Origin of the sequence: Sphingosinicella soli (assembly GCF_014199685.1) — a bacterium.
Lineage (GTDB): Bacteria > Pseudomonadota > Alphaproteobacteria > Sphingomonadales > Sphingomonadaceae > Sphingosinicella > Sphingosinicella soli.
Genome location: NZ_JACHNZ010000005.1, coordinates 1 through 109,232 on the forward strand (window position 1 = coordinate 1; position 109,232 = coordinate 109,232).

A 109,232-nucleotide genomic window follows, 5' to 3' on the forward strand; every position below is an offset into this window, starting at 1 on the left:
CCGTCAAAACCCGTCTGCTCAAGGTTCGTCTCCTTCCACGACCTTGAATCAGAACTCCAACTCAAAGGGAATCCTGTGAATGCAGACAGCTCCTAGTTCGAACGAAGTTCTAATTGAATGGGAAGGGGCGGCCTTGCGGTCGCCCCTTTTTTTATACGACCTGAAACGCCAGCGCGCCGTCGCCTTCATCCACCTTCACGCCTGCACCGTCACCGATCTCGCCCGACAGGATCTTGTCGGCGAGGGGGTCTTGCAGATACTTCTGCACGGCGCGTTTCAGCGGCCTTGCACCGTAGACCGGGTCGTAACCAACCCGCCCCAGCCAGGCTCTTGCGGCATCGGTGAGGTCGATGGTGATCTTCCGGTCGGCGAGCAGCTTCTGCACGCGCAGCACCTGCAGATCGACGATCGGCCCCATGTGCGCCTGTGCCAGCCGGTGGAACAGGATGATCTCGTCGAGCCGGTTCAGGAACTCGGGCCGGAAATGCCCGCGCACCACCGCCATCACCTCGTCCTCCACATCCTTCACCGTCTGATCGTCACGCAGTGACGACAGGTACTGCGAACCGAGGTTCGAGGTGAGGATGATGATCGTGTTGGTGAAATCCACCGTACGGCCCTGGCTGTCGGTCAGCCGCCCGTCGTCGAGCACCTGCAGCAGCACGTTGAAGACGTCCGCGTGCGCCTTCTCCACCTCGTCGAACAGCACGACCTGATAGGGCCGCCGCCGCACCGCTTCGGTCAGCACGCCGCCCTCGTCATAACCGACATAGCCCGGAGGCGCGCCGATCAGGCGGGAGACGCTGTGTTTCTCCATGAACTCGCTCATGTCGATCCGAACCATCGCGCCCGCGTCGTCGAACAGGAATTCGGCGAGCGCCTTGGTGAGTTCGGTCTTGCCGACACCGGTCGGCCCGAGGAACAGGAAGCTACCCAGCGGCCGGTTGGGATCCTGAAGCCCCGCGCGCGCGCGGCGCACGGCTGCGGACACGGCCTTCACCGCGTCTTCCTGCCCGATCACGCGTTTTCCGATCAGCGCTTCCATCTGCAGCAGCTTCTCGCGCTCGCCTTCCAGCATCCGGTCCACCGGAATACCCGTCCAGCGCGAGACGACGCCCGCGATGTCGTCGGCGGTCACCTCTTCGCGCACCATCGCGCCCTTGCCGGCGCCTTCAGCCTCCGCGAGCTGCTTTTCGAGCCCCGGGATGACGCCGTAGGAGAGTTCGCCGGCGCGGGCGAGATCGCCCGAACGCTGCGCCTGTTCCAGTTCGCTGCGCGCGGCGTCGAGCTGTTCCCTCAGCTTCGTTTCAGACTGCATCTTCTCGCGCTCGGCCTGCCAGCGCGCGGTCAGTTCGCGCGACTGCTCCTCCAGATCGGCGAGGTCGCGCTCCAGATTGGCCAGCCTGTCCTTGGAAGCCTCGTCCTTCTCCTTCTTCAGCGCCTCGCGCTCGATCTTCAGCTGGATGATGCGCCGGTCGAGATTCTCGATCTCCTCGGGCTTGGATTCCACCTCCATGCGCAGGCGCGATGCGGCTTCGTCCATCAGGTCGATGGCCTTGTCGGGCAGGAAGCGGTCGGTGATGTAGCGGTTCGAAAGCGTCGCGGCGGAAACCAGCGCGCCGTCGGTGATGCGCACACCGTGGTGCAGTTCGTATTTCTCCTTCAGGCCGCGCAGGATCGAGATCGTGTCCTCTACGGTCGGCTCGCCGACGAACACGGGCTGGAAGCGGCGCTGCAGGGCAGGGTCTTTCTCCACATGCTTGCGATATTCGTCGAGCGTGGTGGCGCCGATGCAGTGCAGTTCGCCGCGCGCGAGCGCGGGCTTCAGCAGGTTGGAGGCGTCCATCGCGCCCTCGGATTTGCCCGCACCGATCAGCGTGTGCATCTCGTCGATGAACAGGATGATGTCGCCCTCGGCGGCCTTCACCTCGTCGAGCACGCCCTTCAGGCGCTCCTCGAACTCGCCGCGATACTTCGCGCCCGCGATCAGGCTGCCCATGTCGAGCGCCATCACGGCGCGGTCCTTGATGCCGTCGGGCACGTCGCCGTTGGCGATGCGCAACGCCAGCCCCTCGGCGATCGCGGTCTTGCCCACGCCCGGCTCGCCGATCAGCACGGGGTTGTTCTTGGTGCGCCTTGCCAGCACCTGGATGGTGCGGCGGATTTCCTCGTCGCGGCCGATCACCGGGTCGAGCTTGCCCTCGCGCGCGGCTTGCGTCAGGTCGCGCGCGAATTTCTTCAGCGCGTCATAGCGGTCCTCCGCGCTTGCCGTGTCGGCGGTGCGGCCCTGGCGCAGGTCTTCGATCGCGCTGTTGAGCCCTTGCGGCGTGAGGCCCGCGGCAGCGAGCGCCTTGCCCGCGGCGGTTTCCCTGGCCAGCGTCAGCGCCAGCAGCAGCCGCTCGACCGTGACGAAGCTGTCGCCCGCCTTCTTCGCGACCTCCTCGGCCTGCGTCAGCACGCGCACGGTGTCGTTATCCCACTGCACGCCCTGCGCGCCGCCGCCCGAAACCTGCGCATGCCTGGAAAGCGCCTGATCGACTTCACGCGTTGCCGCGCGGGCATCGCCGCCCGCTTTCGCGATGAGGCCGGAGGCCATGCCCTGATCGTCCTCCAGCAGTGCCTTCAGCAGATGCTCGGGCGCCACACGCTGGTGGTTCATGCGGATCGCGACGGTCTGCGCGGACTGCAGGAATCCTTTGGCGCGGTCGCTGAACTTCTCGATATTCATGGCGTTTTCATCCCCTGTTCGGGCAATCATGGACTGAGCGCGATATGGTGTTGCAGTTTTGCAACGCAAGCGCCCGGCGCAAGTTTTTTGCGCCGGGCTTCACGCCTGTTCCATGATTCCGATCAAACAGCGCGGGGGGTCAACGGCGGCTGCGGCCTTCGAGTTCCTCGAATGTCTTGCTGCCGATGGGATAGTCCCGCCAGTCGCCGTAATCGAAGTGCCACCACTCCTCCGCATACACGTCGAAGCCCTCGGCCTCGATCGCGCTGCGCAGCACCTCGCGGAGCCAGCGCTGGTGGTCGGTGCCGCCCACGAAGTTGGAGTAGGACCGCGTCGAAAACTCGTCGTAACGGCCCGTGGTTTCAACCGGCTGACCCGTTTTCAGGTCGAACAGGGTGAGATCGACCGCCGCACCCCGGTTGTGGCGCGAACCCTTCGAGGGGTCGGCCACGAACATGCGGCTGGAAACCGGGCTGGCATCCCAGAACATCTTGGTCACATACCAGGGCCGATAGGCGTCGTAGATGAGCAGACCGTAGCCGCGCTTGCGCACCGCCTGATGGACGCGCGCCAGCGCCTCGGCGGCGGGCCGCTGCAGATAGGCGCGGGCGCTTTCATAGATCGGAACGCCCATGAAATTGTTGGTGCCCGCGTAGCGCACATCGAGCCGGATGGTGGGATCGGCCGCGGTGATCGCATACAGGTCGCTCGGTTTTGCCGTGGGCGGCTCCTGCGGCGGCGTGGCGGCGAGTGCGGCGGCACGAAGTCCGGCGAAGTTCGCCTGAACGCCGGCGCGAATATTCGCCTCCACCTCGGCGCCGAAATCGCGGCGCGGGAAGCGGATGCCGCCGAGGTCGGCGGCGGTGACGTTGCCTGCCGTATCGCGTTCGAACGTCAGCGCCTCGAACGGGTAGAGGCTGCGATCCAGGGGGAACGCATAGCGGTCCGCCGCGGTCCGCGTCAGTTCCGTGTGCTCGGTCCATTCGATCCACACGAAGGGCCTGCCGTCGCGCTCATAGATGCGAAGCACATTGTGCGCCCAGCCGTAGTCGCCCACCAGCGAGGCAAGCTCGGCGTTCGGCAGCGGCGGCTCGGGCATCTCGCCGCGCGCGTAGCGAACACCGCCGACCTCGATCCACGAGGCGTCATCGGCGAGGGCGAGCGCTTCGAAACGTGTCTGCGCGTCTTCCACGATGTAGCCCGTTGCCGTCCGGCGGATATCGCCGACGAGTTCGGGCGCATCGATGACGAGGCGGCCGTTGTAGATGCGCGTGCTGACGCTTCGCTTGCCGTTCGAGAACCAGCCGGAAAGCCGCTTCGCCTCCGCGCCCGTCACAAGCGCGCCTTTCGCGAACGCGGGCGGCTCGGTTCCGGCCTTCAGCGCGAGAACGGTGCGCAGCGCATAGTCGGCCAGCTTGTTCGTGATCGCGTTCGAAGCATCCACGGTCGTGAACGCGATGACGCCGAGGCCCGCGTCCGGCATCACCAGAAGCTGCGTCGAATGACCATAGATGGCGCCGCCGTGGCCGACGACGCGCTTGCCGTCCATGTCCGCCACGACGAAGCCGAGACCGAAGATGCGCGTGCCCGGATCCGGGTACTGGCGCCTCCACATTTCGTCGAGCGAGGCGGCGTTCAGCATGCGGCCGTTCGGGATCGCACCCTTGTTCAGCAGAGCCTGCGCGAAGCGCCCGAGGTCGCCGGAGGTTGTGTACAGGCTTCCGGCGGCAGGCATGCCGAGTTCGATCGGCGGCGCGGCGACGCGCGGGCCGTCGAACGCGGCCATTTCGCTATAGGCGACGCGTCCGGCAAAAGGCGCAGCTGTAAGCCCGCTCGACGTCATGCCGAGCGGGTCCAGCACAAGGCTGTGCAGCGCCTTTTCGAAGGACATGCCGGTAACGCGGGCGACGACCTCGCCGACGACGGCAATTCCGGCGTTCGAATATTTGGTGATGCTGCCGGGCGCCGCGACGAGCGCCGTCTCGTTCAGGCTTTGCACGGTGTCGGCCTGGTCCTTGGGCGCGACGTCGAAATAGTTGCCACGCGGGGATTCGCGCACCAGCCCGCTGCGGTGCGTCATCAACTGGCGCAGTGTGATCTCGCCGCCGAACGGGTTCTTCGGCTGGAAGGTCGGCAGGTAGGTGCGGACCGGCGTGTCGAGATCGAGTTTGCCCTGCTCGACGAGCTTCATCACGGCGACATCGGTGAACAGCTTGCTCACCGAACCGGCGCGATAGACCGTATCGGCGGAGGCGGGCACCTTGCCTTCCGCATCGGCTTTGCCCCACGCGCCAGCCCAGCGAACGCCGTCCGGGCCGACGATCGCCACGGCGATCGAAGGGATCTGCTTTTCACGGATCTCCCACTGGGCCGCGTCAGCGATCAGCACGGCGGCGCGGTCAAGGACAGGGTCCGGCGCCTGTGCCAGCGCGGCGGCGGGCGCCGTCACCACGATTACCCATGCGAGCAGTCTTTTCATCATAACGCCTCCATCCCCACGAACCTTCGACGGCTCAGAAATATGTCCGCACCGATCCGGTCACGACCAGTGCATCGTCCACGATATACAGCAGCTTCCATTTGTCGAACGTGGTGCACGGATGCGAAATGCCCAGCGCGATCATGTCGCCCGGCTGCAACGGAGAGTCCGCCGGAACATCGATATAGGCGTGCTGATCGTCGAGCCGCATGACGCGGTGCGTGTCGTCAACCGGGAGCGGCGCTGCGCCGGGCCCTGGGCGCACCCACGCCAGGAGCATGGGCCGGGCGACATCTTCGCCGATATCGCGCTTGCCGAGGCCTGCGATCACGCGCGTCGGTTCGGGGCGCGAATGCACATAGGCCCACACTTCAAGCGCGGGGCGCAGACCATCGCCGAGGCTTGCCGCGATCGGGGATCGGGCTTCCATCTGGTCGATGAGCTGCCGGTAGAAATGGCTGTCGTGCACAAGGTAACAGCCGCTGCGCAGCAGCACGAGGAAGGGCCGCTCTTTCCGCGCTGCGCCGAATGTCTCCGCGACACGATCGAACAGCGCTGAACCGCCCGCAGAAAGTATCGGCTCGCCGGAAAACAGGCCCGCGTCGTGGCAGTGTTCGCCGAGCCGGACGATCCGCTGCAACAGCGCATCGACCTTCGCGTCGCGTTCGGCGACTTCCAGGCTCTGGATGATGCCCTCGAACGCCTCGATGCCGCGCAGGCAAACATGAGGCGAGGCGGCGATCCGCTCTGCCGCCGCCAGCGCCTCGGCATTGTCGCGGAAGCCCGTGCGGCCGCCGGGGATGCCAAGTTCGATCAGCACCTGAAGACGCCTGCCCGCAGGGGTCGCAGAGAGCCCAGCTTCAAGCAGGTCGATGGCGCGCATCGAATCCACAAGGCAGTAGAAATCCAAGCCGGGATTGTCGCGCAGTTCAGCCGCGACATAGGCGATGTTCTCGCGGCCCACGAGCTGGTTCGCCATGAAGATCGTGTCGATGCCGAACGCGCGGTAGGCGCGTACGTGACACGGGGTTGCCGCCGTAATCCCCCACGCACCGTCCGCCATCTGCATGGCGAAGAGTTCGGGGCTCATCGTCGTCTTGCCGTGGGGTGCGATCTGCGTGCCGGTGCGCTCCGTGAAACGCTTCATCCAGCCGCTGTTATGTTCCAGTGCGGAGCGGCGCAGCACGGCGGCGGGCAGCATCAGATCCTCGTTGAGCACGGAAAGCCCGGCGCCCGCCAGCGCCTCTGCATCTCCCCGCCATGTCGCTGGCAGGCCCTTGATCCGCCAATCGAATGATTCCGGCGGCAGGATAATCCCCATTTGTCTCTCTTTTCCTTGCTCGGGTCTTTATTTTTGCGTCCGGTCGTAGCGGATCACCTTGCCCGCCCGCGCGCCGGTCATCTTGCCGTCGTCGATCGCAAGCACGCCGTTCACGAACACGTAGTCCATGCCGGTTGAATACTGCGCCGGATTCTCGAACGTGGCGCGGTCCTGCACGGTGTCGGGGTCGAAGATCACGACGTCGGCCGCATAGCCGACGCTGAGCTTGCCGCGATCGAACAGGCCGAGCCGGTTTGCCGATGCGGACGTCATGCGCCGGATGGCTTCCTCGAGCGGGATCACCTTCTCGTCGCGCACGTATTTCGCGAGCACGCGCGGCATCGTGCCGTAGGCGCGCGGATGCGTGGCGATGCCGTCGACGTCGGGGCTCGCGGGCGAGGTGTCCGTATTGATCATCACGAACGGCGCCTTCAGCGCGATGCGCTTCTGTTCCTCGTTCATGCTCAGCGGCGCAACGCTGACGCCGCCCTCTGCGATGGTGTCGAACACGAACGTCCACGTGTCCTTGCCGCGCAGCTTCGCCGCTTCGGCAATGCTGAGGCCTGCGAGTTCCTTGCCGAGCCTGTCGTCGGTGATCTGGACGTTCGCCCAGTCCTGCCCGACATGGTCGTACCAGTTCTCCCACAACGTGTCGGTTTCCACGACCTTGCGCAGGTCGGCGCGCACCTTGGGGTCGGAGAGCGTCTTGTAGAAGGCTTCCGGTCCCTTTGCGTAGGACCACGGCGGCACGAAGGAGCCGAGGCCGATGCCGTTGCGCACATAGGGATAGATGTCGGTGGTGACGTCGAGGCCTGCCGTGCGCGCGTCGGCGATCTTGTCCACCGCCTTCTGCATCAGCGGCCAGTTCTTCACGCCCGCCGCTTTCAGGTGGTAGATCTGCACCGGGATTCCGGCGCCCTTGCCGATCGCGATCGACTCGTCGATGGCTTCGAGCAGCTGGTTGCTCTCGTTGCGCATGTGCGTGGAATAGAAGCCGCCGTAGGGCTTCACCATCTTCGCGAGTTCGACGAGTTCCGTCGTGGTCTGATAATTGCCAGGCGGGTAGATGAGCGCGGTGGAGAGGCCCGAGGCGCCGTCGCGCATCGCCTCGTCCACCAGCTTTTTCATCGTTTCCATTTCGCGCGGGCTGGGCTTCCGGTCCTCGACGCCCATCACGACGCGGCGTACCTGCGCCGCGCCGACGTTGTGGACGACGTTCACGGGCACGCCGAGCGTCTCCAGGATGTCGAAATAGTCCTTGTAGGTGCGCCAGCGATACGGCTTGCCCTGGATCATGACGGGATCAGGCTGGGTCGTCTCGCTTTGCGGCGCGGGCGATCCGCCTTCCCCGCTCAGATGCACCGTAATCCCCTGCGTCAGCCGCGATTGCGCCGAAGCCGGATTGGTCACGTAGACAAGCGTGCTCTGCCCCATGAAATCCATGAAGCCGGGGGAAACGACCCTATCCTTCGCATCGATGACCCGTGCCGCCCGCAGCGTATCGGTCGTCTCGTTGCCGACCCACACGATCTTGCCGTCGTCGATGGCGATCGCGCCGCGAAACCACGGGTTCCCGCTCCCGTCCACGATACGCGCGTTGGTGATCAGGAAATCCCATTTCTCGTCGGCCTGCGCCGCCGGGGCGAATGCCGTCAGCAACACGGCGCCGAGCGCAGCCTTGGTCCGCATCTTCATGTGATTGCTCCCGGTTTCAGTTGGCGGTGAGGAAGTGGTCGTAGGCGACACGCCCGATGTCGGCGATCACCTTGTCCTGCACCTCCTTGCCCTTGGTATCGCCCTTCACGAACACCGCGATCGCGAACTGTTTGCCGCCGGGGAGCGTGATGATGCCCACGTCGTTCGCCACCGAGTTCAGCGTGCCGGTCTTGTGCGCGATGACGGTGTCGGAGGGCAGCAGGCCCTTGAGGCGCGTCGCGCCGGTGCGGCAGCGCTCCATGATCTCGATCAGCGTCTTGGTGCTCTTCGCGCTCATCGCCTTGCCCGAATGGATCCGGAGCAGAAGCTGCACCATCGCCTCTGGCGTGGAGGCGTCGCGCGGATCGGCGTTGAACGGCACGTTCGGGCCGCGATCGCGCATTGCGGGGTCAGCCTTGATCGCCGCCTCCACATTTTCCTTGAACGTGGGCAGGCTCGGGTTTTCGATGCCCATCGCGCGGTAGATGAGGCGCGCGGTATCGCCATCGACGCGCTGCCCGGTGATGCCCTGGCCGCGCAGCCACGCAGTGACGCCCGCCGGGCCGCCCGCGAGCGCCACCAGCACGTCGGTGGAGGTGTTGTCGCTCTGGGTCATCATGAATTCAAGGAGGTTGTAGATGGACAGGGCGATGCCCGGATGCGGCGTCTGCACCGCCATCCCGTAGGAGCCGACGAGCAGCTTCGGATCGACCGTCACCATCTGTTCAAGCGTCAGTTCGCCCTTGTCGATCCGCTCGAAGATCTTGCCCGCGACGGCGATCTTGAACGTGCTGGCCATCGGGAACGTCGTGCCCGCGTTCAGCGTTGCCATCGTCTTGCCGTCCACGGCCTGCACGGCGACGCCGACCGTGCCGTCAGTCTGCTCGGCGAACAGCTTGAATGCGTCCGACAGGCGGCTCTGGGCGGTCGCAGCAGCAGGCGCCGCCAGAACCGGTGCCGCCATCGGGCCGGAGGCGAGCAGGGCGGCGGTGAAGAGGGCCAGGAGGGGAGCGCGTCGCATGGGCAATCCTTTCATCTGTTACCACTAATGCTGCGGTGGACGGCGAAGCGGCCGCCACGGGTGATTTTCACATTTGTCTATTTTTGAAAAATCTGATGTAGCTAATTTCGTTTCGCCGCAATGACAGTTGGGTGCTGCTCTGCTACTTTGCGGCTTCGGGAGAGGAAGAAAATGTCTACTGCCAACCGCAGCCCCACGCGTGGGGCATCGGCTTCGCCTACGGATACCGACCCGGGCGAGGTTTTGCGCGGTATCCGTACCGAACGCGGTATGACGCTCGCGGAGGTCAGCAAGCGGACCGGCATGCCGATTTCGACATTGTCCAAGGTTGAAACAGGCAAGATTTCGCTCAGCTACGAGAAACTCATGCGTCTCAGCCGGGGTCTCGACATCGATATCACGCGGCTGTTCGCGGCGTCGAAGCCGGCTTCCGCGGGAAAATCGCTCGCCACCGGACGCCGGACGATCACGCGCGCCGGCGATGGGCCGAGGATACGCACCGCAACTTACGATTACGTCTATCCTTCCGCCGACCTTCTCAACAAATCGCTCAATCCCATGATCATCGATGTCCAGGTACGATCGATCGCTGAATTCGGCGACATGATGCGGCATCCGGGCGAGGAGTATGCGCTGGTTCTGGAAGGCCAGTGCGAATTTCATTGCGACCTTTATGCTCCCTCTCTGATGTCCACGGGGGACTCTGTCTACTTCGACGGCAGTATGGGCCACGCCTATGTCGCGGTGGGGGATGGCCCGTGCCGCATTCTGTCCATCTGTTCGGCAACCGATGCCGATCTGAAGTCGGTTCTCAATCCTCTCAGGAAAGACCCGGAGTAAGGAATTGAGGGCGGCCCAGCCCATACTCCGGACCGCCCCTGGCGTTTAGAACTTGAAGCGGACACCGGCGTTGTAGACACGCCCGATCATGTCGTAGAGGCTGCGCGTCGTGCCGTAGCCGTTCCAGGCTGTGATCGGCGGATCATTGTCGGTGAGGTTCTGGATCGTTGCGAACAGTGCGACACGGCGGTCGCCGTTGTCGATAAGGGTCACTTCGCCCATGATATCGAAATACAAGCGGCCGTTGACGCTTTCCTTGTCGACTGACCCGTTCTGCGTGATGATGCCGCCACCGACATAACGGCCGGTCAGCGCCAGTTTATAAGCATCCGTGGCGAACGTAGCACTTGTGTTGAAACGCCAGTGCGGTGTGCCGCCGACACCCTGGATCGTGATCAGCTCGGTATTTCCCGCGAGGTGCGTCGTGTTGGCGCCGTCCACGAGATCGAGCTTGTCCGTGTAGTTGATGAGCGCGCGCAGATCGAGATTGCCATCAAACAGGGGGAGGCCATAGCCCAGCTCGACATCGACGCCGCGCAGCTTGATGCTCTGGAAGTTCGCCGGCGCCGAACGAACGACGGTGATCTGGCTCGTGGGTGTAGGCCGCGTGATAAGCGAGCAGAGCGCCGGAGTGTCAGTGTAGCAGCGATTCACGATCGCAGATATCGCGAGCGAGTTTATCGCGCCCTTCAACTCGAGATCGTAATAGTCGATCGACATACGGAAACGCGGGAGAAACGCGGGCGTGAAGACCACGCCGAACGTCAGCGTGTCCGCTTCCTCTGGCTTCAGGTCCGGATTGCCGCCCTGAATGTTCTGCACGTTATAGCTTGTACCCAGAACCGGATCGTTGATCCCGAAAATGAACGTGTTGCCCGAAGCGAACAATTCATCGAGGCCGGGTGCGCGAATGTCACGCGACCGCGTCGCCCGTAACCGGATCGAGTCGTTCACGTCGTAAGTCGCGCCGATCTTCCAGGTCTTCACGGTGCCTGACGTGCTGTAGTCGGTCACGCGGCCCGCGAGATTGAGATCGATGGCCTTCGCCCAGCTTTGGTCAGCGGCCAGCGGCACGAGGACTTCGAGAAAGCCCTCCTTGACGTTGACATCGCCCGACCACGGCTGCGCGTTGCCGACCCGGTAGGCGCCCAGTTGCGAAAGCGGGTCGGATGTGACGTCTACGGTCTGTTTGCGGTATTCACCACCGAATGCGAGCGAAACCGAACCGGCCCAGGTCGAGAACGGCTCGCCGCGCACGGCGAACGCAGCCACGCGCTGCTTGATCTTCCAGTCGCGGACGGCGGTGCCGAGAATGTAATTCTTGGCCTCCTGCGTTACATTCCCTTCACCGAGTACGTTCATTGGAACGCAGCCGTTGGTGGGATCGGTTATGCTCGAGCGGCACACGATCGCACCGGAATCTGGATGGAACACGGCGTCCATCGCAAGGCTCCAATTGGCCGTGATGCGGCTGCCGGTGAACAGAGCGAGGTTGTGGGTTTTGCCGAAACCGTAATAGGCGTCCCAGCTCCAGCCCTCACCGAACTGGCCCTTGGCACCGCCGGTGAATTGCCAGGTATCCGTTGTTACGTCGATTGCGCCGCGCCCATAATCCTTGAGACTGCGACCGAGCTGAAATTCTGCGATGTTGTTCGCTAGCATTACATCGCGAATGGACTCTGCCAGATAGGCATTGTCCGGCTTGATCCGGATCATGTCGTTGCCGAGGATGCTCGGATTGTTGGATTCCGTGCGACCGTAGGCAAACTCTGCGAAAACCTCAACGTCGTCGGCGACTTCGTACGTCAGGCGCCCGAAACCGGAGTAGCGCTTCACCGGCGTTTCGAGAACGAGATCAGACGTCGAGGGAACGCCGTCGCCGCCGTTCATCGTCGTAGCGGTGACAAGCGATCCGTAGGTAAACGGGATCGGAGTGCCGTCGGGCGCGAATTGAATGCCGCGCAACGGACCGGGGACGAGCGTGGTGAGGGCGCCGGGATAGTATACGCCGTTGATGACACCGCCGAATGATGCATTCGATGCGCGTGCATCGTTGACGACCAGGTATTGAGGAATACCGTTTGAGGGCAGGGGGGGCGGTGGAAAATCAGGATTGAAGATCGTGCTCGGGTTGTTGCCCCAGCCGCGATCGCCAATCTTGTCGACGCCGCTGTTGTGTGCCGCTTCGCCGCCGATCAGCAGGTGGCCGCGACCGCCGCCGAAGCTGGTGCCAAAGGCTGCCGATGCCAGGAAGTTGCGGTGGTCGTTGTGGTCGGTGATGCCGCCCTGAAGCGACCCTTTGATGCCTTCGAGTTTGTTGTCGAGACGCAGGTTGACGACGCCCGCGACAGCATCCGAACCATAAGCAGCGGATGCGCCGCCGGTGACGACGTCGGTGCCCGCGATCAGCGCTTGCGGGATCGTGTTGATGTTGAGGCCGCCGGTTGTCGTGGTCGGGACATAGCGGCGCCCGTCGATCAGGGTCAGTGTCCGCAGGAAGCCAAGGCCGCGCAGATCGAGGAAGTTGCCGCCGAGCGCGGTCGAGAGGTTCGTTGACGTTGCCGGGGTCAGTGTCGCGCGCAGCGCGGGAAGCTGATTGAGCGCGTCCGCGATATTGGGCGCGGCGATGCGTTCGAGATCTTCGGACGAAATGTTGGTCGTCGGCGTCGGTGCGGTGAAACCACTGCGCTGAATGCGCGAACCGGTGACGATGATTTCCTCGGCGGCCGCAGCCGGGCTCGCGGCATCGGGCGCGGTTTCCTGGGCGTGCAGCGGCGCGCTCCACAAGGCGACGAGGCCGGACGTGGCGCAAAGCAATGCCTTCGCCGGAAAGCGGCGGCGACCCTCGGATATACCGGATGTGACGAATGTGGATTGATCGGTCATCATGGACCCCCTTTTTTACGGTTGCAGCCACCCGCCCCCGGGCCGCGATGTGTGCAGCTCAGGCCTTGGTTGCGGGTTACAAGACGCTTCGACCGGCGATGGGCGGACAATTTTGAGCCGCGCCTCGTCAGCCACCATTTCCGGCAGAACGCTCCCCAGAACCTCCATCGGGAATGTTGTGTTTTCTCCCTGAAAAGGGTTCGTCAAACCACACGCGACGTTACCCTCCATCGGCAAGTTTGCACTTTTTGAAACGATTTGCAATTAGGGAAATTTCTGGAAATTCACTTAAGTTGGAATTGACAAATTTCATATTGGGATCATTTTGTCCTTATCAGGAGACGTGTGCTGCATCCTGAGGACGATGTACTGTGGAGCCGTTCATGAATGCGATTTTCGATGTGGCCCCGGATGCGTCTGCGCGCTTGCCGTATCCGTATCTCCTGTTTCTGGGGGATGCCGTCGAAGCGGGTTTCGCGAAAACCGCCTTCGGCGTGCGCGACTGGGCCGGAGACAAATGCGTCGGCGAGTTTTCGGTCGGCGCGACCGTGACGACCGGCCTGCCGGTCATGACACCGGCGGAAGCCTATGCCGAAGGCGCGCGCGCTGTCCTGATCGGCGTGGCGAACCGCGGCGGCGTCATCGCCCCGGCCTGGATCGCATCGCTCGTGGAAGCGCTCGAAGCGGGTCTCGACATCATCAGCGGGCTGCACAACCGCCTTGTCGATGTGCCCGAGCTTGCGCAAACCGCCGCGCGGCTGGGGCGGCGCCTCATTGATATTCGCGTGCCGCCTGCGGGACTGCCGATCGGTACGGGCCGCAAACGGACGGGCAAGCGTCTGCTGGCTGTGGGGACGGACTGCGCGCTCGGCAAGAAGTACACGGCGCTGTCGCTGGCAAATGCGTTTGCGGAGCGCGGTGTCGATGTCGATTTCCGTGCGACGGGCCAGACCGGCATCATGATCGCGGGCGGCGGCATTCCGATGGATGCGGTGGTTTCCGATTTCGAGGCGGGCGCGGCCGAGGTGCTGAGCCCGGACGCGGCACCCGATCACTGGGACGTGGTCGAGGGTCAGGGCTCGCTGTTTCACCCGGCCTATGCGGCAGTGTCGCTTGGGCTTCTGCACGGCAGCCAGCCCGATGTGATCGTGGTGTGCCACGAGCCGGGGCGCGAGACGATGCTGGGGCTGCCCGATTTCAAGGTGCCCTCGATCGAGGAGACGATCGAACTCAATCTGCTTATGGGGCGGCGAACCAATCCGGCGATCCGCTGCGGCGGCATTGCGTTCAACACGAGCGCAATGAATGCTGCCGAAGCCGAGGCATTGATGGAAGCGGAGAGCAAGCGTCTCGGCCTCCCCGTCGCGGACCCCATCCGCCGGGGCCCGGCATTCGACAGGCTCGTGGAAAACTGCCTGAAATAGACGCCGCCGGAACAAGACAGACGAGGGAGAAAAGATATGGGATTCACATCGCCTGGAAAACGCGCGGCTTTTCTTGCCGGCGTGGTGCTGATGTCTTCGGGGGCCGCTGCGGCCCAGACGACCGACTACGATATCGTGATCCGCGGCGGGCGCGTGCTCGACGGCGCGGGCAATCCCTGGGTGAATGCCGATGTCGGCATAAAGGACGGGAAAATCGCGACCGTCGGGACGATCAAGGCCAAGGGCAAGCGCGAGATCGATGCGCGGGGGCGCTATGTTTCGCCCGGCTTCATCGACATGATGGACCAGTCCGGTCGGGTGCTGCCGGTGAACGGCGCGGCGGAGAACAAGCTGCGTCAGGGCGTCACCACCGTGCTTTCGGGCGAGGGCGGCACGCCGGTCGAGGCATCCGAGATTCCCGCCTATTTTTCGAAACTGGAAACACAGGGCATCGGGGTCAACTTCGGCAGCTATTACGCCACGTCTCAAGCGCGCGTTAAGGTGATGGGCGATGTCGCCGGTGCGCCCACGAAGGCGCAGATGGAGGCGATGAAGGCGGAGGTGGCCGCCGCGATGAAGGCGGGCGTGTTCGGCATAACGAGCGCGCTCATCTATCCGCCGAGCAGCTTCCAGACCACCGCCGACCTCGTCGAACTTGCGAAGGTCGCGGGCCAGTGCAACGGCTTCTATGCGACGCACATGCGCGACGAGAGCGCGAAACTGGTGCCTGCCATCGAGGAAGCCATCGAAATCGGCGAAAAGGGCGGCGTGAAGGTGGAAATCTACCACCTGAAGAACGCCTACGCGCCGGCGTGGGGCACGGGCATGGCGAAGGCGGTCGCCACCATCGAGGCGGCGCGCAAGCGCGGCGTGGACGTCGCGGCGGACATGTATCCCTATCCGGCGGGCGGCACCGGGGTCGAGATCACCGTGCCGAACTGGGTGTGGGCGGACGGCGAGGAAAAAGGCCTCGAGCGCCTGAAAGACCCCGAAATCCGCAAGAAATTGAAAGAGCAGCTCGCGGCGGGCTCGATGGAGGGGTGGTCGAACCTAGTGGAAGCCTCGGGCGGCTGGGAGCGCGTCGTCCTCGCCAACGCGCACAGCGACAAATACGCCCAGTTTCACGGCAAGAACTTCGTCGAGATCGGCAAGGCGCTCGGCCTCGATCCCGCCGACGCGGCGTGGGACATCGTGCTCAATGCCTACCCCAAGCGCTCGATGGCGCTCTATTTCATGATCGACGAGAAGGACATCGAGATGGCGCTTCGCCAGCCGTGGACGAGCATCGGCAGCGATGCGGGCGCCGCGCTGAAGCCCGGCGAAATCGATGATCTGGGCCTGCCGCATCCGCGCTCCTACGGCACGTTTCCGCGGGTGATCGCCGAATATGTGAAGCGCCGCCCGGTGCTGACGCTGGAGGACGCCGTCCGCAAGATGACCGGCTGGCCCGCACAGCGCATGGGCCTCAGCGATCGCGGCCTCGTGCGGCAGGGGATGAAGGCGGACGTGGTCGTGTTCGACTATGAAACGCTCGACGACGTGGCGAGCTGGGACAACCCGGTCGATTATCCGAGGGGCATCGACACCGTTATCGTCAACGGCCGCGTCGCGCTCGACAAGGGCAAGCTCGAGGATACGCGCGCCGGCGCCGTGCTGCGACACAGCTGCAGCTAGTCCCGGCTTGCGGCGCGGGCGTCGGCGCGCGACAGTGGCTTTATGACCACGAGCACCATCGACCCCGCGCAGGCCCGACTTTTCGACAGCATCGCCCACGAATGGTGGGATGCGGACGGATCGTCGGGGCCGCTTCACAAGGTGAACCCGGTGCGCCTCGCGTTCATCCGCGAGCAGGCGCTGTCGCACTTCGGACGCGATTCGCGGGACCGGGCGTGGCTTTCCGGGCTGGACGTGCTCGACATCGGCTGCGGCGGCGGCATCCTTGCCGAACCGCTCGCCCGCCTCGGCGGACGGGTGACGGCGATCGACGCGGCGGCCGAAGCGATCGCCGTGGCGAAGGCGCACGCCGCCGATGCGGGGCTTGACATCGACTATCGCCAGTCCTCCGTGGAGGCGCTGGCGGAGGGCGCGGGGCGCTTCGATCTCATCACCTGCATGGAGGTGGTCGAGCATGTCGCGGACGTGCCGGTCTTCCTGCGGGGCATCGCCCGTCTGTTGAAGCCCGCCGGTCTGCTCGTCTTCTCGACCCCGAACCGCACGGCACTCTCCTACGGCACGCTGATCGTCGGCGCCGAATGGGTGCTGCGCTTCATTCCGCGCGGCACGCACGACTGGAACAGGTTCCTGACGCCCGAGGAACTGACCGCCGCGCTGGAGACCGCCGAACTCAAGGTTACGGAAACGCGCGGTATCGGCTTCCGCCCCTCGCGCGGCTTCGAACTGTCGGACGACCGCCGCATCAATTACATCGGCGCGGCGGTGCGTGCCTGACCGGCGGGCTTGCCCAATAGGGTTATATGTGCGGTAACACGCGCAATCCCGGCCCTCGCGCGCCCGGATTTCAGCCGAAGTTGATGAAGTTGAAACATGCTCGCACGCGATCGCGCGCGCGGGCACGCGACGACCGTGATGGACCGTTGTTTCGGAATTGCTCTTGGCTGTCGCATGGGCAGGCCTCCACGAGGCGACCATGTGTCGCGCTTCGCGGAGAGCCTTTCATGCCAAACCCTATTTGGGAAGGGCGTGTTACAAAAACCGCGCCACCACATCCCGGTAGCTGCGGCTGACTTTCACCTCGGCGCCGGAGCCGAGCTTCAGGAAGCACTCGCCGTTGGTGTGCGGCTTTACCTGCTTCACCTGATCAAGATTGACGATCGTGGAGCGGTGAACGCGCTTGAAGATGCGCGGATCGAGGCGCTTTTCGAGATCCTTCATCGTCTCGCGCAGGATCAGCGTGTTGTCGCCGGTGTAGATGCACATGTAGTCACCTGCCGCGTCGATCCGCTCGATGCTTTCCACATCGACCCGGAAGATCTGGCCACGATCCTTGATGTTGATCATCCGCTCGAAACGCGACGCGGCATGGGGTTCCGGCGCGGACTTGATATCGGCGGCCGCGGCGGGCGCAACTTCCTGCAGAAGCTCGCGCAGCCGGTCTTTTTCAGCACCGGCGTTCTTCTCGCCGAGCCGCTGCCGCACGCGCTCCATCGTGGCGGCGAGACGGGCCTCGTCCACCGGTTTCATCAGGTAATCGACCGCGTGGGCGTCGAAGGCCTTGAGTGCGAACTCGTTGTAGGCGGTTACGAACACCACCAGCGGCGGTTCGATGTCGGCAAGCCCGTTGACGACGGAAAACCCATCGAAACCAGGCATCTGGATGTCGAGAAACACGACATCGGGCTTGTGCGTCTTGATTGCGCGGATGGCTTCGCGCCCGTTGGCGCAGCGTTCGATGATCTCGATGTCATCGAAGGCTTCCAACCGCATCTCAAGGCCCTTGATGGCCAAAGGCTCATCATCGACCAATATGGTCCGGATCGTCATTAAACGCTCTCCTTGAGCCGAACACTTGCGGGCTCGAACGGGATTTCAATATTGGCGACGACCCCCTGAGGTACGTTTGATATCATTTCGAACCGATGGTCGTCGCCATAGGTCTGAAACAGTCTATCGCGAATATTGTTCAATCCGACCCCGGACGACGGGACGAGTGACGATCTTTCTGCGGTGAGCCCCGGTCCGTCGTCGCTGATCGAAATCAGCAGCCTGTCGCCCGAAACATGTGCCGCCACAACGATTTCAGCCCCTTCTTCCTGCGGCGTGACGGCATATTTGATGGCGTTTTCGACAAGCGGCTGCAGCAGCAGCGAGGGAAGCGAACCGTGCAGCGCGGCGTCCTCTATGTCGAAGCGGGTGCGCAGCCGGTCTTCGAATCGCATGCGTTCGATCTCGAAATAGAGCTTGAGCGCCTCGATCTCCTGCGCCAGCGAAACCGTTTCCGTGGGATCGCTGACCAGGCTGTAGCGCAGGAACGACGACAGGCGGGAAAGCATCGTGTTCGCGCGCTCGGTTTCCTTGAGCAGCACCAGCGTGGAAATGCTGTTCAGCGTGTTGAACAGGAAATGCGGATTGAGCTGATAGCGCAGCATGGCGAGCTGCGCCGCGCTCGCCTGCGCGGAAAGGATCAGCACCCGTTCCGATTGTTCGTCGAGCAGCAGATAATAGTTGATGCCGTAGTAAAGGCCCGTCCATGCCGCGAGCACGGAGAGATCGAGCAGGATGGCGCCGAAAAACTGGATGCCCTGGGGCTGGAAGCTGGAGTTGTAGAAGCGCGCGTGCGCCCAGACTTCTAGCGCGGAAAAGGCAACGGCGGCGAGCGCCACGATGATGAGCGTGAGGCTCCACACGAACACCGCGCGCATGCGGATGATGCGGCGAAACGCGGCGGACATGAGGAGCGTGAGCGAAAAGCCGGTCGCAGTGGCGACGAGCGTGGGCACGACGTAGCCGATGCCCATCGAATTGGCGAGCCCGCCGAGCGCGCGGAGCACCAGATAGGCCGCCCAGCCGCTGATCTGGAGCACCCAGAAGGCGTGGTTCTTGTCGGCAAAAAAGCCCTGTTTGGGAAGCGGACCGAGTTTCATCGCGCCAAGACTGCAACAATCGCCTTCAAAACGCGAGCGCCGAACTCAGGCCGCCAACCTCGATCCCGACCTTCAATCTTCCGGCGCGATGGTGACCTTGAGACCGTCGAGCTCGTCGCTCATCTCGATCTGACAGGAAAGGCGTGAACTGGCCTGCTTGTAGTCGGACGAATCGAGCAGGTCGTTCTCATCCTCGCCGGGGGTGCCGACAACGTCCGTCCACGCATCGTCCACGAACACATGGCACGTCGCGCACGAGCAGCAGCCGCCGCACAGCGCCAGAAGCTCGTCGAAGCCGTTGTCGCGAATGGCTTCCATCACGGACAGGCCGTTTTCGGCTTCCACCGTCTTTTCGGATCCGTCGCGTGACACGACAATCAGTTTCGCCATCTCTTACCCCGTTCCCTCGACCTTTTGATTCGGGAAGCCTAATAGCGGCAAGACAGGCGTTGTCAAAAGGCATGAGCGGCGAATGGGTTTGACTGCGGAAGCGTTGCGCGACGGCATCGATGCCATCGCCGCGCGCGACGCGCACGTGGCGGCAGCGCTCGCCCGGGCCGGTTATCCCGAGCCGCGTATCCGGGGACGCGGCTATGAGACGCTGCTGCGCACGATCGTGGGCCAGCAGGTGAGCGTCGGGGCCGCGAACAGCATCTGGAACAAGCTGGCAGGGGCGGTGGGGGCGATCGCGGACCCCCGCGCGCTGCTTGCGCGATCCGCCGAAGACCTGCGCGCGGCGGGGCTTTCGCGGCAGAAAATCGGCTACGCCCAGAGCCTTGCCGGACTTTCCGCCTCCGGCGAGATCGATTTCGCGAACCTTCCCGCCGACGACGAGGCGGCGATCGCGCTGCTGAGCGCCGTGAAAGGCATCGGGCGCTGGTCGGCGGAAATCTATCTGCTGTTCGCCGAAGGCCGCCCCGACATCTGGCCCGCCGGAGACCTTGCCGTGCAGATCGAGGTGGGGCGCATCAAGGGGCTGGCCGAACGGCCGAGCGAGCGTGCGACGCGCGAGATCGCCGAACTGTGGCGGCCGCATCGGGGCGCGGCGGCGGTGTTCATGTGGCACCATTACAAGACCGAAGTGCTCTGAAAGGGCGGGCGTTTCAGGCGGCGAGCGGAAACCTGAGCAGCCGGTCCTGTGTCGGCACAAGGGCGATGGCCGGGCGCCCGGCGGCGTTCAGGATCGCGGGGTGATTCGCGGCAAGTCCGCCGGTCAGCGCGCCGAACGCAGGCAGGATCAGTTTTCGCTCCGACATCACGAAGCAGCGGCGGCTGACCGCGCGCCCGCGTCCCTGAACGCGGATTTTCGGGTGGAAATGCCCGCTGATCTCCGGAAGCGCGGATGCGGGCTCGGCTTCGTGGCGCAGCACGATGCCGTCCACCTCGACCTCGGTTCGGGCAAGGCCGAGGCCGCCTGCCTTCAGGTCGTGGTTGCCGGTGATCCACACCCAGTCGATGCGGCTCTGCAGCGTGTGCAACAGTTCAAGCGCGCTGCCGCAAAGCCGGGCAGGGCCCTCCGCGTCGTGGAAGCTGTCGCCGAGGCACCAGAGCGTCTGCGCGCCTGTTGACGCGATGAGCGCTTCAAGCCCGCACAGCGTCTGCAAACTGTCGTAGGGCGGCAGCATCCGGCCGAAACGCGCAAACCAGCTGGCCTTCTCGAAGTGAAGATCGGCGACCAGAAGCGCGCGGCGCGCAGGCCACCAGAGCGCGCCCGCAGCGAGCGGAACCATCTCGTGGCCTGCGAACGAAAGGGGAACCATGCCTTCGGCTATGCCCCGGCGTGGCTGCGCGATCAAGGGGCGGCTGCCGCGATCCGCGTGTCCGTCTCCCGATTGCCGCCGCCCGGCACGACGAAACGCACCTTGCGCGTTGCGAAGTCCACCGCGACCTGCTCGAACGCGCGCAGCGTGTTCATGCCGAGCAGCATGGCGGGCCGCGTGTCGAGACCGAGCTGACGGAACACCGGGAGGTCGGCGAAGGCGATCGGCATGCCCATCAGCGTCACGCTGCCGAGCCGCATGTCGTCGACAAGCGCGATTTCGGCGGGAACCGAGCCGCCCGCCACGTCGTGCAGCGTGGTGGGGATCAGCAGCGACGCCTTGCCCCGCTTCACCGCCGCCTTGCGCATCGCGAAATTGCCGACGCTGTGTTCCGCGCCGGTATCGATCACCACCGCGATCCTGCGGTGGCCGATGGCGGCATCGGCAAGGATCAGGCGGCCGAGGCGGCTGCGCGCGCGGATGACGATGGTGCTGTCGTCGTCGGCTTCGAGGTCGGGCGTTTTCGATGCGGGGGTGATGACGATCGTCTGCCGCGCGAAATCGATGAGGATCGCCTTCGATTGCAGGCTGTCGACGCCGAGCAGACCTTCGGCGCCGAGATCGCCGCGCCGGAAAAGCGGCGCCCGCACGTTGCGCACGGGCGTGTTCGTCACTGACAGCGACGGCACGGTGACGGTTTCGAACCGCCCGACGCCGCTGATGCTGTGGACGTTCGCGCTGCCGGTGCGCCCGAGGCCGAGGGTGTTTGCAAGCTCTTCGGAAAGGACCGTGCGCTCGGCGCCGGTATCCACCACGAAATCGAAGGGCCCACGCCCGCCGATGCTGACCGGCACGGTCATGCGGAGCGACCGGTCGGCGCTGAAATCAACGGTTTCGGCGGCACCAGGCGGAGACGGCGCCGGTTCGGCGGCCCCGCCGGCGAGCAGAACGGCGATTGCCAAGGCGTGCATGACACGTTCCTTCCCTGCCGCGCAGCTTACGCGACATCGGGCCTCTCAACAACGATGTGCATGGCCTGCCGGGCGAGCGCTTCCGCCTCGATGAGCAGCGCGTCGTCGGCAAGGCCCTGCGCGACGCTTTCGCGCCCGATCATCACCAGCACAGGCACCGCGAGGGGGGACACGCGGTCGAGGCGCTTGTGGACGATGCTGCCCGCGGCGCGGTCGAGCAGGTTCGCGAGGCGGGCGACGTCGGTGAGGCGCAGGCGCGCATCCTCCCACGCGGCGCGCAGCAGCATGTGATCGGGCTCGTATTTGCGCAGCACGTTGTAGATGAGATCGGTGGAGAAGGTGACCTGACGGCCGGATTTGCGCTTGCCCGGATGCTGGCGTTCGATCAGCCCGCCGATCACCGCGACCTCGCGGAACGCGCGCTTCAGCAGGTGCGAGGTCTGGACCCATTCGGCAAGCTCGTCCTCCAGGATGTCGGGCGAGAAGAGCGGCGCGGGGTCGCGCACTTCCTTCAGGCCGTAGACACCCAGCGCATAGTCGTTCGCCACGAAGCCCGTGGGTTGCAGGCCGAGCGTCTCCATGCGGCGGGTGAGCAGCATGCCGAGCGACTGGTGCGCGTTCCAGCCTTCGAAGCTGTAGGCGATCATGTGGTGGAGGCCGTCGTGCGGGAAGGTCTCGATCAGAAGTTCGCCCGGTTTCGGCAGCACGGAACGGATCTGCTGCACCTCCAGCCATTCGGCCACATCCGGCGGGAAGCGCCGCCACTGCGCAGGGTCGGCGAGGAAACCGCGCACGCGCTCGGCAAGGTGCGTGGAAAGCGGCAGGCGCGCGCCCATGTAGCTCGGGATCATCGCCGCGCGCCGCGTGGCGCTGACGATGAGGTCGGTGTCGATGATGCGCTCCACCTCCAGCGCGAGGCCTCCGAAGCGGAACGTGTCGCCCGGCGAAAGCGTGGAGGCGAAATATTCCTCGACGCGGCCGAGGCTGCGCCCGTTGCCGAAGCGCACGTCGAGCATCGGGGCCTCGACGATGATGCCCGCGTTCAGCCGGTGCTGCTTCGCGAGATTGGGGTGGCTGACGCGCCAGCGCCCGTCCGGGTTCTGCGTGAGGCGCTTGTAGCGGTCGTAGGCGCGCAGGGCGTAGCCGCCGTCCGCCACGAAGTGCAGGACGCGGTGGAATTCCTCGCGGGTGAGCGCGGCATAAGGCGCGGCGCGGCGCACTTCAGCGAACATGGCGTCCGCGTCGAAGGGGTCGGCGCAGGCGCAGGCCATCAGGTGCTGGGCGAGAACATCGAGCGCGCCGGGGCGCCAGGGTTCGGTGTCCAGCTCGCCCGCGTCGATGGCGTCGAGCGCGGCGCGGGCTTCGAGATATTCGAAGCGGTTGCCAGGTACGACGATCGCCTCGCTCGCTTCATCGAGCCGGTGGTTGGCGCGGCCGATGCGCTGGATGAGACGCGACGAACCCTTGGGCGCGCCCATCTGGACGACGAGATCGACGTCGCCCCAATCGACGCCGAGATCGAGGCTGGCGGTGCAGACGAGCGCGCGCAGCCGCCCGTCCGCCATCGCGCCCTCCACCTTCTGCCGCGCCTCCTTCGACAGTGATCCGTGGTGGAGACCGATGGGGAGCGTCGCCTCGTTTACCGCCCACAGGTCGTTGAACACCAGCTCGGCGAGGCTGCGCGTGTTGCAGAACACGAGCGTGAGCCGGTGCCGCTCGATTTCGCGGTACACCTGCTCGGCCGCGTAGCGCCCCGAATGGCCGGACCACGGCACGCGGCCCTCGGGCGTCAGGATCTCGATCTTCGCCTTCGCGCCCGGTTCGCCGGCGACGAGCGCGACGTTTTCGCCCGGCGCCAGCCAGCGGCGGTAATCCTCCGGGTCGCCGATCGTGGCGGAAAGCGCGACGCGGCGCAGGCCGGGCACGAGGCCCTGCAGCCGCGCGATCGCGAGCGCCAGCAGGTCGCCGCGCTTGCCGCTTGCGAAGGCGTGGACCTCGTCGATCACGATGGTCCTGAGCCCGGCGAACGTGCGCGCGCTGTCCGGGTAGGACAGAAGCAGCGACAGCGATTCGGGGGTGGTCAGCAAGATATGCGGCGGCGCGGTGCGCTGGCGGGCTTTCTTGTCGGAGGACGTGTCACCGGTGCGCGTTTCGACGCGGATGGGCAGGCCCATTTCGGCGATCGGGGCGAGCAGGTTGCGCTCGACGTCCGCCGCGAGCGCCTTCAGCGGCGAGACGTAGAGCGTGTGCAGCCCTTCGGCGGGGTTCTGGATGAGGTCGGCGAGCGTCGGCAGGAAGCCCGCGAGCGTCTTGCCCGCGCCCGTCGCCGCCACCAGCAGCGCGTGCTGCCCGGCCTCGGCGGCGACGACCATCTCCGCCTGATGCCGCCGCACGCGCCAGCCGCGCGCATCGAACCAGCGGGTGATGATGGCGGGGAGCATCGGCGCGGATGATGCCGCACCGATGCTCCCCATGCAATCAGCGTGCCTGTTCGAGCAGCACTTCCGCGACCTGCACGGCGTTGAGCGCCGCGCCCTTGCGGAGATTGTCGCCGACGACGAACAGCGCGAGGCCGTGGTCGACGGTCGGGTCGCTGCGGACGCGGCCGACGAATACCGGATCCTTGCCGGTGGCTTCGAGCGGGTTGGGCACGTCCGTCACCACCACGCCCGGCGCGGCTTCGAGCAGTTTCAGCGCGTCGGCGACCGACAGCGGACGCTCGAACGCGACGTTCATTGAGAGCGCATGGCCGCTGAACACGGGCACGCGCACGCAGGTGCCCGAGACGGTGAGGGCGGGGAGGTTCAGGATCTTGCGGCTTTCGTCGCGGAGCTTGGCTTCTTCCTCGGTGTAGCCGTCCTCACCGAGCACGTAGTTCAGCGGCACGACGTTGAAGGCGATCGGCACGGCCCATTTGCGGGGCTCGCCGAGGTCCACGGCGGCGCCGTCGCGCGCGAGCGCATCGCTGCCCGCAGCGCCCGCGACGATCTGTTCGTGCAGTTCCTCGACGCCCGCCATGCCGCCGCCAGAGACGGCCTGATAGGTGCTGGCGACCAGGCTCTTCAGGCCCGCCGCCGCGTGGAGCGGCTTCAGCACGGGCATCGCGGCCATTGTCGTGCAGTTCGGGTTGGCGACGATGCCCTTGGGGATATCGCGCAGCGCCTCCGGGTTCACCTCGGCAACGACGAGCGGCACGTCGGGGTCGCTGCGCCATGCCGAGCTGTTGTCGATGACGACCGCGCCTGCTGCTGCGGCCTTCGGCGCCAGCGTGCGCGAGGTCGAGCCGCCCGCCGAGAAGAACACGATGTCGAGACCCGCGAAATCGGCGGTATCGGCGTCTTCCACCACAACGTCGTTGCCGCGGAAGGGGATCGCCTTGCCGCGCGACCGCGCGGACGCGAACAGGCGGAGCGAGGCGAGCGGGAAGTCACGCTCGGCGAGAATGTCGAGCATCATGCCGCCGACGAGGCCGGTCGCGCCGACGATGCCGACGCTGGGGCGGGCGGGAAGGGGTTTGGTCATGTGAACTGCGTCTCCTGTTGTATGGCAGAGGCGCGGGGTACGTGGCTTTGGGAAATCCAGGCCGCCCCGCGCTTCGGCGGGGCTCTGTCCTGCTGGCTTGCCGGTTAAACCGTCAGCACGAACAAGACCGCCCCGCGAGCGCGGACCGGCTTGGTGCTAATCGTTTTCATCGTCATGGACATCGCGGCGCGCGATAGCAGGGTCAATTCTCGCTGTAAATGCCGATGTGTGCGAATTCTGAAGCCCCTCCGCTGAAGAGGAGGGGCGGTGCCGCTCCGCGACGCCGGGCTTGTGGATACGCCCCACCCCCGACCCCTCCCCTGAAGAGGAGGGGAGAAAAAAAGGGTGTCTAGCTCTGTTCGAGGCCGATCCATTTCTCGACGAGCGGTGCTTGCCACGTTTCCAGCGCGTCGATCAGCGCGTCGGGTGTTTCCGCCACGGCGAGCATGCCCCGGTGCTGCGGGCGCACGAATTTCTCGGCGGCCATGTGATCGAGGAAACCGGCAAGCTGATCGTAGTAGCCCGCGACGTTCAGGAGCCCGCAGGGCTTTTCGAAGATGCCGAGCTGGCTCCAGGTCCAGACCTCGAACAGCTCCTCGAGCGTGCCGACGCCGCCGGGCAACGCCGCGAAGGCATCGGCGCGGCTTGCCATTTCCGCCTTTCGCTCGTGCATCGAGCCGGTGATGACAAGCTGGGTGAGGCCGTGGTGCGCGACCTCGTGATCGACGAGCGCCTGCGGGATGACGCCGACGGCTTCACCGCCGCCCGCAAGCACGGCATCGGCGAGCACGCCCATCAGGCCGATCGACGCGCCGCCATAAACGAGCCGGATGCCGCGCGCGGCCATCGCCGTGCCGAGCCCATGCGCGGCGTCCGCATAATCGGGGCGTGCCCCCCGGCTGGAGCCGAGGAACACGCAGAGACTGGAAATCCGCCTCAGGCGAAAATCTCCTCGAGGAACAGCAGCGTTGCCTGCCACGAGCGGCGATCGGCGATCTCGTTGTACTGCGCGCCGCCTTCGCGGTTGTTCATGCCCTTCGCGGTGAAGGCGTGGACGGTGTCGCCGTAGGCGTTCAGTTGCCACCTGGCGCCCGCGTCGGTCAGCTCCTTCGCAAGGCCGAGCACGTCCTGCGGCGGGGCGAGCGGGTCTTCCCAGCCGTGGTGGACCTGCACCTGCGCATGGATCGGCCCCTGCGGCCCGAGGTTCGGCGGCGGATAGACGCCGTGGAACGAGACGACGCCCGCCACATCCTTCGTGCCGCTGCGCGCCACGTCGAGCGCGCACAGGCCGCCGAAGCAGAAGCCGGTGAACGCGATGCGCGACGGATCGGCGAGGGGGTGCGATTTGGCGAACTCCACGGCGGCGAGCAGCCGGTCGCGCAGCAGCGCGCGGTCCGCCATCAGCGGGCTCATCAGCGCGCTGTTGTCCTGGCCCACCGTGCCGCGCACGCCCTTGCCGTAGGTATCGATCGCGATGCCGACGTAGCCGGCTTCGGCAAGCAGATCGGCCCGCTCGCATTCGTGCGGACACTGGCCCGCCCACTGGTGCGCGACGAGGACGACGGGGCGCCTGTGCGTACCGCCGGTGTGGGCGACATAGGCCTCGAACGTCGTGCCCGCGTGCGTATAATCTGCGTAACCCGTTTCAATCTTGCTCATCATTTCACCTCGATCGGGAGTCCAAGAGTTTTCAGCTGCGGCTCCACCTGTCGCCGGTCTCCGACGATCACCCAGAGCAGCCTGTTCACGTCGATATTGGCCTTCGCCGCCGCGATCATCTGTTCGCGGGTGAGCGCGTTCAGTTTTGCGGCGTAGGTCACCTGATAATCATCGGGGCGCTTCAGGCGGGCGTTCGTCTGCAGCGCATCGAGCACGGCGGACGAGGATTCGTAGGCGCCCGGCAGCCGCCCGGAAAGGAACGCGAGAGTCGATTTCATCTCCTCGGGCGTGATCGGCTTGTCGGTGACGTAGGCGGTGATGTCCGTGCGGAGTTCGGTGAGCGCCGCGCCGGTCTTGTCCGCCTGCACGGGGGCGAACACGTAGAAGGGCATCTGCTCCGACGTTTGCGAGATCGCGGTGGAAACGCCGTAGGACCAGCCCTTGTCCTCGCGCAGGTTCATGTTGAGCCGCGAGGTGAACACGCCGCCGAGCGGAGTGTTCGCGGTGGTGAGCGCGAGGTTGTCGTCCGTGCCCTTGTGCGCGAGCGGGTAGCCCGCGAGGATGAACGACTGCGGCGAGCCGGGGCGATCGATCAGGATGATCCTGCTGGCGGCAGGCGGGCTTGCGGTCGTGAAGGTTTTCGCGCCCTTCGGCGTGGACGGGGCGGACCATGTTCCGACGGTCTTTTCGAGGAGCGGCACGAGCTGGCCGATCGTCGTCGCGCCCGCCGCGAAGATCGTGGCATTGTCGGGGCGCAGCCAGGTCTGGTGGAAGCCGACGAGGTCTTCGCGCGTGACCGCCTTGACCCCCTCCACGGTGCCCGAGCCGGTGAGCGGCACGCCGTAGGGGTGCGCCGCGCCGTAGATGAGCGGCGGCAGCAGGCGCAGCGCGAGCGTCTGCGGCTGGCTTTCCTCCTGCGCGATCCCGGCGATCTGGATGCCGCGCACGCGTTCCAGCTCGGCGGGGTCGAACTTCGGGTTGCGGATGATATCCGCCCACAGATCGAGCGAGGGCGCGAGGTTGGTGGAAAGCGCCGAGAGCGAGATTTCGGTGGTGTCGTTGCCTGCGCTCGCGCCGATGTCGGCGCCCAGACGCTCCTCTTCCTCGGCGATCTGGATGGCGGTGCGCTTCGCCGTGCCTTCATCGAGCAGCGAGAGCATCAGCGACTGCGTGCCGAGCTTGTCGCGCGCGTCGGCGGCGTTGCCCGCATCGAACACCATCGAGAGGTTGACGACCGGCACGGTGTCGCGCTTCGCGAACACGACCTCGATGCCGTTCGAGAGCGTCGCGCGCTCTACGGCCGGGAATTCGAGCGCGGGCGCGCCGTCCACGGGAGGCAGCTTCGAACGGTCGATGCCCTTGCCCGCGACCTGCTGGAGCGCGCCGTAGGGATAGACGGTGAGCTGGTAGTCGCCCTTCGATATCCAGCGCTTCGCGGCGGCCTGCACGCTTGCGGGGGTGGCGTTCACATAGGCGGAAAGGTCTTTCTTGAACTTCTGCGGATCGCCCGAATAAAGCTCCCCTTCCGCGAGCGTCACGGCCTTGCCGCCGAAGCCGCCGACCGCTTCGAGGCCCCGGATCGTGCCGGAAACCGCGCGCATCGCGACGCGGCCGACCTCGTCCTTCGTCGGACCCTTGGCGAGAAACTCGCCGAGAAGCTGGTCGAGCCGGGCGTTCACGGTATCCGGGTTCACGCCCGGCTTCACGTCCACCTCGATCTGCAGCAGGCTGACGGCCTCGAACGACTGCAGATAGCCGGAGACGCCGATGGCGAGTTGCTTGTCGCGCACGAGATCCTTGTGAAGCCGCGAGCTGCCCCCGCCGCCGAGCGTTGCCGCGGCGATCGAGAGGTTCTGGGCGTCGGCATCGTTGAGGCCGGGCACCGCCCACACGCGGTAGATGCGCGTGTTGGAGACCTGATCCTCCATCGTTTCGCGCACGGTCTCGCTGCGTTCCGGCACCCAGGCGCGCAGGCGGCGCTCGACGGCGGGACCGGCAGGAAGATCGCCGAAATATTTCTCGACGAGCGGCTTCGCGGTCGCCGCGTCGATGTCGCCCGCGAGCACGAGCACGGCGTTGTTGGGGCCGTACCACGTGCGGAACCACGTCTTCACGTCTTCGAGCGAGGCGGCGGAGAGGTCTTCCATCGAGCCGATCGTTGAGTGGCGGTAAGGGTGGCCTTCGGGGAGCAGGCCTTCGAGGATGCGGTATTCGGTCTTGCCGTAGGGCTGGTTGTCGCCCTGTCGCTTTTCGTTCTGCACGACGCCGATCTGGTTCGTGAGCTTGGTCTGGTCGATCGCGCCCAGAAGATGCCCCATGCGGTCGGATTCGAGGAACAGGATGCGTTCAAGGCCGGGCGTCGGCACGTTCTGGAAATAGTTGGTGCGGTCGAACCACGTCGTGCCGTTGTAGCTCGTCGCGCCCATTTCCTGCAGCGCCACGAACCAGTCGTGGTTGTAGTTTTCCGTGCCGTTGAACATCAGGTGTTCGAAGAGGTGCGCGAAGCCGGTCTTGCCCGCAGGCTCGTCCTTCGAGCCGACATGATACCAGATGCTCGTCGCGATGATCGGCGCCTTGCGGTCGGTATGGACGATGACGCGCAGGCCGTTTGCAAGCGTGAAGCGCTCGTAGGGAATATCGACGGCGGAGACGAGCGCGGGGTCGGGGCCTGCGCCCCTGGAGGCGGCGAGGGTCGGTGCAGCGGCGCCCAGCGCGAGCGCGACGGCGGTTCCGAGGAAGAGTGATTTCATGGTGCAGCAATGCTCCGGATGCGGCCAGGCGGCGGTCATGGCGAACGCATAAGGGGTCGGCGGCGGTGCGGCAAGTCGAGGCGCTTGCACTCGGGCAAGGCGGCTTCTATCAAGGCGCCGCTTTTGTACCCCGCCGGTTCCGGCCGGGTTGTTTTCATGGACGTGACAAAGGAACAGGCGCCAGACCATGGCCCGGATCGTGATGAAATTCGGCGGTACGTCGATGGCGGGTATCGAACGTATCCGCAACGTCGCCGCGCGCGTGAAGCGCGAAGTGGAAGCGGGCAACGAGGTCGCGGTCGTCGTCTCGGCGATGGCGGGCGAGACGGACCGCCTGGTCGGCTTCTGCCGCGAGGCCGCCGCGCTGCACGATACGGCGGAATACGACGTCGTCGTCGCCTCGGGCGAGCAGGTGACGTCGGGGCTGCTGGCGATCACGCTGCAGGCGATCGGCGTGCCCGCGCGCAGCTGGCTCGGCTGGCAGCTTCCCATCCGCACGTCCGACGCGCATTCGACCGCGCGCATCGGCGACATCGACACCACCGCCGTCCTCGCCGACATGGCGACGGGCCGCGTGGCGGTCGTTCCGGGTTTTCAGGGCGTCACCGACGATGGCCGCGTCACCACGCTGGGTCGCGGCGGCTCGGATACCAGCGCGGTCGCGGTGGCGGCGGCGCTGAAGGCCGATCGCTGCGATATCTACACCGATGTGGATGGTGTTTACACCACCGATCCGCGTATCGTGCCGAAAGCGAAGAAACTCCATTCGGTGACGTTCGAGGAGATGCTCGAACTCGCAAGCGTCGGCGCGAAGGTGCTGCAGACCCGTTCGGTCGAGCTTGCGATGAAGGAAAAGGTCAAGGTGCAGGTGCTGTCGTCGTTCACCGACGCCCCCGGCACCTTCGTTGTGGACGAGGAAGAAGGCGTGGAACAGGAACTCATCACCGGCATCGCGTACAACCGCAACGAGGCGCAGGTCACGGTCACGCGCGTGCCCGACACGCCCGGCGTCGTCGCGCACATCTTCGAGCCGCTGTCCGCCGCGAACATCAACGTCGACATGATCGTGCAGAACGTGGCGCGCGAAAGCGGCCATACCGACGTGACCTTTACGGTGCCGCGCACCGAGCTGGCGCGGGCGATGGACGAGCTGACGAAGGCGAAGGACACGATCCGCTACAGCGCGCTGGAAGCCGTCGACAACGTCTGCAAGGTTTCCGTCGTCGGCGTCGGCATGAAGAGCCACGCGGGCGTCGCGCTCACCATGTTCAAGGCGCTCGGCGACCGGGGCATCAACATCAAGGCGATCACCACGTCCGAGATCAAGATTTCGGTGCTGATCGCCGAGGAATATACCGAGCTTGCCGTGCGCGTGCTGCACACCGCCTACGGCCTCGACGACACGTCCGAACCTGCCGGGGTCGCTGCGTGAGCGGCGGGCGTGATCGCCTCGACACGCTGATGGCGCGCGGCTGCGCGTTTCTGGGCACGCGCCATGCGATCATGGCCGGGGCCATGACCTGGGTTTCGGAACGCAGCCTCGTTTCCGCGATTTCGAACGCGGGCGGCTTCGGCATGATCGCCTGCGGGGCGATGGACCCGGCGCGGCTGCGCGAGGAAATCATTGCGACGCGCGCGCTGACCGTGAAGCCCTTCGGCGTCAACCTCATCACGATGCACCCCGCGCTGCTGGAGCTGATCCAGGTCTGCGCCGAGGAGAAGGTCGGCCATATCGCGCTCGCGGGGGGCATTCCCTCCGGTCCGGCGATCGAGGCGGTGAAGGCGGCGGGCGCCAAGCTCATCTGTTTTGCCCCGGCGCTGGCGTTCGCGAAGAAGCTGGTGCGCTCGGGCGTCGATGCGCTCGTCATCGAGGGCACCGAGGCGGGCGGCCATGTCGGCCCCGTGTCGACGACGGTGCTGGCGCAGGAAATCCTGCCCCATATCACCGATGTGCCGGTGTTCGTCGCGGGCGGCATCGGCCACGGCGAAGCGATTGCGGCGTTCCTTGAAATGGGCGCGGCGGGCGTGCAGCTCGGCACGCGCTTCGTCTGCGCGACCGAAAGCATCGCGCATCCGAAGTTCAAGCAGGCGTTCATCCGCGCCGCCGCGCGCGATGCGGTTGCAAGCGTGCAGATCGATCCGCGCCTGCCGGTGATCCCCGTCCGCGCGCTCAAGAACGCCGGCACCGAGGCGTTCAGCGCCAAGCAGCGCGAGGTTGCCGTGCTTCTCGATTCCGGTGCGGTCGACATGAATGCGGCCCAGCTCCAGATCGAGCATTACTGGGCAGGCGCGCTGCGCCGCGCTGTGGTAGACGGCGATATCGACAACGGTTCGCTGATGGCGGGCCAGTCGGTCGGCATGGTGAAACGCGAGGAACCGGTGCAGGCGATCATCGACGAACTGGTCAGCGAAGCGGCAGCAGCGCTTGCGCGCCGCGGCGCACAGGCTGCATGACCGCCGAGAGGAACGTCTCGGCTACCAGCGCCGCGCGCGAAATCCTGCGGCGCCTCCACGATGTCATGGCCACCAAGGCGGGCGCGCAGGCCAAGCTGAACCGCGTCGTCGATATCGTCGCGGACGCGCTTTCGTCCGAAGTGTGCTCGATCTATCTGCTTCGCGACGGTGTCCTTGAACTCTTCGCGACGCGCGGCCTCGCGCAGTCCGCCGTGCACGTCACGCGGCTTGCCGTGGGCGAGGGGCTCGTCGGTACGATCGCGACGACGCGCGAACCGCTCAACCTTGCCGAAGCGAAATCGCACCCGGACTTCGCCTACAAGCCGGAAACCGGCGAGGAGAGCTTCCACAGCTTTGCAGGCGTGCCGATCATCCGGCAGGAAACCGCCATCGGCGTGCTTGCGGTGCAGCATGTCGATCCGCGCGAATACGCCGATGTCGAGATCGAAGCGCTGCAGACCACCGCGATGGTGCTGTCGGAACTGATCGCGTCGGCGGGTCTGGTCGATGCCCAGACGGTGCAGCAGGCGCGGGAACGCGAAAGCCGCCCGGCGCGCATGACCGGGCTCAAGCTCGTGGAAGGCGTGGGGCGCGGGCAGGCGGTGTTCCACCAGCCGCGCGTGATCGTGGAGCACACGGTCGCAGAGGATACGGAGGCAGAGCGCACGCGCGTCTATGCCGCGTTCGAGAAGATGCGCGAGCAGATCGACAACATGATGGGGCAGGCCGATTTCGCCGCCCCGGGCGATCACGACGAGATTCTCGAGACCTACAAGATGTTCGCCTACGACGAGGGCTGGTCCCGGCGGATCAACGAGGCGATCGACAGCGGCCTTACCGCCGAAGCGGCGATCGAGCGCGTGCAGATGAAGACGCGCTCGCGCATGCGCGCCACGAAAGACCCGTTCTTTCAGGAGCGCCTGCACGACCTCGACGACCTTTCGAACCGCCTGCTGCGGATCGTTTCGGGCCAGATGGATACGGCGGCGAAGCGGGGCATGCAGCAGGACATGATCCTGATCGCCCGCAATCTCGGCCCCGCCGAGCTTTTGGAATACGACAAGAGCTTCCTGCGCGGGGTGGTGCTGGAAGAAGGCTCGCTTACCGCCCACGTCACGATCATCGCGCGCGCAATGGGCATTCCGGTGCTCGGGCGGGTGAAGGATCTGCGCACCACGATCTTCGAAGGCGATCCGCTGCTGCTTGATGCGCAGCGCGGCGCGCTGTTCGTGCGGCCGAGCGAGCCTGTTGTCCACCAGTTCGAGGAGCAGGTGGCGCTGAAGGCCCGGCGCCAGGCCGAATATGCGAAAATTCGCGATCTTCCGGCCGTCACCGTGGACGGCGCGCGCATCAGCCTGATGATGAACGCGGGCCTGAGTTCGGATCTTGAAGCGCTCGACATCACGAACGCCGACGGCATCGGGCTGTTTCGCACCGAATTCCAGTTCCTCGTTTCGGCGACGCTGCCGCGCCGCGAACGACAGACGCGGCTCTACAAGTCGGTGCTCGATGCGGCGGGCGACCGCCCGGTGACGTTCCGCACCGTCGATATCGGCGGCGACAAGGCCGTGCCCTACATGATGGGCGACACGGTTGAGGAAAACCCGGCGCTCGGCTGGCGCGCGCTCCGCCTTGCGCTGGAACGCGACGGGCTGATGAAGGTGCAGGCGCGCGCGCTCATTGATGCCGCCGCCGGACGAACGCTGCGCCTGATGTTCCCGATGGTTTCCGAACCGTGGGAGTTCGACGAGGCGCGCACGCTCGTGGAGGCGCAGCTTTCGCGCATGGTCGCGCGCGGCCGCGCGGTTCCCAAGAAGATCGAGTTCGGCTGCATGCTGGAGGTGCCTGCGCTCGCGGAATCGCTCGATCTGCTGCTGCCGCGCATCGATTTCCTGTCGATCGGAACCAACGATCTCACACAGTTCCTGTTCGCGGCGGACCGCGCCAACCCCAAACTTGCCGACCGCTACGACTGGCTGTCCGTATCGCTGCTGCGCTTCCTGAAGCGCGTATCGGACCAGGCGCGTGCGGCGCGCCGTCCCGTCACCGTGTGCGGCGAGATGGGCGGGCGTCCGCTCGATGCGCTGGCGCTGCTCGGCCTCGGCATCGAGCGTCTGTCGATCACGCCTGCTGGCATCGGCCCGATGAAGGCGATGATCCGTTCGCTCGCGCTGGCGCCGCTTCAGCACGAAATGGAAGGCTGGCTGCGGCGCGGCACCGATGTTCGCGCCGCGCTGACCGAGTATGCGTCGAGCCGCGGCATCGCTGTTGGTTGAGGCAACGCTGCGATGAAGCGCGTTGACACCGGCGGGGCCGCGCGCGAACGTGGCAATTGGGCAAGTAGGCGTATGTTCGGAGGGTTTTGGTGAGCGACGAGCTGGAAACGCAGGACGGTATCGAACTCGGCGGTGCGCGCCACATCGGTGAGGTGCTGCGCGCGCGGCGGCTGGAGCTTGGCCGGGAACTCGCCGATATCGCGCACCAGACGCGCGTGCCGATGCGTCATCTCACCGCCATCGAAGAGGGCAAGCACGATACGCTGCCGGCGCTGCCCTACACGATCGGGTTCGTGAAATCCTACGCACGGATCCTCGGCCTCGATTCGGATACCGCCGTCGAACAGTTTCGCCGCGAAACGACGAAGCCCGACCGCGTCGTCCCGACCATGGATCATGAACCCATTGAAGACGGCCGCGTGCCGACGCGCGCCGCTGCGCTGCTCGGTCTTGTGCTGCTCGGCCTCCTGGCGCTTGCCGTCGCCGCGTGGGGCCTCGGCTGGTTCGGCGGCGATGAAGAGCCTGCGGTCGTGGAAGCGCCTGCCGGATCGGACGGCGGCGCGACCGTCGCGATGGATACGCCGCCGGTGCCGCCGCCTGCTACGGCGGAAACGCCCGCAGCCGTCGCAGCGGCGGACGCGACGGCAACATCCGCACCCCCGGCGCCGACCAGCGGCGCAATTGTGGTGAATGCGCGCGAGGATGCGTGGGTCAGAATTTACGAGGCGGGATCGGGCCGTGCCGTATTCCAGGGCGTCATGGCGGCGGGCGACCGCTACGACGTGCCGGCTGATCGGCAGGATCTTCTGCTCTGGACCGGCCGCGCAGGCGCGCTCGACGTCACGGTCGGGGGCACCGCGATCCCGCCGCTCGGCGCCGCGACGCAGACGGTGCGGGACGTGCCGCTGACTGCGGCAGGGCTTGCGGCGCGCGGGCAGCCTCGGGCGAACTGATGCGCTTCAGATTCAGGCAAGGTGCGGGCCGCTAGGCTGGCACTGCGCGTTCAATCGTCGGGAAAGTCTTATGAAACTGAAACTTCTGCTTCTGCTCTCCATGCCGCTGCTGCTTCCCGCGCTGCCCGCTGCCGCGCAGACCGCCCAGCAGGTCGAAGGCCGCGTGAAAAAGCTCGAGAGCGAAATGCGCGCCGTGCAGCGCAAGGTGTTTCCGGCGGGCTCCAGGGAGTATTTCGAAGCGGAGATTCAGGCGCCCGCCGCGCCGGTCGTGACGCCCGGCGTGCCCGCATCCAATCCGCTGAGCGATCTTTCGCGCCGCGTCGATTCGATGGAAAACCAGCTTACCGCGCTGACCGGGCAAATGGAGGAAAACAGCTTCAAGGTCCGTCAGCTCGAAGCGGCGCTGGAGAAGTTCAAGACCGATGCCGAGTTCCGGCTGACAACGCTGGAAGGCGGCGCGCCGCCGGTTGCCGCGCCCGGTGCGCCCGGTGCGCCCGGTGCGCCCGGTGCGGCTGCTGCGGCGGGTACGGAGGGCGTGTTTCCGCCCCCCGGCGCGCTTGCCGCCGCTGCGCCGCCCGCAGCGGCGCTGACGCCGGAGCAGGAATATACCGCCGCGTACAGTCTCGTGACCGCCAAGGATTATCCCGGCGCCGAAAAGGCGCTCTCCGCCTTCATCGAGAAGAATCCCAGGCATGCGCGCGCCAGCAACGCGCAATACTGGCTGGGGCGCACCTATTTCGCGCAGAACCAGCCGGTGCAGGCGGCGCGTACGCTGCTTGAAAACTACCAGAAGCGCCCGGAAGGCGAACGCGCCTCCGAGAGCCTGCTCTGGCTCGGCAGGTCGCTGATGGCGTTTTCGCCGCCGAGTCCGCAGAAGGCATGCGAGGCGTATGACCAGCTCGAGGCGAGTTACGGCAAAACCCTCTCGCAAACGCTGCGCACGCAGCTCGTGGATGCCCGCTCGGCAGCGCGCTGCGGCTGAGGCCGGTCTGACGCCGGAACGCTTCCGCGCGTCGGTCGCGGCGCTCGCGCCCGATGTCGGCGGCAGGGTCGCGCTTGCCGTTTCGGGCGGGCCGGACAGTCTGGCGCTGCTGCTCCTCGCGCACCGCGCCGGTTTCGATGCCGCAGCGCTTACCGTCGATCATGGACTGAGGCCGGAAGCGGCGGACGAGGCGCGCCATGTCGCCGCGATCTGCGCGGGGTTCGGCGTGCCGCATGTGACGCTCGCGGTCGATGTGCCGCGCGCGGCCAGCGTGCAGGCCGCCGCGCGCGGCGCGCGCTACGCAGCGATGGCGGACTGGTGCGATTTCCATGGTGTCCCATGGTTGATGACGGCGCACCACGGCGACGATCAGGCCGAAACGCTGCTGATGCGCCTGTCGCGGGGCAGCGGGCTCGGCGGCATGGCGGGCATTCGCGCGCGGCGCGCGGTGGAGGGGCACGCGGTAACGCTGCTTCGTCCGCTGCTCGGCGCGCGCAAGGCCGATCTTGTCGCACTGGTGGAGGCGGCGGGGCTGGTTGCGATCGACGATCCCAGCAATCGCAGCGAGGCCTACGACCGAACCGGCGCGCGCGCGATGCTTGCGGGGGGAGGGATCGACGCAGGCGGCGCGGCTGCGACCGCCGCCCATCTCGCCGAGGCCGAAGCCGCGCTGGAGTGGACGGCGCAGGAAGCCTGGGCCGGGCGCGCACGCGCGACGGGCGACACGATTGCGGTCGATACGCGCGGGCTGCCCGCCGAACTGGTCCGGCGGCTCGTGCTGAGAGCCTTTCGCGAGATTCGCGGCGTCGAGCCCGATGGCCCGGCGCTGCAGCGCCTGCTTGCCGGGCAAGGCGGCACGCTGGGCGGGGTGCGCGCGGAGGGCGGGCCTTTGTGGCGCTTCCGGCCCGAACCGCCGCGAAAAATGCGCGCATCCACGCAAATAGGCACCGAATAGCTGTTGTCGTTAACGCCGCCGTGCCTATCTTAGCAGTAACATTTTTCGGAGACGACGAACCCGATGGACGAGAACAAGAAGCCGCCGACCGGACCCTGGGGCAAAAGCCTCGCCATGTGGGCGGTCATCATGCTTGCGGTCGTGGTGCTCGTTTCCATGTACAACGCCCCGCAATCGCAGGGCGCGGTTCAGCAGATCGCCTATTCCGAGTTCATCACCAAGGTGAACGAAGGGGCCGTGCGCGAGGTCGATATCCGCGGGCAGGACATCGCCGGTCGTCTGACGAGCGGCGAGATGTTCAGCACCTATTCGCCCGGCGATGCCGGCCTTGTCGAGCGGCTGGAAGCCGCCGGGGTCAAGTTCAAGGCGCAGCCGGAGGAAAGCCGCTCGCTGCTCGCCGCCATCCTCATCAACATCCTGCCGTTCCTGCTGATCCTCGGCATCTGGATCTTCGTGATGCAGCGGATGCAGAACGGCGCGGGCAAGGGCGCGATGGGCTTCGGCAAAAGCCGCGCCAAGCTGCTCACCGAAAAGCAGGGCCGCGTCACCTTCGACGATGTCGCGGGCATCGACGAAGCGCGCGAGGAGCTTGAGGAAATCGTCGACTTCCTGAAGGATCCGGGCCGCTTTTCGCGTCTCGGCGGCAAGATTCCTAAGGGCGCGCTGCTCGTCGGCTCGCCCGGCACCGGCAAGACGCTGCTCGCGCGCGCCATCGCGGGCGAAGCGAACGTACCGTTCTTCACCATTTCGGGCTCCGATTTCGTCGAGATGTTCGTCGGCGTCGGCGCCAGCCGTGTGCGCGACATGTTCGAGCAGGCGAAGAAGTCCGCGCCGTGCATCATCTTCATCGACGAGATCGACGCGGTCGGCCGTCATCGCGGCGCCGGTCTCGGCGGCGGCAACGACGAGCGCGAACAGACGCTGAACCAGCTCCTCGTCGAGATGGACGGCTTCGACGCCAACGAAGGCATCATCATCATCGCCGCGACGAACCGCCCGGACGTGCTCGACCCCGCGCTGCTGCGCCCCGGCCGCTTCGACCGCCAGGTCGTCGTGCCGCGCCCGGATATCGAAGGCCGCGAGAAGATCCTGAAGGTGCACATGCGCAAGGTGCCGCTCGCGCCCGACGTCGAAAGCCGCACGATCGCGCGCGGCACGCCCGGCTTTTCGGGCGCCGATCTTGCGAACCTCGTCAACGAGGCGGCGCTGACGGCGGCGCGCAAATCCAAGCGCCTTGTCGGCATGGCCGAGTTCGAGGAGGCCAAGGACAGGGTCATGATGGGCAGCGAGCGCCGCTCCATGATCATGACCGAAGACGAGAAGAAGATGACCGCCTATCACGAGGCCGGCCACGCCATCGTCTCCGTGCACGAAGAGGCGTCCGACCCGATCCACAAGGCGACGATCATCCCGCGCGGCCGCGCGCTCGGCATGGTCATGCGCCTGCCGGAGCGGGACCAGTACAGCTATCACCGCGACAAGATGCACGCGAACCTCGCCGTTTCCATGGGCGGGCGCGTCGCGGAGGAACTCATCTTCGGCTACGACAAGGTGTCGTCCGGCGCGTCGTCGGACATCCAGTACGCGACCGATCTTGCGCGCAGCATGGTCACGCAGTGGGGCCTTTCCGACAAGCTCGGCCCGATGAAGCTCGCCGAAAACCAGGAAGAGGTCTTCCTCGGCCACAGCGTGACGAAGACGCAGAACGTGTCGGAGCAGACCGCGCAGCTGATCGACCACGAGATCAAGGCGATCGTCATGCGGGGCTACGAGCGCGCGAAGAGCCTGCTCACCGAACACAGCGAGGAGCTGCACACGCTCGCGCAGGCGCTGCTTGAATACGAAACGCTCTCGGGCGACGAGATCAAGGCGCTTCTGGCGGGCGAGGGCGTGGACCGCGACCGCGGCGCGCGCGCCAGACCCTCGGGCGGTTCAACGGGTGTCAGCGCGATCCCCAAGACCGGCAAGCGCGGCTTCAGCGGCGAGCCGAGCCCGCAAGGGGCTTAGGACCAAGGTTGTCATCGCTCGACAATTGACCTTCGATCCCGTTCTCGCTTTGTGCGGCGAGCGGTGGTAGGGGGCAGCATGAGCGAGACACAAGAGACGGATGACGACATCGGGTCCGCCCGCGTCAAGAGCGTGGAGGTCACGGTCCAGATTCTGGAGGTGCTGACCGAGGCGACCGATACGGTGCGTGTTACCGATATGGCGCGGCAGCTGGGGATGACCAAGGCGCGGGTTTCGCGGCATCTGCAGACACTGACACGTCTGGGGCTGGTGGACCGCGCGCGCGAGGGCGAGGGGTATGTCTTCGGCCGCAAGCTGTTGAAATTCGGGCGCGCCGCTGTCTACCGCAGCAACATCGTTCAGCTCGCCCGGCCGTTTCTGCAGGATCTGTTCACGGTGACCGGACACACTGCGCTGCTCGCGACACCCACGCGGGGCGGGGCGATGGTCGTGTCTTCGGTCAACAACCAGTTCGAGCCGGGGATCATGATCCATTCCGGCATGGTGCTGACGCTGCCGACGTCGCCGGCGGCGCGGCTGATCTATTTCTTCGAGAACCAGAAGCCGACACCGCCGCGCGTCGCCGCGAACCTGAAGCGCTACGGCGTCGATTTCGAGGCCAACCCGCGCGGAACCGGCCTCGGGGGCGTCGCAGCGCCGATCTTCGAGCCGGACGGCCTGATCGCGGGCACCATCGGGCTGATCCTGTCGTCATCGCTGCTGATGCCGGAGCCGGACGAGGAACTGCTCGCGCAGGTCCGCTTCGCGGCGCAGCGGCTGCAGAAAGAGTATGCCGAAGGGGCGGTCTCGCCCCTGATGCCGAAGGTCGAAGACTGACGGCTATTCGAAGGGAATGGCGGCGAGCCGATCCAGGAAATCCTCGCAGCGGGCGAGCTGTTCGAGCGCGATGAACTCGTCGGGCGCGTGCGCCTGCGCGATCGAGCCGGGGCCGCAGAGCACCGAAGGGATGTTCTGCGCCTGAAACAGGCCCGCCTCCGACCCGAAGGCGACAAAGCCCGGCGGGGCGTTCGTTCCCGCGAGCCGCTGCACATAGCGGGTGAGCGGCGCGTCCGCCTCGATCGTGAAGCCGTGCACCAGCCCGTTGCGCTGGAATTCGATGGACGCGGCCGGATGGATCGCCTGCATCGCGGGCAGCAGCTCGCGATCGGCGTAATCGCGCAGTTCCGCGATGATGGCTTCGGGATCGGTCCACGGCAGGGTGCGGACATCGAGCCGGAAATGGCACATGCCCGGTACGATGTTGCTGGCCTGACCGCCCTCGATCACGCCGACGGAGAGGGTCGACCAGGGAACGGGATAGCCGTCGTGCCGCTGCTCCTGCGCTTCGAGCCGGGCGGCGATCGCCTCGATCCGGGTGATGAGCCGCGTTGCGTAGAAGATCGCGTTGACGCCGCGCGGCGCAAGCGAGCTGTGGATTTCCAGGCCCCGCACCGTGCAGCCGTAGGCGCTTCCGGTCTTGTGGCCGATGACCGCCTCCATCGAGGTCGGCTCGCCGACGATGCAGCCGCGCGGGCGCACGCCCGAAGCGACGATCTCGTCGATCATGTAGCCCGCGCCCTTGCACCCGACCTCTTCATCGAACGAGATGGCGAGGTGGACCGGTTCGCGCATGTTCGCGGCAAGGAACGCCGGAACCTTGGCAAGACACGCGGCGATGAAGCCCTTCATGTCGCTGGTGCCGCGCCCGAAAAGGAGCCCGTCGCGCTCCTCCATCGTGAAGGGATCGCTGCTCCAGTCCTGACCGTCCACCGACACGACATCGCTGTGGCCGGAAAGGACGATACCGCCGTCGCCGCTGCCGATGGTGGCGAACAGATTGGCCTTGCCCGGATGCGCGCCCTGCGTGAGCGTCGATTTGATGCCGTAGCCATCCAGATAGTCGCGGACCCAGTGGATCAGATCGAGGTTCGAATCGCGGCTGACCGTGGGGAAGGCGACGAGCGTGCGGAGAATGTCGGTCGTTTGCGCCGACGGGCGGCGATCAGCGGACTTTGCGGCCATGCACGTGCTTCCAGGGGGATGCGGTCTTTTCAAGATCCATCGGCACTTCGATGAGCACGGGGCCGTCTGCCTGCTTCGCCGCCTCCAGCGCCTTTGCGAGACCGGCCGCACCCTCGGCGCGGATACCGGTCGCGCCGAAGCATTCTGCCAGTTTCACGAAATCCGGATTGTGCAGATGCGATGCGATATGGCGCCCGCCGTATTTGCTGGACTGGATGCGGCGGACGTTGCCGAAATTGCCGTCGTTGAAGACAATGGCGATGAGCGGGATCTTGTGCAGAACCGCCGTCGCCAGCTCCGGCATCGTGTACATGAAGCCGCCGTCGCCGTTCACGGAAATGACGCGCCGCTTGCCCGCGCCGACCTGCGCGCCGAGCGCGGTTGCGAAGCCGTAGCCGAGTGTGCCCTGATAGCTGGAATTGACGTAGGTGCGGGGGGCATAGATCGGCAGCGCATAGCGCGAAGCGTAGCCCACCTGCGTCATCTCGTCGACGAAGACGTCGTCCTCGTCCATCGCTGCGCGGATGACATCGAGGATGCCGGTCTGGGGCTGGATCTCGGCTGCGACCTCTTCGCGGAACGCGGCGCGGATTGCGGCGAATTCGGCGGTGCGCGAGGCGGGCGAGGGGGCGAGCGCGGAAATCGCGTCCACCAGAAGTCCGGTGGCTTCCTCGGCATCCGCGACGATGGAAACGGCGGGCGGCGCGACCCGGTTGATCTCCGCCTGATCGAGATCGATGCGGATAACCTTCAGATCGCCGCCCATGCCCCATTCGCGGAGCTGCTGGAGCCGGGTGCCGATGCCGATGACGACATCGACATCGGGCCAGTGCGGCAGCGCCGCTGCGGCGGGCAGGGCGTAATCGTCATCCCAGCGCACGACGCCGCGCCCCATGTGACGGCTGACCACAGGTGCCTGAATGAGCGCGGCGAGTTGGCGCACGGGGGCGCCCGCATCGAGCGCGCCGCTGCCGACCACGATCATCGGATTGCGCGCGCCGGCGATCAGCTGCGCCGCCTGCCGGATCGCATCGGGATCGGGGATGGGATTGGCAAGGGCCGGTTTGGCATCGGGGTAGGGGAAGAAGCCGGTCTGGGCGAGAATATCGGGCGGCACCTCCAGCGCCACGGGGCGCGGACGCCCGGTGAGGAGCTGGCGGAAGGCTTCATCGAGCAGTGCGGGAATCTCGCTCGCATGGGTCGCGCGCGCGCTCCATTTGGTGAGGCTGCGCAGCAGGCCGTCCTGATTGTTGATTTCGTGCAGCGCGCCGTGCCGCCGATCGATCATCGCGCTGTTGACGGTGCTGGTGAGGCACAGGACGCGCGCATTGCAGGCATAAGCGGTGGAGAGCGCCGCGCCCGCATTCAAAAGGCCGGGTCCGGGAACGACGGCGCACACGCCGGGCCTGCCGGTCGTCATCGCGTAGCCGAGCGCCATATAGGCGGCGCCCTGTTCGTGGCGCGCGTGGAGCACGCGGATATCGCCGCCGCCGCGCTGCAATCCATCAAACAATTCATCGAGTTGCACGCCCGGCACGCCGAACACGGTATCGACGCCCCAACGGTGCAGACCGGCGACAAGCACGTCGCCCCCGGTGATTCGCTCCAGCTTGCCAACCGCTGCCATCTGCCGATCCAGTATCACTGCCGTTCGTCTCCATGTAACGTAATGTGAGACTCTGTTACGAATGTTGAGATAAATTTGCAACCGTTTTAAGACAGAATAACGCCTTTCCGCCAAACGGCGTACCGGCATCCTGCAAGTAAGGGGAAGGGCGGACGCCGGATCGCCAGCGGCCCGCCCGCGAGGTCAGTGCGCGTGCGGCGGCGCGACGCCGCCGAGGGCTTCGATCACGTCTTTGGGTGCGGTTCGCACCGAACCCGCGTCGAACGGCGGTTTGGGATCATATTCGATGGCGAGCTGCGCCATCATCGCCTGCTTGGGGCCGTAAAGATCGGCGATCAACGCCAGCGTCGCGTCCATTCCGGCCGATACCCCCGCCGATGTCCAGTATTTGCCATCGCGCACCCAGCGTTCCGGCACGAACGTCGCGCCGCCGCTTTCCAGCATGTTGGTAAATTTCCAGTAGCTTGTCGCGCGCCGTCCCTTCAGCAATCCGAGTTGGGACAGGAACAGCGACCCGGTGCAGATGCCGACGGTGTAGGTGGTCGTGCGGTCGATGCGGCGGACCCACTCCGCGATGACAGGATCGTTCGCCGCATCCATCACGCCCTTGGCGCCGCCGGGAATGATGAGCACGTCGGTGCGATCAATGTCTGCAAGCGCGACATTGGCCTTGTAGTCGATGATGCCGCTTTCGCTTTTCATCAGTTCGGTGGTTTTGCCCGCGAGGACGAACTCGATGCCCGGCACCCGCCACAGGGCTTCATAGGGGCCGACCCAATCGAGCACGGTCGTGCCGGGGTAGAGCAGCATCGTGATATGCGTTTTCTTCGGCGCCTGCGTGACCGGCGCGTCGGCAGGCGCGGTATGCTGCGCGCGCGCGCCGGTTGCGAGAAGGGCGCCGGCGAGGCCCAGGGCAGCGAAGGCGCGGCGGTCGATCGGTTGGCTCATCGGGGTTCTCCTGTCGGTCGTTAAGGCGTTTCAGGCGACGGGGCCGTCGCTGTTGAAGATGTCGCGGTGGCGCTTCCAGCGCCCGCCCTCGTGTTTCCACACGACGATATATTTGCCGCGATCGATGAGCTGGTCGCCGCCGGCGGTGATGAGGAAGACCTGCGCGCGGCCGGCCTCGATCACCATGCCGTCCGCGAAGAGCGAATCGACCATGTCGAACATGCTGCGGAGCCGGCGGGCGGGATCACTCGTTCCGGCGGTCCAGAAGGCGACCGCCGCGTCGCGGCCCTGCGCGAGCGGCTTGTTGGCGGGCAGGACGATCGTGTCGGCGGTGAAGAACGCGGGAAGCGCGGCATGATCGTGGTTTTGCAGCGTTTCGGCGAAGCGGCGGCGCTCTGCCGCGATGTCCGCAAGAACGGCGTTCGGGTCCATCATTTCAGCACGGGCTCCGGTTGCGAAGAGAACGCCGCCCGCAAGCCCCATGGCGGCGACGGTGCGACGGTCGAGACGATCGTTCATGCGGGGCTCCTTGCGTCGGCGCAGAGGTCGTCGCCCGTCGCGCGCCGGAAATCATCGGCGACATGGCGCGCACCGTAAGCGAACATCATCGCACCGAGCGCGGCGAACCCGGCCATGATCGCGAGCGCATAACGAAGCGGTTCGCCGTCCACGCTGCCGCGCAGCGCATCGCTGAGCACGCCGGTGAGCACCGGGCCGAGACCCTGACCGGTGAGCACCGTCGCCACCATCACGAGCGCGGTCGCGAAGCCGCGCATCGCGGGGAGGGCGAGATTCTGGGTGAGCCCGAACGCGGGCCCGAAATGCGTGGCGGAGATGAGCGTGCCGACCGCATAGATGCCGAGCGCCACGCGCGGGTCGTCCGCAAGGCAGAAGGCCGCGAAGAACGGCGCGGTGAGCAAGGTCGCCACCGCCGGGAAATAAAGGCGCACGCGCGGATTTCGGGCCGACAGCCAGTCCGACAGGGCGCCGCCGGAGAACGTGCCGACCGCGCCTGCAATGCCGAGCACGAGGCCGAGGCTGAGGCCGACCTGCGTGAGGGTGAACCCGTGCGTCTTTATGAGCATCGCGGGCGCCCAGGCGGCATAGGCGCCCTGTGTCACGGCCGTGATGGTGAGCCCGCCCGCCGCAGCGAGATAGGCGCGCTGGCCCCACAGGAAGCGCAGTGACGCACCGACCGGCTGCTGGCCGCGCAGGCTGGGCGGCTCGAACCGGCCGCGCACCGGCTCTTTGACCGTAAAGCGCAGGATGAGCGCGAGCACGATACCCGGCGGGCCGAGCATCAGGAAGGTGACGCGCCAGCCATAGCGTTCGGCAAGAAACGATCCGAGCAGGAAGCTCAGCATGATGCCGAGATAAATGCCGCTGGAGTAAATGCCCATCGCCAGCGCGCGTCGGCGCGGCTCGAAATAATCGGAGATGATCGAATAGGTCGGCGCGCCGCCGCCCGCTTCCGCCACGCCGACGACGGCGCGGCCGAGCAGCAACTGGCCGAAGCCGGTGACCATGCCGCACAGAGATGTCGCCGCGCTCCAGACCGTGACGGCGACGGCGACCAGATTGCGCCGGTTGTGACGATCCGAATAGCGGGCGATCACCACGGTGGAGACGGCATAGAGCACGGCGAAACCGAAGCCGCTGAGCACGCCCATCGCCGTATCCGACAGGCCGAGATCCTGCTGGATCGGCACCAGCAGGATCGACAGGATCATCCGGTCGATCCAGTTCAGGATGAAGATCAGGACCAGGATGAAGAGCACGTAATAGGAATAAAGCGTGCTGTGCTGCGCCGGCGTTTCGGTTTCCGGTTTGGTCATGCCGCGCGCCTGCTGATGCGGACGGTCTGGAGCTGCATGTATTCGTCGAGGCCGTGGAGGCCGAACGCGGTGCCGATGCCGGATTGCTTGGCGCCGCCGAACGGCGCGTCGGGCGAGATGGTCGCGTGATCGTTCACCCACACGGTGCCCGCCTGCATCCGCTCGGCGAGCTTGCGCGCCGCGGCGAGATCCGACGACCAGACCGAGCCGCCGAGGCCGTTCTCGTTCGCATTGGCGCGGGCGAGCGCGTCCTCCGGATCGGAATAGCGGATGATGGGAAGGATCGGGCCGAACTGTTCCTCGTCGACGATGCGCATGCCCTCGGCGGCATCGACCGCGACGGAGAGCGGGAAAAAATAGCCGTCGCTCGTCATCGGCGCGCCGCCGCACAGGAACCGGGCGCCCATCGCCTTCGCCTCTTCCGCCAGCGCGCAGAGATAATCGAACTGCGCCTTGTTCTGCACGGGGCCGAACTGCGTGGCGGGGTCGCTACCGGGGCCGACCTTGGCCTGAAGCGCGAGCGCGGCGAGCTTGGCGGCGAGCGCATCGTGGACTGAATCGTGGACATAGAGCCGCTTCAGCGCCGCACATGTCTGGCCGCAATTGCCGAAGGCCTTGGCGAAGATCTTGGGCGCGATCGCATCGATGTCCGCATCGGCGAGCACGATCGCGGCGTCGTTGCCGCCGAGTTCGAGCGTGAGGCGCTTCAGGTTGGCGGCGCCGCTCGCCATGATGCGGCGGCCTGTCCCGGTCGAACCGGTGAAGGTGATCTTGTCGATCCCGGGATGTTCGACCATTGACTGCCCCAGTCCGCTCTCGCCCGCGACCGAATTGAGCACGCCGGGCGGCAGATGCGCGCTCGCGATCTCGATGAAACGCAGCGCGGTGAAGGGTGTGTATGACGACGGCTTCATCACCACGGTGTTGCCCGCGAGGAGCGCGGGGATGATGTGCCACACCGCGATCATCACCGGGTAGTTCCACGGCGTGATCGAGCCGACCACACCGAGCGGGCGGCGGTGGACTTCGACCAGTTCGTCGGCGTCGTCGCGGATTACCTCGACCGGGGGGCGCAACCTTGCGGTTGCGCGCGCCCACTGCGCGGCCCCGGCGATCTCGCCGCCCGCGCTGGTATGCAGGGGCTTGCCCTGCTCGCGTGAGAGCAGCGCGGCGAGGGAGTCGCGCTCGGCCTCCAGCGCGTCGGCGATGCGTTCGATCGCTTCGGCGCGGGCTTCGATCGAGGTCGCGGACCAGGCAGGGAAGGCGCGCCTTGCGGCTGCGACGGCGAGATCGAGATCGTCGCGCGTCGCGAGCGGTGCCTGCGCGAAGGGGCGTGCGGTCGCGGGATCGACGACGTCGAATGCGTCGCGGGTCGACAAAGGCTTCCCGTCGACGATCAGCGCGGGGAGGCGTGGGCTCGGGGCTTGCATCATTCGGACGCGTGCTTTGCCCACTCGGCGCGCGGGAGCAGCGCCTCAGTGAAGCCGAACTTGGTGATGTCGGTGATCCGCTGTGGATAGAGGATCCCGTCCAGATGATCGTATTCGTGCTGGAACAGCCGCGCGTGGAAGCCGCTTGCCTCGCGCTGCAGCGTGCCGCCGTCTTCCAGCGTGCCGCCGTAGCGGATGCGGGTGAAACGCGGCACGAGCCCGCGCATGCCGGGAACGGACAGACAGGATTCCGGGCCGTGATCCTTCTCTTCGGTGAGGATTTCGAGCCAGGGGTTGATGAGCGCGGTGAGCGGCACAGGCTCCTGCTCCGGGTGGTATTTCGTGGCGGCGATGCCGAAGATGAGGATGCGCAGATCGATGCCGATCTGGGGCGCTGCGAGCCCGAACGCCTTGGCATCATGCAGCGTATCGTACATGTCGGCGATGACGGCCTTCACCGCCGGATCATCCACGTGCGCGACCGGCTTTGCGACCTCCAGCAGGCGGGGGTCGCCCATTTTGAGGATGTCCCGGATCATTGCCGATCTCCTTCATGTGCCAGATATGCCGCTGCCAGTCGGCAGGCGCGATCGATGTGCATTGCGGCCTTTTCCCTTGCCGTCGATGTTTCCGCGCGGGTCTGCAGCCAGCCGAGATAGGTGGTCGCGCGCAGGAACATGAACAGCGGCAGATGCGCGACATCGGTGTCGCCGAGCGGGCGCACCGAACCGTAACCGTCGAGGAGCTGCCGCCGGGTCTCGGAGTAATCCGCCCTGTCGAGGTTCGCGCAGAGGATCGTCGCGAGTTCGAACATGTACCAGCCGAAGCCGCTATCGTCGAAATCGATCGCTTGAAGCGCGCCCTCGTTTTCCAGCACATTGTCGCGGATCAGATCGGCGTGGATCATGCCGAAGCGATCCGGCGTCTTGCCGTACATCGCGAGACCCGCCTTCGCCGCGTCGGCCGCCTCGCGCAGCAGCGCGTGCTGGTCTGCGGACAGCGCGGGGAGATCGAGAAAGCGGCCCCACACAGGGCGTTCGCCGAGCAGACCCTCTTCATCCCAGCTATGGCGCGTGAAATCCGCCGGGAGCGAAATTTGCGAGCCGCGCAGATGCAGGCGCGCGGCGAGCGCGCCGAGGCGGTGATGGTAGGCGGGACCGGAACCGGCCTCTCCGACAGGGGCACCGGCTAGCCAGCCGATCATATCCACCTGCCGCGCCGTGTCGGCGAGATCGATGCGCACGAACAGGCTGCCGTCCTTTGCCGGAACCACCGAAGGCACGGCGATGCCTGCACGGTCCAGCTCGCGCATCCAGTAAAGCTCGGATCGCAGCGCCGCATCGGAATGATAACCCGCGCGGTGTACGCGGAGCGCAAACCGGGCGCCGTCTTCACGCCTTACCGAAAAGACCGCATTCTCGCGATTTTTGAACAATTCGGGCGCACCGAAATTCCCGTCCCAGCGGCCGAGCGCTGCGCGGGCGAGATCGGTGAGATCGGTGTCTGAGGCCAAGGTGCCGGTCCTCACAGGCCGCCGAGAACGGTGTCGAGCGCGGACAGGAGATGATCGGCATCCGCGCTTGAAAACACGAGCGGCGGGCGCATTTTCAGCATGTTGCCGCGCCGCCCGATCCGGCTGAGGAGGACGCCGTTTTCGCGCATGCGATTGACCACGCGGGTCGTTTCTTCCGCCGCCGGTGTACCGTCCGCGCGAATGAATTCGACACCGAAGAACAGGCCGCGTCCGCGCACGTTGGCGATGAGCGGATGTTTCTGCGCCAGCCGTTCGAGGCCCGCGCGCACATGCGCGCCGGTCTCGCGGCTGTTTCTCAGCAGATCGAGCCGGTCGATTTCATCCAGCACCGCCATGCCCGCCGCAGCCGCGACGGGGTTGCCCGCGAACGTGTTGAAATAGCGCGACGTCTGACCGAAGCGTTCGATCCATTCGCGGCGCGTGACCAGGCCCGCGAGCGGGAAGCCGTTGCCCATCGGCTTGCCGAGCGTGACGATGTCGGGGGTGACGCCGGTAAGCTGATGGCCCCACATCGCGTCGCCGGTCCGCGCGAAGCCGGACTGGACCTCGTCGCAGATATAGAGGCCGCCCGCACGGCGGACGATCTCCACCGCCTGCTCGACATAACCCGGCACGCGATCGGGAAGGCCCTCGTTGGCGAAGAAGGAGTCGATGAGCAGCGCCGCGACCCGGATGCCGTCGGCGGCAAGCGAGTCGACGGCATCCTGTACTTGAGCGGCGAACGCCGCCGCGAGTTCCGCGTCGCTGCGGCCCTGCCGGTCGTGCGCAGGATCGGGCACGCGCACCGCGCGGGCGAACGCGGGGAAGGCTTCGCCGCCGGGGAACGAACTCGCCAGCCCCGCCAGGATGGTCGAGTTGCCGTGATAGCTGTTGTCGCTGACGATGATGCCATACCCGCCCGAAATGGCGCGCGCGACGCGCAGCGCCAGCTCGTTCGCCTCGGTTCCCGAGCAGGTGAGCGTGACGGCGTCGAGCGGCGCGTCGAAGCGCGCGGTCAGCTGTTCGGCATAGCGGACGAGGTTTTCGTCGAGATAGCGCGTGTGGAGGTTGAGCGTTGCCGCCTGGCGGGAAATCGCCTCCACGACGCGGGGGTTGCAATGGCCGACGCAGGGCACGTTGTTGTAGACGTCGAGATAGGCGCGGCCATCGGCATCGTAGACCCATGCACCCTCGCCGCGCACAAGATGGAGCGGCGTTTCATAGAAAAGCGGACTGTTCCTGCCGAGCACACGCTGTCGGCGCAGGAGCAGTTCGTCAGAGTTCGCCACGATCATTCCTTACCAAGATCTCTGCGGCGCAGGAGTGCGCGCGCGCCGCGCCGCCTGAGACCGATCCGGCGCGCCATTGGAAAAACGATAGGGACAGCGCGGGGTAAAATACCGCCACTTAACGGCGAAATCCGGCCACGACACAGGCCGCTCTCCGGTATTCGCCGGGCCGCGCACGGTGTGGCCGAGATTGTGCGCAATTTGGCCCATCGCTCCGCCGGGCTTGGGATAAGTTTCGTTTCACAACAGCCGATGCCGTAATGCCGACGGAGCGATCGGACATCGTGCATTGCTGTTTCAGGGGAAATCACGGGTCATCCGTTTTTTGAGGGGGAGTATTCTCGCATGAAATACAGCAATCGTCGCATAATCCTGATCGCCGCGACAGCCCTGACGCCGCTGTGCGCGTCCGCAGCCATGGCGCAGCCGGCGGCGGGCGAGGACGCCGCGCAGGCAGCCGGCATGGTCGGCGAAATTGTCGTCACGGCCAGCCGCCGATCGGAAAGCATCAACAAGGTGTCTTCCAGTATCGCCGCCTATGACCGGCAGGCGCTCGACAATCAGGGCATCCGCAGCTTCAGCGATGTCGTTTCGCAGACTCCGGGCCTTTCGCTGCAGCAGCAAAGCACGTTCCAGCCGGCGAATATTGCGATCCGCGGCGTTCGCTCGACGGTGGGCGCCGCCACGACCGGCATCTACATCGACGATACGCCCATCCAGTCCCGCAGTGCGGGCGCCCAGAGCCCCGGCGACGCGCTGCCGACCATCTTCGATCTGGACCGTGTCGAGGTGCTGCGCGGCCCGCAGGGAACGCTGTTCGGCTCCGGCTCGGAAGGCGGCGCGGTGCGTTTCATTTCGCCCGCGCCCGACCTCGACGAGGTGCAGGCCTATGGCCGCGCCGAGCTTTCATCGACGGACAGCGGCGGCATCAATTACGAAGGCGGCGCTGCGGCCAGCACACCGATCGTGGAAGGCAAGCTCGCGATCCGGCTGAGCGGATCCTACCCCCATGAATCCGGCTTCGTGGACCGTATCAACGAGCGCACCGGCGCGATGGTGGACAAGGACGCGAACACGTCGGCCGTCCACACGATGAAGGCCGCCGTGCTTTGGGCGCCGACCGATACTATCCGGATCACGCCATCGCTGAACTTCCAGGAATCGCGCGCCGACGATTACGGGCAATTCTATGTTCGTCTTTCCGACCGTTCCAAGCAGCGTCTGATCAGCGGGCGCACCAACGCGCAGCCGTCCAAGGACCGCTTCTATCTGCCCGCGCTGAAAGTCGAAGCCGATTTCGGCGGGGTGACGGCGACGTCGGTGACGTCGTTCTTTACCCGCCGCCAGTCGATGGTTCTGGATTTCACGCTTCTGGACGAGTCGGTTGCCCGCCTGTTCAACGGGATGCGGCCTCCCGAGACGCAGCTGCCGGGTGTCGGCACCCTGCCGGTGCCCATACTGATCCCGGAAGCCTTCGTGGCAGCGGGCGGGGCGACCAACACGACGGACAACAGTCAGGACAATTTCATGCAGGAGGTCCGGCTTCAATCGAACAACAGCGAGTCCGCGTTCCGCTGGCTGATCGGCGGCTTTTATCAGCGCGCCAAGCAGCAGAACGTCGTCAACGTCCGCGATGCCTATTACGCCGCCGCGTTCGAAACACTTCGCGGTCTCCAGAATCGTGAGGAGATCACGCGTTATTATCGCGACTTCAACCTGGTCGACGAACAGCTTGCCGCATTCGGCAACATAGATTTGCGCTTCGGCGATCTTACGTTTTCAGCGGGCGGCCGGATCGCCTCCGCGAAGTTCTCATACGACGAGCTTCTGGAAGGCTCGTTCGTGCCGCCGACGGGGCGCAGCTTCACGACCGGGAAACAAAAGGAGTCGCCGTTCACGCCGAAGGTGAGCGTGACGTGGGAGCCTTCAAACGCTGCACTGGTCTATGCTTCCGCATCCAAGGGCTTCCGTGTGGGCGGCGCGAACGTCCCGATCACGCCCTCGCCGCCGTGCCTCGATTCGCTGTCGCAGCTCGGTCTGGACACAGCGCCGGGAACCTTCGATTCGGACTCGGTGTGGAACTACGAAGTCGGCGGCAAGGTCGGGCTTTTCGATCGGAAGGTGCAGGTCAACGCCAGCATTTATCATGTCGACTGGAGCAACATTCAGAGCTTCGTGAGCCTCAGCGGCTGTCCGGGTGGGTTCATCACCAATCTGGGCGCCGCCAATAGCGACGGCTTCGACCTGTCGATCAGCGCACGCCCCACCGACTCACTCTTCCTCGCGCTTGCGGGCGGCTACAACAAGTCCCGCTTTGCCAAAACGCTTACGTCGAACGGCATCATCCTTGCCGAGCGGGGCGCGGAGGTCAGCGATGCACCGCCGTGGCAGATCACCGCGACGCTGGAATATTCGATGCCGCTGGGCAGCGGCGACGGCTATATTCGCGGCATCAACCAATATGCGTCGCGCAACAACGGCACGATTTCCAAATACGACACGCCCACGTCTTCGGGCTATGATCCCAATGGACAGCGGAACGACGGCTATCACCTGACCAGCCTGCGCGTCGGCTGGCGCGACGATAATTTCGATCTCGCGCTGTTCGCCGACAATCTGTTCAATTCGCACCCGCAGCTGAACTACATCTCGAACGCGTTTCCGACCGACACGACCTATTATGCCAATACGCTGCGGCCGCGCACGATCGGGCTGACGCTGACCGCCCGGCGTTGACGGCCCGGCGCTGACAGGTGCCTGAATGGACAGGTCGCGGCTCTCCGGAGTGCGCGGCCTGTCCATTCAGTGTTTCAGGATTCGGGCCCGCGCCGCAGCGCGCGCCTCAGGTTGCGCTCGTCGCCGAAGCCGTAGTCGCGCGCGATGCGCTTGAGCGAGGAGTTGCCGCGCTCGATCGCGCTTTGCGCCGCTTCGAGCCGCAGCGCCGCGATGGCGCGCGCGGGGGTTCGGCCGGTGCTGTCGCGGTAGCGGCGGGAAAAGGTTCGCACGCTCATGCCCGCGATCTCGGCCATCTGTTCCACGGTCAGCGGATGCGCCAGATTTTCGCGGATCCAGGCGTGGAGCGCGGCGAAGCTGTCGTCGGCGATCTGGAGCGAGAAGGGCTGGCTGAGCTGCGGCTGCGAACCCGAACGCCGCAGATAGACGACCAGATAGCGCGCCACCTCCATCGCCGCCTCGTAGCCGTAATCATCCTCGATCAGCGCTAGCGACATGTCGATGCCCGTCGTGACGCCCGCACACGTCCAGACGCCGCCATCCTGCACATAGATGCTGTCCGCCTCGATCTGCGCCTCGGGCGCCCGCTTGCGCAGTTGATCGACCGCCGCCCAGTGCGTTGTCGCCCGGCGCCCGTCCAGCTGCCTCGCCGCGGCAAGCAGAAAAGCGCCCGTGCAGACGGAGCAAAGCCGCCGAACATCGGGCGCGACGTCGGCGATCCACTGCACCATCGCTTCGGGCACTTCGGGTCTGCGCGGGCTCCCGCCGCCCGGCACGATCACGGTATCGACATCGCCGAGGTCGCCGCAGGGCGTTGTCTGGATCAACATGCCGCTCGACGTGCGCACGAGGCCGCCTGCCAGCGACACTGTGGAAATCCGGTAGCGCGGGGTCTTCTCACCGGAAGCGTCAGCCGCGAGCCAGAAGGCTTCGAGCGGGCCCGACACGTCGAGGATGTTCACGTCGTCATACAGCGTGAACGCGATATGCAGCGGTTTGGGTTGCGACATGATGGAAAAGGCTATCAGCGGGTCGCGATCAGCGCAACGTGGGGCGGGCCCGCTCATCGAACCGGTGCCGGTTCGGGGAAGCATATCCGCGAACGGAGCAGCTTTGAGGCTTTGGCGCAGCAGCCGAGAAGCTGTCGGAGGAGGGCGGTGGGCGGCGTGCTGCCTTTCAGCTCCTCGCTCGCCATGACGAGCGTGACGATGCCCGCGAGCATCTCCTCCTGATCGAACACGGGCGCCGCGATGGCGCCGTAGCCGACGTTGTATTTGTTGCGATCCCAGCAATAATAGTCGCGCTGGATCGCGGCGACCTGCGCGCGGAAACGGTCTTCATCCTCGATGCGGAACTCCGCCTCGCGCTGCTTCAGATGCCCCAGCAGCAGGTCGCGCTGCTCGCGCGGCTGGAAGGCGAAGGCGATCCGCGCGCTGGGGGAAAACGGCAGGCTCATGACCAGACCGACATTCACCTCGATCCGAATGCCCGCATTGGCGGGCGGCAGGCACTGGACCACGATCGCATCCGCCCCCGCCGGCGCGCACAGCAGGACGGTCTGGTTGGTCTCCTCGCTCAGCTCGCGCAGGGGCTTTTCCAGAATCTGGCTGAGATCGTACCGCGCAGACGCGATCTTTCCCCAGCGCAGAACGCGCCACCCGAGCTGATAGCCGCGCCCCGAAGCCACGCGCGAAACGATGCCGAGCAGTTCGAGATTGGCCAGATGACGCGACGCGCGCGACTTGGTAATGCCCAGTACGTCGGCGACCTTCTGGACGCTCGTGCGTCCCTCCTGCTCGGCGAGGAGATCGATGATGGCCGTGGCGGCCGCAACCGCTTCGATCTTGGGCGGGACGGACTGCGGGGCACGTCGTCTCGGGTCGCGGTTCACCATGATCGGCTCCTAAAGGAAACGGCGAGCGACAAGCATGTGGATTTGTCGCGACGAATGCAACTTCCTGTGTGAATTGTTGCATCAGGCGAATTCAATTTCTAGCCCGGACGGAGCGGAGAGGCAGAATGAAGATCGCGACGTTTGAAATCGAGGGGCAGGCCCGCACCGGCGCGCTGACGGCGGACGGCGCTTTGCTTGATCTTGCGGCCGCATCGGGGGCCGCCCGCGCGCCGCTTTTCGCGACGATGCTGTCCATTATCGAGAATGAGGAGGCCGCGCTCGACGTTGCGGCCGGTCTGCTCGCGGCCGATCGCGGCGACCATCTGCACGCGCTGGACGCGGTGCGCCTGCTGGCGCCGCTGCCCGTGCCCAATTCGATCCGCGACTTCGCCAATTTCGAGCTGCACACGCTGCAGGCGCTGGAGGCGAGCATGCGCACCCGCGCGGCGTCGCAGCCCGACCCGGAAGCCGCCTATGCAAGCTACAAGGCGAGCGGCGCCTATAACCTGCCGCCGATCTGGTACGAGCGCCCCTTTTATTTCAAGGGGAACCGCATGACCTGTTCGGGCCACGGCGCGACGATCCGCTGGCCCCGATTCACCAATACGATGGACTATGAGGTCGAATGCGCCGCGATTATCGGCAGGCGCGGCGTGGACATCGCGGTGGAAGATGCGCGCGCGCATATCTTCGGCTACACGATCTACAACGATTTCAGTGCACGCGACGAGCAGGTGCGCGACCAGCAATTCCGCATGGGGCCGTCGAAGGGCAAGGATTTCGATACCGGCAATGCCTTCGGCCCCTGGATCGTGACGCGCGATGAATTCTCTGATCCGGGGTCGGCGAAAATGGAAAGCCGGATCAACGGCGACGTGCAGGGCCGTGGACGGCTGGGCGACATGCAGCACAGTTTCGAGCAGATCATCGCCTTCGTCAGCCGCGACGAGACGCTGTATCCCGGCGACGTGCTGGGGTCCGGGACGATGGGGAACGGCTGCGGCTTCGAGACGGGCCGTTATCTGGAACCCGGCGACGTGATCGAGCTGACGGTCGAAGGCATCGGCACGCTGACCAACATCATCGGCGAGAAGCGGTGCTGACTCGCGAAACCACGGGAGTCCGTTTTGGCTGAAATCGTTCTGGGCATCGGCTGCGCGCACACGCCGCAACTGCACACGCTGGCGCACGACTGGGATATCCGCGCCGCGCGCGACCGCCAGGACGGCATTCCGCTGTGGTTCCACGGCCGCAAGATGCTCTACGCCGAACTCGCGGCGCTGCGCGCGCACGAGAATATCGCCGCCGAACTCGACATGGCGACGCGGCAGGCGGCGCTCGATGCGAGCTTCGCGGCGATGGACCGGCTGCACGCGGCTTACGTGGCCGCCGATCCCGATGTCGTCATCATCGTGGGCAACGACCAGCACGAGATTTTTTCCGACATGGTGCCCGCCTTCGCCGTTATCGCGGCGGAAGAGATCGCGAACCTGCCGCGCACGGACGAACAGAAATCGCGGTTGCCGGTGGGAATCGAGATTTCCGATCATGGCCATCTGCCCGATGCCCAGACCGTCTATCCCGGCCACCGCGCGCTCGGCCTGCATCTGGCGCGAAGTTTCAGCCGCGCGGATTTCGATGTCACGATCTGCCACGAAAAGCCGACCGTGCAGGGAAGCAAATCGCTGCTTTACGGAATGCCGCACGCCTACGGCTTTCTGTACAAGAACATCATGCGCGATCATGTTCGCCCGCATGTGCCGGTGGACGTCAACTGTTGGTATTATGACAACAGCCCGTCCGCCGCGCGGTGCCACGATTTCGGGACGGCGCTCGCCGATGCGGTCGCGGCGTGGGAGAGCGATGCGCGCGTTGCGATCCTGACGACCGGGGGCCTGACGCATTTCGTCGTCGATCCCGAATGGGACCACCGCTTCCTGAACGCGATGCGCGACAATGATACCGCCGCGCTGCGCGGCATTCCCCAGAACGAGCTGATGGCCGGCACATCGGAGTGCAAGAGCTGGATCGCCACCTCCGCCGCGATGACGCGCGCCGGGCTGGCCATGGAGATCGTCGATTATCAGCGCCTCTACCGGACCGAGGGCGGCACGGGATCTTCGTGCGGCTTTGTTCAGTGGCAGCGCGGCTGATGGAGGCGCGGTGATGGCAACGGAACAGTCGGGCGAAGATGCTGGAATTCAACTGCGCGACAGGATCGCGGCGCTCGGCGCGGAGGCATTTCACGATGCCTCTGTTCGGATTTCGCAGCATGCGGTCGTTACCCCGCTGCTCGATACGCCCGCGATCGATGGGCGCCGGATCCGTTTGAAATGTGAAAATCTGCAGGCGACCGGATCGTTCAAGATTCGCTGCGCGGCGAATGTGATCGAACAGCTTTCGCCCGAAACACTCCGGCGCGGCGTGGTGACAGCGAGCGCCGGGAATTTCGCGCCCGCGCTCGCGATCGCGGGTGCGCCTCACGGCATGCGTCTCATCTGTCATATCCCGGAAAAATCCGCCGCAGTGAAAGTGGCGAAGCTCCGCGCGCTCGGCGTCGAGCTGGTATTCCACGATTTCGAGGCGTGGTGGCGCATCATGCAGACGCGCGACACTGGGATGCCCGAGGCGACCTTTCTCCACCCGGTCTGCGAGCCGAATGGAATTGTGGGCAACGGCACCATTGCCATCGAGCTTGCGGATGAATGGCCCGAGATCGACACGGTGATCGTGCCGTTCGGCGGCGGCGGTCTCGTTTCGGGAATTGCAACCGCGATGCGCGCGGTCCGTGCCGGGGTGAAGGTCTATGCCTGCGAGATCGAAGGCGCCGCGCCGCTGGCGGCGGCGTTCGCGGCAGGGCACCCGGTGACGGTCGACCGGCAGCCCAATTTCGCGAGCGGGCCGGGCAGGCAATCGGTGCTGGAGATCATGTGGCCGCTGCTTCGCGAGATGCTTGCGGGCGTCATCACCGTGACGGACGCGGAGGCGCGCAAGGCGTTTCGCGATCTCACGCTGGACAGCCATCTGGTGGTGGAGGCGCAGAGCGCGATCGCTTATGCCGCTGCGCGATCGGCGGATCATTCCGGGCGCAACGTCGCGGCGGTTCTTTCGGGCGGCAATATCGACCGCGATGCGCTGGTCGCCGCCCTGGCGGACTGACGAATGATGCGTTGAGGCTGGCCTTCGCGGTGGGGATCGGCGGGGCTTCGGCCATCCGATCCGCCTTCCACATGCGCGGATTGACGAACCAGATACAGGCCGCCGCCACCGCAGGCAGGATCATGAACAGAACCAGCGCGGAATGGTAGGAGCCGGAGGTTTCATACATCCGGCCCATCAGCCACGGCCCGGTCGCGGAACCGAGATTCGCCATTGCGACGAACAGGCCGGTCAGCAGCCCGAGATGCTGCGTGCCGTAAACGTGGCGCGAGATCACCGGGCCATCGACCATGGCGATGGAAAGCGCGAGCGCGCGGACCACGATGTAACCGATGAGGATGAGCGGAGTTTCAAGCGCGAGCGAGAGCAATGCGGCGAGCGTAAAGCTGAGATAGAGTGCGGCTGCGCCGCGGTTCGAACTGCGATCGAGGATGTTGCCCGCAACGAGGCGCCCGAAGATCGCGACGAAACCGATCGCGCTCACCGCGAGCGCGCCGTCGGCCGGGGACAGGCCCGTATCGCCGAACATCAGCACCTGATGCTGGGAAAGCGCCTGATCGACGACGGTGATGAGGAAGAAGGCGATTCCCATCAGCCAGAACGCAGAGCCCTTCATCAGCCCGCTGAAATAGGCGGTGACGCTTACGGCTTCGCTTGCGCCGGCTTTCGCCCGGTGATCGGGAAGCGGAACACGCACCATGCCGTAGACGAGCGCAGGAACCGCGACGAGCCAGATGCCGGTTGAGAGCGAGACCATGCCCGTGCGCCACCCGAAAGCGTCGATCAGCGCCTGCGTGACGACGGGCATCACCACGCCGCCGATCGCGCCGCCGAGCAGAACGATGCCTGTGGCGGTGCCCTGCGATGCGCGGAAGCTGCGCGCGACCACGACAAAGCTCGACACCATCGCGCCCGGACCCGCAATGCCAAGGAGCACGCCGACCGCGTAATAGCTCGGCAGGCCGCTTACAAACGCAAAGGCGATGAGCGCGAGGCCGCCGACGACGACCGACACCATGAGCGCACGCCAGGCGCCCGCGATATCGAGAAAGCGCCCGAAGAACAGGCACGCGAAAACGCCCGTCATATATTTTGCCGAGGCCAGCAGCGTCGCCTGCTCGCGCGTCCAGCCGAATTCGCGGATCACTTCGGGGTAGATGAAGGGGAGGGAGAACGCGGGCGCGGAGAAGCCGAAGAACAGCGCGAGGGTGGCGATGAGGAGAACCTGCCAGCTTTCGCGGAATTCGTCGCGAAACTTCTGATCGAAACGAAACATTCCCTCTTCCTTTTCGATCAGACGTCCGGATGCAGTTTCCCTGCCGCGCGTTTCGCGGCTTCAATACGCACTTCGGCGCTCGCCTTGCTGAGTTCCCGAAACCGCGGCAGAATGTCCGGCGCTGTCTCGGGCGACCCCGCGTTGAAGGGCGGCGCGGGATTATATTCGGTGCCGAGCTGGATCAGCTTGGCCTGGTCCTCCCCCCAGATGCGGGCGATCAGGGTCAGCCCGAAATCGATTCCGGCGGTGACGCCGCCGCCGGTGGCGCGGTTTCCATCGATCACGACGCGTTCGTTCACGGGGATCGCGCCGAACAGTGGCAGGAGATCCATGCACGACCAGTGCGTCGCCGCGCGAAAACCCTCCAGAAGGCCCGCCGCGCCGAGCACGAGCGCGCCGGTGCACACCGAGGTGACCCACTGTGCCTTCGGCGCGCGTTCACGCAGGAAGCGCAGCACCTCTTCATCTTCCATCAACGCCGTGGAGCCGGGGCCGCCGGGCACGAAGATGATGTCGAGATCGGGCGCTTCGGCCAGCGTCATTTCGGGCAGCAGCCGGTAATTCGTATCCGTCACGATCGGCTCGCGCGACTTGCCGAGCACGATCGTCCGTGATTGGCGCACGCGCGAAAGGATGTCGTAGGGGCCGACGAAATCGAGGTTCGTCATGCGATCGTAGGCGATCATGCCGATAACGACGGGTCTGTCTTCCATCACATCCAACGTGCTGCGCGGGCCTTCGCGATGGTTGCTGCCTGCTCCGTAACCCCAGCGCGCGCCTTCAATAGACGCTCCACGATCTCGGGCGGGGCGGTCTCGGGTTCGCCGGCATTGAAGGGCGGCTCAGGCGCATATTCGATGATGAGCTGGATCAGTTTTGCATTGTCCTCGCCGTTCAGCAGCGCACACAGCGTCAAGCCGAAATCGATCCCCGCCGTAACACCGCCGCCGGTCAGCCGATTGCGATCGTGGACGACGCGTTTCTTTTCGAGCGTGGCGCCCATCAGCGGCAGGAGATCGCGCACGTTCCACAGGCTCGTCGCCTTGTAGCCCCTGAGCAGGCCCGCCGCACCCAGCACGAGGGAACCGGTACACACGCTCGTCACGTACTTTGCGCGCGCGCCCGTGTCGGCGAGGAAGGCAAGCACCGCGTCGTCCTGCATCATCGCGATCGATCCGGCGAGGCCGCCGGGCACGAACAGCACGTCGACATCCCTGGGGCAATCCGCGAAGGTGGTGCTCGGCGTAATCGGCACGCCGATTTCGGTCATCACCGGATCGAGCGATTTCCACACGAGGTGGATTTCCGACATCATCAGGTTGAACACCGTCATCGGGCCGACGAGATCCTGAAGCACCATCTTGGGATGCACGAGCATCGCGATCACGGGCCGCCCCGGACCCGCGCCCGCCTTGCCGAACACGCCCATCACATGCCCCGGCGCGGGTGCGGCGGGCGGTTGCTGCGCGGCGGCGCTTCCGGCGGCGAGCACTGCGGCCGCGGCTGCGGAAACCCCGATCAAGGTACGCCGATCGATACTGTTGCTGTCCATGTCCCACCTCTCACATCAACATGCGGCCCTGCGCTTTCATAGAGCGCAGGGCCGCAATCCCGGTCAACGGTTCCTCAGTACGCGAAGCGAACGCCCGCGCGGTAGTAGCGGCCCATGCGATCGTACATGCCGGCGATGGCGATCGAGGGGAACGGCACATCCTTGTTGGCGATGTTGTTGACGCCGAAATGGAACTGGAGCTTCCGGCTTCCCTCGCTGATGATATCGACTTGCGCCGTCGCATCGATATAAAAGCGGCCGTTCACGCGATTGTCGGCGATCGAGATCGGCGAGGCCGGATCGTAGAGATCGTCGTCGGGCCCGATCAGGCCGGGATCGATCTTGCCGCCGCCGACGTAACGCCCCTGCACGCTCAGCGCGAACGGATCCTGCGCCCAGGTGACCGAACCCGTTGCGGTCCAGTGCGGGGTGCCGGTGGCGTTCGTCTGCTGCCCCGCCGTGAAGCCGCCGACGGCGCCCGCGCGGTTGATGACGCTGCCGTAGGAGGTCAGCCCGCCTGCGGCGTTGAACGTCTGCGGCCGGCCGAGGCCGTCATCATAGATCAGATCCTTCACATAGGCGGCGAGGCCGCGCACGGTCAGCTCGCCTGCGCCGATCTGCTTGCGCCAGGTCGCCGACATATCGACACCGCGCGTGCGCAGCGAGCCGATGTTCAGCAGCGCGGCGGTGACCGAGGTGACGCTGGCGGTCGTATTGTCGGTCGGTGTGCGGTTCACGAACTGGCAGTAGAAGTCGGGCGAACCGGCGCTGACTTCCGCGTGGCAATTGTCGAGCACGGACTGGGCGGGGAAGGTGGCGATGGCTCCGGCGATGTCGATGTCGTAATAATCGACGGAGATCGTCAGACCCGGAACGAAGCTCGGCGTCAGCGCGACGCCGACCGTCCAGGTATCGGCCTTTTCAGGCTGCAGCGTCGGGCTCGGCGCATTGATCTGCGTAAGCTGCGTCGATGCGCCGTTCGCGAACGGATTGGCGAGCGTTGCGATGGTCTGCGTTGTCGCGAACAGTTCGGCGTTGTTGGGTGCGCGGATGTCGCGTGAGCGCGTCGCGCGGAAGCGAACGTCCGGGATCGGCGCATAGATCGCGCCGAGCTTCCACGTCGTCACGCCGCCCGACGTCGAATAATCCGTGTAGCGGATCGCACCGTTGAATTCGAGCAGGTCTGCGAAAGGCTGCCCGCTAATGAGCGGGGCGACCACTTCGAAAAAGGCTTCCTTCACGTCATAGCTGCCGGAATACGCCTTGGGATTGCTGTAGGCAAAGCCGCTTGCTGCCGAGATATCGTCGACGACGGAAACGGCCTGTTCCTTGCGCCATTCGCCGCCGAACGCAACCGCGAGCGGACCGCCGGGCAGGTCGAACAGCTGGCCCTGCATCGCAAGCGACGCGACCTGCTGCTTGGTCGTGACGCGCTGCTGCACGGTGCCGGTGACATAGTCGATCGCGGCATCGCTGGGCGAACCCTCGCCGAACAGGTTGATCGGCTGACAGCCCGTTGCCGCCGCATTGAACCGGTTCAGCACCTCGCCGAGGCTGGTCACGGTGCCGTTGGCCTGCGTCGCGGCGCAGACGATCTGCCCGCCCACGTTGACGGCATCAACCGCAAACACGAAATTGCGCGTGACGCGGAGCCCCGAGACGTTCGCATCCAGAACGTTGCGGCCATATTGATAATAGCCGTCGAGGAACCAGCTGCCGCCGACATCATATTTGAAGCCTGCGAGGCCGCGCTCGGTCGTGTTGCTGTTGTCGCGCGCGACGGGGCCGAAGTCGTTATAAGGGCGGCCCAGCGTAAACGACGAAATGTTGTTCGGGACCATGATGTCGCGAATGGATTCGGGCAGATAGGCGTTGTTGAGACGGATCGTCGCTGTCGATGCGGTATCGCGAACCGGGGGCGAGTCGCCGTAGCCGGCACTGCGGCCGTAGCTGCCTTCCACGAACAGGCTGAGACGATCGGTGGCATCGAATTCGGCATGGCCGAAGAACGCGTAACGCTCGGTCGGCACGACGATGTTGTGTCCGTCATAAAGGAACAGGCGATCGTTGCCGCCGGAGAAGTTGGTCGCTGTCGTGTTCGTCGGGCTGTAGTCCGCATAGTTGCCGTAGTTGAACGGCGTCGGTACGCCGCCCGGCCCGAACTGGATGCCGCGCAGAACGTCCGCGCCGTTGCCCGCGTTCGTGTCCGCGTTTACGCCCGTGATGAGGCCGCCGCGGGCCATGTTGATCAGCGTCGCGCCGGAAAAATAGGCGCGTGAAGGCGTGCCTGCGGGCCGGTTCGCGGGATAGGAGATGAGCGCAGGCTGGCGCGCGTTGGAGGGGCGGTCGGAAAAGTCCAGCACGCCCTTGGAATCGACATAGTCGCCGCCGAGCACGATCCGCCCGCGCCCGTCCGCAAACGAACTGCCCCAGGCCAGCGCACCGCGGAATTCCTGGCCGTCGCCGTAATCGCTGATGCCCATCGACGCGCTGCCCTTGAAGCCTTCAAGGCGCTTGTTGATGATGACGTTGACGACGCCGGATACGGCGTCCGATCCATAAGCCGCCGATGCGCCGCCGGTGACGACGTCGATCCGATCGACCAGAATCTGCGGTATGAGGTTGAGATCGACCTGGCCGGTTGCGGCCGAGGGGACGAAGCGGCGGCTATCCACCAGTGTCAGCGTGCGGATGACGCCGAGCGCACGAAGATCGGGCGAAAACTGACCGGTGCCGAGCGTTGAGCTGGCCGCCGTCTGCGGCCCCTGCGTATTGCGGAAGGAGGGCACTTCGGCCAGATAATCGCCGATGCTGGTGGAGCCGCGCTGCTCCATCGCGGCGGCATCGAGCACCTTGGTCGGCACCGGCGCCTCGACATCGGCGCGCGCGATGCGGCTGCCTGTGACGATGATGACGTCGCTGTTCACGGCGTCTTGCGCGGTGTCTGCGGCGCTTTGGGCGAACGCCGTTCCGGCCAGGCCGGGAACGGACACCACCGCAGTTGCGAGCAAAGCTGCGCGGCGCGTCCACACTGTATTTTGGTGAAATCTCCCGAATTTCATACCGAACCCCCTCTTACAATTTTTCATTGTGCGGGGAGCTTAATGACAACCCAAGAGGTGTCAATATACGAAACGGCGTCATGCTATACGTGACAAACGATGACCATTGTTTGTCGCGCTGAGCGCAATTATCGCGCGCAGAAGCGCTCCGCCGCAGGGTTTATTGCGAAAAACCGGTTCCTGCTTTTCCGCACGATACCCGCGCGGCGAGCATCCCGCCGTTCCCGCTCGCCGCCATCGATAAGCAGAGAAAAATCCTCAACGCTCATCGCAGCGGAGGATTGGACACAGACCATAAATCAGGAAAGGTGTGGCTCCCCGGGCAGGCAGCCAACTATTCCTGCTGTTTCGAGCAACCGACATCACAGGGTTGGAAAAGTAGGGTGAAGTCGCCCAGCTTTGTATACAAAGGTGTTGGAACGAAGCTGAACTGCCATATCCAGAATTCGTGAATACACAGCTCAGTGGTAACGGCCCGGTGGATTTCCCCGTAGCATCTGGGGCTGGGTCCGGCACTGATGGAATGGCTAGGTGTTTAGTCCCAGCATGTGATGGTGTAAATTTATCATCATCACAGCGGAGGGAGCTATGGGCCAGGTTTTCCACGGCAGCGCCAAGACCACGCACGCCATTCGAGGCGAGCTACAGCGATCGCAAGCTTCGGTCGCGAACCTCGCGAAGCGATACGGGATCAATGAGAAGACCGTCTTGAAGTGGCGCAAGCGGCAGTCGGTCGAAGACCTGCCCATGGGTCCAAGGGAGCGCCGCAGCACCGTCCTCTCGCCAATGGAAGAAGCTGCCATTGTGGCGCTACGCGTGCAGGCGCGGCTTCCGCTGGACGATGTCTACATTGGGCTGAAGGATGTGATCCCACATCTGACGCGGTCGTCGCTGCACCGCTGCCTGCAGCGGCACGGGATCAGCCGCTTGCCTAAAGCGGACCGCGAGAAGCCGAAGAAGTTCAAGAACTACGAGATCGGCTATTTCCACATCGATATCGCCGAACTGCGCCACGAAGGCGGCAAGGCTTTCCTCTATGTCGCTGTGGACCGCACATCAAAGCTGGTCTTCGCCCGCATCTATCGCAAGGCTACCAAGCTGGTTGCCGCCGGCTTCCTCAAGTCGCTGATCCGAACGGTGCCTTACAGAATCCACACCGTGCTGACTGACAACGGCGTGCAGTTCGCCCAGTTCGAGCGTGGCACGGGCCTAACCTTCCCGCACATCTTCGGTCGTGTCTGCCTGGAGAATGGCATCGAGCATCGGCTGACCAAACCCTACCACCCTTGGACCAACGGCCAAGCCGAACGCATGGTGCGGACTATCAAGGAAGCGACCGTAAAATCCTTCCATTATGCTTCCATTACCGAGTTGCGGCGTCACGTCCGCGACTGGCTGACAGCCTATAACTTTGCCAAGCAGCTCAAGGCTCTCAGGTTCAAAACCCCCTACGAGGCCGTCGAGGAACTCTGGAAATCAAAGCCAGACGTCTTCGTCGTCAAGCCGAACCATCACATGCTGGGACCAAACACCTAGGGCCCTCCCCACGGCCTATGTTGGAAGCGTTTCATGGAGAAAGGGCTCGTCGGACCTTGTTACGATGCGTCCCGTGATTCTTCCGGGTACTATGGGAGCTCTACGCGTTCGCAAGATGGGCACCCAAATCAACGTGTCGCCTGGGGCTGATGTCGGCGTGCCGGGGCGCATGGTGCGCCTCTCTGGCGGTCTGAAGGGACCGCTTCCGGCTGGTTTTGCCGGAAAACGCCTTCGCCGGGTGCAGCTATTCCTTGGCGGCGCGGCGTTCGTGGAAGATCAGGCGGTCGATATTGTAGGCGAGGTTGGCGAGCGTGATCTTCGTCTCGGCACGCGCGATGCCGATGGTGCGGATGAACAGCGCCATCTGGTCCTTCTGCCGAGCGAACACATGTTCGATGCGGGCGCGGACGGTGGACCTAGCGGCATTGGCGCGCGCGGTGCGCGCCGGCATCGGCTTGACCTTGGGCTTCTTTCGGTGGACGCGGCTGACCCGGCCGATCGACTTCAGCCAAGCCTCATTGGATCGGCTGCGGTAGGCGGTGTCAGCCCACACGTCCGATGCGGTGTTGTCGTTGGTCACTACATCGCGCAGCATGCGTCCGTCGAAGCGCGCGCCGTCGGTGACCTTGCCGCGGCGGATGAACCCATAGCGCCGGCAGATCGCGATGCTGCTTTTGTAGCCGAAGCTCGGGATGGCGATGTCGATCCCCGGCTTGCCGCCGGGCAGCGGCCGACCTTTGGCGAACTTCAGCGTCCAGCGTGCGTCGGTATCTGAGGTGGTGCGGCCTTCTTGGACAGTTTGGCGGCTGAGTTAAGCTAATCCCGGTTGTCGTGCCATCTGTTTGATCATCAGATCATTGGGGGGCATGCCCCCCATGATCTGATTGCCCGTTTCGCCGATAAGCCTCCACCGGGGTTCGCCCGGCAAGGCCCGATTGCGGACGCTGGGTGTTATAGAAGCGGATCACCCGCCGCCGACAATGCCGCGTACCGCTCGTCCAGATCGAAAAAGCCACGCTGTACAGACACATACCCCTCCATCGCCACCACGCGATGGAATCATAAACACAGCCTCGCCGCCAGAGGTAAATCAGGGTGTCCAAGTGTAATACAGGCTCTGCGCGATGCCTTCCTTGCGGTACAGCTCGGCAATGCTGAACAACGTGACGCCCGCCGATGCCTACTTCGGCAGGGCCCCAGCCATCATCAAACAGCGCGAAAGGATCAAACGACAGGCCATCGAATATCGGCGCTTGCAACACCGCAAGCTCGCCGCCTAACATCAAACCCAAGACGAGGCCCGCACTCCGCTAATCTACGCCGCGAGTTGTGCCAAATGTTCTGACGACGGACAATAGACGAAATTGTGAACGATTGTGGTTTCCATTTGAAGTGCAATTCCCGTTGGATGTTTATCACTTCACCGGGGGTGGGGCGAGCCCCACCCCCGGTGAAAAATTTCAGCCTGTCTTCAGCAGTGCGATCTGCGCGCTGAGAACCTCATATGGTGTTTGGTAGTCTAGGCATTTACGCGGCGTCTGGTTGAGGCGATCCACGATCGCCTGCAACTCCCGGTCGGATGTCAGCGCAATGTCGGTGTCGAGCGGCAGGAACCGCCGGATCCGGCCGTTGCTATTCTCAACGCTGCCTTTCTGCCATGGCGCTGACGGCTTGCAGAAATAGCTCGTGATATCGAGCCGTGCCTTGAGCACCACAAAGGCCGCAAACTCCGTGCCCCGATCGAACGTGACGCTGCGCCGGAGGGCAGGGGGAAAGGCACGCAAATGGCGATCGATCCCGGCCATGACCCCGGCGGAATGCCGACTGGAATTGTGCGCCAGCACAGTATAGCGGCTGCGCCGCTCCACCAGCGACGTCAGGTTGGCTTTGCCAAATTCCTGCCTGAACGCCAGCAAATCACCTTCCCAATGCCCAAAGCTGGTTCGCTCGCCGATCTCGGGTGGCCGCTCACCGATCGTGTTAGCCAACGGAATATGCACGCCGCGCGGCTTGCGGGCATAGCGCTGGCGGCGTGATCGCCGCGCACGCGGCAAATACCGCCAGAGTTCTTGCCGGCGGCCGTCCGCACCATAGACATACTGATAAATCGTTTCGTGGGATATCGACAGGCCAGCAAGGCGATGGCGCCGTACATAGCCCGCTATCTGCTCGGGCGACCAGGCGGCCGCCAACCGGTCGACAATATAGGATGCTAACAACGGATCCCGGGCCACTTTCGCGCCGCGCACCCGGCGTGCCGCTGCCTTACCTTGGGCAACTGTCGGGAAATAGCCGCGAAATGGCGGATGCTCGTCATGATGGCGATTACGCCGCAACTCGCGATAGATCGTCGCGGGGTGGCGTTGCAGATGCGCCGCGATCTCGCTTACCGGACGACCAGCGTCAACGAGCCTAAAGATCGTACGTCGGTCATCAAGCTGAAGATGGTTATAGCATTCCATTGTTCTACATGCCTTCCTGCCAACAGGGGGAAACCCCATAAATCCAGGAAATTTGCACTTCGAGATAGAATCCGCCGATTGGGCGAATGATGATCGATAACGCTTCACTCGAACGCCATATCGGACGCGAGGAGCAATCGGAGGACCGCGCAGATCCCGAGCGCCTGCGTCGTCTTTCGGCGCTTCTGGATCGCAGATGGTCTCCAGCGGATGGCATGCCGCCGCTCGGTCATTTTCTGCTGTTCCCGCCCAACGAGATACAGTCGCGCATTGGAGCGGACGGCCATCCGCTGCGCGATCCTGGTGGGATGCTTCCCGCGATATCGCTCCCGCGGCGGATGTGGGCGGGCAGCCGCATACAGTTCGAGGGGATCGTTGAGCCTGGCGCTCGGCTGGTGCGCCGATCGCGGCTCGTCTCCGCGGTGCCCAAAAGCGGCAGGTCGGGCCACATGGTCTTCTGCACCGTCGCGCACGAGATTCGTGCGACTTCGGGTGGGCCTGTCCTCATCTCGGAGCAGCAGGATATCGTCTATCGCGAAGCGCATCAGGGCCCTGGCCTTGCGCCGCGCCCCGTTATGCAGCCAGAATTTCGCGCTGAGCATTTCAGCGGTCGCACGGTCGGCCCGGTCGAACTTTTCCGCTACAGCGCGCTGACATTCAATGCGCATCGCATTCACTACGACCGCGAGTATGCGCGTGATGCAGAGGGATATGAGGGGCTTGTCGTCCACGGTCCCTTCCTGGCGACCTTGATGTTCGATCATCTTCTGCAGGCTGCGGGTGGCCGGCGCGTCCTTGAGTTCTCGTTCCGTGCAGTCTCGCCCAGCTTCGATGGTGAAGACCTGCGCTTCGGTGCCACCATTGAGGGGGATAAAGTTCGTCTCTTCGTTACCAACCCCGTCGGTTTGGCGATGACGGGGCAGGCCAGGCTGGCGGGTTCATAAGATTTGGAAGTTTCGGTTCAAGATTGCCGCGCCTTGGGTGATCATGCCTCAATCGCTGCAATGCGGTAATTGCCTCTCGTAGGCTCTTTGTTGCAGTGGAGGGCCGTCAAGATGGAGGTATGCAGCTGGACACCCTGATTTACCTCTGGCGGCGAGGCTGTGTTTATGATTCCATCGCGTGGTGGCGATGGAGGTGCATGTGTCTGTGCAGCGAGGCTTTTTCGATCTGGACGAGCGGTATGCGGCGCTGTCGGCGGCGGGTGATCCGCTGGAGAAGCTGAGCGCCCTGATCGACTTTGAGATTTTCCGCCCCGCGCTGGATGCAGCGCTGCAGCGTTCCGATGGCAGCAAGGGTGGCCGGCCGCCGATGGATGCCGTGATGATGTTCAAGACGCTGGTCCTGCAGACGCTCTACGGGCTTTCGGATGCGCAGACGGAGTTCCAGATCCTCGACCGGCGCAGTTTCGGACGTTTCCTCGGCCTCGACGATGGCGACAATACGCCCGACGAGACGACGATCTGGCGCTTCCGCGAGGCACTCGTGCGCGCCAATGCCATCGAGGCGTTGTTCGCCCGCTTCGATACCCATCTCAAGGATCAGGGCTACCTGGCCATGGGCGGCCAGATCGTCGACGCGAGTATCATTGCCGCCCCGCGCCAGCGCATGACCGACGAGGAGCGCGCTATCGTCAAGAACGGCGGCATTCCCGAGGACCGGGCTGCACGGGACTGTCAGGATTTCCGTGTGTGGGCGGGCGGTTAAACATTACGCCGCCATGGCTTTGATGAAGCGTTCGCCGAACAGGACGGCGAACTGGGCCTTGGCCATGGACCACTCACGCGGCGGCATCTTCCACTCTTTCTCGGATCGGTTCAAGATCAGATAGAGCAGCTTGGTCGCGGCATCGTCGTTAGGGAAGTGCCCCCTGGCCCTGACCGCCCGCCGGAGCTGGGCATTCAGCGCCTCGATGGCATTCGTAACCGGTACGAGGATCGGCGGTGCCGATGTTCCTGCTGCGCTCGTGAGGACCGCGGCATATGGTGCGACCATCCGGGACAGAGGCACCGGGAGCACGAAGGTGCGGGCAGGCCGATCTATAGCATGAGCTGCGAGCTCGGGTTAGTAGCTGGCCGCCTCTGCGACTCGCTCGGTTGCGCTGAGAGCGCGGATCCGTAGGTGTCGTGTCGCCCGCCGCTCCCGTCATCATGGCTGACAGGAGATGCTCATCCTCGCCAGCAGGCGCCGGCTCAGCGCCAAGAGCAACTTGACCAAGGCGCTCAACTACATCGTCAACCACTGGGAAGGGCTCACTCGCTTCCTCGACGATGGCCGCATCGAGCTCGATTCCAATGTGGTCGAGCGAGCCATCAAACCCCGGGTTCTCACGAGGAAAAACGCGCTCTTCAGCGGCAGCGCCGAGGGCGCCCGCACATGGGCCATACTGGGCTCGTTCATGCAGACCTGTCGCATGAACGAAGTCGACCCCAACGCCTGGCTCACCTGCGTCCTCGAGAGGCTGGCGGCTGGTCACAGCAACAAAGACCTCGAAACGCTCATGCCCTGGAACTTCTCCAAGATCACCGGGTAAACTCCCCCGCTATAAGACGCACGGCGCGCCGATTCCGCCACGTGACCTCCAACGAACGCTCACAGGAGAGGCTCCGTCACGGTTAGAATTGCGCCTATTCTTTTTGCGCCGGCGCGAGCGGAGCCAAGTTTTCGGCTTCGCTCCATCCCAGCCCAAGCGACTTCTGGACCGCGACATAGCTGGCAGTCAGCGCCGAAATCCCGCTACGCAGGTTCGCCTGCGCGATCAGCCGCTGGTGCTCGGCCTTGAGACTGTCGCCGAGCGAGATGACGCCTTGCTCGTAACGTTGCCGCGTCAGCGCGGCCGACTGCTCGGCCGAGCGGTTGATCTCGGCGAGCGCGGCCACGGTCCGCCTTTGTTGCGCAAAGCGCGAGAGCGAAGTCTCCGCGTCCTGTAGCGCTCCGAGCACCACCTGCCGATACTGCGCTTCGGCCTCATCGCGGCCCGCGCGGGTCTGCGCGATCGCCGCCGATGTTCGCCCGAAGTCGAGCAGACCCCATTGGAGCTGCGGAAGGGCGATCTTGGAGATATTGCCGAGGTCGACCAGATCATCGAGCGACGTCCCGCCGATCCCGAGGATTCCCATGAAGCTGATCTTCGGAAATCGAGCCGCCTCCGCTACCCCGATGCGCGCCGTTGCCGCGGCCAGGTTGCGCTCGGCTGCGCGAATGTCAGGCCGGCGACGGAGAAGCGAGGCGGGATCGCCGATAGCGACGCTCTCTGGCGGCAACGGGACATCGCGCACTGGGGTCAAGAGAGGATCGAGCGAGCCCGGCTCCTCGCCGGTGAGCGCGGCGAGCGCATTGAGGTAAACTTCGACGTCGGCTTCGGCGCTCGCGAGCTCGCGGGTCGTCGCCTGCAGGGCGCGGTTCGCTTGGCCGACGGTGAAAGCGGGCACTGTGCCTTGTTCAAAGCGCTCCAAGGCAAGGTCGAGCTGCCGTTGCTGCAGGTCGAGCGCACCGCGGAGCGCCTCGGCGCGCTGCTGCCTGTCGCGAAGGTTCGTGTAGGCCTGCGCAACCTCCGCAGTCAGCTGCACCTGCGCGTCCGCAGCGTTGAAAGCCGCCGCCGCCGCAAGCGCGTTGGCGGCTTCGATCCCGCGCACCTGTCCCCCCGCAAGATCGATTTCCCAGTTGGCGTTCAGCCCCAGGTTGAAAAACTGGAGGGAAGTGTCCTCGTCCTGTTCGGGTGATGTTGTCGGCGCCGCGGGGCCGCTTCCCTGGTTTGATTGCAGGTCGAGCCCCGGAAGATCGGCCAACACGGCCGTCCCTTGGGCACCGGCGGTCGGGGAGCGGTTAGCGCGCTCCTGGTGGACCGACGCGCGAGCCTGGCGGACTCGCGCCTGCGCCGCTTCGAGCGAGGGATTGGACGCGAGCGCCCGGCGTTCAAGCTCGTCCAGCACCGGGTCACGCAGCGTCTCCCACCAGGCGGCGACCGCCGGCTCGTCGGAACTCGCACCCGGCGCCTGACGGACGAACGCGGGCTGGGGCTCGGCGCGGCCGAGTTCCGGCGGCCCGGAATAGTCCGGGCCGACCACGCAGCCGCCAAGCAGCAGAGGGGCGAGGACGAAGTATCTGATCTTGGACATCGGCACCTCAGTGCATCGCCAGCGATAGCCCCTTGGGCAGCGGGCGCAGGAAAAGGACGAGCGGAAGCGTGGCGAGCGTCGCGAGCGTCATCGCCCAGAATATATCGTTGTAGGTCATGACGAAGGCCTGCTGCTGAATGGTCCCGGCGAGCGATTGAACCGCTGCCTCCGCGCTACCGAGCGCGTGCGACATTCCCGCGAGATAGTCTTGCAGCCGCGGGTCATTCGCCCAGAGCGTCTCCTCCATGCGCCGGCTGTGGAGCCACATGCGCTGGTCCTGGAAGGAAGCGAGGGCAGCCAAGGCGAATGAGCCGCCGAGGTTGCGCGCGGCATTGAAGATGCCGGACGCGTCACCGGCGTCCTCCTTGCTGACCGAAGCGATCGTCGCCTGGTTCAGGAAGAGCATGGTCAGGATCATTCCCACCCCGCGCAGCAGCTGTCCGCCCGTGAAGGCTTCGCCGGCCGACTCGGTTGTGAGGCTGGTGCTTACGAAGCAGCTGAAGGCCATGATCGCCAAGCCGGCGCCGACCGCGAGCCTGATGTCGACGTGCCGCATCATGAACGGCACGATCGGCATCATAAAGAATGCTGGCACGCCCATAAGGAAGATGACCTGTCCGGTCTGGAGGGCGTTGTAATCGGCGATCAGCGCAAGGAACTGCGGGATGACGAATGTCGAGCCGTACATCACCATGCCGAGCGCCAGCGCCATGACCACGACGCTGCCGAACTGGCGGTTGAGGATGAGCCCGAGTTTCAAGACCGGCTTTGCTGCCCGTACCTGCCCGATCCCCAACATCACGAAGCCGATCACCGTCATGATCGTCAGCTGGACGATGAGGGAGGATTCAAACCATTCCTCCCGATGTCCCTCCTCGAGCATGACCGTCAGCCCTCCCAGGCCGAGGATCATGCCGACGATCCCGAGCCAGTCGGCCTCGCGCAAGTAGATCCAGTTCGTGCGTTCGTGCGGCAGGCCCAGCAGCAGGAGCAGCAGCAGCACCGCGCACACCGGCACATTGATGAAGAAGGCATAGTGCCAGCTCAAATTTTCCGTCAGCCAGCCGCCGAGCAACGGTCCGAGAACCGGCCCGAGGATCACGGTCATGCCGAACAGCGCCATTCCGACCGGCTGCTGATGGGGTGGAAGGCGCTTGGCGACGATCGTCATCGCTGTCGGGATCAAAAGCCCTCCCACGAGGCCCTGACCTGTTCTGCCGACGATCATCGTGGTCAGATCCGTGGCGACCCCGCACAGGACCGAGAAGCCGGTAAAAGCGGTCACGGCGATAAGGAGCAGCGTCCTCAGTCCGAGAAGCCGCTCGAGCCACGCGCTCAAGGGGATCACGACGATCTCGGCGACGAGGAAGGAGGTGGCGATCCATGTCCCCTCGGTCACGGTTGCGCCGATCTCTCCCTGAATCGTAGGCAGCGCGGAGTTGACGATGGAGATGTCGAGCGTCGCAAGAAGGGCGCCGAGCGCGCCGGCGGCCACGGCGATCCACGCGGTTGCGTCAGCTCCCTGGGGACGAGCTCTACCTGCGGGAGCTGCGGCCGTCGCCACGCTTCAGCGCTCCTCGCTCGCGACCCGGCGGATTCGGTCCAGCTCTCCTTTGGCCGAGCGTGTGTCGACGGTCGCTTCGACCGACATCCCGGGAACCAGAAGGCGCCGCACCTCGGGAGGCGCCTCGATGGCGATCCGGACCGGCACGCGCTGGACGATCTTGGTGAAGTTGCCGGTCGCATTCTGCGGCGGCAGCACCGAGAACTGGGCGCCCGTGCCGGGAGCGAAGCTGGCGACCCGGCCTGTCAGCTCTATGCCGGGCAGCGCATCGACTTCGATCCTGACCGGCTGGCCAACCCGCATGAGCCCCAGCTGGGTCTCCTTGAAGTTGGCCTCGATGAACAGGCGGTCGACGGGCACCAGAGTCATCATTCGGGTGCCGGGCTGGACGAACTGCCCGACCCTGACGGCAAGATCGCCGACTCGGCCGTCGATCGCGGCCCTGAGCAGCGTCGATTCGACGTTCACGCGGGCGGCCGCGAGCTGGGCGCGGGCGGCCTCGGCCTGCGACTGGGCCTGTCGTACCTGGGCGCCGAGCGTGCCGACACGGCGCTGCGCGGCGAGCAGTCCTGCCTCGGCGGCATCGACCCGCTCGCGTGCCTGGCGTGCCTGGGTCTGAAGCTGGGCGAGCCGCTCGCGTGGCTCGGCTCCGGACGCGGCGAGCGGCTGGTAGCGCTCAACCTGCTGCGCGGCGAACACGGCTTCGGCGCGCGCCGAGCCCAGCTGCGCCTGTGCCTGCGCGATTGCGGCCTGCTGCTCGGCGATCTGGGAACGCGTGGTCTCAGTCGAGGCCGTGGCCGCTTCGATCTGGCTGGTAATCTGTTGGGTCTGTGCGCGATACTCGCGCGGGTCGAGCTCGGCCAGCGGCTGCCCCTGCCGAACCGCCTGATTCTCGGTGACCAGGACACGCTCGACGTATCCGGCGATCTTCGGGGCCACCACGACCGAATCCGCCGAGACATAGGCGTTATCGGTGCTCTGCATGTACTTCCCGCGCGTCTCACGGTCGAAGTACCAGAGGAGGCCGGCGGCAACGATCGCGATCGCGCCGACGAGCAGCGCAAGCCGAACGCGCGGAGACTTGAGCGGGGAGCTCCGCCGCTCTTCGACTCTTTCATCATCTGCTGCGGCGTCTGCCGATTGATCCGCCATGCCCTGGGTCCACCGAACTGCTCTCGAGACGGCGCCCTTGCCACACCCGAGAATTAGCGGCAATACCGTATTTTATGGAACCTCACAAAGAGCGGTTGCGGAAGATTGCCACCAGCTTCGGGTGGACGTGGTACAGGATGCGGCGATTGATCGACGCGCATCTCTCCGCCCACGGCGCCTCGATGGCCCGATTGAAGCTGCTCGCGTTCCTGGCGGAGCAACCGCGCCGCTCGATAGATATCGCCAGCTTCTTCGACCACGCGCCCCGCACTGTCACCCAAGCCATCGATTGGCTTGAACAGAATGGCCTCGTCCTGCGCGCGCCGGTGCCCGGCGACCGCCGCGCCAAGCTCGTGCAGATCACGGAGGCGGGCAGGGCAATGCTGGAGCGGGGCCTACCGCTCTATGACGGCATCGTGGCAAGCACTTTCGGCAGCCTGACGGAGGAAGAGCTAGCGGGGCTGGATGCCGCGATCCTGCACCTCGACGGGATCGTCGACCAGCTCGAGGATGAGGCGGGGTTCCGGAGGGGCTGCCTCGTTCCACCCAGGCCTGAGGATCATGGCTGATCCGGGCAGAAGCGGCAGGGTTGAAGGAACGCGAGCGGCTCGGGCATATTCTGGTGTTGTTCGCCCGCCACGGGCTGAAGGGACTGGCCGCCCGGCTCGGCCTCGGAGCCGCCCGGGACGAGCCGCTCGACAACCCTGGGCCCGAGGCAGTCGTCGCGCTGCTGCGTGACCTCGGGCCGGTCGCCGTCAAGTTCGGCCAGATCCTTGCCATGCGCAGCGATCTCCTCGAGCCGGAACGGGTCACGGCGTTCTCCAAGCTGCAGGACCGGGTTGGCCTGCCATATGGCGCTGATGCGGCATCCCGGATTCGGTTTGCCATCTGACAGTGACGTTCCCGCCGCCATTCTTCAGCCCCTTGCAGCCCAGATGTACGTCGACCCCCTGCGCGTTCGCCACCTATGGCCAGCGTTCCCAGATCTGAGCCACCTGCCGACCGACATCACGGAAACGCTTGAGAAGGTGCCTGCCTGCGGTCATCCGCACCGCTCGATCGCGAACTCAGGCGACAACTTGTTCCTTGTGGCGTTCATCGTGGCTCCTTCTCACAAATAGGAGCCTCCGCGAAAGCCGGGACGCTCCAGGGCGTCAAGGAGAGTGTTGGTGCCAAGCTGACTGCCAGCCGCAACCGCTAATTCCGTTCCAGATTAATCTGCATTGCGGCCAGCGTCGCACTCAAGCGATTCAGCTCTTTGCTTTCAATTCCTGCAAGCAGGCGCCCATAGACGGTGTCAGCCTCTGCCCGCAGTTTGGGCAATAGCTCAACCGCAGCAGGCATAAGGTGGAGGTGCCAAACGCGCCGGTCGTTCTTGGCGCTGCGCCGCTCGACCAGCGACAGTTCCTCGAGCCTGTTAATCGCCTGACCGATGCTGGCTCGCTCCAGCTCCAGCTCCCTTGCGAGTTCGGTCTGCGTCATACCCGGCGTTCGATAGAGATAGGCGAGCGTGCGCCACTGAGTACGGGTAAGTCCAAACTGTTCGACTGACGTGTCAAAAGTGCGCCGCAATCGCCGCGTTACCTCTTCCATCAGGAATACGAGCCGATCCGTGTCGGTCAGAAAATTCGTCAAGGCCTTGGTGGCATCCTAGTCCAGTCGCATTGCCATGTCTGGGATCATATCGGATCGGCAAGCAAAACAAAATCGTTTACTGTAAGGTGCCTTATAATATATCACCTTCATATGATCAGCAACACCACCCGCATTCAGGGATCTGGAGGGATAGCCCTCGCCGCCGAAATTACTGGCGAGCCTGAGGCAATGCCGGTCTTGCTCGCCCATGGGGGCGGGCAGACCCGGCGGGCGTGGAAGCGCGTCACCAGTGATCTGGCCAATGCCGGGTTCTGCGCAATCGCCTTTGACATGCGCGGCCATGGCGACAGCGACTGGTCGGATGTCGGAGCCTATGAAATGCGTGACTTTGCAGCCGATCTTGTGTCGGTCGCATCCAAAATGGATCGCAAGCCCGCGCTGGTCGGGGCATCGCTTGGTGGACTGGCAGGGCTACTTGCTGAAGGAACACTTGCCCAAGGCAGCTTCGCATCGCTCACATTGGTGGATATCGCGCCGCGTATGGAGCCGGACGGCGTGATGCGGGTCGTAGGCTTCATGGACCAACATGTCGATACCGGCTTTGCCTCACCGGATGAAGCGGCAGAGGTTATCGCACGCTATATGCCGCATCGCGGCAAGCGCGGTGGGAGTGCAGGCCTGCGGCGTTATCTCCGGCAAAAAGAGGATGGCCGTTTCTACTGGCACTGGGATCCTGCGTTCATCCGCAACATCATGGCGGCCAAACGCAGCAACCCTGAAAATCAGGAGCACCAGTTCGAACAGCTCAGCAAGGCGGCGGCCCGTCTGACACTGCCGTTGCATCTCATTCGCGGTGCAGCGAGCGATCTTGTCTCCGAAGAAGCCGTGGCACACTTGCGGCAGATCTCTCCACATGCCGAATATACCAACATCGCCGGCGCCACGCACATGGTCGTGGGTGATGCCAACGATGCTTTTTCGACAGCAATCCTCGATTTTCTGTGCCGCCATCATCGCCACAAGGAGCTGAGGCGATGAGCGAAAATGCATCGGTGATTGATCGTGCGCGTTTGCAGGAGATGCTGCACATCGCACCATTCCATCTATGGCTTGGGCTGGAAATCAAATCCTGCTCCGAAGACGGGCTTGAGCTCACCATGCCGTGGCGCGAGGAAATCGTGTCGAACCCGATGGTTGGCTCGGCGCATGGTGGCGTGCTTGCCGCGCTGATCGATCTCACGGGGCTTTACACTTTGCTTATGCTGGGCATTCAGGCCAAGGCCACGGCCGACCTCAGGGTCGATTATCATCGGCCCGCAACCACCGGTCCGCTTACCGCGCGCGGACAGGTCGTGAAAATCGGGCGCCAGATCTGCGTCGCCGAAACCCGCATTCTAGGCCCTGACGATAAACTTCTGGCGAGCGGCAGGGGTGCCTACATATGCTAGGCCGCTTTTCCTTGGCCGGATTGATGGCTGTTGCGCTGTTCCTCGCTACCTGTTCCGGCAACGAGGCCGATAACGAGGCTGCGCAAAAGGCGGAGCAAGTCCAGATGGCCGACTGACGCGCCGGATCGAACTCATGAGCGGCCGCTTCGCGCTCATCGAAACCGAGCGCGAATTCTCGCTTGTCCCGTGGCGGCGATCGCTCGAGCGTCAGATCGGCAAGGAGATCGGCGGCATTGTCCGCGACGACGGGTTCAGTTGGCGGCGGGGACGAACGCGCGGGCTGGAACGGTAAACTGTGCGCTGCGCAATGGCGGCGTCGCCCAGGTCAACCGAAGTTCTCACTGGAGGGTAGCGTTCCTCACAAGCGGCGGCTCAGTCCTTGTCGGGGAAAAGGCCGGGCATCCAGCGCGATGCGAGTGTGGCTGGAAAAGCAAGACGCAGCGGCGCGCGACTGCTTTCCGAAACCAGAACACCGAGATCGAGCAGTGTCGCAGCGACCCGCCGCGCCTGGCGATCGCCCGTACCGACAACCGATTCCAGTTCCCCGCGCGGAAGTTCGCCGCGATAGAGTATTGCGTCGATTATCGTACCGGCTTTCGCGGGCAGCTTGCCAAGTGCCGCTTCTTCTTCGATCCACCGATGGATACGCGTTCTGAACCGCGTAGGTTCGACGAGGCTCGTCATGAAATCGACCTGGTCAATGCAAGTCTTCAGAAAATATGCGGTGAACGCGGCAAGTTCTTCCTCGCTGAGTGCTCCCCGGCCATCGAGATCGTTGCGCCGCGGCAGATCACAGGCCGCCAGATGGCGCTTGTAATCCTGCGCCGTGCGCCCCAGACCTCGCGCGACCGACCAGACACCCCCGGTATCGAGCGTCTCAAGCAGCATCGCGTGCGACATCAGCCGGGCGGTGCGGCCGTTTCCGTCGAGAAACGGATGGATCCAGACGAAACGATGATGAGCAGCGGCCACGGCGATGATCGCATCGCTGCGCCCAAGGTTTGCGTAGCAATGTTCAAAATGTTCAAGAAAGCGCGGGACGGCGCCTGGGCTAACCGCGACGTGACGTCCGACCTGAACGTCTCGCGTTCTTGGTAGCCCCGGCTCGACACGCACCCGCTCACGACTCTCCGGCATCTCGACCCAGAGGAGGCTTTCGGGGAGATTTTCGCAGAATCGCGCATGAATCTCGGACAAGCCTGCAACGGTGTGCGCTCGGCCGCTCAGCCCCCCGGCATCTATCCATTCCTGGACGGCGATATGTGCACGCGCCTCGAGCTGAAGGTCGCGCTGTTCGGGATTGTCGCTGAAATCGTTGTTGAGGGCGCGTTCGATGTCGATCGGATGGATATCATGCCCCTCGATGAGGTTGCTGTAGTAACAGTTCATAGCGCGTACGAGATGCGCGAGTGCAGCCTGTATCTCGGAAGGCAGGCTGGCGCGAAAGGAAGCTGCCTTTGCAGCGAGGTCGACCGACAGGTCACGAAGCAGGCCGAGGCGAGGCGATCCTTCACCCACCCGCATCGGCTGCATTATATCAACTGGTTCACCGCGATCCTGCACGATCAATATCCGCTTCCAAGTCCACTCCTCATCTAGAGAGAAATAGCTTATTTTCAAGGAAATTTCATTAACGCGTACACATCTAGGTCCGCATTAATGTCCGGTTCCATGTCCGGCTTTCTAAATTTCAGCCTTGACAGCACCGAGGCCTTGACAAATGTCCTTAGGACATTTGTCAAGGCCTCGGTCTCATACATACTGCCGCCGATCTTCTCGTTCAAATGGCCCGCGACAGCGGTCAACCTGTAATCAGCGAATTCAGCCTTTATGCGTTCGCTCTCAAGCTTTTCCGCGATCGAGGCTATGCAGGCAGCCCTCTTCCGCCCCGCAATAACGCCCTTAGGGAACGCCGCGCACGCAAGCTTCTATTCCAAGCGACCTCGAACGAAGGCTTCACTTCATTCGAGCCGGCCACCAATCGCCTGCCCCGTGATCCCGACTTTTCATCCGTCCTATTTATACTCGCTCCAGCCGAAACAATCGAAGTCATGATGGACTTGCTTTGGAAAAGTGGAGAGTTCCCTTGAGGTGAAAGGCGAACTCGATGATGAAACACCGACGGTTTTCGAAGGAGTTTGAGGACGAAGCTGTACGGCTCGCGGCGACGAGCGGACGTACGCAGCGAGAGGTGGCCGAGGATCTGGTGACCTGCACCCGGAATTCTGGACCGTTTTGAGCTGGAAAATTCCAGTTACGATCGGAGGGCCAGGAGACGGAGTGAGCGATGAAGAGATCGAAGTTTTCGGAGGCGCAGATTGCCTTCGTGCTGAAGCAGGCTGATGGCGGGACATCGGTCGGCGAGGTGTGCCGCAGGGCTGGGATCAGCGAGGCCACGTTCTATAACTGGCGCAAGAAGTACGCCGGGCTGATGCCATCGGAGATGAAGCGCCTGCGGCAGCTTGAAGAAGAGAACGCCAAGCTCAAGCGGTTGGTCGCCGACCTGTCGCTGGACAAGGCGATGTTGCAGGATGTCGTCTCGCGAAAGCTCTGAGGCCTGATCGGCGGCGCCAGTTGGTCGATGATGTCTGCAGCACCTGGCAGGTCAGCATCCGCAGGGCCTGCAGCGTGCTTCGGGCGGAACGATCCAGCTACCACTATCGTGGCAAGGGCACCGGTCAGGCCGACCTCAAGCAACGGATCAAGGAGATCGCGGGGACTCGGGTTCGCTACGGCTATCGTCGTATCCATGTCCTGCTCCAACGCGAAGGCTGGGCGATCAACGGCAAACGGGTCTATCGGCTTTACAAAGAGATGGGCCTGCAACTGCGCAAAAAAGCGCCCAAGCGGCGAGTGAAGGCGAAGTTGAGGGAAGGCCGCTGTGCGGCCTCCCGCGTCAATGATGTATGGGCCATGGACTTTGTCCATGACCAGTTGGCGACGGGGCCAAAGCTGCGTGTCTTGACGGTCGTCGATACGTTCAGCCGGTACTCGCCAGCGGTCGTTCCCCGGTTCCGCTTCCGCGCGCCCGATGTGATCGACGTGCTGGAAGATGCCTCGTGCGATCGAGGTCGTCGATGACTGCGTCTCGCGCCTCGATCGCGGCGAGATCACAGCTCTGGAGGCCGTGGAACAGCTCTTGCTCGAGGAACTGACGTTCCGGGAAGAACGCCGCATCCGCACTGCCCTGCGGATGGGCCGGGTCAACACGGTGAAGACGCTGGCTGGATACGACTTCTCGTTCCAGCCTTCGCTCGACAAAGCCAGGATCATGGCGCTAGCTGAGCTCAACTTTGTTGCGCGAGCCGAGGTCGTACACCTCCTGGGTCCGCCGGGCACAGGCAAAAGCCACCTGGCCAGCGCGCTTGGGCTCGAGGCGGTCAAGGCGGGCAAGAGCGTGTCGTTCATCACGCTTGCCGACCTGATCGGCGCTCTGGCGAAAGCAGAACGCGAAGGCACCTTGCGCGAGCGGCTCCGGTTCTACTGCCGACCATCGCTCCTGATCGTCGATGAGATCGGTTACCTCCCGGTCATACCCGGCGGAGGCAACCTGTTCTTCCAGCTGGTCAATGCGCGCTACGAGAAGGGGGCGATGATCCTCACCTCGAACCGCGGCTTTGCGGAATGGGGTGACATCTTCGGCAGCCCCGTGGTCGCAACCGCGCTGCTCGACCGGTTGCTGCATCATGCCATCGTCATCCAGATCGACGGCTCGAGTTACCGCCTGCGTCGGCATGCCGATCTGCTGCCCGAGCACATCAGGTCCAACGCCCTGATTACGCCACCTGCGCCCGTCGAGCCCCGGCGCCGCGGACGCCCACCCAAAAATGGAGGCGCCGCACAAACCACCTGAAAACCGAAACCGCAAAGTGGGGAATTTTACTTTGCCACTTCCGGGGATTTTTACAGTGCCGTTGACAACCGCGACCTCGCGCTCGCCGCCTTGCGCAAAGCTCTTACGATGAGGCGTCCGCCAGAGGGACTGATCCATCACTCGGATCGCGGCAGCCAATATGGGACTGTGGACTACCAGGCCGAGCTGCGTCGCACAGTTCGAGCGGACCGTGTCTCGCTGAGCAAATGCCTCTCCACTTTCCCGGGGCAAGTCCAACATACACCTCCATCGCTTCAACACGATGGAATCATAATCTCGCCATCATCGCCAAGGGTAAATCAGGGTGTCCAACTACCGTTCGGAATGGTACCAGCGCACATAAGCTGCCTGCATTCTGGAAACTGAACCGATGATAGACCTTCTAACCTTGAGGCTGTTTGCGCTTGCCGCGGAGCACAAAAGTCTCTCGAAAACCTCGGCTGTCGCAAACATTGCCATTGCCGCAATAAGTCGGCGGATCGCCAATCTCGAGGTTGAAATGGGAGTTCGCCTTTTCAAGAGGTCGCAGCGCGGAGTTGAACTGACCCCCGCGGGAGAAACATGCTTGATACGAACGCGTAATATACTTGGCGAGTTAACCCGACTACAAGGGGATATGGGGGATTATCGTAATGGTATGCGGGGACGCGTCTCGATCTGGGCAAGCACGTCGGCAATCGCGCAGTTCCTGCCTGCGGATCTCGCAGCTTTCTCCAAGGAACATCCGGCCATCGGGCTTGAAATTCAGGAAGCGTATAGTGCAAAAATTGTCTCTGAAGTGCGGGGAGGCAACAGCGATATCGGAGTCATCCTGGCGGGTGGTGAAACTTTCGGCTTGCTGGTTTGGCCCTATCGCTGCGATCGGCTTGCGGTGGTTGCACCGCAAGCCTTTCGCCCAGGGGTGAGCCGGGTTCGTTTCGCAGATCTTTTTGACGAGCATCTTGTGCAGATGGGATATGACACCGCCATGACGCGGCTCCTGTCCGCCAAGGCGAACGAGGCCGGCGAAGCCTTACGGCTGCGGGTGGCGGTAGACAGCTTCGATGCGGTCTGCCGCATGATCTCCGCCGGTTTTGGTATCGGAATTCTTCCCCTGATGGCTGCTGCCTCGCATGTCGAGAATTCGCAGCTTCGCTTGATTGAGCTGGATGAGCCATGGTCAGTGAGGCAAATGCTCATATGCACCAAGTCCGATGTGGAACCAAGTGGCCCGACCGAACTGCTCATCGATTTCCTGCGCGCCTTCGGCGGCAAATAGCAGGAGGCCCACCTCGCGCCAGCCCCCGGCAGCCACCATCACCATCACCATCACTGCCTTGCCGAAGCGCGAAATATAGCTTCACCAATTAGGGGCTTCCACCGGGACACGGCTTCGCTGTAGCAGTCTGGGGTAGGGCGTCGTGTTTCGGCGAGCTACACCTCAGTGTCTCCGAGGCCTACCAACCGAACAGCCGCCCAATAAATAAAGAAATTCGGGGGGGTGGATATGAGAGTTGCAGCAATTCAAACCGTGGCCGGTGTGCTAAGCTTGACGATGCCGGTCGAGGCTCGCGCTCAGCAACAAAGCGTCGAACCGGGAGAGGAGCAAGTGTCGGCGTTCGGCGAAATCGTTGTGACCGCCACGCGTCGCGCGGAAGGCGCGCAGGACGTTCCACTTGCAGTCACTGCCGTATCACAGGAAACGCTTACAGCCGCGGGTGCTCCTTCGGTGCGGGAATTGACAAGTGTCGTCCCCGGATTCAACGGTGGCCGCAATTTCGGCGCGTTTCAGCCATTCATAAGAGGCATCGGTTCTACTGGGGTCACCGTGAGCGACGAGCCAAGTGTCGCGACATATGTCGACGGCATTTATGTGCCGTTTGCACAGGCGTCCAACGTGGACCTGGTCGAGATCGAGCGCATTGAGGTTCTGCGTGGTCCGCAGGGCACCACTTTCGGCCGCAACGCCACAGGCGGACTTGTCAGTATCGTGACGCCCGATCCGCAATTCGATTTTGGTGGTCATGCAGATGTCCGGATGGGGGCGCTCACGGGTTCGTCGCAGAATGCGCTGATGTACGATGCGCGCGCTTACCTGACCGGAGGCTTGTCTGAGACGGTGGCGGCCGACATCAGCGTAATGCGGCGGCATGAGGGCGGCTACGTGCGCAATCTGGTCGGCTCCGACGATTTTGGCGATCTTACTGTTACCGACGTGCGTTCCAAGCTCATGTTTCGTCCCTCGGACAAGGCGAAGATCACGCTCATTGGGGAGTACTACCGCCTCAAGAGCCAAGTGAATGCGCCGCAGCCGCTTGACGGGAACACCCTGGGGCGCAGTTATGGCGCAATCGTGCCGGCTGAACCCTGGCAGGTCGCACTGGATACCGCGCCACTGCTTAATGGTAAAAACTACAGTTTTGGATTGCTGACCGAATTTGATTTAGGCGCGGTGGCTCTGGAAACCACCGGCGGCTACCTGCACACTGATGTTCGCCAGGATGCCGATTCGGATGCATCCAATGTTCGCATCGGCACCTTGCTTACTTCACCCTATGGCCGGATTGGCGAAGTGTTCAGCCAGGAGGTGAGATTACTCTCGAACGGCAGCGGACCTTTCACGTGGCTGATCGGTGGGTATGCCTTCATTTTGCGCAGCCACAACGGCACGAAGACCACCAACGCCACTTTTGGCCCTGCGCCGGACCGGCCCATCACCGGAGAGGCCTTCACGATTTCGAGCTTCCGCAACACCACTGATTCCTATGCCGCATTTGCAGAGGGATCGCTGGAGCCCTCGCCCGGATTGTTCGTCACGCTCGGCGCACGGTACACCACGGAAAAGCGAAGCCAGGTGGGCTTCCTGAACAACAACGGCGCGGAACGGGATTTGCCCAAGGACAGCGAACGGTTCAACAAGTTCACCTATCGCGGCTCCATTCGCTACGAGATCGCTTCCAAAACGAACATCTACGCAAGCTATGGCAATGGCTTCAAGAGTGGCGTTTACACGGGCACGATCACTCCGGTTTTGACTAGGCCCGAAGAGGTGAAGGCCCTTGAAGCCGGCATCAAGTCGGACCCGACCCGGTGGCTGCGGGTGAACCTGGCCCTGTTTCATTATGACTATAAGGATTTGCAGGTCACGGCTCGCGATCCGTTGACAACGAGTTACGTGGTCCAAAATGCTGCCGCGGCGGAACTGTATGGCGGGGAGCTTGAGCTTCAGGTCGCACCATCAGAGTCGCTCCAGTTCCGGGCTGCAGCGGCCTACAATCACGCTCGATACAAAAACTTCCCGCTTGCGCAGACATTCCTGCCATCCCCGCGGGGAGGCAATACCGTTGCTGCCGGGGACGTCTCAGGCAACGTCATGGTGCGAGCGCCCAAATGGACGTTCAATTTCGGGCCGACTTGGGAGCACGAACTTGGTGGAGGCAGTTTCCGCGTCACCGGAAACCTGTTCCATTCCAGTCGCGTCTATTTTGACTTTCTGAACATCGTTTCCCAGAAACCCTATACACTGGTCGGTGTTGACTTGTCATGGGCCGACCCCAGCGAGCTGTGGCGGATTTCACTATTCGGCCAGAATGTATTCAACGAGGCCGTCCTGCAGCAGTCACGCGTAGGGAACCTCAGCACAGACGGCCTTTACGAGCCGCCCGCCAGATTTGGTATCGGCATCTCCCGAAAGTTTTGAGATACCAGTTCTTGCAATTTTACTGTTCCCAGAAAAAACGGATTAAGCGGACAAGCACTATGACACAGATACACGATTCTCAGCAAAGAACAGAACTTCACGAGCGACTGCATGGTTGGGTGGACAAGTCATCATCCGGAAGGGTTCGTCTTGATCAAGAGGTGTTTACTAACCCGGAAATGTTCGATCTCGAGATGGAATACATCTTCGAGCGCAACTGGGTGTTCCTCGCCCATGAAAGCCAGCTCGCCAAACCCAATGACTTTTTGACCGCGCACGTCGGACGAGAGTCCGTTGTTCTGGTGCGGACCCGGGCAGGCGAATTGAAATGTTTCATTAACGCCTGCACCCACCGCGGGGCCCGTATCTGCCGCCAGAAGTCCGGATCGGCGAAGTTCTTTCGCTGCTCGTTCCATGGCTGGAGCTTCGCCAACTCTGGCGAACTGCTTGATGTCACTGACGAGGGGGACGGCGGCTACCCGGACGATTTTGACAAGACTGAACTGGGCCTCCACGAAGTCCTGGTCGCCAGCTATCGGGGCTTTGTCTTTGCGAGCCTCTCAGGCGATGTCCTGCCGCTTGAGGAATACCTTGGCGACGCGAAGCGGTTTATTGATCTTATGGTTCAGCAATCGCCCGAGGATAAACTGGAGGTGCTCCATGGCACCGTTCGGTACGTCTATCACGGCAACTGGAAACTTCAGGCAGAAAACGGTGTGGACGGCTACCATGCCCCCGTTGTCCATGCGAACTATATACGGACCACGGGACGCCGGGCCACCGGAGACTCAGCCTACGCAATGCAGGTCGGAATAGGCGACGGGGCACGGCCCGTGCTGGGCTCCAATCGCCGATCAACCGGTGGCGGTCCAGGAACTGGCGGGTTCTTCTCCTTCCCCCAGGGGCATCAGCTCATCTGGGGCATGGCCGGTGCTCCGGATGCTCGCGCCAACAGCCACATTGTTTCTTGGTTGCAGCAGACCTATGGCGAGGAAGCCGCCTGGTGGACGAACAAGACGATCCGCAATCTCCTGTTATTCCCGAATGTGTTCCTGATGGACCAGAACGGCATGCAGATTCGCATCGTGAGGCCGCTCTCCGTCAACAAGACCGAGGTCATTTCATATGCGATCGCCCCGGTCGGCGAAGCGCCCGAGATTCGGAACCTGCGCATCCGCCAGTTTGAGGATTTCATGAACGCAACTGGCATGGCGACACCCGACGATCTGGCCGAATTCAACAATTGCCAGATAGGCTTCGGCAACGGGGGCCGGCGGAGTGACATCGCTCGAGGTGCGACTCGGTGGGCCGAGGGTAGCGGCCAGTGGGGAGCCAAGCTCGGTATCGCGGCTTTGCTCAGCAGCGATGCTGTAGCCGACGAGGGACTCTTCGCGGAACTGCACGAGGAATGGTTGAGAAGGATGGAGGAGGCTCTTGAAATCGAAGCGGCCCGAGCCCTCGGTGAGCATGGGTCGAAGAAGGAGCCCGTCGTATGAGTTCGATGATCGACGCATGGGTCCGTGCACGGGCGTTCATAGGGCGCGAAGCGTTCGTCCTCGATCGCAGGCTATGGGACGAATGGCTCGACCTTTACCGGCCAGATTGCGAATACTGGGTTCCGGCATGGGGAGACAACGGTGAACTCAGCCAGGATCCGCGAACGCAGATTTCGATGATCTACTATGACAATCGCGGAGGTCTGGAGGATCGTGTATTTCGGATCAGAACGGGTTCTTCATCCGCCTCGACTCCAGCTTTAACGACGAACCACATCTTCTCGGTTCTCAAGGTTGAACAAGCAGACAAGGAATTGCTCGTTGAAACCAATTGGTTGACAGAGTCCTTTCGGGAGGATCAATGCCTGAGCTATCGCGGCCACGCGACATATCGGCTCGTGGATGTCGATGGAGATTTAAAGATTGCGAGCAAGCGGACAGTCGTAATCGACCCGATAACAGACACAGTGCTCGATTTTTACATGATCTGAGGACCTAATGGACAATCAAAGTTGCATAAAAACAATAACTGGTGTCGTCATCGGGGATCCGGCGGGAGTGGGCCCCGAAGTTGTCGTCAAGGCGATGTGTGACAAATCACTCAGCCTTGATGGTCGCCACTTGCTCATCGGTAGCGCGTCCGTTGTCCGTCGGGCACTTGAAACGTGTGGTTTCGATGCAGAAGTCAAGCCGGTGTCCGGCCCTGGTGAGGTCGCGCACGAGCCCGGTATCCTTCATGTGCTTGATCCTGAAGGACTGCCCGCCACTGCTTTCCCTCTCGGTAGCGATTCCGTGGCGGCCGGTCATGCAGTGGCCAGTTGGATGGATACCGCCATCGAGCTGGCTTGCAAGGGGGCAATCGACGCTCTGGTAATGGCGCCGATAAGTTCCGGGTCCTTCAAACTTGCGGGACAGCGTTCGCGGTCCGTTAGCCCTGTCGTTGGCGAGAGCTACCTCCTCATCTTTTCAGGTCCGCTTCGCGTGGCCCACCTGACGGATCACGTGCCTCTTGTCAGTGTGAGCGGGCTGATCACCGCAGATCTTATTACTTCGGCGCTTCTGCAACTTGACGGGGCAATGCAATCGTGGGGCATGGAGCAGAGGCGAATAGGTGTCGCCGGCTTCAATGCGCATGCGAACGGGCCGGAAGACCGCGAACAGATTGCACCGGGCGTGGAGCGCGCACGTGCACTGGGGGTTAATGCCAGCGGCCCCGACAGTCCGGACGCAGTCTTCCGGCGCTGCATCGAAGGCCGCTATGACATGGTACTTGCCATGTACCATGACCAGGGGCACATCGCAGTCAAGACATGGGGATTCTCGGGCAACTGCGTCCTCATGCTCGGCCCCCCATACCTGTTTCTCTCGGTTGCCCACGGCACAGCGTACGATATCGTGGGAACGGGCCAAGCCGACCCATCGATGTTGCACGCAGCCCTTGTAACGGCATCCTCTCTCGCTCGTGGAAGAGGGCTCACGATGTGATGATTGACCAAAATCGACCGATTGCGAGGAATATCAGTGATGAGCCAACTGGCATAGGCTCGCAATCGGGATTTGAGCCAGCTTTCCAGACCGGAGAAACCGCAGCCGATTGGGGACTCGTTCTCGTCTGCACCGTGGGGCTCACGGTCAGCATGATCTACCTTTACGCGCTGGGGCCGTTCATTGTCCCCGTCTCCGAAGAAATGGGATGGAGCAGAGGTGAGACGAGCGCCGGGCTCACTCTGATAAGCCTGGCTTCGGTCATTGCTGCGCCGTTCGTCGGTTTTTGGGTCGATCGCTTCGGTTCGCGAAGGATCGCAATCATCGGCTGCATGGTTTTCTGTTTTGGCATTTCGCTACTATCGAGCGCCGGTAGCCATATCTCCTGGCTCCTAATCTGGGCGATTGTGGCGATGGGGTCGGTGATGATGAAGCCGACGGTCTGGATGTCGGCGGTTGCCCACCGGATCCATCGGCGGCGGGGCCTTGCCATGGGCGTTGCACTCACCGGAACGGGAATCAGTTCCGCGCTCTCACCAATCGTTGCCGGTGAGGTGATCAGTTCCTCGGGATGGCGGACGGCGTTCCTCGTCCTCGGAACCGGCGCGGCGCTTTTGCTGTTGCCGCTGCTCCTGCTCTTTTTCAGAGATCGGCCTATTCATTCACGAGGCACGGACAAACGAAATGCCGCCGAGGGGCTGGTGGGGCTTACGATTTCGGAGGGTTTGCGGTCGGCTGTCTTCATCCGGCTCGCCCTCGCTGGCTTTCTGATTAACTTTTCGGTGATGGGCCTGGTTGTCCATTTTGTGCCGCTGCTTGAGGGTCAACACTTCCAGATGGGAGAGGCCACCGCACTGGCAAGTCTGATCGGCGTTACGACAATTGTAGCGCGGCTCGTAACCGGAAACCTCTTGGACCGGTTTCATGCCCCCACCGTGGCCGCGATCGCATTTTCGCTTCCGATATACGCTTGCTTGATGCTTCTGTTTTTTGACGGTTCCACGATAATGGCGGCCACCATCGCGATCCTCATCGGTGCAGCCGTTGGCGCGGAAGTCGATGCCCTTGCGTACTTGTCGTCACGATATTTCGGCATGCGCAGTTTCGGAACTTTATTCGGATCTATTACGGGTGCGATAAGTTTGGGGATCGGCTTGGGGCCCACCTCTGCGGGCGCAATCCACGATGCATTCGGCACCTACCAACCGATGTTCCTGCTTATAATTCCACTTGTAGCCGTATCGGTCGTTCTCGTAGCGACGCTTGGCGCTTATCCTGATGAAACAGCACAACGGTAGTTCGATAATGAACATAAAATCATAAATATACGCTAAATTCCAATCACAGGAGGCAATTAAATGCATGAAAGTATTTGGTCTGATCTGACCGGCGTCAGTTTCACACAAGGATTCATTGATGTAACCGGGACGAAAACTCGTTATCTAAGGTCGGGAGATTCCGGCAAGCCGCTACTGATTTTCCTGCATGGAACGAGCGGCCATGCGGAAGCCTTTTCGCGCAATATGGGCGCGCACGGCGAGCATTTCGACACGTGGGCAATCGACATGATCGGCCACGGCTGGTCCGATTATCCCCAGACGAACTATGAGATCAGTACTTACGCCGAACATGTGCTGCGCACGATGGATGCAATTGGCCGGTCCAAGGCCCATGTCTCTGGCGAGTCCCTGGGCGGCTGGGTGGCGACCTATCTCGCTGTTCACCATCCGGACCGCGTCGACAAGGTGGTTCTCAACACGGCGGGCGGATGGGTTGCCAACCCCGAAGTCATGGAACGGATCAAGAAGGTATCAAACGCCGCAGCAGACAATCCTACTTGGGAGACTGTGAAGGCACGCCTCGAATTCCTGATGTACGATAAATCAATGGTCAATGACGACCTTATCGAATGTCGTCGCCGTATCTTCAACCGTCCGGGCTACTCGGATGTGACCCGGCGTATTCTTTGCTTGCAGGAGATGGATGTCCGCAAGCGTAATCTCATTACTGAAGAGCAGTACGGCAGGATCGAGTCTCCAACTCTCGTTCTCTGGACGAGTCACGACCCGACGGCGACAGTCGATCAGGGCCGTGAAATTGCGAATATGATCCCTGGCAGCGAATTCGTCGTTATGGACAAGTGCGGGCATTGGCCTCAGTTCGAAAACGCCGAAGAGTTCAACCGCATCCACATCGACTTCCTATTGAGGTAGCAGATCTGAGCCAGAAAAGACGACAGGACGGTCACATGGAATTTATGCCGGACGTCCGGGGCGGCTTGTGATGGAACTTAGGTTGTACTGTGTTTTTGGATACAGACCCCTATTGTGCAATCATGGCAAGTCGCCTCTTCGTAGCACTCTTCGTCTGATATAACGAGATTAAGATGGATCAATCATAGTCTTATGTATGAGCCGCGAGAGTCCTTAATTTACTGTCTAACGCACTCATTTTGGCCTGGACTTATTGCGTCAGAATTCGATCTATGCAGACATGCAAATCGTGGAAGTCTCGTCTATAAGAGTGTGTATTTTGGGTTTACTGGCTGATAGTGACAACTTTGCCATTCCTGTATTCGAATTGGATGAGAGCAATTCAGTGCAAGGCCATTTTTTTGACGGTGGGTCATGAACGAGTTTACCAATGGCGTTGTGATTGTTGGCGGCGGCATGGCCGGCGACGCCTGTATCACCGAACTGCGCCGAGAGGGATATTCTGGACGCATCACGATGATCGGGGAGGAATCTTGGCAGCCCTACGAACGACCTCCGTTGTCGAAGATTGCACTTCGCGAGCCGGAACTCATTTCAGGGTCATTCTTTCTGAAGCCGGAGGGTTGGTATCACGATAACGCCGTCGATCTCCAGTTGTCTCGACGCGTCACCGACGTGGACCTTCACAACAAAAGGGTGGAAGTTGACACGGGAGATAAGATCGCCTTCGGGCGGTTGCTGATCGCGACGGGCGGCAACGTTCGCAGGTTCCGCCTCGAGGGAGGGGCCGCAGCCAATATCAGCTATCTCAGAACGAAGAATGATGCGCTTCAGTTGGCGGCGCAACTTGCGCCCGGTGTCCGTCTGGTGGTAGTCGGCATGGGCGTGATCGGTTCGGAAATTGCGGCAAGCGCGCGGCAACTTGGCTGCGAGGTTCATGCAATAGAGCCCGAATCCACCCCTATGGTCCGGGCTCTCGGGTCCGAGATGGGGCGATGGTTGGCGGCGGTTCATGAGGAACATGGCATTCGAGTGCTGTACGGACGATCGCTCCAGCGATTTATCATGGACGGAGATCGCGTGTGCGCCGTCGAATGTGACGATGGGTCGGTTCTTGACTGCGATGCAGTTTGCGTCGGCATTGGGATCATCCCCCGGACGGAACTCGCGATGCAAGCCGGATTGTTGGTTGATGATGGCATTCTTGTCGATTCCTCGAATCGAACGAGCTGCGATTCAGTATTCGCCGCAGGGGATGTCGCTAGAGTACCCGCGCTTAGGGGGGGGACAGTGCGATATGAAACTTACCAAAATGCTGCGGACCAAGGCACGAGAGCGGCGCGCGCGATGCTCGGTGCAACGCTTCAGAACCCGTTGCCTTGTTCATTCTGGAGCGACCAATACGATCTCAACATTCAAATCATGGGAATCATTTCCGACGAACTTGTCCCGGTAATTCGCCCTTTGCCCAATGATGGTTTTATTCGATTTTATCTCGAGAATGGTATCGCGCGTGGATGCGTCGCGGTCAATGCTGGGCGCGATTTAATGCCAGCTCGCCGAATTGTCTTCGCCGCTGCCCCTGTGGATGCAGCAACCCTTGCTAGTCCTGACATGTCATTGCGAGGATTTCTAGTTGAGACGTCCTAATGGCTTGTTTTATTTGTCCCGGTAACGAGTATTTAGCGATAATTGAGGAAGCGAATGACTGAGTATTTCATCGCGTGCCGTAGCAATGAGATTTTGCAAGGAGAGCCTCGCTGCTTCGAGTTGCCCAATGGCACCAGGATTGCGCTCTTCAAGATAGATGATGAAATTTACGCTATCGATGATAAATGTACTCATGGCAGTGCCTCACTAAGTGAAGGATGGCAAGAGGCGGGCGTTATTGAATGTCCGTTTCATGGCGGCTCCTTCAACATAAGAACGGGCCAGCCCGTAAGCTTCCCGTGCGTTGAACCTGTGCGTACATATGAGGTGAAGCTGGATGGAGATACGGTCGCTATCCGATTACCTTCCGCCTGACTTGTGCACACTAAGGATCCATGACTTGGCACCCGGCGTTTCGGTTGGAACAAACTAGGAGAGAAGTGTCTATGGCCTATGCCTCCTCATCCGCAAGGAGCCGCTTTGACGATGTAGCCGCCATGTTCTGGAATGCCGTCGACTGCGCGCCTGAAACAATCGCCCTCATCGATGAGGAGCGCTCGTTAAACTACGAGCAGTTTGGCACGTCCGCTGCCGTGCTCGCCCGACACCTGCTGACGCTTCTTGACGGCAATGAGCGAGTGGCGATTCACCTCCCAAATTCAATCGAGGCCAATGTTGCCTTTCTCGCCTGCTTGGTGGCGGGAGCACAGGCCGTGATGATCAATCCGCTCTATACGGAACACGAACTTGTGCGGATGCTGAATATCGCAACGCCAAAGATCATTCTGACCCTGGCGGGCAGCGAAGGGCCGGCGATGGAAGCTGCGTCCCGAGCCGGGGTCGATCATGTGCTTGTCCTTGGCGAAGGCGACCTCATGCTCGAGACTTTGCTTGCCGACCCTGGCCCGCGTCCCAACGTTGTGATTATGCCGGAAACCTTGGCCAACATGGTGTTTACGGGCGGGACGACTGGCGAACCCAGGGGAGTATCTCGTTCGCATCGGTCACTGATGAAAGTCACCGAAAACATGCAGGCTGCGTGGCCAGCCAGGCCAGGCGAAGAAGTCTGGCTGAATGTTGCCCCTATCGCCCATGTCTGGGGCGTTCACATGGGATGCCTCAACCCGATCTACAGCCACTCTCCACTGGTCATTGTGCGGCGTTACAAACCGGCGGACGTCCTGGCAGCCGTCGAGCGGCACCGGGTAACGATGTTCAGTGGCGGACCGTCAGCGATCTATGTCGGGTTGCTGGCGTCTCCGGCTCTTGAGAAGACCGAACTGTCCAGCATCCGGGTCTGCCCCGGGGGGGGCTCGGTTTTCCTGATGGAAACCCTACAGGCGTGGGAAGGCAAAGTTGGAGTTCCGATCCTTGAGGCCTTTGGTATGACGGAGGGCGGACCGCTCACCGCCAACTCGATGGACGGAACGCACCGCTATGGCACTGCGGGAAGGCCCCTTCCCGGTATCGAGTTGCAGATCGTGGATATTGACGATTTCGAACGGCAACTCCCTGCCGGCGAGACGGGCGAAATCCGGGTCCGTGGGGAGACGGTTGTCAACCGTTACTGGGGGCAAGCCGCCGGTCATCCCGATGGTTGGCTGGCCACGGGTGACGTGGGCTACCTGGACGAGGAAGGTTTCCTGCATTTAGTGGACCGAAAGAAGGACATGATCATCGTCGGGGGCTACAACGTATATCCGAGTGAAATTGAGGAAGTTCTTGCTTCCCATTCCACTGTGGCGGAAGCGCATGTCGTAGGCATTCCGGATGAGCGCAAGGGCGAAGTTCCGGTTGCATTTGTCATCCTGCGCGACAACTCGTCAGGCACGACGGAGGAACTTGCAAGCGCCTGCGAGAGGAAACTTGTTGCCTATAAGCGACCGAGAGCAATTCATCTTGTGAACAGTATACCGAGAACTCCCGCAAATAAGGCTGACAAGAAGGCTCTTTCTCAGATTGCCCGAAGCAACAAGTTGGAACACATGACATACTGATGCGAGCTTGTACTGTCACCTGAAGATCGATTCCGGAATGCACTATTACCAACCGCATAGCTCCTGCTGCGTCCGTTTACAGGCATAAGGTTTTCACATTTGGGATATCCGGGCAGATTTGAATATAAAATAGAAATAGTATTTTTTTTAGGAGAAAATCAGTGGCCCAAGCTTCCACCATGACGAGAGATCGGCAGAGCATACTTTCGGAATTACCCAATTTCGTCAATCTCGACAGCTACGAAATTGACCGACGCATCTTCTGGGACAAGGATCTATATGCGCTCGAGCTCGAACGCATTTTTGCTCGATGCTGGAACTTCATTGCTCATACTTCGCAAATTCCCGAGCCGGGTGATTTTTTAACTACCGTTATCGGTGAGGACGGTGTTATTGTTTGCCGTGCTGAAGATGGCGAGGTTTATGCTTTCCTTAACTCGTGCACCCATCGCGGCAACCGCGTCTGCTTCGCAGAGGTGGGCCGAGCACGACGTTTCACTTGCAATTTCCACGGTTGGTCGTTCGGCCTTGACGGCAGTCTCGCGAGCGTCAGCCGCCCACAGTTGTACGATGGCAATCCCACATTCGACAAAGCCAAGCTTGGCCTGCATCAGGCGCGGGTCGAGAACTACAAGGGCATGTATTTTGCTACCTTTGACCCCGATGCGCCTTCGCTGGATGAGTATCTAGGGGACTTTCGCTGGTATTTAGATGTTATTTTGGACAATGCCGAAGGAGGTATCGAATTTATCGATGGGAACATTAAGTCACGCCTCAAGTGCAACTGGAAATTTCCTGCCGAGAATTTTGTCGGAGATGCATATCATGCCACCTGGACGCACAGTTCGGCGCTGATTGCGATGTTCGGCAAAGCCCCAACCATCCACTCGGACCGGTCCTATCAAGTCAACGTGAACGGCCATGGCTGGGAGTTCGGACTGGATTTTATCGGGAATGCTGCGACGCTGAAGTCCCCGGAAATTGTCGAATACCTCAGGGAACAGGAGGCGAGGTTTGCCGAGCGGCTGGGTAAAGTGCGTAGCCGTATGGTGGGTGCGCTGAGTTCGGCCAATGTTTTTCCCAACCTTTCCTTTCTGGTTGGACATAACACGTTCCGGACTTGGAACCCAAGGGGGCCGCATGAGACGGAACTGCACACATGGGTGTATTTGAACGCAAGCGCACCCGAAACTCTTAAGGAACATTATCGCCGGGGAGTAATGCTCACTTTCTCGCCTGCAGGCTTGTTCGAAATGGATGACGGCGAAAATTTTGAAAATTGCACGTCGACCAATGCCGGAGTCGTGACGCGGAAACAAAAACTTCACTTCGGAATGGGTATTGATTCCAAGATTGAAAGTGAATCTCTCAAGGGCAACGTCTATAAAAGTCAGCTCAACGAGGCAAATCAGCGCGCATTCTATCAGCGTTGGGCAGATCTGATGAGTTCGGAGACTTGGTCTGATGTGCCGCGACGCTAGCAGGAAAAGAAAATGAACATTGATTCGTTGGAAGGGGGCAAAAGGCCATGTCACTATCGTGTTCTATTGATATTATTATAGAGGTACAGCAATTTCTCTATAGAGAAGCTAGGATGCTTGACGATGAGAATTACGATGAGTGGATCAAACTTCTTACGGACGATATTCACTACTGGATGCCCGGTATCCAGGCACGTTATCGTAAAGACAAGAACCAGATCGCCCCAGACAGAATGGCGTTTTTTGATGATGATCTTGAGTATCTAAAGCTTCGCGTAAGTCGAGCAAAGCAACCCTCGGCGTGGGCTGAGGATCCACCTACACGTCACTTTCATCTCGTCAGCAACATAGAAGTTGAGGTCACAGTTGATCCTAACGAATGGGTGGTTCATTCGGTCATTGTGAATAGTCGTCTTAGGTGTGAGGACGACAAAATGGATATGCACGCGCGGCGCAAAGATCTTATCCGGCGTGTTGAAGGTGGGGCTCTGAAACTTGCGCGTCGCATGATAATTCTTCAGGAAACTGTTCTGCTTTCCAAAAACATAAACACGTTTCTTTAGGCTCAGGACTTCTGTGGTTGCCGCCCGTGATGCAAGAGGGTTTCTGACCTTCTGAACTGGTGATTGAGTGCGGTCTTCTGTCAGGCCTTGATTGCGGCGCTTTCAGAAGCCGCTGGCCGGTATGGTGATCCGCGGATCAGGTCCAAATCTGGGCACCTCCAAAAACCCTTGGCCAATCGGGGCGTGATTTGATTCACTCGGCCAGACGAACCCTCAGGTAAAGTTCCACGGTGTAAATCCCTCATCCCTCCCCGCCAGCATTGCGAAAAAGGAAAAAGTGGACGACTTTTACGCCGCCCGCAGCAACACTACGCCGCCGCTACCGTGGTCTAATTTTGCACCGCCGTTCTCATACAAGGCACTTGCCGAGCTCGGCAAGGCGATGAAGACGGCGTTCCTGTGCCGCTACCTGCACGACGAGGCCCTGCGCCGCGAAATCAACGAGGGGCTGAACGTCGTCGAGACCTGGAACTCGGCCAACGGTTTCATCTTTTTCGGCCGGGGCGGCGAGGTCGCATCGAACCGGCTCGACGAGCAGCAGACATCGGTCGCGGCGCTGCACCTCCTCCAGTCCTGCCTGGTGTACGTCAACACGCTGATGCTCCAGCGCGTTCTTGCCGAGGAGCGTTGGCGCGGGCGCATGACCGCAGCGGATGAGCGCGGCTTAACCCGCTCATCTGGGCGCATGTCAGCCCGTATGGTGCGTTCGACCTGAATATGGAGCGGCGGCTCGACATCGAGGCCAGGATCGCCGCGTGACCCTCGGCGTACCCAGCCACTCTTTACAAAAAGCGCATTTCGTCAAGAGTGACGCCGACGGCAAGGCAATGCGCCCAAGGGAACACAGCATGGCCGAGAAAGCGATCAACCGGCAAAATGTAAAGAGTGACACGGATACGGCCGCCGATGCCCACGAACGCCGCAAGGATTTCCTGACGGCAGCCGAGATCGACCGCCTGCTCAATGCCGCCAAGGCCGGACGGCATGGGCCACGCGATCACCTGCTCGTGCTCATGATGTATCGTCATGGCCTGCGTGTCAGCGAGGCGATCGGCCTACGCCGCGACGAGGTCGACCTTGCCGTCGCGCGGCTCTGGGTGCGTCGTCTGAAGAACGGCCTGTCGGTCGAACAGCCGATCGCGGGCGACGAACTGCGCGCGATCAGGCGGTACCTCGGCGCGCGCGACGATCACCTGCCCTGGCTGTTCGTGTCCGAGCGTGGGGCGCAACTGGGCCCCAGTGCATTATTGGGACACAGATTCACGGTAGCGTTTTGCAACCCGGTCATGAAGAGCCAATTTTCAGCGGCAAATAGCCATCAGCGTCGAAGTTGCTGCTATCCGACCAGACATAATCACCGGTCAGGTTGATGTTGATCCCAGCCCAGCGGCGATAGCTGGCGCAGCGCCTCTTCGTGATCCGCTACCCCACGGAGTTTGAGCGCGCCAACGGCACGGTCAAGATACCGGTAATTGAACAGGATTCTCGCTGCGGTGGCTAATACCAAGGCTCGTTGATCATGACCCATGCGCCCATTGGCGCAGTCCGATGGACATGATGCGCCATGGCTGATCGGTGAGGCGGTTCCAGGCGAAGCAGCAATGGTCGAGGATGTCGTCGTAGGATTTGAAGATGCGGTTCGACAGCCAGTTATCGCGCATGAACTGCCAGACGTTTTCGACCGGGTTCAGCTCGGGGCATTTGACCGGGAGCGGCAGCAGCGTGATGTTGGCGGGGATGACGAGCCCGGCCGAGAGATGCCAGCCCGCCTGATCGAGCAGCAGCACGGCGTGCGCGCCCGGGGCCACGGTGGCGGCGACCTCGGCGAGGTGCAGCGTCATCCCTTCGGTGTTGCAGCGCGGCAGCACCAGCGCGGCGCCCTTGCCCTCGGCCGGACAGATCGCGCCGTAGATATAGGCCGACGCGGTGCGCTGATCCTTGGGCGCCGAGGGCCGCGTCCCGCGTTTCGCCCAGCGCCGGGTGATGCCGTTCTTCTGGCCGACCCGCGCCTCGTCCTGCCACCACAGCTCTATGGGTGTGCCGCGCGGGAGCGCCGCCCGGATCGCTGCCACTTGGGCGGGGAAGTTTTTTTAAATGCCGGGATCGTCTCGGCCTCCTGCGCATGATGGCGTGGCCGCGCCGACAGCTTGCGGTAGCCCATGGCGCGAAGCTCGCGGCCCAGCGTCTGCGGGCTGATCGACACCGCGAACTCGTCCTGGACCCACTGAACGAGATCGACCAGCCGCCAGCGCACAACGCCGTGCGCCGCCGGGATGGGGCCGCGCTCGACAGCCGCCGCCAGCGCTGCCCTCTGGCTGGCGTCGAGCCGCGGGCGACCCCCGGGCGCTTTGCCGTCGATCAGTCCATCGGGTCCGTCGCGGTTGAACCGCAGCACCCAGTCCCGAACCGTCTGCAAGCCGACGCCGCCGACAAGCGCCGCCGCGCTCCGGCTGCCACCACCGTAAATCGCCGCCAGCGACAAAAGCCGGCGGACCTGTCCGGCATCGCGGCTCCCATGAGCCAGCCGCCGCACTGCCGCCGCCGTAAAATCACCCCGCAACCCAACCGCCGCCGCCATCGCAACCTCCCTCAGAACAGGAGTGTTGAATCACATCAGCAACCGATTGGGAATCGTCCGCGTGAGTCAGAGTCCGCAATCGTTGGTATTACAATCGAGATAGGCGGCCCACGACGCTATTGCGGAATGATCATACATTACGCCCGCCCGCCAAGGCGCGCGCAGCAAGCTGCGACATTAGAATCTCCGGTGAATCAGCGCCCTCAGGGCTCGCCAAATTATTACTAGCCGGCACTCCGAAACGCTAGAGAAGCCTGCAAAAACGACGAAAATATTATCCCGCCGATGGCGTCCCCGACCACCAGTCGCTCATTGGGCACAAACATCACTGACCAAGCCACTATAGACACGCTGCACGGTCAGCGCGACATTACCAAGGCGGGATCCTGCCACGCTTACCAACAACCTGACCTACCGCGCGATCATCAGCGTCTATACCGGCCCGGAAGACACCATCACCGCCCTAACCGATGACGGCATCGACGAACTCAAAGACATGCTCAGGGACGCGCGCGTATCACGCCCGAAACTTGGCACGCCTTCCTCGACGACTTCGTCGATGACGCAGAACTCGCCGCCCGCATCAAGGCCCAGTCTCCGCGGTAACAACCGGTCGGTTATTGTCCAACCGCGTCGAGCGCATGTTCGGCAAGCTCAAGCAACAGCGCCGCATCGCAACACGTTACGACAAGACCGTCCTCTCGTTCGAGAGCTTCCTCAACCTGGCAGTCGCACGCCTATGACTGAAGTCCTTTGTCAACATGGCCTAACCGGTAACGATCAGGCGGGATAAGGCCCCTCTCTTTTGCCATGGAAAGAGCAGTATCCTCGATCATGTCTTCCTGCCCCCCGATCATCTTCTTGCGCGCCAACTCAAGCAGGAGATCGCGCGCGGGCAAGCCGTATTTGCGCTGCGCTTCCTTGGCTTGGTACAGGAACGTCGAATATACGCCGGCAAAACCCAAGGTTATCGAATCCCGGTCGGCTCGCGGAGGACTCGGCATGATTGGAAGCACCCGATCCTCTGCGACGTCCATCAACTTGAACAGGCTTACTCCGGTCTCGATCCCCAATCGCTCGCACACCGCGGCAAACAGCTCCAAGGGCGTGTTGCCGGCGCCGGCGCCCAGTCCCGCCGCCGATCCGTCAACTCGATCGGCACCTGCCGCCACCGCAGCTAGCGAATTGGCAACTCCCATGCCCAAGTTATGATGAGCGTGAAAGCCGATCTGCGTTTCCGTCTGCAATGCGCTGCGCAGCCCGGAGATCCGTCCAGTCACATCATCAGGCAGCATGTAACCCGCTGAATCGACACAATAAATGGTCTGAGCGCCGTAGCGTTCTATCAGAAGCGCCTGCTCCACCAGATTCTCGGTTGGCGTCATGTGGGCCATCATCAGGAAGCCGACGGTATCCAGGCCAAGCTTGCGGCCGAGACCGATGTGCTGTTCGGTAACATCCGCTTCAGTACAATGTGCTGCGACATGCACGCAACCCGCCCCGGAATCGGCAGCCATCCGCAATTCGTCTAACGTTCCGATGCCGGGTACATGCAGAACCGAAATCGTGGCGTTCTTTACGTGCGCGGCAACCGCCGATATGTATTCCTGATCGGAATGGAGGCCGCGACCGTAGTTGAGCGACGACCCTCCCAGCCCGTCTCCATGCGTGACTTGTATCAACGGCACACCTGCCTCGTCCAGGCCAGAGGCGATGTCGATCATCTGTTCAATCGTAATCTGATGACGCATGGAGTGCATTCCATCGCGCAGACACATGTCGTGCAGCTTGACCTTGCGGCCCTTCACCTGATCTTCAAGAAGCATTTAGGTTCTCCGTTTGCACGGCAAGCTTGAACTTGCCGGCGAGTATGTCACGTGCGAACATGTCGGCAGTGCGGGATGCAGCTGCGGTCATTATATCGAGATTTCCGGCATACTTCGGAAGGAAATCACCCAATCCTTCGACCTCAAGAAAGATCGAAACCTTCCGTCCCTCGAAAGTCGGACCGTTCTTCAGCCGGTAACCCGGTACATATTCCTGCACAGCCGAGATCATTTCGAGGACGGACGCTGTGATAGTGTCCCGGTCTGGCTCTGTGGTGGTTTCGCAATAAACCGTATCTCGCATGATAAGCGGAGGTTCGGCCGGATTTATGACGACGATGGCCTTGCCCTTTGTTGCGCCTCCAACATTGGCAACTGCCGCAGACGTCGTGCGAGTGAATTCGTCAATGTTCTTGCGTGTTCCCAGCCCGATCGATTTCGACGCCACCGTGGCAATGATCTCGGCATAGTCCACTGCCTGGACTCTGCTCACCGCCTTGACGATTGGAATCGTGGCTTGCCCCGCGCAAGTCACCATGTTGACGTTTCTCACTTGCTGACCGGCTAGCTCCTCCAAGTTAACCGAAGGGACGCAAAGAGGCCCGATCGCGGCCGGGGTCAAATCGATCACCAGCAGCCCCAACGCGTTCAGCTTGCGGTTGTTCTCCGGGTGCACATAGGCCGACGTTGCATCAAACGCAATTTGGACCCTGTCATCGATGATGTGAGGCAAAAGACCGTCGACACCGTCGGACGTGGTCTTGAGGCCCAGCGCTCGCGCGCGTGACAAGCCTTCGGAAGCGGCCTCGATGCCGACCATCCAAACTGGTTCGAGAACCTCGGAACGGAGCAGTTTGTAAAGCAGATCAGTGCCGATGTTACCCGGACCGATAATTGCACATCTAACTTTTTCCATTATAATACTCGCTCGCTGGAATTTAAGGGGTGGATGGCGGCTCACCTAAGAAACGTCGGCCTTTCGTTTCGTCCACCAGTGATTTTTTTGAATGTGAGGTCGCATGTTCCCAAGCCACCCGTGACAGTGAGCCGAAGGTGGTCCCCATCGCATATATCGATCATCGGCCCCAGTGCGCCAGACAGAATTGTTTCCCCGGCCCTGAATGGAATCCCGAAGCGGCCAAGGGTGTTCGCGAGCCAGGCGACGGAATTGAGGGGTGATCCCTGCACTGCGGCGCCCATCCCGGTCGAGACGAGCTGACCGTTGCGCTCGATCTTCATGGCGACAGAAGACAGTTCGATTTGCGACGGATCGGCCTTTTCCATGCCGAGCGCGAACACTCCACAAGAAGCATTGTCGGCGACCGTGTCCTGAATCTTGATGTCCCATTCTCTGATCCGACTATCAACGATTTCAAAGCACGCCGTGACGTATTCGGTCGCGTCGAGCACATCTGCGGCAGTAACTCCGGGCCCGACGAGATCGCGTTTAAGAACGAAAGCGATTTCACCTTCGGCCTTGGGTTGGATCAGCATCCCAAGGTCGATGGTCGCTCCGTCGGCGACGAGCATGGCATCGGTGAGCTGCCCGAAATCGGGCTCGAACACGCCAATCGCGTCCTGCACAACTTTTGACGTTACGCCTATCTTCTTGCCGACGATTTTCTCGCCGCTCTGCAGACGGCGATCTATCATCCGTTCCTGAACCCGATAGGCGTCGACGATATCCATGCCTGGGTTGCGATCACGTAGATTGGGCACCGTCACACCTGCAACGTGAGCTTCATACAGCTCATCGCCAAGCGAAGTAATGATCGATTCTCTAAGCGCCATGTCTGGTTGGTTCCCTCAATCGCCTGGTCCTAGAAAGCTCGGGCCGGGAAGCGCTCCGGGACGTCCCTGCCTCGTCCGCGTCAGCGGGTCGTTCGATGCCCGAAATGTCACCACACCCTGGATTCCCACAACCGCTTGGCAATAATCTGAGCTTGGATTTCTGCCGCGCCTTCGAAGATACTGAGAATACGGGCGTCGCACAAGACGCGGCTGATCTCGAACTCGAGCGAATAGCCGTTGCCTCCGTGAACCTGCAGCGCGGCGTCGGCATTGGACCAGGCGGCGCGGGCGGCCAAGAGCTTGGCCATGCCCGCCTCGATGTCGCAGCGTTTGCCCGAATCCTTCGCGCGCGCAGCATAGTAGGTTAGTTCGCGCGCCATGACGAAGTCTGCTAGGCTCATCGCGAGTTTATCGCTCACGCGCGGGAAGTGGATGATGCTCTTGCCGAACTGCCTGCGATTGATCGCGTAATCCACCCCGAGTTCCAGTGAACGGCGGGCAACACCTACCGCCCGCGCAGCGGTCTGGATTCGGGCGCTCTCAAACGTGGACATCAGCTGTTTGAAGCCCTTGCCCTGCTCGCCTCCCAGTAACGCATCGGGGGGCGCGCGCATACCGTCGAAGGACAGTGCATACTCCCGCATACCCCGGTAGCCGAGCACGTTGATCTCGCTGCCCCACATGCCCGCGGCCGGGAACGGATTGTCCACGGTGCCGCGGGGCTTTGGCACCAGCAGCATGGACAGGCCACCGTGACCCTTGGCATCCGGTATAGTGCGGACAAGCAGCGTCATCAGATCCGAGCGGCTGGCGTGAGTAATCCAGGTCTTTGCGCCATCGATGACCCATTCGCCACTGGCTTCCTTACCCGCACGGGTGGCGAGGCTGCCGAGGTCCGATCCGACGTCCGGCTCCGTGAACACGGCGCACGGCAGTACTTCACCACTGGCGATTTTCGGCAGCCACAGGGCTTTCTGATTGGCTGTGCCCCCCAGCATGATCAATTCGCCAGCGATCTCGGAGCGTGTCCCAAGGGATCCGGCCCCGATCCACCCGCGAGACAACTCTTCCGTCACCAGGCACATCACCTGCTTGCCGAGGCCGAGACCACCAAACTCTTCGGGAAGGCACACGCCGAATGTTCCAAGGTCTGCCATAGCCTGTACCGTCGCATCGGGGATCAGATCATTCGCGAGATGCCACTTGTGGGCGTGAGGAAGGATCTCGGCTTCGGTGAACCGGCGGAATTGGTCCCGAATGGCATCGAGACTTTCATCATGAAACGTTTCCGACGGCCACTGCCCATCTGCTAATGCCATTGCCAGGGACCCGCGTATGGCGGCGCGATCGCAGTTTAGAAAGTCTGCGGCCCCCAAGGCAAGTGCATGCACCGCGTCTTCAATACCCAGGTCAATCGGCCGAAAGATCTCGTTCTGCCCCATCGGAAGGCCGCCGATCAGCTGCGCGATGGTTTCGGCGAAGGCAAGATCCGCTACTTGGCTGTCCAGCGGATTGGCAGCGCCATTGCGTTCCATCCAGGTCGCCAAAGAGTCGAGGGCGACGACGCTGGTCGCTACCCAGGCAAAACCGTGAGCAGCGCGTTGCTCCACGTCGATTGGGATCGTTTCAAGGCGTGTCCGCAAGGCGGCGAGTGCGGCGTTGTAGAAGACCCACGAGGCGTCCAACGCCTTTCTAAAGCTCGAACCCAACATCAGGCGATGCCCACGATCTTTTGGTCAATGAGTTCGGCAATGGTTCCGCTCGACAGACCGAGCCGTTCCGCCAATACTTCCTCCGAATGCTGTCCGATGCGCGGTGCCGGTGCAGGCTCTCTTCGCTCCGATAGCGGGACGGTCGCGAAGCTGCCCGCTGCGGGATAGTTGAAACCGGAGGGGTTCGGCGCTTCACCAAAGATCGGATTGTTGACAACAAGCTCCGGGTCATTCGCGGCGTCGAGCATTGTGCGGTAACTTGAATGCATTACGCCGGCGGCATCGAGTGCAACAGCCAAATTCGCATGGGATCGGCTCGCGACCGCAGCTTCGAAAAGAGGGAACAGCGCATCGCGGTGGACGAATCGCAAGCCATCGTCCTTCGCGAAGCTCACCCCGCGGGCGGCCTCGACAGCGGCCACTGCGTCTGCAAGATTCAATGCGGTCAGAAGGCCGGCCCACTGCCTTGGGGTCACCACCACTATCATCGTGCGGACACCGTCTCCTGTTACGAAGTCACGCCCGAACAGGCCATAGATGGCATTGCCTAGGCGCGGCCTGTTCTCCCCGGTGTAAAGAACTTCTGCAATTCCGCCGAGGTTCGCGACAGTTCCAATCGCAACATCTGAGAGTGGAATTCGCACTTCACCGCCCTCACCGGTCACACCGCGCCTTTGGATCGCGGCAAGGAGGGCAAATGCGGCATAGGCACCCGCGATAAGGTCCCAGGCCGGCAGCACATGATTTATCGGCTCGGGCCCAAGCCCTGTCATCATCGGATAGCCGACCCTGTTGTTGACCGTGTAATCTAGCGCGGGCGAACCATCGGCCCGCCCCATGATGCGCACGGTTACAAGATCGGCGCGTCCCTGCGCTAGTACCTCGTGCGAAAGAAAGCCGTCGAAAGGCAGGTTAGTGATGAATTGGCCAGTTTTCTGGATCAGTTCCTGCAATAGCTGGCGACCAGGCGCTGAACCCAAGTCGAGCGCGACCGAGCGCTTGGCGCGGTTTAGGTTTTCCCAATATAACGAATTATTGGCTTTCGTGACTGGCCAGCGGTGGAAATCCGATCCGCCGCCAATCTGGTCAACGCGAATCACCTCGGCACCCATCTGCGCGCAATAGAGTCCGGCTGACGGCGAGGCGACGAAAGATGACACCTCAATCATTGATAAACTGGAGAGCAGGCTGTACATTTGAATAAAGCATCCAGCTAAGCCTAATTTCATAGGCTATTGAAAAGACTGTCTTCTTTTGGTAGATTTTGACAAAAATTGGCCATTCCCAGATCTTGATCTCGAAATTCGTTGAGGGAGTCCCGAGGACTTTCCGAATTTAAACGCGCGGCCCCTGTGTTCCCAATATGCATCGAATGAAATTGCTCACGACGCCCTCGATCGTAATGCCCGAAAACGTAAAACCCGCCCATTCGCGTTATACTACACCACCCCTTGGCGATAGCATTATACCTCGACTTTACATTTAATATCGCGCATCGCCGTCCACTCACCAAGGAATGCCGCAATTGCTGCAGCGAAAGCCAATGGTTGGTCCAACATCAAGTGATGTCGTGCCTCGGGGATTTGGACAACGGGAATATTTTCGCCCCCGAGTTCGCAAATGTATTGGCGGGAGTCAGCAGTAAACAAAGCACTCTGCTGACCATGGATTATGGCCTTGCGGCCAGGTGCATCAACAAGGCGTTTCCCCATTAACCCCCATGCATCTCGATCCGTGGGAACTCCAAAGACCTTCGGCGAGTATTTCCACGTCCAGTATTCGCCGGTATCACGCAGTGAATGATAGGCCATGTAATCCATTAAGAAGGGTTCTCCTGCATCCTGCGACGGAGATACGATATAACGACTCCGGGCTGTGGCGAAGTCTGGATATCGGCTTACAGGCTTATTTGGATCACCAGATCCTGGCCGTTTGTGCCCGCTCTCCCACAAGGCTGCCTGGGCTTCCGGGCGAAGCACCATTAAGTCACAAGCAATAAGGCCATCAAAGGAATCAGGCGAATTAGTGACTGCCTTTACCCCAATGCGAGCTCCAAAACTGTGCGCGACCACGATCGGCTTTGCGGCCCTGTCGAGTAAGCCGAGTTCCCGCGCGACGCCGATCATTTCCCGAGCCCTTATCTCGTCATCCGAGAAGTCGCGTGCTCCGCTATCTCCCATGCCCGATAAGTCATAAGCGACGATGTCGTAATCTGCGGCGAACAGAGGGGCAATGAATGCAAAACAACGTGCGTGGGCCAGGAAGCCGTGTGTCATCAGGACCGGCGGTTTGGTCGGATCGCCCCATCGCAAATAATGGATTGGGACGCCATCGACTTCCACGAAGCCTTCCTCACGCGGAACTGAAAGGGCCTGCTCGAACCAGTTGGGCACGGGTGCGCCGTTGGTCCAGGTCCTGTCAATGTCACTCAATCCGTTCGCCATTCGCTTGTCTCCAGTCCAGCTTCGATCGCAAAAAAACAGCGCCGTTCCGGGGCACCGGATTCCGTGAGCAATTAAATTCTCTTACATGATCGCGGTGTGACTAGACGTCTAATTCCAGTGTGCTTTTTAGAGAAAAATATCGAGAATATTGCCCTGCTTCAGTGCCGTGCTCATGCTGAAAAACTTCTATACTCCATAGCTTCTCGGCATACCCAGAACATGTTCAGCCAAATATGCAAGAATGAGATTGGTGGAAACCGGGGCGACTTGATAAAGCCGCGCCTCGCGAAGTTTCCGCTCAATTCCTACTCCTTCCGCAAAGCCGAACCCCCCGTGTGTCTGGAGGCAAACGTTGCCGGCCTCCCAAGCGGAATCAGCCGCCAGCATTTTTGCCATGTTGGCTTCCGCCGCCACCATCTCGCCGCTATCATAACGGCTGACCGCTTCATGCACCATCAATTCTGCGGCCCGCATGTTGGCGAACGCCCGTGCAATGGGGAATGCCACGCCTTGATTCGATCCAATTGCATGGCCGAAAACTTTCCTTTCCCGCGCGTAGGCCGTGGCCTTCCGGAGGAACCATTTTGCATCGCCAACGCATTCCGCCGCGATGAGTATCCGCTCCGCATTCATGCCTGACAGGATATAGCGGAAACCCTTGCCTTCTTCTCCAACCAAGTTCGCGGCTGGGACGCGCATGTTATCAAAAAATACCTCGGTCGTGGAATGGTTCATCATCGTGCGGATCGGACGAATAGTCAGTTGCCCGTCATCCTGCGCCTTGCGCATGTCCACGATGAAGGTCGATAATCCTTCCGTCTTTCGATCCACCGCCTCCCTCGGCGTGGTTCGCGCGAGCAGCAACATGAGGTCCGAGTGCTCAGCACGGCTCGTCCAGATCTTTTGACCATTGACAATAAATTCGTTTCCTTCGCGCCGGGCCGTCGTCTTGATGGCTGTGGTGTCTGATCCACTGTCGGGTTCGGTGACGCCGAACGCCTGGAGGCGAAGTTCTCCTGAGGCGATCGCTGGAAGGAAAGCGCCCTTTTGCTCCACCGATCCGTGCCGCAGGATTGTGCCCATGATATACATCTGGGCATGGCAGGCCGCGCCGTTACACCCTTGCGATTGGATCGTTTCAAGGATCGCCGCGGCTGCTGACAGCCCCAGACCAGAGCCTCCGTATGTTTCAGGTACGAGCACCGAAAGATATCCCGCCTTTGTTAGGGCGTTCACAAACTCGACTGGATATGCGCGGAATTCATCCAGTTTACGCCAATATTCGTTATCAAATTGAACGCACAGCCGCTGAACCCCTTCCCGGATTTCGACATGATCATCCATTTCAAAGCGACTGAGTATCACGTAGCATTACCCTGTTCAATTAAGAGAAATTGTGCCTCCTCCGCACACCAGTAGCGAAAATTTCCCATCTACCGAGAACCTTAGGGCCCGACGCTAATGACGACGGACTGGCAAAATCCCTTTAGACCATCATCCGAGAAATCCGTGCCCATTCCGGAATGCTTGCTTCCGCAAAACGGAATAGCGGGAGAAAGTTCGCCGTGCCTATTCACCCAGACAGTACCAGCCTGTATGCGCGCGGCGACTGCCTCTGCGCGCGCCGGATCCCTGCTCCAGACTGATGCACCAAGGCCGAACACGCTGGCATTTGCTCTCGTGATCGCGTCCTCGACATCATCGTAGGCAAGCACAGGCAGAACAGGCCCGAACTGTTCCTCACGTACCAGGCGAGAATCATCGGACAAATCGCGCACTATGGTGGGCTCAATAAAATAGCCTCGGCGATCTTCGTCTGGCAGTCCGCCGGCGATCAAGGCGCCATTTCTCGTAGCATCGACGATAAGCTCCTTAATTCGCTCGAACTGGCGCCGATTCTGAACCGGCCCATAGTGCGAAGGGGAATCCATGCCGTCGCCGACCTTCGCCGCATTGGCATGCGCAACAAGCTCGGCGCAAATCTCGTCATACATAAACCTAGGAACGTAAAGTCGCTTTATCGCGACGCAGACCTGACCCGAATTTATCATCGCACGTTCAAAGAGTTGACCGCTGATCTCGCTGGGGATGGCATCATCAAGAACAATTGCGGGATCGTTGCCTCCCAGTTCCAATGTTAGCCGCTTGAGCGTGTCGGCCGCATTGGCCATCACTTTTTTTCCGGTGACAGTTGATCCGGTGAACGAAATCTTCGCGACGTCAGGATGTCCGCTCAACAGATGTCCAAGATCGTCATTATCGACAATGATATTGATGACGCCAGGCGGCACCAGGTTCACGACGAGCATGCCCAGACACAAGACGGATAGCGGCGTGGTGGGCGCGGGCTTTACTACTAGCGTGTTTCCTGCAAGCAACGCAGGCGCGATCTTCGCCACTAGCAGCAGCAATGGATAATTCCACGGCCCGATCGCCGCTACGACGCCGAGCGGCACATAGTGCTCGTAGATCTTTCGATCCGGGGTCTCGATGAATGTGCGCGATGCGAGCCGCATCTCCGAAACGGCCCGGAGTGTACCTGACGCACCGGCGACCTCCCGTCTTGCCTCGGAAAGTGGCTTGCCCTGTTCGCTCGTGATGAGAACGGCGAGTTGCTCGGCGTTGTCATCGATAACCTTCGCGATTGCTCTCAGTACTTCGGCTCGATCATCCCAACTGCGAGCGGCCCACTCTGGAAACGCTCGCACGGCTGCAGATACAGCCTCGTCCAGTTGAATGTGGTCAGCGCGGGGGGCTCGGCTCACGAGATCTTCGGTCGCAGGATTAACGACGTCGAGCGTGCTCGCTCCATCCACGAGCTTTCCGCCGATCACAAGTTTGAAGTCCATGTTTCATTCCAGTACGTGACTACGCCGTTTCGTTCACTTGAAGCAAGCGGAGGGCCTGATTACCGGCTTTATGATCGAACCATCGCAAGACGCC

87 protein-coding genes and 8 pseudogenes are annotated in these 109,232 nt (G+C 62.9%); 46 read left to right on the top strand and 49 right to left on the bottom strand.

What is annotated here, in order from left to right; genetic code table 11:
- Positions 1-151: 151 nt before the first annotated feature.
- The 5 genes from clpB to bla form a co-directional block, all read right to left on the bottom strand.
- Positions 152-2,728: an ATP-dependent chaperone ClpB gene (gene clpB, locus GGQ98_RS03180; RefSeq protein WP_184065009.1), complete on the bottom strand. Its 2,577-nt coding sequence runs from the start codon at positions 2,726-2,728 to the stop codon at positions 152-154.
- A 139-nt stretch (positions 2,729-2,867) separates the two neighbouring features.
- Complete coding sequence (locus tag GGQ98_RS03185; RefSeq protein ID WP_184065013.1) at positions 2,868-5,207, bottom strand: serine hydrolase; 2,340 nt, start codon at positions 5,205-5,207, stop codon at positions 2,868-2,870.
- Positions 5,208-5,241: 34 nt separating this feature from the next.
- On the bottom strand, positions 5,242-6,528 hold the full coding sequence (locus GGQ98_RS03190) for an alanine racemase (protein ID WP_184065016.1): 1,287 nt from the start codon (positions 6,526-6,528) through the stop codon (positions 5,242-5,244).
- Positions 6,529-6,555: 27 nt separating this feature from the next.
- Positions 6,556-8,223, bottom strand: coding sequence for an N-acyl-D-amino-acid deacylase family protein (locus tag GGQ98_RS03195; RefSeq protein ID WP_184065019.1), 1,668 nt, complete (start codon positions 8,221-8,223; stop codon positions 6,556-6,558).
- A gap of 16 nt (positions 8,224-8,239) precedes the next feature.
- Positions 8,240-9,244, bottom strand: coding sequence for a class A beta-lactamase (gene bla / locus GGQ98_RS03200; RefSeq protein WP_184065022.1), 1,005 nt, complete (start codon positions 9,242-9,244; stop codon positions 8,240-8,242).
- Between the two features lie 171 nt (positions 9,245-9,415).
- Here bla and GGQ98_RS03205 point away from each other — a divergent pair, with 171 nt between their 5' ends.
- Positions 9,416-10,084 carry a helix-turn-helix domain-containing protein gene (locus GGQ98_RS03205; RefSeq protein ID WP_184065025.1) on the top strand — a complete coding sequence of 223 codons (669 nt, stop codon included), beginning with the start codon at positions 9,416-9,418 and terminating at the stop codon, positions 10,082-10,084.
- 45 nt (positions 10,085-10,129) lie between these two features.
- Here the strand turns inward: GGQ98_RS03205 and GGQ98_RS03210 are convergent, their stop codons facing one another.
- Positions 10,130-12,970 (bottom strand): TonB-dependent receptor domain-containing protein, encoded by a 2,841-nt coding sequence (locus tag GGQ98_RS03210; RefSeq protein WP_184065028.1) that lies wholly within the window; start codon positions 12,968-12,970, stop codon positions 10,130-10,132.
- Between the two features lie 383 nt (positions 12,971-13,353).
- Here GGQ98_RS03210 and GGQ98_RS03215 point away from each other — a divergent pair, with 383 nt between their 5' ends.
- Genes GGQ98_RS03215 through ubiG form a run of 3 tightly spaced genes read left to right on the top strand, consistent with a single transcriptional unit; the run spans position 13,354 to position 16,842 of the window.
- Positions 13,354-14,394 (top strand): N-acetyltransferase DgcN family protein, encoded by a 1,041-nt coding sequence (locus tag GGQ98_RS03215; RefSeq protein WP_184065031.1) that lies wholly within the window; start codon positions 13,354-13,356, stop codon positions 14,392-14,394.
- Between the two features lie 36 nt (positions 14,395-14,430).
- On the top strand, positions 14,431-16,068 hold the full coding sequence (locus GGQ98_RS03220) for an N-acyl-D-amino-acid deacylase family protein (protein ID WP_184065034.1): 1,638 nt from the start codon (positions 14,431-14,433) through the stop codon (positions 16,066-16,068).
- A gap of 42 nt (positions 16,069-16,110) precedes the next feature.
- Positions 16,111-16,842 carry a bifunctional 2-polyprenyl-6-hydroxyphenol methylase/3-demethylubiquinol 3-O-methyltransferase UbiG gene (gene ubiG, locus GGQ98_RS03225; RefSeq protein ID WP_184065037.1) on the top strand — a complete coding sequence of 244 codons (732 nt, stop codon included), beginning with the start codon at positions 16,111-16,113 and terminating at the stop codon, positions 16,840-16,842.
- Between the two features lie 255 nt (positions 16,843-17,097).
- Here ubiG and GGQ98_RS03230 read toward each other — a convergent pair whose 3' ends face one another.
- The 3 genes from GGQ98_RS03230 to GGQ98_RS03240 form a co-directional block, all read right to left on the bottom strand.
- Positions 17,098-17,895, bottom strand: coding sequence for a LytR/AlgR family response regulator transcription factor (locus tag GGQ98_RS03230; protein ID WP_184065040.1), 798 nt, complete (start codon positions 17,893-17,895; stop codon positions 17,098-17,100).
- Entirely contained in the window at positions 17,895-18,995 is a 1,101-nt protein-coding gene (locus GGQ98_RS03235) for a sensor histidine kinase (RefSeq protein WP_184065042.1), read from the bottom strand. Before GGQ98_RS03235 ends, GGQ98_RS03230 begins: the two co-directional genes overlap by 1 nt.
- Positions 18,996-19,067: 72 nt before the next feature.
- Positions 19,068-19,385 (bottom strand): 2Fe-2S iron-sulfur cluster-binding protein, encoded by a 318-nt coding sequence (locus GGQ98_RS03240; protein ID WP_184065045.1) that lies wholly within the window; start codon positions 19,383-19,385, stop codon positions 19,068-19,070.
- 82 nt (positions 19,386-19,467) lie between these two features.
- On the opposite strand from GGQ98_RS03240, the gene GGQ98_RS03245 reads away from it, so the two are divergent.
- Positions 19,468-20,085 carry a DNA-3-methyladenine glycosylase family protein gene (locus GGQ98_RS03245; RefSeq protein WP_184065048.1) on the top strand — a complete coding sequence of 206 codons (618 nt, stop codon included), beginning with the start codon at positions 19,468-19,470 and terminating at the stop codon, positions 20,083-20,085.
- A 13-nt stretch (positions 20,086-20,098) separates the two neighbouring features.
- Here GGQ98_RS03245 and pdeM read toward each other — a convergent pair whose 3' ends face one another.
- The 7 genes from pdeM to GGQ98_RS03275 all read right to left on the bottom strand — a co-directional run bounded on the left by pdeM (position 20,099) and on the right by GGQ98_RS03275 (position 29,657).
- On the bottom strand, positions 20,099-20,755 hold the full coding sequence (pdeM, locus tag GGQ98_RS03250; protein ID WP_184065051.1) for a ligase-associated DNA damage response endonuclease PdeM: 657 nt from the start codon (positions 20,753-20,755) through the stop codon (positions 20,099-20,101).
- Positions 20,756-20,787: 32 nt separating this feature from the next.
- Complete coding sequence (locus GGQ98_RS03255; protein ID WP_184065054.1) at positions 20,788-21,726, bottom strand: retroviral-like aspartic protease family protein; 939 nt, start codon at positions 21,724-21,726, stop codon at positions 20,788-20,790.
- A 26-nt stretch (positions 21,727-21,752) separates the two neighbouring features.
- Positions 21,753-24,200: a ligase-associated DNA damage response DEXH box helicase gene (locus tag GGQ98_RS03260; RefSeq protein WP_243451667.1), complete on the bottom strand. Its 2,448-nt coding sequence runs from the start codon at positions 24,198-24,200 to the stop codon at positions 21,753-21,755.
- 4 nt (positions 24,201-24,204) lie between these two features.
- On the bottom strand, positions 24,205-25,248 hold the full coding sequence (locus GGQ98_RS03265) for an aspartate-semialdehyde dehydrogenase (protein ID WP_184065068.1): 1,044 nt from the start codon (positions 25,246-25,248) through the stop codon (positions 24,205-24,207).
- 349 nt (positions 25,249-25,597) lie between these two features.
- The gene (locus GGQ98_RS18115) at positions 25,598-26,164 is read right to left on the bottom strand and encodes an LOG family protein (RefSeq protein ID WP_341534120.1); all 567 of its coding nucleotides are present in this window, start codon (positions 26,162-26,164) and stop codon (positions 25,598-25,600) included.
- Positions 26,165-26,184: 20 nt separating this feature from the next.
- On the bottom strand, positions 26,185-26,907 hold the full coding sequence (locus GGQ98_RS18120; protein ID WP_207791230.1) for a dienelactone hydrolase family protein: 723 nt from the start codon (positions 26,905-26,907) through the stop codon (positions 26,185-26,187).
- Positions 26,907-29,657 carry a M16 family metallopeptidase gene (locus GGQ98_RS03275; RefSeq protein ID WP_184065071.1) on the bottom strand — a complete coding sequence of 917 codons (2,751 nt, stop codon included), beginning with the start codon at positions 29,655-29,657 and terminating at the stop codon, positions 26,907-26,909. Before GGQ98_RS03275 ends, GGQ98_RS18120 begins: the two co-directional genes overlap by 1 nt.
- Positions 29,658-29,844: 187 nt before the next feature.
- Here GGQ98_RS03275 and GGQ98_RS03280 point away from each other — a divergent pair, with 187 nt between their 5' ends.
- The 8 genes from GGQ98_RS03280 (at position 29,845) to GGQ98_RS03315 (ending at position 40,121) form a co-directional block, all read left to right on the top strand.
- Positions 29,845-31,089 (top strand): aspartate kinase, encoded by a 1,245-nt coding sequence (locus GGQ98_RS03280; RefSeq protein ID WP_184065074.1) that lies wholly within the window; start codon positions 29,845-29,847, stop codon positions 31,087-31,089.
- Between the two features lie 29 nt (positions 31,090-31,118).
- Complete coding sequence (locus GGQ98_RS03285; RefSeq protein WP_184065235.1) at positions 31,119-32,111, top strand: NAD(P)H-dependent flavin oxidoreductase; 993 nt, start codon at positions 31,119-31,121, stop codon at positions 32,109-32,111.
- A complete protein-coding gene (gene ptsP / locus GGQ98_RS03290) occupies positions 32,108-34,387 on the top strand; it encodes a phosphoenolpyruvate--protein phosphotransferase (protein WP_184065077.1) in 2,280 nt (759 codons plus the stop codon). The genes GGQ98_RS03285 and ptsP overlap by 4 nt, the downstream gene beginning before the upstream one ends.
- A gap of 89 nt (positions 34,388-34,476) precedes the next feature.
- Positions 34,477-35,340 (top strand): RodZ domain-containing protein, encoded by an 864-nt coding sequence (locus GGQ98_RS03295; RefSeq protein ID WP_184065080.1) that lies wholly within the window; start codon positions 34,477-34,479, stop codon positions 35,338-35,340.
- Between the two features lie 70 nt (positions 35,341-35,410).
- Positions 35,411-36,322, top strand: coding sequence for a tetratricopeptide repeat protein (locus GGQ98_RS03300; protein ID WP_184065083.1), 912 nt, complete (start codon positions 35,411-35,413; stop codon positions 36,320-36,322).
- On the top strand, positions 36,294-37,277 hold the full coding sequence (gene tilS, locus GGQ98_RS03305; RefSeq protein WP_184065086.1) for a tRNA lysidine(34) synthetase TilS: 984 nt from the start codon (positions 36,294-36,296) through the stop codon (positions 37,275-37,277). The genes GGQ98_RS03300 and tilS overlap by 29 nt, the downstream gene beginning before the upstream one ends.
- Before the next feature lie 63 nt (positions 37,278-37,340).
- Positions 37,341-39,284 carry an ATP-dependent zinc metalloprotease FtsH gene (ftsH, locus tag GGQ98_RS03310; protein ID WP_184065089.1) on the top strand — a complete coding sequence of 648 codons (1,944 nt, stop codon included), beginning with the start codon at positions 37,341-37,343 and terminating at the stop codon, positions 39,282-39,284.
- A gap of 78 nt (positions 39,285-39,362) precedes the next feature.
- The gene (locus GGQ98_RS03315) at positions 39,363-40,121 is read left to right on the top strand and encodes an IclR family transcriptional regulator (RefSeq protein ID WP_184065092.1); all 759 of its coding nucleotides are present in this window, start codon (positions 39,363-39,365) and stop codon (positions 40,119-40,121) included.
- A gap of 3 nt (positions 40,122-40,124) precedes the next feature.
- Here the strand turns inward: GGQ98_RS03315 and argE are convergent, their stop codons facing one another.
- The 9 genes from argE to GGQ98_RS03360 all read right to left on the bottom strand — a co-directional run bounded on the left by argE (position 40,125) and on the right by GGQ98_RS03360 (position 49,948).
- Positions 40,125-41,306 (bottom strand): acetylornithine deacetylase, encoded by a 1,182-nt coding sequence (argE, locus tag GGQ98_RS03320; RefSeq protein WP_184065095.1) that lies wholly within the window; start codon positions 41,304-41,306, stop codon positions 40,125-40,127.
- The gene (locus tag GGQ98_RS03325) at positions 41,287-42,933 is read right to left on the bottom strand and encodes a thiamine pyrophosphate-dependent enzyme (protein ID WP_207791231.1); all 1,647 of its coding nucleotides are present in this window, start codon (positions 42,931-42,933) and stop codon (positions 41,287-41,289) included. The genes argE and GGQ98_RS03325 overlap by 20 nt, the downstream gene beginning before the upstream one ends.
- Positions 42,934-43,116: 183 nt before the next feature.
- A complete protein-coding gene (locus tag GGQ98_RS03330) occupies positions 43,117-43,881 on the bottom strand; it encodes a DJ-1/PfpI family protein (RefSeq protein ID WP_184065098.1) in 765 nt (254 codons plus the stop codon).
- A gap of 30 nt (positions 43,882-43,911) precedes the next feature.
- Positions 43,912-44,400, bottom strand: coding sequence for a YybH family protein (locus GGQ98_RS03335; RefSeq protein WP_184065101.1), 489 nt, complete (start codon positions 44,398-44,400; stop codon positions 43,912-43,914).
- On the bottom strand, positions 44,397-45,716 hold the full coding sequence (locus GGQ98_RS03340) for a spinster family MFS transporter (protein ID WP_184065104.1): 1,320 nt from the start codon (positions 45,714-45,716) through the stop codon (positions 44,397-44,399). The genes GGQ98_RS03335 and GGQ98_RS03340 overlap by 4 nt, the downstream gene beginning before the upstream one ends.
- Positions 45,713-47,149 (bottom strand): aldehyde dehydrogenase family protein, encoded by a 1,437-nt coding sequence (locus GGQ98_RS03345; protein WP_207791232.1) that lies wholly within the window; start codon positions 47,147-47,149, stop codon positions 45,713-45,715. Before GGQ98_RS03345 ends, GGQ98_RS03340 begins: the two co-directional genes overlap by 4 nt.
- Positions 47,146-47,685, bottom strand: a complete 540-nt coding sequence (gene def / locus GGQ98_RS03350; protein WP_184065107.1) for a peptide deformylase — start codon at positions 47,683-47,685, stop codon at positions 47,146-47,148. The genes GGQ98_RS03345 and def overlap by 4 nt, the downstream gene beginning before the upstream one ends.
- A complete protein-coding gene (locus GGQ98_RS03355; RefSeq protein ID WP_207791233.1) occupies positions 47,682-48,659 on the bottom strand; it encodes a phosphotransferase enzyme family protein in 978 nt (325 codons plus the stop codon). The genes def and GGQ98_RS03355 overlap by 4 nt, the downstream gene beginning before the upstream one ends.
- A gap of 11 nt (positions 48,660-48,670) precedes the next feature.
- Positions 48,671-49,948 (bottom strand): aminotransferase class III-fold pyridoxal phosphate-dependent enzyme, encoded by a 1,278-nt coding sequence (locus GGQ98_RS03360; RefSeq protein ID WP_184065113.1) that lies wholly within the window; start codon positions 49,946-49,948, stop codon positions 48,671-48,673.
- 345 nt (positions 49,949-50,293) lie between these two features.
- Here GGQ98_RS03360 and GGQ98_RS03365 point away from each other — a divergent pair, with 345 nt between their 5' ends.
- Positions 50,294-52,684: a TonB-dependent receptor gene (locus GGQ98_RS03365; RefSeq protein ID WP_184065116.1), complete on the top strand. Its 2,391-nt coding sequence runs from the start codon at positions 50,294-50,296 to the stop codon at positions 52,682-52,684.
- 74 nt (positions 52,685-52,758) lie between these two features.
- On the opposite strand, the gene GGQ98_RS03370 is transcribed toward GGQ98_RS03365, so the two are convergent.
- Both GGQ98_RS03370 and GGQ98_RS03375 read right to left on the bottom strand, forming a co-directional pair.
- Positions 52,759-53,691, bottom strand: a complete 933-nt coding sequence (locus tag GGQ98_RS03370) for a GlxA family transcriptional regulator (protein ID WP_184065119.1) — start codon at positions 53,689-53,691, stop codon at positions 52,759-52,761.
- A gap of 53 nt (positions 53,692-53,744) precedes the next feature.
- Positions 53,745-54,575 carry an IclR family transcriptional regulator gene (locus GGQ98_RS03375; protein WP_184065122.1) on the bottom strand — a complete coding sequence of 277 codons (831 nt, stop codon included), beginning with the start codon at positions 54,573-54,575 and terminating at the stop codon, positions 53,745-53,747.
- A gap of 125 nt (positions 54,576-54,700) precedes the next feature.
- Between GGQ98_RS03375 and GGQ98_RS03380 the strand changes: the two genes are divergently transcribed.
- Genes GGQ98_RS03380 through GGQ98_RS18240 form a run of 3 tightly spaced genes read left to right on the top strand, consistent with a single transcriptional unit; the run spans position 54,701 to position 57,734 of the window.
- Positions 54,701-55,678 carry a fumarylacetoacetate hydrolase family protein gene (locus GGQ98_RS03380; protein ID WP_184065125.1) on the top strand — a complete coding sequence of 326 codons (978 nt, stop codon included), beginning with the start codon at positions 54,701-54,703 and terminating at the stop codon, positions 55,676-55,678.
- A gap of 24 nt (positions 55,679-55,702) precedes the next feature.
- Complete coding sequence (locus tag GGQ98_RS03385) at positions 55,703-56,728, top strand: DODA-type extradiol aromatic ring-opening family dioxygenase (protein WP_184065128.1); 1,026 nt, start codon at positions 55,703-55,705, stop codon at positions 56,726-56,728.
- A gap of 13 nt (positions 56,729-56,741) precedes the next feature.
- Positions 56,742-57,734, top strand: coding sequence for a pyridoxal-phosphate dependent enzyme (locus tag GGQ98_RS18240; RefSeq protein ID WP_243451669.1), 993 nt, complete (start codon positions 56,742-56,744; stop codon positions 57,732-57,734).
- Positions 57,735-57,816: 82 nt separating this feature from the next.
- Here the strand turns inward: GGQ98_RS18240 and GGQ98_RS03390 are convergent.
- The 4 genes and pseudogenes from GGQ98_RS03390 to GGQ98_RS03405 form a co-directional block, all read right to left on the bottom strand.
- Positions 57,817-59,010: pseudogene (locus tag GGQ98_RS03390) on the bottom strand (MFS transporter); the annotation flags it as partial.
- Positions 59,011-59,027: 17 nt separating this feature from the next.
- Positions 59,028-59,723, bottom strand: coding sequence for a DJ-1/PfpI family protein (locus tag GGQ98_RS03395; protein ID WP_184065134.1), 696 nt, complete (start codon positions 59,721-59,723; stop codon positions 59,028-59,030).
- The gene (locus GGQ98_RS03400; RefSeq protein WP_184065136.1) at positions 59,723-60,562 is read right to left on the bottom strand and encodes a DJ-1/PfpI family protein; all 840 of its coding nucleotides are present in this window, start codon (positions 60,560-60,562) and stop codon (positions 59,723-59,725) included. The genes GGQ98_RS03395 and GGQ98_RS03400 overlap by 1 nt, the downstream gene beginning before the upstream one ends.
- A gap of 74 nt (positions 60,563-60,636) precedes the next feature.
- Positions 60,637-63,624: a TonB-dependent receptor plug domain-containing protein gene (locus GGQ98_RS03405; protein WP_184065139.1), complete on the bottom strand. Its 2,988-nt coding sequence runs from the start codon at positions 63,622-63,624 to the stop codon at positions 60,637-60,639.
- A 588-nt stretch (positions 63,625-64,212) separates the two neighbouring features.
- Between GGQ98_RS03405 and GGQ98_RS03410 the strand changes: the two genes are divergently transcribed.
- A complete protein-coding gene (locus GGQ98_RS03410) occupies positions 64,213-65,160 on the top strand; it encodes an IS481 family transposase (protein WP_184065142.1) in 948 nt (315 codons plus the stop codon).
- A 244-nt stretch (positions 65,161-65,404) separates the two neighbouring features.
- Here the strand turns inward: GGQ98_RS03410 and GGQ98_RS18905 are convergent, their stop codons facing one another.
- The gene (locus GGQ98_RS18905; protein WP_424141341.1) at positions 65,405-65,911 is read right to left on the bottom strand and encodes a transposase; all 507 of its coding nucleotides are present in this window, start codon (positions 65,909-65,911) and stop codon (positions 65,405-65,407) included.
- A gap of 400 nt (positions 65,912-66,311) precedes the next feature.
- On the opposite strand from GGQ98_RS18905, the gene GGQ98_RS03420 reads away from it, so the two are divergent.
- The gene (locus GGQ98_RS03420; protein WP_424141343.1) at positions 66,312-66,440 is read left to right on the top strand and encodes a hypothetical protein; all 129 of its coding nucleotides are present in this window, start codon (positions 66,312-66,314) and stop codon (positions 66,438-66,440) included.
- A gap of 180 nt (positions 66,441-66,620) precedes the next feature.
- Here GGQ98_RS03420 and GGQ98_RS03425 read toward each other — a convergent pair whose 3' ends face one another.
- Positions 66,621-67,622 carry an IS30 family transposase gene (locus tag GGQ98_RS03425; RefSeq protein WP_184065145.1) on the bottom strand — a complete coding sequence of 334 codons (1,002 nt, stop codon included), beginning with the start codon at positions 67,620-67,622 and terminating at the stop codon, positions 66,621-66,623.
- Between the two features lie 89 nt (positions 67,623-67,711).
- On the opposite strand from GGQ98_RS03425, the gene GGQ98_RS03430 reads away from it, so the two are divergent.
- Positions 67,712-68,566 (top strand): HTD2 family dehydratase, encoded by an 855-nt coding sequence (locus GGQ98_RS03430; RefSeq protein WP_184065148.1) that lies wholly within the window; start codon positions 67,712-67,714, stop codon positions 68,564-68,566.
- Positions 68,567-68,765: 199 nt separating this feature from the next.
- A pseudogene (locus tag GGQ98_RS03435) lies at positions 68,766-69,281 on the top strand (transposase); the annotation flags it as partial.
- A gap of 51 nt (positions 69,282-69,332) precedes the next feature.
- Here the strand turns inward: GGQ98_RS03435 and GGQ98_RS03440 are convergent.
- Positions 69,333-69,557 (bottom strand): annotated as a pseudogene (locus tag GGQ98_RS03440) (transposase); the annotation flags it as partial.
- Positions 69,558-69,786: 229 nt separating this feature from the next.
- On the opposite strand from GGQ98_RS03440, the gene GGQ98_RS03445 reads away from it, so the two are divergent.
- Entirely contained in the window at positions 69,787-70,155 is a 369-nt protein-coding gene (locus GGQ98_RS03445) for an IS66 family transposase (protein ID WP_184065154.1), read from the top strand.
- Between the two features lie 94 nt (positions 70,156-70,249).
- Here the strand turns inward: GGQ98_RS03445 and GGQ98_RS03450 are convergent, their stop codons facing one another.
- From GGQ98_RS03450 to GGQ98_RS03460, 3 genes are read right to left on the bottom strand one after another with little or no spacing between them, the layout of a single operon-like run.
- On the bottom strand, positions 70,250-71,740 hold the full coding sequence (locus tag GGQ98_RS03450) for an efflux transporter outer membrane subunit (RefSeq protein ID WP_184065157.1): 1,491 nt from the start codon (positions 71,738-71,740) through the stop codon (positions 70,250-70,252).
- 7 nt (positions 71,741-71,747) lie between these two features.
- Positions 71,748-73,304, bottom strand: coding sequence for an MDR family MFS transporter (locus GGQ98_RS03455; protein WP_184065160.1), 1,557 nt, complete (start codon positions 73,302-73,304; stop codon positions 71,748-71,750).
- Between the two features lie 3 nt (positions 73,305-73,307).
- The gene (locus GGQ98_RS03460; RefSeq protein ID WP_184065163.1) at positions 73,308-74,456 is read right to left on the bottom strand and encodes an HlyD family secretion protein; all 1,149 of its coding nucleotides are present in this window, start codon (positions 74,454-74,456) and stop codon (positions 73,308-73,310) included.
- A gap of 146 nt (positions 74,457-74,602) precedes the next feature.
- Between GGQ98_RS03460 and GGQ98_RS03465 the strand changes: the two genes are divergently transcribed.
- Both GGQ98_RS03465 and GGQ98_RS03470 read left to right on the top strand, forming a co-directional pair.
- The gene (locus tag GGQ98_RS03465; protein WP_424141339.1) at positions 74,603-75,025 is read left to right on the top strand and encodes a MarR family winged helix-turn-helix transcriptional regulator; all 423 of its coding nucleotides are present in this window, start codon (positions 74,603-74,605) and stop codon (positions 75,023-75,025) included.
- A 20-nt stretch (positions 75,026-75,045) separates the two neighbouring features.
- Positions 75,046-75,348, top strand: a complete 303-nt coding sequence (locus GGQ98_RS03470) for a hypothetical protein (protein WP_184065169.1) — start codon at positions 75,046-75,048, stop codon at positions 75,346-75,348.
- Between the two features lie 305 nt (positions 75,349-75,653).
- On the opposite strand, the gene GGQ98_RS03475 is transcribed toward GGQ98_RS03470, so the two are convergent.
- Positions 75,654-76,091: a MarR family winged helix-turn-helix transcriptional regulator gene (locus GGQ98_RS03475; RefSeq protein WP_243451670.1), complete on the bottom strand. Its 438-nt coding sequence runs from the start codon at positions 76,089-76,091 to the stop codon at positions 75,654-75,656.
- Between the two features lie 111 nt (positions 76,092-76,202).
- Here GGQ98_RS03475 and GGQ98_RS03480 point away from each other — a divergent pair, with 111 nt between their 5' ends.
- From GGQ98_RS03480 to GGQ98_RS03490, 3 genes and pseudogenes are all read left to right on the top strand, one after another.
- Positions 76,203-77,090, top strand: a complete 888-nt coding sequence (locus GGQ98_RS03480) for an alpha/beta fold hydrolase (RefSeq protein ID WP_184065172.1) — start codon at positions 76,203-76,205, stop codon at positions 77,088-77,090.
- Positions 77,087-77,500: a hotdog fold thioesterase gene (locus GGQ98_RS03485; protein WP_184065175.1), complete on the top strand. Its 414-nt coding sequence runs from the start codon at positions 77,087-77,089 to the stop codon at positions 77,498-77,500. Before GGQ98_RS03480 ends, GGQ98_RS03485 begins: the two co-directional genes overlap by 4 nt.
- Before the next feature lie 103 nt (positions 77,501-77,603).
- Positions 77,604-77,792, top strand: a pseudogene (locus tag GGQ98_RS03490) (DUF3363 domain-containing protein); the annotation flags it as partial.
- A gap of 80 nt (positions 77,793-77,872) precedes the next feature.
- On the opposite strand, the gene GGQ98_RS03495 reads toward GGQ98_RS03490, so the two are convergent.
- A complete protein-coding gene (locus tag GGQ98_RS03495; RefSeq protein WP_243451671.1) occupies positions 77,873-79,120 on the bottom strand; it encodes a Fic family protein in 1,248 nt (415 codons plus the stop codon).
- 164 nt (positions 79,121-79,284) lie between these two features.
- Here GGQ98_RS03495 and GGQ98_RS03500 point away from each other — a divergent pair, with 164 nt between their 5' ends.
- The 12 genes and pseudogenes from GGQ98_RS03500 (at position 79,285) to GGQ98_RS03550 (ending at position 91,897) form a co-directional block, all read left to right on the top strand.
- Positions 79,285-79,590, top strand: a complete 306-nt coding sequence (locus GGQ98_RS03500) for a hypothetical protein (protein WP_184065178.1) — start codon at positions 79,285-79,287, stop codon at positions 79,588-79,590.
- Between the two features lie 17 nt (positions 79,591-79,607).
- Positions 79,608-79,706, top strand: a pseudogene (locus GGQ98_RS18760) (transposase); the annotation flags it as partial.
- 81 nt (positions 79,707-79,787) lie between these two features.
- A pseudogene (locus tag GGQ98_RS18245) lies at positions 79,788-80,551 on the top strand (IS3 family transposase); the annotation flags it as partial.
- Position 80,552: 1 nt separating this feature from the next.
- Entirely contained in the window at positions 80,553-81,353 is an 801-nt protein-coding gene (gene istB / locus GGQ98_RS03510; protein ID WP_184065181.1) for an IS21-like element helper ATPase IstB, read from the top strand.
- A gap of 391 nt (positions 81,354-81,744) precedes the next feature.
- A complete protein-coding gene (locus tag GGQ98_RS03515) occupies positions 81,745-82,632 on the top strand; it encodes a LysR substrate-binding domain-containing protein (protein WP_184065184.1) in 888 nt (295 codons plus the stop codon).
- A gap of 228 nt (positions 82,633-82,860) precedes the next feature.
- Positions 82,861-85,053: a TonB-dependent receptor gene (locus GGQ98_RS03520; RefSeq protein WP_243451672.1), complete on the top strand. Its 2,193-nt coding sequence runs from the start codon at positions 82,861-82,863 to the stop codon at positions 85,051-85,053.
- A gap of 59 nt (positions 85,054-85,112) precedes the next feature.
- Complete coding sequence (locus tag GGQ98_RS03525) at positions 85,113-86,549, top strand: aromatic ring-hydroxylating oxygenase subunit alpha (protein WP_184065186.1); 1,437 nt, start codon at positions 85,113-85,115, stop codon at positions 86,547-86,549.
- Positions 86,546-87,040, top strand: coding sequence for an aromatic-ring-hydroxylating dioxygenase subunit beta (locus GGQ98_RS03530; protein ID WP_184065188.1), 495 nt, complete (start codon positions 86,546-86,548; stop codon positions 87,038-87,040). Before GGQ98_RS03525 ends, GGQ98_RS03530 begins: the two co-directional genes overlap by 4 nt.
- Positions 87,041-87,047: 7 nt before the next feature.
- Entirely contained in the window at positions 87,048-88,034 is a 987-nt protein-coding gene (locus GGQ98_RS03535) for a PdxA family dehydrogenase (RefSeq protein ID WP_184065192.1), read from the top strand.
- A complete protein-coding gene (locus GGQ98_RS03540; protein ID WP_243451678.1) occupies positions 88,034-89,332 on the top strand; it encodes an MFS transporter in 1,299 nt (432 codons plus the stop codon). The genes GGQ98_RS03535 and GGQ98_RS03540 overlap by 1 nt, the downstream gene beginning before the upstream one ends.
- A gap of 60 nt (positions 89,333-89,392) precedes the next feature.
- Positions 89,393-90,247, top strand: coding sequence for an alpha/beta fold hydrolase (locus tag GGQ98_RS03545; RefSeq protein ID WP_184065196.1), 855 nt, complete (start codon positions 89,393-89,395; stop codon positions 90,245-90,247).
- 414 nt (positions 90,248-90,661) lie between these two features.
- Positions 90,662-91,897 (top strand): NAD(P)/FAD-dependent oxidoreductase, encoded by a 1,236-nt coding sequence (locus GGQ98_RS03550; protein ID WP_184065198.1) that lies wholly within the window; start codon positions 90,662-90,664, stop codon positions 91,895-91,897.
- Between the two features lie 9 nt (positions 91,898-91,906).
- Here GGQ98_RS03550 and GGQ98_RS18255 read toward each other — a convergent pair whose 3' ends face one another.
- Entirely contained in the window at positions 91,907-92,092 is a 186-nt protein-coding gene (locus tag GGQ98_RS18255; protein WP_243451673.1) for a hypothetical protein, read from the bottom strand.
- Here GGQ98_RS18255 and GGQ98_RS18910 point away from each other — a divergent pair.
- The 6 genes and pseudogenes from GGQ98_RS18910 to GGQ98_RS03580 all read left to right on the top strand — a co-directional run bounded on the left by GGQ98_RS18910 (position 92,018) and on the right by GGQ98_RS03580 (position 97,308).
- A complete protein-coding gene (locus tag GGQ98_RS18910) occupies positions 92,018-92,272 on the top strand; it encodes a non-heme iron oxygenase ferredoxin subunit (RefSeq protein WP_424141342.1) in 255 nt (84 codons plus the stop codon). The two genes, GGQ98_RS18255 and GGQ98_RS18910, sit on opposite strands and share 75 nt — an antisense overlap.
- A gap of 71 nt (positions 92,273-92,343) precedes the next feature.
- On the top strand, positions 92,344-93,894 hold the full coding sequence (locus GGQ98_RS03560) for a class I adenylate-forming enzyme family protein (RefSeq protein ID WP_184065202.1): 1,551 nt from the start codon (positions 92,344-92,346) through the stop codon (positions 93,892-93,894).
- Positions 93,895-94,055: 161 nt separating this feature from the next.
- Positions 94,056-95,375 carry an aromatic ring-hydroxylating oxygenase subunit alpha gene (locus tag GGQ98_RS03565; protein ID WP_341534122.1) on the top strand — a complete coding sequence of 440 codons (1,320 nt, stop codon included), beginning with the start codon at positions 94,056-94,058 and terminating at the stop codon, positions 95,373-95,375.
- Positions 95,376-95,422: 47 nt separating this feature from the next.
- Positions 95,423-95,938: a 3-phenylpropionate/cinnamic acid dioxygenase subunit beta gene (locus GGQ98_RS03570; RefSeq protein WP_184065204.1), complete on the top strand. Its 516-nt coding sequence runs from the start codon at positions 95,423-95,425 to the stop codon at positions 95,936-95,938.
- 296 nt (positions 95,939-96,234) lie between these two features.
- Positions 96,235-96,697: pseudogene (locus GGQ98_RS03575) on the top strand (Tn3 family transposase); the annotation flags it as partial.
- Entirely contained in the window at positions 96,694-97,308 is a 615-nt protein-coding gene (locus tag GGQ98_RS03580; protein WP_184065208.1) for a tyrosine-type recombinase/integrase, read from the top strand. The pseudogene GGQ98_RS03575 and the gene GGQ98_RS03580, both read left to right, overlap by 4 nt.
- A 147-nt stretch (positions 97,309-97,455) precedes the next feature.
- Here the strand turns inward: GGQ98_RS03580 and GGQ98_RS03585 are convergent.
- Positions 97,456-98,516 (bottom strand): IS630 family transposase gene (locus GGQ98_RS03585; RefSeq protein WP_184065211.1). Its coding sequence is split into 2 segments (ribosomal slippage): positions 97,456-98,024 and positions 98,024-98,516, totalling 1,062 coding nucleotides; the frame shifts between segments, so codons are not numbered across the junction.
- A gap of 626 nt (positions 98,517-99,142) precedes the next feature.
- On the opposite strand from GGQ98_RS03585, the pseudogene GGQ98_RS03590 reads away from it, so the two are divergent.
- A pseudogene (locus GGQ98_RS03590) lies at positions 99,143-99,259 on the top strand (IS5 family transposase); the annotation flags it as partial.
- Here the strand turns inward: GGQ98_RS03590 and dmpG are convergent.
- The 8 genes from dmpG to GGQ98_RS03630 form a co-directional block, all read right to left on the bottom strand.
- Positions 99,254-100,342, bottom strand: coding sequence for a 4-hydroxy-2-oxovalerate aldolase (gene dmpG, locus GGQ98_RS03595; RefSeq protein ID WP_184065213.1), 1,089 nt, complete (start codon positions 100,340-100,342; stop codon positions 99,254-99,256). The pseudogene GGQ98_RS03590 and the gene dmpG sit on opposite strands and share 6 nt — an antisense overlap.
- Positions 100,332-101,258: an acetaldehyde dehydrogenase (acetylating) gene (locus GGQ98_RS03600; RefSeq protein WP_184065216.1), complete on the bottom strand. Its 927-nt coding sequence runs from the start codon at positions 101,256-101,258 to the stop codon at positions 100,332-100,334. The genes dmpG and GGQ98_RS03600 overlap by 11 nt, the downstream gene beginning before the upstream one ends.
- A gap of 41 nt (positions 101,259-101,299) precedes the next feature.
- On the bottom strand, positions 101,300-102,133 hold the full coding sequence (locus tag GGQ98_RS03605) for a fumarylacetoacetate hydrolase family protein (protein ID WP_184065218.1): 834 nt from the start codon (positions 102,131-102,133) through the stop codon (positions 101,300-101,302).
- Positions 102,134-102,240: 107 nt separating this feature from the next.
- Positions 102,241-103,845, bottom strand: coding sequence for an acyl-CoA dehydrogenase family protein (locus GGQ98_RS03610; RefSeq protein WP_184065220.1), 1,605 nt, complete (start codon positions 103,843-103,845; stop codon positions 102,241-102,243).
- Positions 103,845-105,041, bottom strand: a complete 1,197-nt coding sequence (locus tag GGQ98_RS03615) for a CoA transferase (RefSeq protein WP_184065222.1) — start codon at positions 105,039-105,041, stop codon at positions 103,845-103,847. The genes GGQ98_RS03610 and GGQ98_RS03615 overlap by 1 nt, the downstream gene beginning before the upstream one ends.
- Before the next feature lie 267 nt (positions 105,042-105,308).
- Positions 105,309-106,289: an alpha/beta fold hydrolase gene (locus tag GGQ98_RS03620; RefSeq protein WP_184065224.1), complete on the bottom strand. Its 981-nt coding sequence runs from the start codon at positions 106,287-106,289 to the stop codon at positions 105,309-105,311.
- A 186-nt stretch (positions 106,290-106,475) separates the two neighbouring features.
- Positions 106,476-107,633, bottom strand: coding sequence for an acyl-CoA dehydrogenase family protein (locus tag GGQ98_RS03625; protein WP_184065260.1), 1,158 nt, complete (start codon positions 107,631-107,633; stop codon positions 106,476-106,478).
- Positions 107,634-107,734: 101 nt separating this feature from the next.
- A complete protein-coding gene (locus tag GGQ98_RS03630; protein ID WP_184065226.1) occupies positions 107,735-109,138 on the bottom strand; it encodes an aldehyde dehydrogenase family protein in 1,404 nt (467 codons plus the stop codon).
- Positions 109,139-109,232 lie beyond the last annotated feature (94 nt).

What these genes read in the sequence shown, in the direction of transcription:
- clpB (WP_184065009.1), bottom strand. Translation starts at nt 2,728, where the DNA reads ATGAATATCGAGAAGTTCAGCGACCGCGCCAAAGGATTCCTGCAGTCC.
- GGQ98_RS03185 (WP_184065013.1), bottom strand. Translation starts at nt 5,207, where the DNA reads ATGAAAAGACTGCTCGCATGGGTAATCGTGGTGACGGCGCCCGCCGCC.
- GGQ98_RS03190 (WP_184065016.1), bottom strand. Translation starts at nt 6,528, where the DNA reads ATGGGGATTATCCTGCCGCCGGAATCATTCGATTGGCGGATCAAGGGC.
- GGQ98_RS03195 (WP_184065019.1), bottom strand. Translation starts at nt 8,223, where the DNA reads ATGAAGATGCGGACCAAGGCTGCGCTCGGCGCCGTGTTGCTGACGGCA.
- bla (WP_184065022.1), bottom strand. Translation starts at nt 9,244, where the DNA reads ATGCGACGCGCTCCCCTCCTGGCCCTCTTCACCGCCGCCCTGCTCGCC.
- GGQ98_RS03205 (WP_184065025.1), top strand. Translation starts at nt 9,416, where the DNA reads ATGTCTACTGCCAACCGCAGCCCCACGCGTGGGGCATCGGCTTCGCCT.
- GGQ98_RS03210 (WP_184065028.1), bottom strand. Translation starts at nt 12,970, where the DNA reads ATGACCGATCAATCCACATTCGTCACATCCGGTATATCCGAGGGTCGC.
- GGQ98_RS03215 (WP_184065031.1), top strand. Translation starts at nt 13,354, where the DNA reads ATGAATGCGATTTTCGATGTGGCCCCGGATGCGTCTGCGCGCTTGCCG.
- GGQ98_RS03220 (WP_184065034.1), top strand. Translation starts at nt 14,431, where the DNA reads ATGGGATTCACATCGCCTGGAAAACGCGCGGCTTTTCTTGCCGGCGTG.
- ubiG (WP_184065037.1), top strand. Translation starts at nt 16,111, where the DNA reads ATGACCACGAGCACCATCGACCCCGCGCAGGCCCGACTTTTCGACAGC.
- GGQ98_RS03230 (WP_184065040.1), bottom strand. Translation starts at nt 17,895, where the DNA reads ATGACGATCCGGACCATATTGGTCGATGATGAGCCTTTGGCCATCAAG.
- GGQ98_RS03235 (WP_184065042.1), bottom strand. Translation starts at nt 18,995, where the DNA reads ATGAAACTCGGTCCGCTTCCCAAACAGGGCTTTTTTGCCGACAAGAAC.
- GGQ98_RS03240 (WP_184065045.1), bottom strand. Translation starts at nt 19,385, where the DNA reads ATGGCGAAACTGATTGTCGTGTCACGCGACGGATCCGAAAAGACGGTG.
- GGQ98_RS03245 (WP_184065048.1), top strand. Translation starts at nt 19,468, where the DNA reads ATGGGTTTGACTGCGGAAGCGTTGCGCGACGGCATCGATGCCATCGCC.
- pdeM (WP_184065051.1), bottom strand. Translation starts at nt 20,755, where the DNA reads ATGGTTCCCCTTTCGTTCGCAGGCCACGAGATGGTTCCGCTCGCTGCG.
- GGQ98_RS03255 (WP_184065054.1), bottom strand. Translation starts at nt 21,726, where the DNA reads ATGCACGCCTTGGCAATCGCCGTTCTGCTCGCCGGCGGGGCCGCCGAA.
- GGQ98_RS03260 (WP_243451667.1), bottom strand. Translation starts at nt 24,200, where the DNA reads ATGGGGAGCATCGGTGCGGCATCATCCGCGCCGATGCTCCCCGCCATC.
- GGQ98_RS03265 (WP_184065068.1), bottom strand. Translation starts at nt 25,248, where the DNA reads ATGACCAAACCCCTTCCCGCCCGCCCCAGCGTCGGCATCGTCGGCGCG.
- GGQ98_RS18120 (WP_207791230.1), bottom strand. Translation starts at nt 26,907, where the DNA reads ATGAGCAAGATTGAAACGGGTTACGCAGATTATACGCACGCGGGCACG.
- GGQ98_RS03275 (WP_184065071.1), bottom strand. Translation starts at nt 29,657, where the DNA reads ATGAAATCACTCTTCCTCGGAACCGCCGTCGCGCTCGCGCTGGGCGCC.
- GGQ98_RS03280 (WP_184065074.1), top strand. Translation starts at nt 29,845, where the DNA reads ATGGCCCGGATCGTGATGAAATTCGGCGGTACGTCGATGGCGGGTATC.
- GGQ98_RS03285 (WP_184065235.1), top strand. Translation starts at nt 31,119, where the DNA reads ATGGCGCGCGGCTGCGCGTTTCTGGGCACGCGCCATGCGATCATGGCC.
- ptsP (WP_184065077.1), top strand. Translation starts at nt 32,108, where the DNA reads ATGACCGCCGAGAGGAACGTCTCGGCTACCAGCGCCGCGCGCGAAATC.
- GGQ98_RS03300 (WP_184065083.1), top strand. Translation starts at nt 35,411, where the DNA reads ATGAAACTGAAACTTCTGCTTCTGCTCTCCATGCCGCTGCTGCTTCCC.
- tilS (WP_184065086.1), top strand. Translation starts at nt 36,294, where the DNA reads ATGCCCGCTCGGCAGCGCGCTGCGGCTGAGGCCGGTCTGACGCCGGAA.
- ftsH (WP_184065089.1), top strand. Translation starts at nt 37,341, where the DNA reads ATGGACGAGAACAAGAAGCCGCCGACCGGACCCTGGGGCAAAAGCCTC.
- GGQ98_RS03315 (WP_184065092.1), top strand. Translation starts at nt 39,363, where the DNA reads ATGAGCGAGACACAAGAGACGGATGACGACATCGGGTCCGCCCGCGTC.
- argE (WP_184065095.1), bottom strand. Translation starts at nt 41,306, where the DNA reads ATGGCCGCAAAGTCCGCTGATCGCCGCCCGTCGGCGCAAACGACCGAC.
- GGQ98_RS03325 (WP_207791231.1), bottom strand. Translation starts at nt 42,933, where the DNA reads ATGGCAGCGGTTGGCAAGCTGGAGCGAATCACCGGGGGCGACGTGCTT.
- GGQ98_RS03330 (WP_184065098.1), bottom strand. Translation starts at nt 43,881, where the DNA reads ATGAGCCAACCGATCGACCGCCGCGCCTTCGCTGCCCTGGGCCTCGCC.
- GGQ98_RS03335 (WP_184065101.1), bottom strand. Translation starts at nt 44,400, where the DNA reads ATGAACGATCGTCTCGACCGTCGCACCGTCGCCGCCATGGGGCTTGCG.
- GGQ98_RS03340 (WP_184065104.1), bottom strand. Translation starts at nt 45,716, where the DNA reads ATGACCAAACCGGAAACCGAAACGCCGGCGCAGCACAGCACGCTTTAT.
- GGQ98_RS03345 (WP_207791232.1), bottom strand. Translation starts at nt 47,149, where the DNA reads ATGATGCAAGCCCCGAGCCCACGCCTCCCCGCGCTGATCGTCGACGGG.
- def (WP_184065107.1), bottom strand. Translation starts at nt 47,685, where the DNA reads ATGATCCGGGACATCCTCAAAATGGGCGACCCCCGCCTGCTGGAGGTC.
- GGQ98_RS03365 (WP_184065116.1), top strand. Translation starts at nt 50,294, where the DNA reads ATGAAATACAGCAATCGTCGCATAATCCTGATCGCCGCGACAGCCCTG.
- GGQ98_RS03370 (WP_184065119.1), bottom strand. Translation starts at nt 53,691, where the DNA reads ATGTCGCAACCCAAACCGCTGCATATCGCGTTCACGCTGTATGACGAC.
- GGQ98_RS03375 (WP_184065122.1), bottom strand. Translation starts at nt 54,575, where the DNA reads ATGGTGAACCGCGACCCGAGACGACGTGCCCCGCAGTCCGTCCCGCCC.
- GGQ98_RS03380 (WP_184065125.1), top strand. Translation starts at nt 54,701, where the DNA reads ATGAAGATCGCGACGTTTGAAATCGAGGGGCAGGCCCGCACCGGCGCG.
- GGQ98_RS18240 (WP_243451669.1), top strand. Translation starts at nt 56,742, where the DNA reads ATGGCAACGGAACAGTCGGGCGAAGATGCTGGAATTCAACTGCGCGAC.
- GGQ98_RS03395 (WP_184065134.1), bottom strand. Translation starts at nt 59,723, where the DNA reads ATGGAAGACAGACCCGTCGTTATCGGCATGATCGCCTACGATCGCATG.
- GGQ98_RS03400 (WP_184065136.1), bottom strand. Translation starts at nt 60,562, where the DNA reads ATGGACAGCAACAGTATCGATCGGCGTACCTTGATCGGGGTTTCCGCA.
- GGQ98_RS03405 (WP_184065139.1), bottom strand. Translation starts at nt 63,624, where the DNA reads ATGAAATTCGGGAGATTTCACCAAAATACAGTGTGGACGCGCCGCGCA.
- GGQ98_RS03410 (WP_184065142.1), top strand. Translation starts at nt 64,213, where the DNA reads ATGGGCCAGGTTTTCCACGGCAGCGCCAAGACCACGCACGCCATTCGA.
- GGQ98_RS03420 (WP_424141343.1), top strand. Translation starts at nt 66,312, where the DNA reads ATGCTGAACAACGTGACGCCCGCCGATGCCTACTTCGGCAGGGCCCCA.
- GGQ98_RS03425 (WP_184065145.1), bottom strand. Translation starts at nt 67,622, where the DNA reads ATGGAATGCTATAACCATCTTCAGCTTGATGACCGACGTACGATCTTT.
- GGQ98_RS03430 (WP_184065148.1), top strand. Translation starts at nt 67,712, where the DNA reads ATGATCGATAACGCTTCACTCGAACGCCATATCGGACGCGAGGAGCAA.
- GGQ98_RS03445 (WP_184065154.1), top strand. Translation starts at nt 69,787, where the DNA reads ATGCTCATCCTCGCCAGCAGGCGCCGGCTCAGCGCCAAGAGCAACTTG.
- GGQ98_RS03450 (WP_184065157.1), bottom strand. Translation starts at nt 71,740, where the DNA reads ATGTCCAAGATCAGATACTTCGTCCTCGCCCCTCTGCTGCTTGGCGGC.
- GGQ98_RS03460 (WP_184065163.1), bottom strand. Translation starts at nt 74,456, where the DNA reads ATGGCGGATCAATCGGCAGACGCCGCAGCAGATGATGAAAGAGTCGAA.
- GGQ98_RS03480 (WP_184065172.1), top strand. Translation starts at nt 76,203, where the DNA reads ATGATCAGCAACACCACCCGCATTCAGGGATCTGGAGGGATAGCCCTC.
- GGQ98_RS03485 (WP_184065175.1), top strand. Translation starts at nt 77,087, where the DNA reads ATGAGCGAAAATGCATCGGTGATTGATCGTGCGCGTTTGCAGGAGATG.
- GGQ98_RS03500 (WP_184065178.1), top strand. Translation starts at nt 79,285, where the DNA reads ATGGCCCGCGACAGCGGTCAACCTGTAATCAGCGAATTCAGCCTTTAT.
- istB (WP_184065181.1), top strand. Translation starts at nt 80,553, where the DNA reads ATGCCTCGTGCGATCGAGGTCGTCGATGACTGCGTCTCGCGCCTCGAT.
- GGQ98_RS03515 (WP_184065184.1), top strand. Translation starts at nt 81,745, where the DNA reads ATGATAGACCTTCTAACCTTGAGGCTGTTTGCGCTTGCCGCGGAGCAC.
- GGQ98_RS03520 (WP_243451672.1), top strand. Translation starts at nt 82,861, where the DNA reads ATGAGAGTTGCAGCAATTCAAACCGTGGCCGGTGTGCTAAGCTTGACG.
- GGQ98_RS03525 (WP_184065186.1), top strand. Translation starts at nt 85,113, where the DNA reads ATGACACAGATACACGATTCTCAGCAAAGAACAGAACTTCACGAGCGA.
- GGQ98_RS03530 (WP_184065188.1), top strand. Translation starts at nt 86,546, where the DNA reads ATGAGTTCGATGATCGACGCATGGGTCCGTGCACGGGCGTTCATAGGG.
- GGQ98_RS03535 (WP_184065192.1), top strand. Translation starts at nt 87,048, where the DNA reads ATGGACAATCAAAGTTGCATAAAAACAATAACTGGTGTCGTCATCGGG.
- GGQ98_RS03540 (WP_243451678.1), top strand. Translation starts at nt 88,034, where the DNA reads ATGATTGACCAAAATCGACCGATTGCGAGGAATATCAGTGATGAGCCA.
- GGQ98_RS03545 (WP_184065196.1), top strand. Translation starts at nt 89,393, where the DNA reads ATGCATGAAAGTATTTGGTCTGATCTGACCGGCGTCAGTTTCACACAA.
- GGQ98_RS03550 (WP_184065198.1), top strand. Translation starts at nt 90,662, where the DNA reads ATGAACGAGTTTACCAATGGCGTTGTGATTGTTGGCGGCGGCATGGCC.
- GGQ98_RS18255 (WP_243451673.1), bottom strand. Translation starts at nt 92,092, where the DNA reads ATGAGTACATTTATCATCGATAGCGTAAATTTCATCATCTATCTTGAA.
- GGQ98_RS03560 (WP_184065202.1), top strand. Translation starts at nt 92,344, where the DNA reads ATGGCCTATGCCTCCTCATCCGCAAGGAGCCGCTTTGACGATGTAGCC.
- GGQ98_RS03570 (WP_184065204.1), top strand. Translation starts at nt 95,423, where the DNA reads ATGTCACTATCGTGTTCTATTGATATTATTATAGAGGTACAGCAATTT.
- dmpG (WP_184065213.1), bottom strand. Translation starts at nt 100,342, where the DNA reads ATGCTTCTTGAAGATCAGGTGAAGGGCCGCAAGGTCAAGCTGCACGAC.
- GGQ98_RS03600 (WP_184065216.1), bottom strand. Translation starts at nt 101,258, where the DNA reads ATGGAAAAAGTTAGATGTGCAATTATCGGTCCGGGTAACATCGGCACT.
- GGQ98_RS03605 (WP_184065218.1), bottom strand. Translation starts at nt 102,133, where the DNA reads ATGGCGCTTAGAGAATCGATCATTACTTCGCTTGGCGATGAGCTGTAT.
- GGQ98_RS03610 (WP_184065220.1), bottom strand. Translation starts at nt 103,845, where the DNA reads ATGTTGGGTTCGAGCTTTAGAAAGGCGTTGGACGCCTCGTGGGTCTTC.
- GGQ98_RS03615 (WP_184065222.1), bottom strand. Translation starts at nt 105,041, where the DNA reads ATGTACAGCCTGCTCTCCAGTTTATCAATGATTGAGGTGTCATCTTTC.
- GGQ98_RS03620 (WP_184065224.1), bottom strand. Translation starts at nt 106,289, where the DNA reads ATGGCGAACGGATTGAGTGACATTGACAGGACCTGGACCAACGGCGCA.
- GGQ98_RS03625 (WP_184065260.1), bottom strand. Translation starts at nt 107,633, where the DNA reads ATGGATGATCATGTCGAAATCCGGGAAGGGGTTCAGCGGCTGTGCGTT.
- GGQ98_RS03630 (WP_184065226.1), bottom strand. Translation starts at nt 109,138, where the DNA reads ATGGACTTCAAACTTGTGATCGGCGGAAAGCTCGTGGATGGAGCGAGC.